Origin of the sequence: Photobacterium piscicola, from assembly GCF_046058925.1 — a bacterium.
Lineage (GTDB): Bacteria > Pseudomonadota > Gammaproteobacteria > Enterobacterales > Vibrionaceae > Photobacterium > Photobacterium piscicola.
Genome location: NZ_CP175534.1, coordinates 1,845,489 through 1,960,831, shown reverse-complemented (window position 1 = coordinate 1,960,831; position 115,343 = coordinate 1,845,489). Strand labels below are relative to the sequence as shown.

111 protein-coding genes and 2 pseudogenes (2 of these 113 cut by a window edge) are annotated in these 115,343 nt (G+C 38.9%); 37 read left to right on the top strand and 76 right to left on the bottom strand.

The window, feature by feature from the left end:
• Both ACJZU6_RS09405 and ACJZU6_RS09400 read left to right on the top strand, forming a co-directional pair.
• Window positions 1-59, top strand: partial view of a sigma-54 dependent transcriptional regulator gene (locus ACJZU6_RS09405; protein WP_080157392.1) — the 3' portion only. It extends 1,402 nt beyond the left edge of the window; 59 of the gene's 1,461 nt are visible here — the last part of the coding sequence; its start codon lies off the left edge, out of view; the stop codon is at window positions 57-59.
• A 10-nt stretch (window positions 60-69) separates the two neighbouring features.
• On the top strand, window positions 70-2,112 hold the full coding sequence (locus ACJZU6_RS09400; RefSeq protein WP_080157393.1) for a cache domain-containing protein: 2,043 nt from the start codon (window positions 70-72) through the stop codon (window positions 2,110-2,112).
• Window positions 2,113-2,490: 378 nt separating this feature from the next.
• On the opposite strand, the gene ACJZU6_RS09395 is transcribed toward ACJZU6_RS09400, so the two are convergent.
• The 4 genes from ACJZU6_RS09395 to fdhD form a co-directional block, all read right to left on the bottom strand.
• The gene (locus ACJZU6_RS09395) at window positions 2,491-4,125 is read right to left on the bottom strand and encodes a C45 family autoproteolytic acyltransferase/hydolase (protein ID WP_158258918.1); all 1,635 of its coding nucleotides are present in this window, start codon (window positions 4,123-4,125) and stop codon (window positions 2,491-2,493) included.
• A gap of 297 nt (window positions 4,126-4,422) precedes the next feature.
• The gene (pbpG, locus tag ACJZU6_RS09390) at window positions 4,423-5,322 is read right to left on the bottom strand and encodes a D-alanyl-D-alanine endopeptidase (RefSeq protein WP_408900155.1); all 900 of its coding nucleotides are present in this window, start codon (window positions 5,320-5,322) and stop codon (window positions 4,423-4,425) included.
• A 424-nt stretch (window positions 5,323-5,746) separates the two neighbouring features.
• The gene (locus ACJZU6_RS09385; RefSeq protein WP_080157396.1) at window positions 5,747-6,658 is read right to left on the bottom strand and encodes a helix-turn-helix transcriptional regulator; all 912 of its coding nucleotides are present in this window, start codon (window positions 6,656-6,658) and stop codon (window positions 5,747-5,749) included.
• The gene (gene fdhD, locus ACJZU6_RS09380; RefSeq protein ID WP_080157397.1) at window positions 6,658-7,503 is read right to left on the bottom strand and encodes a formate dehydrogenase accessory sulfurtransferase FdhD; all 846 of its coding nucleotides are present in this window, start codon (window positions 7,501-7,503) and stop codon (window positions 6,658-6,660) included. The genes ACJZU6_RS09385 and fdhD overlap by 1 nt, the downstream gene beginning before the upstream one ends.
• A gap of 263 nt (window positions 7,504-7,766) precedes the next feature.
• Between fdhD and ACJZU6_RS09375 the strand changes: the two genes are divergently transcribed.
• From ACJZU6_RS09375 to cobB, 9 genes are all read left to right on the top strand, one after another.
• Window positions 7,767-8,258: a DUF3305 domain-containing protein gene (locus ACJZU6_RS09375; protein ID WP_080157398.1), complete on the top strand. Its 492-nt coding sequence runs from the start codon at window positions 7,767-7,769 to the stop codon at window positions 8,256-8,258.
• On the top strand, window positions 8,248-8,973 hold the full coding sequence (locus ACJZU6_RS09370) for a DUF3306 domain-containing protein (protein WP_158258919.1): 726 nt from the start codon (window positions 8,248-8,250) through the stop codon (window positions 8,971-8,973). The genes ACJZU6_RS09375 and ACJZU6_RS09370 overlap by 11 nt, the downstream gene beginning before the upstream one ends.
• Before the next feature lie 294 nt (window positions 8,974-9,267).
• Complete coding sequence (locus tag ACJZU6_RS09365; RefSeq protein ID WP_408900154.1) at window positions 9,268-10,977, top strand: 4Fe-4S binding protein; 1,710 nt, start codon at window positions 9,268-9,270, stop codon at window positions 10,975-10,977.
• Between the two features lie 9 nt (window positions 10,978-10,986).
• Window positions 10,987-11,604: a molecular chaperone gene (locus tag ACJZU6_RS09360; RefSeq protein WP_080157404.1), complete on the top strand. Its 618-nt coding sequence runs from the start codon at window positions 10,987-10,989 to the stop codon at window positions 11,602-11,604.
• Window positions 11,605-11,670: 66 nt separating this feature from the next.
• Window positions 11,671-11,868 (top strand): twin-arginine translocation signal domain-containing protein, encoded by a 198-nt coding sequence (locus ACJZU6_RS09355; protein WP_080157406.1) that lies wholly within the window; start codon window positions 11,671-11,673, stop codon window positions 11,866-11,868.
• A 12-nt stretch (window positions 11,869-11,880) separates the two neighbouring features.
• Entirely contained in the window at window positions 11,881-14,739 is a 2,859-nt protein-coding gene (locus ACJZU6_RS09350; protein WP_327766402.1) for a formate dehydrogenase subunit alpha, read from the top strand.
• A gap of 11 nt (window positions 14,740-14,750) precedes the next feature.
• Entirely contained in the window at window positions 14,751-15,368 is a 618-nt protein-coding gene (gene fdh3B, locus ACJZU6_RS09345; protein WP_045030423.1) for a formate dehydrogenase FDH3 subunit beta, read from the top strand.
• A 169-nt stretch (window positions 15,369-15,537) separates the two neighbouring features.
• On the top strand, window positions 15,538-16,548 hold the full coding sequence (locus tag ACJZU6_RS09340; protein ID WP_369925084.1) for a formate dehydrogenase subunit gamma: 1,011 nt from the start codon (window positions 15,538-15,540) through the stop codon (window positions 16,546-16,548).
• 158 nt (window positions 16,549-16,706) lie between these two features.
• The gene (gene cobB, locus ACJZU6_RS09335) at window positions 16,707-17,456 is read left to right on the top strand and encodes a Sir2 family NAD+-dependent deacetylase (protein ID WP_408900935.1); all 750 of its coding nucleotides are present in this window, start codon (window positions 16,707-16,709) and stop codon (window positions 17,454-17,456) included.
• A 75-nt stretch (window positions 17,457-17,531) separates the two neighbouring features.
• Here the strand turns inward: cobB and potD are convergent, their stop codons facing one another.
• The 4 genes from potD to potA all read right to left on the bottom strand — a co-directional run bounded on the left by potD (window position 17,532) and on the right by potA (window position 21,708).
• Window positions 17,532-18,584: a spermidine/putrescine ABC transporter substrate-binding protein PotD gene (potD, locus tag ACJZU6_RS09330; protein WP_327779144.1), complete on the bottom strand. Its 1,053-nt coding sequence runs from the start codon at window positions 18,582-18,584 to the stop codon at window positions 17,532-17,534.
• 397 nt (window positions 18,585-18,981) lie between these two features.
• The gene (potC, locus tag ACJZU6_RS09325) at window positions 18,982-19,749 is read right to left on the bottom strand and encodes a spermidine/putrescine ABC transporter permease PotC (protein WP_080157415.1); all 768 of its coding nucleotides are present in this window, start codon (window positions 19,747-19,749) and stop codon (window positions 18,982-18,984) included.
• A complete protein-coding gene (gene potB / locus ACJZU6_RS09320) occupies window positions 19,749-20,606 on the bottom strand; it encodes a spermidine/putrescine ABC transporter permease PotB (protein ID WP_080157417.1) in 858 nt (285 codons plus the stop codon). The genes potC and potB overlap by 1 nt, the downstream gene beginning before the upstream one ends.
• Entirely contained in the window at window positions 20,590-21,708 is a 1,119-nt protein-coding gene (potA, locus tag ACJZU6_RS09315) for a spermidine/putrescine ABC transporter ATP-binding protein PotA (protein ID WP_327770951.1), read from the bottom strand. The genes potB and potA overlap by 17 nt, the downstream gene beginning before the upstream one ends.
• Window positions 21,709-22,152: 444 nt before the next feature.
• On the opposite strand from potA, the gene ACJZU6_RS09310 reads away from it, so the two are divergent.
• Entirely contained in the window at window positions 22,153-22,980 is an 828-nt protein-coding gene (locus tag ACJZU6_RS09310; RefSeq protein WP_080157769.1) for a hypothetical protein, read from the top strand.
• Window positions 22,981-23,289: 309 nt separating this feature from the next.
• On the top strand, window positions 23,290-24,519 hold the full coding sequence (gene pepT / locus ACJZU6_RS09305; protein WP_408900153.1) for a peptidase T: 1,230 nt from the start codon (window positions 23,290-23,292) through the stop codon (window positions 24,517-24,519).
• A 90-nt stretch (window positions 24,520-24,609) separates the two neighbouring features.
• Here pepT and ACJZU6_RS09300 read toward each other — a convergent pair whose 3' ends face one another.
• Together ACJZU6_RS09300 and ACJZU6_RS09295 are read right to left on the bottom strand one after the other, a co-directional pair.
• Window positions 24,610-24,852 (bottom strand): hypothetical protein, encoded by a 243-nt coding sequence (locus ACJZU6_RS09300; RefSeq protein WP_107275848.1) that lies wholly within the window; start codon window positions 24,850-24,852, stop codon window positions 24,610-24,612.
• A 157-nt stretch (window positions 24,853-25,009) separates the two neighbouring features.
• Window positions 25,010-26,494, bottom strand: coding sequence for a carboxypeptidase M32 (locus ACJZU6_RS09295; protein WP_408900152.1), 1,485 nt, complete (start codon window positions 26,492-26,494; stop codon window positions 25,010-25,012).
• 344 nt (window positions 26,495-26,838) lie between these two features.
• Between ACJZU6_RS09295 and ACJZU6_RS09290 the strand changes: the two genes are divergently transcribed.
• The 3 genes from ACJZU6_RS09290 to ACJZU6_RS09280 all read left to right on the top strand — a co-directional run bounded on the left by ACJZU6_RS09290 (window position 26,839) and on the right by ACJZU6_RS09280 (window position 29,460).
• Window positions 26,839-28,017, top strand: a complete 1,179-nt coding sequence (locus ACJZU6_RS09290; protein WP_408900151.1) for a serine hydrolase — start codon at window positions 26,839-26,841, stop codon at window positions 28,015-28,017.
• A gap of 162 nt (window positions 28,018-28,179) precedes the next feature.
• A complete protein-coding gene (ttcA, locus tag ACJZU6_RS09285; RefSeq protein WP_408900150.1) occupies window positions 28,180-29,073 on the top strand; it encodes a tRNA 2-thiocytidine(32) synthetase TtcA in 894 nt (297 codons plus the stop codon).
• A gap of 78 nt (window positions 29,074-29,151) precedes the next feature.
• Complete coding sequence (locus ACJZU6_RS09280; protein WP_080157431.1) at window positions 29,152-29,460, top strand: hypothetical protein; 309 nt, start codon at window positions 29,152-29,154, stop codon at window positions 29,458-29,460.
• A gap of 53 nt (window positions 29,461-29,513) precedes the next feature.
• On the opposite strand, the gene uspE is transcribed toward ACJZU6_RS09280, so the two are convergent.
• From uspE to ACJZU6_RS09255, 5 genes and pseudogenes are all read right to left on the bottom strand, one after another.
• Complete coding sequence (gene uspE, locus ACJZU6_RS09275) at window positions 29,514-30,461, bottom strand: universal stress protein UspE (protein ID WP_408900149.1); 948 nt, start codon at window positions 30,459-30,461, stop codon at window positions 29,514-29,516.
• A gap of 273 nt (window positions 30,462-30,734) precedes the next feature.
• Entirely contained in the window at window positions 30,735-31,490 is a 756-nt protein-coding gene (locus tag ACJZU6_RS09270) for an FNR family transcription factor (RefSeq protein ID WP_080157434.1), read from the bottom strand.
• A 74-nt stretch (window positions 31,491-31,564) separates the two neighbouring features.
• Window positions 31,565-32,241: pseudogene (locus tag ACJZU6_RS09265) on the bottom strand (sulfite exporter TauE/SafE family protein).
• Window positions 32,228-32,446 (bottom strand): cbb3-type cytochrome oxidase assembly protein CcoS, encoded by a 219-nt coding sequence (ccoS, locus tag ACJZU6_RS09260; RefSeq protein WP_080157437.1) that lies wholly within the window; start codon window positions 32,444-32,446, stop codon window positions 32,228-32,230. The pseudogene ACJZU6_RS09265 and the gene ccoS overlap by 14 nt, the downstream one beginning before the upstream one ends.
• Window positions 32,447-34,837 (bottom strand): heavy metal translocating P-type ATPase, encoded by a 2,391-nt coding sequence (locus ACJZU6_RS09255; RefSeq protein WP_080157770.1) that lies wholly within the window; start codon window positions 34,835-34,837, stop codon window positions 32,447-32,449.
• 153 nt (window positions 34,838-34,990) lie between these two features.
• Here ACJZU6_RS09255 and ACJZU6_RS09250 point away from each other — a divergent pair, with 153 nt between their 5' ends.
• Window positions 34,991-35,434 (top strand): hypothetical protein, encoded by a 444-nt coding sequence (locus ACJZU6_RS09250; RefSeq protein ID WP_080157438.1) that lies wholly within the window; start codon window positions 34,991-34,993, stop codon window positions 35,432-35,434.
• 63 nt (window positions 35,435-35,497) lie between these two features.
• Here the strand turns inward: ACJZU6_RS09250 and ACJZU6_RS09245 are convergent, their stop codons facing one another.
• On the bottom strand, window positions 35,498-36,235 hold the full coding sequence (locus ACJZU6_RS09245; protein WP_080157439.1) for an SDR family oxidoreductase: 738 nt from the start codon (window positions 36,233-36,235) through the stop codon (window positions 35,498-35,500).
• Window positions 36,236-36,385: 150 nt separating this feature from the next.
• On the opposite strand from ACJZU6_RS09245, the gene ACJZU6_RS09240 reads away from it, so the two are divergent.
• The 6 genes and pseudogenes from ACJZU6_RS09240 (at window position 36,386) to ACJZU6_RS09215 (ending at window position 43,236) form a co-directional block, all read left to right on the top strand.
• On the top strand, window positions 36,386-37,549 hold the full coding sequence (locus ACJZU6_RS09240) for an FIST signal transduction protein (RefSeq protein ID WP_080157441.1): 1,164 nt from the start codon (window positions 36,386-36,388) through the stop codon (window positions 37,547-37,549).
• 5 nt (window positions 37,550-37,554) lie between these two features.
• Window positions 37,555-39,651, top strand: coding sequence for an ATP-binding protein (locus ACJZU6_RS09235; RefSeq protein WP_408900148.1), 2,097 nt, complete (start codon window positions 37,555-37,557; stop codon window positions 39,649-39,651).
• A gap of 410 nt (window positions 39,652-40,061) precedes the next feature.
• Window positions 40,062-41,180 (top strand): annotated as a pseudogene (locus ACJZU6_RS09230) (ISNCY family transposase); the annotation flags it as partial.
• Between the two features lie 486 nt (window positions 41,181-41,666).
• Window positions 41,667-42,461, top strand: coding sequence for a transcriptional regulator (locus ACJZU6_RS09225; protein WP_408900147.1), 795 nt, complete (start codon window positions 41,667-41,669; stop codon window positions 42,459-42,461).
• Complete coding sequence (locus ACJZU6_RS09220; protein ID WP_327768884.1) at window positions 42,451-42,870, top strand: hypothetical protein; 420 nt, start codon at window positions 42,451-42,453, stop codon at window positions 42,868-42,870. The genes ACJZU6_RS09225 and ACJZU6_RS09220 overlap by 11 nt, the downstream gene beginning before the upstream one ends.
• 120 nt (window positions 42,871-42,990) lie before the next feature.
• Entirely contained in the window at window positions 42,991-43,236 is a 246-nt protein-coding gene (locus tag ACJZU6_RS09215; protein ID WP_080157448.1) for a hypothetical protein, read from the top strand.
• Between the two features lie 34 nt (window positions 43,237-43,270).
• Here the strand turns inward: ACJZU6_RS09215 and ACJZU6_RS09210 are convergent, their stop codons facing one another.
• From ACJZU6_RS09210 to matP, 3 genes are all read right to left on the bottom strand, one after another.
• The gene (locus ACJZU6_RS09210) at window positions 43,271-43,672 is read right to left on the bottom strand and encodes a PPC domain-containing DNA-binding protein (RefSeq protein ID WP_080157449.1); all 402 of its coding nucleotides are present in this window, start codon (window positions 43,670-43,672) and stop codon (window positions 43,271-43,273) included.
• Between the two features lie 64 nt (window positions 43,673-43,736).
• Window positions 43,737-44,042: a DUF3634 family protein gene (locus ACJZU6_RS09205; RefSeq protein WP_080157450.1), complete on the bottom strand. Its 306-nt coding sequence runs from the start codon at window positions 44,040-44,042 to the stop codon at window positions 43,737-43,739.
• 66 nt (window positions 44,043-44,108) lie between these two features.
• Window positions 44,109-44,570 (bottom strand): macrodomain Ter protein MatP, encoded by a 462-nt coding sequence (gene matP / locus ACJZU6_RS09200; protein WP_080157452.1) that lies wholly within the window; start codon window positions 44,568-44,570, stop codon window positions 44,109-44,111.
• A gap of 196 nt (window positions 44,571-44,766) precedes the next feature.
• Here matP and ACJZU6_RS09195 point away from each other — a divergent pair, with 196 nt between their 5' ends.
• Together ACJZU6_RS09195 and fabA are read left to right on the top strand one after the other, a co-directional pair.
• A complete protein-coding gene (locus tag ACJZU6_RS09195; RefSeq protein ID WP_408900146.1) occupies window positions 44,767-46,482 on the top strand; it encodes an AAA family ATPase in 1,716 nt (571 codons plus the stop codon).
• A gap of 68 nt (window positions 46,483-46,550) precedes the next feature.
• Complete coding sequence (gene fabA, locus ACJZU6_RS09190; protein WP_045029019.1) at window positions 46,551-47,066, top strand: 3-hydroxyacyl-[acyl-carrier-protein] dehydratase FabA; 516 nt, start codon at window positions 46,551-46,553, stop codon at window positions 47,064-47,066.
• A 371-nt stretch (window positions 47,067-47,437) separates the two neighbouring features.
• Here the strand turns inward: fabA and rmf are convergent, their stop codons facing one another.
• The 9 genes from rmf to pepN form a co-directional block, all read right to left on the bottom strand.
• Complete coding sequence (gene rmf / locus ACJZU6_RS09185; RefSeq protein WP_036794667.1) at window positions 47,438-47,611, bottom strand: ribosome modulation factor; 174 nt, start codon at window positions 47,609-47,611, stop codon at window positions 47,438-47,440.
• Window positions 47,612-47,782: 171 nt separating this feature from the next.
• Window positions 47,783-49,837 (bottom strand): DUF3466 family protein, encoded by a 2,055-nt coding sequence (locus tag ACJZU6_RS09180; RefSeq protein ID WP_408900145.1) that lies wholly within the window; start codon window positions 49,835-49,837, stop codon window positions 47,783-47,785.
• Window positions 49,837-51,771 carry an ABC transporter ATP-binding protein gene (locus tag ACJZU6_RS09175; protein ID WP_080157457.1) on the bottom strand — a complete coding sequence of 645 codons (1,935 nt, stop codon included), beginning with the start codon at window positions 51,769-51,771 and terminating at the stop codon, window positions 49,837-49,839. The genes ACJZU6_RS09180 and ACJZU6_RS09175 overlap by 1 nt, the downstream gene beginning before the upstream one ends.
• Window positions 51,772-51,777: 6 nt before the next feature.
• The gene (locus ACJZU6_RS09170; RefSeq protein ID WP_080157458.1) at window positions 51,778-52,038 is read right to left on the bottom strand and encodes a glutaredoxin family protein; all 261 of its coding nucleotides are present in this window, start codon (window positions 52,036-52,038) and stop codon (window positions 51,778-51,780) included.
• Window positions 52,039-54,177, bottom strand: a complete 2,139-nt coding sequence (gene rlmKL, locus ACJZU6_RS09165; RefSeq protein WP_107275857.1) for a bifunctional 23S rRNA (guanine(2069)-N(7))-methyltransferase RlmK/23S rRNA (guanine(2445)-N(2))-methyltransferase RlmL — start codon at window positions 54,175-54,177, stop codon at window positions 52,039-52,041.
• A 943-nt stretch (window positions 54,178-55,120) separates the two neighbouring features.
• On the bottom strand, window positions 55,121-55,663 hold the full coding sequence (locus ACJZU6_RS09160; protein ID WP_408900144.1) for a cell division protein ZapC: 543 nt from the start codon (window positions 55,661-55,663) through the stop codon (window positions 55,121-55,123).
• A 217-nt stretch (window positions 55,664-55,880) separates the two neighbouring features.
• On the bottom strand, window positions 55,881-56,891 hold the full coding sequence (pyrD, locus tag ACJZU6_RS09155; RefSeq protein ID WP_107275859.1) for a quinone-dependent dihydroorotate dehydrogenase: 1,011 nt from the start codon (window positions 56,889-56,891) through the stop codon (window positions 55,881-55,883).
• Between the two features lie 501 nt (window positions 56,892-57,392).
• Window positions 57,393-57,611: a DUF2835 domain-containing protein gene (locus ACJZU6_RS09150; RefSeq protein WP_408900143.1), complete on the bottom strand. Its 219-nt coding sequence runs from the start codon at window positions 57,609-57,611 to the stop codon at window positions 57,393-57,395.
• 120 nt (window positions 57,612-57,731) lie between these two features.
• On the bottom strand, window positions 57,732-60,362 hold the full coding sequence (pepN, locus tag ACJZU6_RS09145) for an aminopeptidase N (RefSeq protein ID WP_408900142.1): 2,631 nt from the start codon (window positions 60,360-60,362) through the stop codon (window positions 57,732-57,734).
• Window positions 60,363-60,741: 379 nt separating this feature from the next.
• Here pepN and pncB point away from each other — a divergent pair, with 379 nt between their 5' ends.
• Window positions 60,742-61,941, top strand: a complete 1,200-nt coding sequence (gene pncB / locus ACJZU6_RS09140) for a nicotinate phosphoribosyltransferase (RefSeq protein ID WP_107275862.1) — start codon at window positions 60,742-60,744, stop codon at window positions 61,939-61,941.
• Between the two features lie 98 nt (window positions 61,942-62,039).
• On the opposite strand, the gene ACJZU6_RS09135 is transcribed toward pncB, so the two are convergent.
• The 4 genes from ACJZU6_RS09135 to ACJZU6_RS09120 form a co-directional block, all read right to left on the bottom strand.
• Window positions 62,040-62,705: a hypothetical protein gene (locus ACJZU6_RS09135; protein ID WP_107275863.1), complete on the bottom strand. Its 666-nt coding sequence runs from the start codon at window positions 62,703-62,705 to the stop codon at window positions 62,040-62,042.
• Window positions 62,706-62,944: 239 nt separating this feature from the next.
• Window positions 62,945-64,948 (bottom strand): carboxy terminal-processing peptidase, encoded by a 2,004-nt coding sequence (prc, locus tag ACJZU6_RS09130; RefSeq protein ID WP_080157468.1) that lies wholly within the window; start codon window positions 64,946-64,948, stop codon window positions 62,945-62,947.
• 17 nt (window positions 64,949-64,965) lie between these two features.
• A complete protein-coding gene (proQ, locus tag ACJZU6_RS09125) occupies window positions 64,966-65,598 on the bottom strand; it encodes an RNA chaperone ProQ (RefSeq protein WP_080157469.1) in 633 nt (210 codons plus the stop codon).
• 109 nt (window positions 65,599-65,707) lie between these two features.
• Complete coding sequence (locus ACJZU6_RS09120; protein ID WP_107275864.1) at window positions 65,708-66,166, bottom strand: GAF domain-containing protein; 459 nt, start codon at window positions 66,164-66,166, stop codon at window positions 65,708-65,710.
• Window positions 66,167-66,252: 86 nt separating this feature from the next.
• Here ACJZU6_RS09120 and ACJZU6_RS09115 point away from each other — a divergent pair, with 86 nt between their 5' ends.
• From ACJZU6_RS09115 to rsmF, 4 genes are all read left to right on the top strand, one after another.
• Complete coding sequence (locus ACJZU6_RS09115) at window positions 66,253-68,085, top strand: ABC transporter ATP-binding protein (RefSeq protein WP_080157472.1); 1,833 nt, start codon at window positions 66,253-66,255, stop codon at window positions 68,083-68,085.
• Window positions 68,086-68,200: 115 nt separating this feature from the next.
• The gene (locus ACJZU6_RS09110; protein ID WP_408900141.1) at window positions 68,201-69,397 is read left to right on the top strand and encodes a PqiA/YebS family transporter subunit; all 1,197 of its coding nucleotides are present in this window, start codon (window positions 68,201-68,203) and stop codon (window positions 69,395-69,397) included.
• A complete protein-coding gene (locus ACJZU6_RS09105; protein WP_327779131.1) occupies window positions 69,378-72,005 on the top strand; it encodes an MlaD family protein in 2,628 nt (875 codons plus the stop codon). The genes ACJZU6_RS09110 and ACJZU6_RS09105 overlap by 20 nt, the downstream gene beginning before the upstream one ends.
• 203 nt (window positions 72,006-72,208) lie before the next feature.
• Complete coding sequence (rsmF, locus tag ACJZU6_RS09100) at window positions 72,209-73,639, top strand: 16S rRNA (cytosine(1407)-C(5))-methyltransferase RsmF (RefSeq protein WP_408900140.1); 1,431 nt, start codon at window positions 72,209-72,211, stop codon at window positions 73,637-73,639.
• A gap of 302 nt (window positions 73,640-73,941) precedes the next feature.
• Here the strand turns inward: rsmF and ACJZU6_RS09095 are convergent, their stop codons facing one another.
• Window positions 73,942-74,256: a DUF496 family protein gene (locus tag ACJZU6_RS09095; RefSeq protein ID WP_080157478.1), complete on the bottom strand. Its 315-nt coding sequence runs from the start codon at window positions 74,254-74,256 to the stop codon at window positions 73,942-73,944.
• A gap of 543 nt (window positions 74,257-74,799) precedes the next feature.
• Between ACJZU6_RS09095 and ACJZU6_RS09090 the strand changes: the two genes are divergently transcribed.
• Together ACJZU6_RS09090 and ACJZU6_RS09085 are read left to right on the top strand one after the other, a co-directional pair.
• Window positions 74,800-75,009 (top strand): cold-shock protein, encoded by a 210-nt coding sequence (locus ACJZU6_RS09090; protein ID WP_080157479.1) that lies wholly within the window; start codon window positions 74,800-74,802, stop codon window positions 75,007-75,009.
• Window positions 75,010-75,477: 468 nt separating this feature from the next.
• A complete protein-coding gene (locus ACJZU6_RS09085; protein ID WP_080157481.1) occupies window positions 75,478-75,687 on the top strand; it encodes a cold-shock protein in 210 nt (69 codons plus the stop codon).
• Window positions 75,688-75,766: 79 nt separating this feature from the next.
• Here ACJZU6_RS09085 and ACJZU6_RS09080 read toward each other — a convergent pair whose 3' ends face one another.
• The 9 genes from ACJZU6_RS09080 to ACJZU6_RS09040 form a co-directional block, all read right to left on the bottom strand.
• Window positions 75,767-76,228 carry a GNAT family N-acetyltransferase gene (locus tag ACJZU6_RS09080; RefSeq protein ID WP_306341422.1) on the bottom strand — a complete coding sequence of 154 codons (462 nt, stop codon included), beginning with the start codon at window positions 76,226-76,228 and terminating at the stop codon, window positions 75,767-75,769.
• A 91-nt stretch (window positions 76,229-76,319) separates the two neighbouring features.
• Window positions 76,320-76,892 (bottom strand): elongation factor P-like protein YeiP, encoded by a 573-nt coding sequence (yeiP, locus tag ACJZU6_RS09075; RefSeq protein WP_080157483.1) that lies wholly within the window; start codon window positions 76,890-76,892, stop codon window positions 76,320-76,322.
• Between the two features lie 208 nt (window positions 76,893-77,100).
• The gene (locus tag ACJZU6_RS09070) at window positions 77,101-77,520 is read right to left on the bottom strand and encodes a GNAT family N-acetyltransferase (protein WP_080157485.1); all 420 of its coding nucleotides are present in this window, start codon (window positions 77,518-77,520) and stop codon (window positions 77,101-77,103) included.
• Between the two features lie 180 nt (window positions 77,521-77,700).
• The gene (locus ACJZU6_RS09065; RefSeq protein WP_080157772.1) at window positions 77,701-77,916 is read right to left on the bottom strand and encodes a hypothetical protein; all 216 of its coding nucleotides are present in this window, start codon (window positions 77,914-77,916) and stop codon (window positions 77,701-77,703) included.
• A 200-nt stretch (window positions 77,917-78,116) separates the two neighbouring features.
• Window positions 78,117-79,502, bottom strand: a complete 1,386-nt coding sequence (locus ACJZU6_RS09060; protein WP_080157488.1) for an MDR family MFS transporter — start codon at window positions 79,500-79,502, stop codon at window positions 78,117-78,119.
• Window positions 79,503-79,631: 129 nt separating this feature from the next.
• Entirely contained in the window at window positions 79,632-80,429 is a 798-nt protein-coding gene (locus tag ACJZU6_RS09055; protein WP_408900139.1) for a Cof-type HAD-IIB family hydrolase, read from the bottom strand.
• 220 nt (window positions 80,430-80,649) lie between these two features.
• Complete coding sequence (locus tag ACJZU6_RS09050) at window positions 80,650-80,826, bottom strand: hypothetical protein (protein WP_327768900.1); 177 nt, start codon at window positions 80,824-80,826, stop codon at window positions 80,650-80,652.
• A gap of 118 nt (window positions 80,827-80,944) precedes the next feature.
• A complete protein-coding gene (locus tag ACJZU6_RS09045) occupies window positions 80,945-81,751 on the bottom strand; it encodes a Cof-type HAD-IIB family hydrolase (protein WP_080157492.1) in 807 nt (268 codons plus the stop codon).
• Between the two features lie 133 nt (window positions 81,752-81,884).
• A complete protein-coding gene (locus ACJZU6_RS09040; RefSeq protein ID WP_080157494.1) occupies window positions 81,885-82,361 on the bottom strand; it encodes a DUF417 family protein in 477 nt (158 codons plus the stop codon).
• Between the two features lie 132 nt (window positions 82,362-82,493).
• Between ACJZU6_RS09040 and ACJZU6_RS09035 the strand changes: the two genes are divergently transcribed.
• Entirely contained in the window at window positions 82,494-83,063 is a 570-nt protein-coding gene (locus tag ACJZU6_RS09035) for a TetR/AcrR family transcriptional regulator (protein WP_408900138.1), read from the top strand.
• A 245-nt stretch (window positions 83,064-83,308) separates the two neighbouring features.
• The gene (locus tag ACJZU6_RS09030; RefSeq protein WP_080157497.1) at window positions 83,309-83,524 is read left to right on the top strand and encodes a hypothetical protein; all 216 of its coding nucleotides are present in this window, start codon (window positions 83,309-83,311) and stop codon (window positions 83,522-83,524) included.
• Between the two features lie 83 nt (window positions 83,525-83,607).
• Here the strand turns inward: ACJZU6_RS09030 and ACJZU6_RS09025 are convergent, their stop codons facing one another.
• The gene (locus ACJZU6_RS09025; RefSeq protein ID WP_080157499.1) at window positions 83,608-84,447 is read right to left on the bottom strand and encodes a methyltransferase domain-containing protein; all 840 of its coding nucleotides are present in this window, start codon (window positions 84,445-84,447) and stop codon (window positions 83,608-83,610) included.
• Between the two features lie 481 nt (window positions 84,448-84,928).
• Here ACJZU6_RS09025 and ACJZU6_RS09020 point away from each other — a divergent pair, with 481 nt between their 5' ends.
• Window positions 84,929-86,164: an SGNH/GDSL hydrolase family protein gene (locus ACJZU6_RS09020; RefSeq protein WP_408900137.1), complete on the top strand. Its 1,236-nt coding sequence runs from the start codon at window positions 84,929-84,931 to the stop codon at window positions 86,162-86,164.
• A gap of 73 nt (window positions 86,165-86,237) precedes the next feature.
• Here ACJZU6_RS09020 and ACJZU6_RS09015 read toward each other — a convergent pair whose 3' ends face one another.
• Window positions 86,238-86,807, bottom strand: coding sequence for a beta/gamma crystallin-related protein (locus tag ACJZU6_RS09015; protein ID WP_408900136.1), 570 nt, complete (start codon window positions 86,805-86,807; stop codon window positions 86,238-86,240).
• A 342-nt stretch (window positions 86,808-87,149) separates the two neighbouring features.
• Window positions 87,150-88,313 (bottom strand): alpha-hydroxy acid oxidase, encoded by a 1,164-nt coding sequence (locus ACJZU6_RS09010; protein WP_408900135.1) that lies wholly within the window; start codon window positions 88,311-88,313, stop codon window positions 87,150-87,152.
• Window positions 88,314-88,671: 358 nt separating this feature from the next.
• Here ACJZU6_RS09010 and ACJZU6_RS09005 point away from each other — a divergent pair, with 358 nt between their 5' ends.
• Together ACJZU6_RS09005 and ACJZU6_RS09000 are read left to right on the top strand one after the other, a co-directional pair.
• Window positions 88,672-89,484 (top strand): peptidyl-prolyl cis-trans isomerase, encoded by an 813-nt coding sequence (locus ACJZU6_RS09005; RefSeq protein WP_408900134.1) that lies wholly within the window; start codon window positions 88,672-88,674, stop codon window positions 89,482-89,484.
• Window positions 89,485-89,554: 70 nt separating this feature from the next.
• Window positions 89,555-90,493 carry a HupE/UreJ family protein gene (locus ACJZU6_RS09000; protein ID WP_408900133.1) on the top strand — a complete coding sequence of 313 codons (939 nt, stop codon included), beginning with the start codon at window positions 89,555-89,557 and terminating at the stop codon, window positions 90,491-90,493.
• Window positions 90,494-90,574: 81 nt separating this feature from the next.
• Here ACJZU6_RS09000 and ACJZU6_RS08995 read toward each other — a convergent pair whose 3' ends face one another.
• From ACJZU6_RS08995 to ACJZU6_RS08845, 31 genes are all read right to left on the bottom strand, one after another.
• The gene (locus ACJZU6_RS08995; protein ID WP_408900132.1) at window positions 90,575-91,312 is read right to left on the bottom strand and encodes a hypothetical protein; all 738 of its coding nucleotides are present in this window, start codon (window positions 91,310-91,312) and stop codon (window positions 90,575-90,577) included.
• Between the two features lie 15 nt (window positions 91,313-91,327).
• On the bottom strand, window positions 91,328-92,386 hold the full coding sequence (locus tag ACJZU6_RS08990; protein ID WP_408900131.1) for a ParB N-terminal domain-containing protein: 1,059 nt from the start codon (window positions 92,384-92,386) through the stop codon (window positions 91,328-91,330).
• 289 nt (window positions 92,387-92,675) lie between these two features.
• A complete protein-coding gene (locus ACJZU6_RS08985; RefSeq protein ID WP_408900130.1) occupies window positions 92,676-93,266 on the bottom strand; it encodes a hypothetical protein in 591 nt (196 codons plus the stop codon).
• A 296-nt stretch (window positions 93,267-93,562) separates the two neighbouring features.
• The gene (locus tag ACJZU6_RS08980) at window positions 93,563-94,867 is read right to left on the bottom strand and encodes a tyrosine-type recombinase/integrase (protein WP_408900129.1); all 1,305 of its coding nucleotides are present in this window, start codon (window positions 94,865-94,867) and stop codon (window positions 93,563-93,565) included.
• Window positions 94,867-95,841, bottom strand: a complete 975-nt coding sequence (locus ACJZU6_RS08975) for a hypothetical protein (protein ID WP_408900128.1) — start codon at window positions 95,839-95,841, stop codon at window positions 94,867-94,869. Before ACJZU6_RS08975 ends, ACJZU6_RS08980 begins: the two co-directional genes overlap by 1 nt.
• Before the next feature lie 3 nt (window positions 95,842-95,844).
• Window positions 95,845-96,048: a hypothetical protein gene (locus tag ACJZU6_RS08970; RefSeq protein ID WP_408900127.1), complete on the bottom strand. Its 204-nt coding sequence runs from the start codon at window positions 96,046-96,048 to the stop codon at window positions 95,845-95,847.
• Complete coding sequence (locus tag ACJZU6_RS08965) at window positions 96,045-96,413, bottom strand: phage tail protein (RefSeq protein WP_408900126.1); 369 nt, start codon at window positions 96,411-96,413, stop codon at window positions 96,045-96,047. Before ACJZU6_RS08965 ends, ACJZU6_RS08970 begins: the two co-directional genes overlap by 4 nt.
• 8 nt (window positions 96,414-96,421) lie before the next feature.
• Window positions 96,422-99,394: a phage tail tape measure protein gene (locus ACJZU6_RS08960; protein ID WP_408900125.1), complete on the bottom strand. Its 2,973-nt coding sequence runs from the start codon at window positions 99,392-99,394 to the stop codon at window positions 96,422-96,424.
• Between the two features lie 112 nt (window positions 99,395-99,506).
• On the bottom strand, window positions 99,507-100,076 hold the full coding sequence (locus ACJZU6_RS08955) for a hypothetical protein (RefSeq protein ID WP_060999070.1): 570 nt from the start codon (window positions 100,074-100,076) through the stop codon (window positions 99,507-99,509).
• Window positions 100,077-100,145: 69 nt separating this feature from the next.
• Entirely contained in the window at window positions 100,146-100,634 is a 489-nt protein-coding gene (locus ACJZU6_RS08950; RefSeq protein WP_060999072.1) for a phage major tail tube protein, read from the bottom strand.
• Window positions 100,627-101,802, bottom strand: a complete 1,176-nt coding sequence (locus tag ACJZU6_RS08945; protein ID WP_408900124.1) for a phage tail protein — start codon at window positions 101,800-101,802, stop codon at window positions 100,627-100,629. The genes ACJZU6_RS08950 and ACJZU6_RS08945 overlap by 8 nt, the downstream gene beginning before the upstream one ends.
• Window positions 101,799-101,996, bottom strand: a complete 198-nt coding sequence (locus tag ACJZU6_RS08940; protein WP_408900123.1) for a hypothetical protein — start codon at window positions 101,994-101,996, stop codon at window positions 101,799-101,801. Before ACJZU6_RS08940 ends, ACJZU6_RS08945 begins: the two co-directional genes overlap by 4 nt.
• A gap of 58 nt (window positions 101,997-102,054) precedes the next feature.
• Window positions 102,055-102,375, bottom strand: coding sequence for a tail fiber assembly protein (locus ACJZU6_RS08935; protein ID WP_408900122.1), 321 nt, complete (start codon window positions 102,373-102,375; stop codon window positions 102,055-102,057).
• Between the two features lie 13 nt (window positions 102,376-102,388).
• Complete coding sequence (locus ACJZU6_RS08930) at window positions 102,389-103,192, bottom strand: hypothetical protein (protein WP_408900121.1); 804 nt, start codon at window positions 103,190-103,192, stop codon at window positions 102,389-102,391.
• Window positions 103,193-103,195: 3 nt separating this feature from the next.
• Window positions 103,196-103,849 (bottom strand): hypothetical protein, encoded by a 654-nt coding sequence (locus tag ACJZU6_RS08925; RefSeq protein ID WP_232598867.1) that lies wholly within the window; start codon window positions 103,847-103,849, stop codon window positions 103,196-103,198.
• Between the two features lie 8 nt (window positions 103,850-103,857).
• On the bottom strand, window positions 103,858-104,160 hold the full coding sequence (locus tag ACJZU6_RS08920) for a hypothetical protein (protein ID WP_408900120.1): 303 nt from the start codon (window positions 104,158-104,160) through the stop codon (window positions 103,858-103,860).
• Complete coding sequence (locus ACJZU6_RS08915; RefSeq protein WP_408900119.1) at window positions 104,153-104,536, bottom strand: hypothetical protein; 384 nt, start codon at window positions 104,534-104,536, stop codon at window positions 104,153-104,155. Before ACJZU6_RS08915 ends, ACJZU6_RS08920 begins: the two co-directional genes overlap by 8 nt.
• A 3-nt stretch (window positions 104,537-104,539) precedes the next feature.
• The gene (locus ACJZU6_RS08910) at window positions 104,540-105,064 is read right to left on the bottom strand and encodes a phage tail protein (protein ID WP_408900118.1); all 525 of its coding nucleotides are present in this window, start codon (window positions 105,062-105,064) and stop codon (window positions 104,540-104,542) included.
• A complete protein-coding gene (locus ACJZU6_RS08905; RefSeq protein ID WP_408900117.1) occupies window positions 105,061-105,804 on the bottom strand; it encodes a phage tail protein I in 744 nt (247 codons plus the stop codon). The genes ACJZU6_RS08910 and ACJZU6_RS08905 overlap by 4 nt, the downstream gene beginning before the upstream one ends.
• A complete protein-coding gene (locus ACJZU6_RS08900; protein ID WP_408900116.1) occupies window positions 105,788-106,765 on the bottom strand; it encodes a baseplate J/gp47 family protein in 978 nt (325 codons plus the stop codon). Before ACJZU6_RS08900 ends, ACJZU6_RS08905 begins: the two co-directional genes overlap by 17 nt.
• Entirely contained in the window at window positions 106,762-107,094 is a 333-nt protein-coding gene (locus ACJZU6_RS08895) for a phage baseplate protein (RefSeq protein WP_087819800.1), read from the bottom strand. The genes ACJZU6_RS08900 and ACJZU6_RS08895 overlap by 4 nt, the downstream gene beginning before the upstream one ends.
• A complete protein-coding gene (locus tag ACJZU6_RS08890) occupies window positions 107,091-107,675 on the bottom strand; it encodes a phage baseplate assembly protein V (protein WP_408900115.1) in 585 nt (194 codons plus the stop codon). The genes ACJZU6_RS08895 and ACJZU6_RS08890 overlap by 4 nt, the downstream gene beginning before the upstream one ends.
• Window positions 107,656-108,105: a hypothetical protein gene (locus ACJZU6_RS08885; protein ID WP_408900114.1), complete on the bottom strand. Its 450-nt coding sequence runs from the start codon at window positions 108,103-108,105 to the stop codon at window positions 107,656-107,658. Before ACJZU6_RS08885 ends, ACJZU6_RS08890 begins: the two co-directional genes overlap by 20 nt.
• A 7-nt stretch (window positions 108,106-108,112) precedes the next feature.
• Window positions 108,113-108,628: a phage tail protein gene (locus ACJZU6_RS08880; protein WP_408900113.1), complete on the bottom strand. Its 516-nt coding sequence runs from the start codon at window positions 108,626-108,628 to the stop codon at window positions 108,113-108,115.
• Complete coding sequence (locus ACJZU6_RS08875; protein WP_408900112.1) at window positions 108,609-108,941, bottom strand: hypothetical protein; 333 nt, start codon at window positions 108,939-108,941, stop codon at window positions 108,609-108,611. The genes ACJZU6_RS08880 and ACJZU6_RS08875 overlap by 20 nt, the downstream gene beginning before the upstream one ends.
• Before the next feature lie 23 nt (window positions 108,942-108,964).
• Complete coding sequence (locus tag ACJZU6_RS08870) at window positions 108,965-109,288, bottom strand: capsid cement protein (protein ID WP_087819805.1); 324 nt, start codon at window positions 109,286-109,288, stop codon at window positions 108,965-108,967.
• 69 nt (window positions 109,289-109,357) lie between these two features.
• Window positions 109,358-111,355, bottom strand: coding sequence for a ClpP-like prohead protease/major capsid protein fusion protein (locus tag ACJZU6_RS08865; protein ID WP_408900111.1), 1,998 nt, complete (start codon window positions 111,353-111,355; stop codon window positions 109,358-109,360).
• Window positions 111,339-112,826, bottom strand: a complete 1,488-nt coding sequence (locus ACJZU6_RS08860) for a phage portal protein (protein ID WP_237155975.1) — start codon at window positions 112,824-112,826, stop codon at window positions 111,339-111,341. The genes ACJZU6_RS08865 and ACJZU6_RS08860 overlap by 17 nt, the downstream gene beginning before the upstream one ends.
• A complete protein-coding gene (locus ACJZU6_RS08855) occupies window positions 112,819-113,028 on the bottom strand; it encodes a hypothetical protein (protein WP_036794937.1) in 210 nt (69 codons plus the stop codon). Before ACJZU6_RS08855 ends, ACJZU6_RS08860 begins: the two co-directional genes overlap by 8 nt.
• Window positions 113,025-115,118, bottom strand: a complete 2,094-nt coding sequence (locus ACJZU6_RS08850; protein WP_408900110.1) for a terminase gpA endonuclease subunit — start codon at window positions 115,116-115,118, stop codon at window positions 113,025-113,027. The genes ACJZU6_RS08855 and ACJZU6_RS08850 overlap by 4 nt, the downstream gene beginning before the upstream one ends.
• On the bottom strand, window positions 115,099-115,343 hold the 3' portion of the coding sequence (locus ACJZU6_RS08845; RefSeq protein WP_036794941.1) for a hypothetical protein. It continues 226 nt past the right edge of the window; 245 of the gene's 471 nt are visible here — the last part of the coding sequence; its start codon lies off the right edge, out of view — the gene reads right to left on this strand; its stop codon occupies window positions 115,099-115,101. Before ACJZU6_RS08845 ends, ACJZU6_RS08850 begins: the two co-directional genes overlap by 20 nt.

Genomic DNA, 115,343 nt, shown 5'->3' with positions numbered 1-115,343 from the left:
GTGTGGCAAGAAAAACATTAGAGCGCAAATACAAAGAATGGACAGAAGAATTACAATGAAATTAATACTATGAAAGCAAAAGCATTTGTTTTGATGTGGTTACGACGATTTCAGACCATGGTGCGCTATCGGTTATTAGTGCTGACTTCTGTGCCTATTTTTCTGACATTATTGACCTTAATTGCCATTACTTTTTACTGGACGATAACCTACACTTGGCAAAATGCATTAATGAATGTAAGAGCCGATTTAGCCGTTGCGCACCATAGTATGGTATTGCTTAAAAAAGAGCAGCGAATGGAACTACAAGCCTTTGCTAACTCTTACGACTTTCAACGTCGATTACGTTTTAATGAAGTAACACTACTCGATTGGGTTCGTCAGCAAAATAAACATTATCAATTAGATTTTGTGGTGTTGCATCCTGTGAGTAAATTGAATCGATTTTCAAGCCAAGAGCAGACGTTGTTACTATCAGGTAAAGAACAAACGTTTTTTCAAGTATTAGACAGTGCTGAACTTTATGATTTAAATCCCAATTTGCCAGCCAAAGCGCAATTACCCTTACTTACAGAAGGCACGATTGAGCAAAAAGGTCTGATTAGCCGTAGCTTGGTGCCTATTTTTAATCAACAAGGCGATCTTAAGTGGATTTTAGATGGCGGTATCTTATTAAACAATAGCACCTCGCTGGTGGATCGTATTCGTGATTTGGTTTATGCCGAAGGCACTTTGCCAAATGGTAGCCTTGGTACTGTTACCTTATTCATGGGGGATGTGCGGATTAGTACTAATGTACCATTAGACAGTGCCAACCTTATTGGTCGAGCCGTGGGAACGCGTGTTTCTGAAGACGTTAAACAACATGTCTTACAGCAAGGACAAACGTTTGTTGATCGCGCCTTTGTATATGATAGTTGGTATGTTTCTGCTTATGAGCCGTTACATGCAAATGACGGTAAAGTCGTTGGCATGCTTTATACTGGTTATTTACAGTGGCCCCTCATTTACCGCCACTTAACTAATATTATTGAAATGAGTGTGAGTATCTTATTGGTACTGATATTTACCAGTGTCATTGTGTATCGAGGTTCGCGTGATTTGTTTTTACCGATTGAAAAAATCTATCAGGTTGCTAAAGCGGTACAAATGGGATTAAAGCGGCGGGTGGGAAAATTAGATCTATCAGAAGGGCATGAATTACAAATATTAGGTAAACAATTTGATTCTATGTTAGATCAATTAGAGCAACGTAACGGACTCATTAAACTGACCGCGATAGAACTCGAAGATAAAGTCGAACAGCGTACTCAGAGTTTACATCAGAAAACAGAAGAGCTAGAGCGCCACATTCAATTATTGCATCAAGCACGATCTAAGCTGGTGGCAACAGAAAAATTAGCCGCATTGGGCGAGTTAACCGCAGGTATTGCGCATGAAATTAATAATCCGACGGCAGTTATTTTGGGTAATATTGAATTAATTCAGCTAGAACTTGGTGATAATACGGCAGATGTTCAAGAAGAGCTGGCTGCCATTCACCTTCAAATTGATCGTATTCGTAATATCACTCGCAGTTTATTGCAATACAGCCGTCAAGGTGGTGTGCAAGATGAAGTGACATGGCATCACTTAAATTTGATTGTAGAAGAAAGCTTAACACTTGTACGCTCAGGTACTAAAAAGATGGATGTTCAATTTGAGGTTAACCTTGAAGCTAAATGCAGTGTTGAAGTCAATCGTCATCAATTATTGCAAGTGTTAGTTAATTTACAGATGAATGGTATCCATGCGATGGATGATAAAGGATTATTAAAGATAGCTACCGATGATTGGATTGATGAACAAGGTGAGGTGCGTGGAGCGATGGTGATTATTACCGATCATGGCTGCGGTATTTCAGCACTAAATATGAAACGTATTTTTGATCCTTTTTTCACTACTCGTCGTTCGGGGACGGGATTAGGTTTATCGGTCAGTCAGAGTATTGTGGCTAATGTCGGTGGAGAAATAACGGTTGATTCTGTAGAAGGTCAAGGTTCCACATTTACCGTATATCTTAAACATAAGAAAGAATCGCCCAGTGAACTGGATCTTCATGTGACAGCGTAACAAAAACCAGATTTATGAATAACAAAAAGCCCCTTGGTAACTGCTTGTTCATTGCAGTTACCAAGGGGCTTTTTTGTCGCGTTGTGTTTTTAGCTGATTGTAATATAAGCCATCGTTACATAATGGATAAACCAACGACAAGAAACAGTGATGCGGTAAGAGATATTCGGCTAATAAGCCCGAATGAGGAAGGGATAATCATTTCGGTATGCGGCATAGATACTCCTTTTGCTTGAAGACCCTTTAAAGCATAGCTTATATGTTTGTATCATATTGTTTTAATGTTTGATTTTTTCGATAAAATGAGAGTTAAAACAATAATCACGGTCATATTGAATCAAAAAGGTGATTAATGACCGCGATATGAGGTTCTATTAATTAGATAAATTTCATCTCTGTCCATGGTTCAGATGGGCGACTTAATAAATAACCTGATTGCCATCCCCATTGCTGGTGGGCTTTAATAAAGGCTTTTGCATCAAAGGGTGCGCCATTCGCACGACCAAAACGCGCATTGATGGTTAAGTTTTTAATATCATTGCTGTTGGCAACTTTACCATCAACAGAGCCTGCTGGTGTAAAGGGTACGTTCCATACTGCTGCTGGATCAGAGACATACGGTTGTGAATCTTTATCATACTCAGCACAAATATTACGTGATGATGCATCCATTTTATTTAGGTAGACATCATAAGTATCACCGAGCATTTTCTGACCTGTTGCCACATTAATTTTACCGTTGTATTTATGCATCAGTTGGATCCAACGTAAACGACGAGCACCTTCTTGTTGACGAATATCGTTGTAGTCAACATCAGAACCTTCAATATAGCGTAAACGTGGATCAACAGAGACGTTTTCGCCAGTGAAGTAGCCTGATTTTAATTCATTGAAGTATTGATAAACACGACCTTGACCAAACTTAGCAATATGGTTGTTATTAATATCACCGATGAGCCATGTGTTAGCATAACCACCATTGTTGCCTTTTTCTTCAAGCTTGATCCAACTATCAATGTTATTAGCATACTGACTTGCTTCACGAACTCGAATAAATTCAGGAGTGCCACCGGCTTTCCAATCCATCACGTTGGCTAATGTGGTTTCTACAACGGCAAGACCTGCGCCTGTTTCCCAGAAGTCGGTACCAGATTCAATCATACCAGGTGTTGTTTGGAAGGCCATTTTGTAACCTTTATCTGGTGTAATATCTAAAATGACGTTAGAAAATTGACCAGACCAGAAATCATTAAAGGTTTCGTGACCAATGACAATACCTTTATTATTTGTCGCAGTGCCTGTTGCGATAAAGGCACTGCAATTACCTTTAGCACCTTCAATGTTGGCACTGTTTTTACTTAGTTCAACATTATTGGTGTTCATTTCAGCTTTAGTATACGGGGCAGGGAATGCGGATGTATTAATTAAACCAGGATCAACCCACTTGGTATAATTATGCATCCCCACTGAAGGCCACCAGTAACCTGTAAGCTCAATCATGTCGTTCCATGTAATAATGTCAGCAAGAGTGACATGCAAACCTGCAGCATTTAAGCCTTTAGCAATACCTTCCATTTCTTGACGAAGTTCTACGGGAATCTTCCCTTTAGTTTGTTCTAATGCGGCTTTTTGCCATGCACTATAAGGCACACCTGTTGTTAGGTAGGTCATGCTCCAACTGTCTTTCCACGCTAATTTAAAATCAGGCGCGATAAGATAACCATATTGGAAACCACGATCAAAAGCGTTGCCTTTAATACCAACATGCCACCAGCCATTCTTTTTCACTAATTTAGCTTGATCAACAATTTTCTGTTGTTGCTCTGTTAATTTAGTTTGGTATAACGCCCCAGTCACAGGTGCTGTAATTTGCTCAAGTAATAGTTTGGGTGGATATTGAGTTAAATGTTGTGTTTCAGAAGCTGATGCGTTGGCATAGCTAACAGATGCAAGTGAGATAATACATGCAAGAATTGTCTTTTTACCGAGAGAGTGTTTCGAATGCATTTTCATAATTAACGGCTTTGATGAATATTGAATGAACAGAGCTATCATCCGCCTTTTTTATTGTTCAACAAGAGAGTAAACGATAGTCAATGTTTTATAAAATGTAAATGTAAGCTGCCATTTTTTAGGTGATTCTTATCGGTTAAAAATACAAAAATAGAAGGTTAATTTTTAATGATAACCAAATGATTTGGTTACTAATAGTGACTAAAGTGAGATGTTAAATTGCTAAATGTGGTGTATAAAAAAAGCCAGCATCTCAAATGCTGGCTTCTTACGTTATCAACTAACAATAATTATTAATTATTTGGTTAATTGTTTCAATTTTTGCTGCTGGTAGTATTTAGCATCAGCAGTAATTGATGTGCTCTTACCTGTTTGTAGCCATTGCTTTATACGGCCAGCATCACCAATTGGTGTCATTTTGCCTTGTGAATCAAGCATCACCATTAGGATCTTCTTACCATCAATCGTTGTTACCATCGCTAAACAACGACCAGCTTCATCAAGAAAGCCTGTTTTGCTTAGGTTAACGGTCCACTTTTTACCACGTACAAGCGCATTGGTATTAGTGTAGCCTAATTTATAACGTGGATTAGAAAAGTAAGCTGTATGTACTGCGCCATTGGTGCTGTAGTTACGAATGGCAGAGTACTTGTAAGCTGCGCGTACCATCTTAGCAACGTCTGATGCTGTTGAACGGTTTTTAGGGTTAAGACCTGAGCTATCAACAAAGTGAGTATTCGTCATACCGAGTGCTTTAGCTTTAGCATTCATAGCACGAATAAACGCGTTGTAACCACCTGGGTAGTTAGCCGCAAGTGCAGCAGCAGCTAAGTTTTCAGATGACATTAATGCAATGTGCATTGTCTCGCCACGGCTTAATTGTGAACCAATACGAACGCGAGAATATGTATTGTACATATGCTCTTTATCCGTTTTAGTGAACGTAATTTTTTGGTTAAGCGGTAACTTAGCGTCTAATGTCACCATCGCGGTCATTAGCTTTGTTAATGACGCGATAGGCATCACGACATTGGAATTTTTGCGATAAAGCGTTTTCCCTGAGCTTAGATCGATAACATAATTACTCACAGAAGCAGTCTGAAGATTACTTGGTTTGAGTTTACTGGTGTTGATACTTGCGAAAGAAGAAAAGCTGACACTTGCAAGTGTAAAAAATAAAATTAAAGCGTTGCGCACAATGGCTCCTTGGATCCCATTTAAGAGGGGAATAATTATCCTGATATTGTCATCTTTTCAATTGTGGTTAAGCAAGTCATGTTTGTGTAAATCCTATTTATAATAGATTATAAAAGCAGCAGTTAAACATAAGTTGCTAATGAAACAACATTCAATAAAATAATTGTTCGATATATTCATTGTGAAGGTGGTTTTATCGCATTTAATTACTTTTAATGATAATTGTAGATGGCAAGGATTCTTTCAAGAACACGTGTGATGAATGAACGTGTTGGTTATGAGTGCATTTTTACTGATGGTTATTGGTTTGCATGATAATTAGATGACTTTTTGTGCGTGACGCCTCTTGATGTGCTGTTATTAATGCAATCATTAAGATAAAGGCAAGGTCACCCGTTGATGACCTTACTTGGTAATGCTTAGATTAGTTAGCACTCCACACTTGTTGGCCCGTGCGAATAAAATTATAACCGCCTAGTTGATCGCCATGAGCCTGAATGTCACTCTTGGTTAATGACTGTAATAATTGTTGTTGTAGGGTACGGAAGTAAATATTTTTAGGGATCACCAGCTCAAATGCTTCGGTGCACAGTGGAATAAAGCCTAACCCAAATTCACCAGCGGTACTTTGGCTTGCACAACCAATATCTGCTTGCTCTCTAGCAATGGCTGAAGCTAACTCTCGTTCACTATTACAACAATCAACTTGATTAAGCATGGTCATGTTATACCCATGACCATGGATCCATTCCTCTAATGCTCGCATACTTCCAGCGCCTTGCTGACGTAAAGCCCAACGCCAACGAGGTGATAGTAATTCATGCAGTTGAATTGAACGGCTATTAACGGCATCCGCTAGATCTGGGCTTACGACTAAGCCTTGTTTACGCTCAAAGGCATGGACTAAGACCCAGTTTTTATGCCCTGGATATTGTTGTAATAAGGCCGGATGTCGCAAACTGGCTTCTTCTACATTACCCCAATGGATAGCACAGATATCAACATGACCTTTGCTTAACATCGCCAATCCTTGACGTGTGCCTGTTGAGGTATAACCGACAAGGGCCGTGCTGCCTAACTGGTTCGCCATTTTCCCCACCACACATTGCAGTAATGGATCATCAGAGCCAGCAATCAATAATCGGTCGGTTAATACGCCATTATGGCAAGATTCTAATAACCATTTATCCAGCATTGCCTTAGGAAAAAGCCATTTACCCGTTACTTTTGTTGCAGGCAATAGGCCGTCATTGGCTAAGGCATAAACCTTCTTTTCATTAAGGTCGAGATATTCGGCTACTAATTTGGCATTCATAAATTCAGGGAAATCAGCCATTATGCTTGGGTACCTTTACTCTCGTGGCCTTTAACATCAAGTTCTATATTGTCGCTACCGTTATAGATTTGAAAACGCAGCCCTTTAGCGCGAGCAATCATAGTAATACCAAGTTTCTTAGCAAGATCGTAACCCATTTGTGTCGCTCCAGAACGAGACAACAGTACAGGAATGCCCATTTGCGCGACTTTAATGACCATTTCAGAGGTTAAGCGACCTGTGGTGTAGAAAATCTTATCTTCACCTGTTTGTTGTTGCAGCCACATTTCACCGGCAAGGGTATCTACTGCGTTATGTCGGCCAACATCTTCTACAAACGATAAAATATCAGTGCCTTTACAGACGGCACAACCATGAACAGCACCTGCGGCTTTGTAGGTTTCATTATGATGAGTCAATGCTTCAAGTAAACCATATAGCAGCGATTGTTTAATTTGCGGTTGTGGCAGGGTTATACCTTCAAGCTTTTTCATTACATTGCCATACATCGTGCCTTGCCCACAGCCAGAGGTGACGGTTTTCTTTTCTAATTGCTGCGCTAAGTTTTCAGTATTTTCATGAGTTATAACAACCGCGGCATTGGTTTCCCAATCGATCATTACTGATTCAATAGCGCTAAGGTCATTAATAAAGCCTTGGTTTTTTAAATAGCCTAATACTAATGCGGATGGGCGCTCACCTAAGGTCATCAGTGTTACTACTTCAACCCAATTAAGGTACACCGTTAATGGATGCTCGCAGGCGATCTCTTTTGTTTGTGGATCACCATATTCATCAATAATTTCTACCGACATCGTCTGCTGCACTGTCGCTTTGGTTTTTATAATTTTAGGCAATGTCGCCATTTGAGATCCCTACATAATAATTGTGGTGTGTTTAATTATGGATACTGAAACCTAAATTAAGCAAAGATTGTTCCAATATTACTAACATTCACCAATCTATCGTTAATAGGCTGAGATTGATAAAAATGCGCACTTTTAATGTGGTTTCTTGTTATTGGTCTAATATTTGCTTATGTCTGCTTATTAAGTGAAATATCTCTTAACGTAAAAAGTGATTAAATAACAAGATAAAGGCGAAATAGAACCCGCCAGTAGGAGTGAATGTGCCAAAACAAGCAGAACTTGAATTAAAGAAAAATGAACATGTTTGGCCAATTAATTTTCGCTTACAAGCAGAAGAACGCCAAGTGGGTCGTTGGACAACTTATGCATGGACGATTGAAGACATTTGTTTGTATGAAGAAGATCTCGCCGTTGATATGACAATTGCTGATATAGGGGCTGGTAACTACATGATGCCTCTAGAACTTTTTCGTGATGAACGGATGGAATATCGATTTAACTTAAATTCACAGAGTCCGCATTTGTTCTTTATTTGTGCTGAAGAGAATGAGCAATTAAAACCTGTTTTAGTTACCGCAGCGCAAGGTGTAGCAGCTCGTTATATGGATGGTGATTATGTGGTTTTACATATTGATGTTCCATTAGCAATTCAAGCATGGATGGAAGCCTTTTTAGGTCGTCATGGGGAATTGTTTGAATTTAAACGTAAACGTGGCGGCGATAAGAAAAAAGGACGTTCAAGTGGCAACTAATTTCTTTCAGCGTTGGTCAAGCCGTAAGTTAACTCCTGTTGATAATACGGAACGTGCTATTTCGGAAACGATAACTGAAACGGTTGATGAGTCACTGACTCTTAATGCTATAGATACAACCGAAGAAGAAGTAACAAAGACCAGTGATCATGAACAAACATCAATTGTTCCCTCAGCAACGTCACCAAATGTTATAGCTGAAGAGCCTGTCATTGCATTGACGATTGATGACGCTGATAAAGTAACTTATGACTCAGGTGTTGCGTCATTTATGCAGCAACAAGTGACTAAGTCAGTGAAAAAGGCGGCATTACGAAAATTATTTCATTCTGAAGAATTTAACTATATCAGTGATATGGATGATAGCACTGAAGACTTCAGCAATATGCAAGGTTTAGCACCAGAAATTGCATCACAAATGCGGGGGTGGATAAATACGGTTACGGAGACGGCAACGGAAGCTCTCAAAGATGAGGGAATAACAGCATTAACATCAACGTCTGATCTTAATACGGTTGATTCTACGACTGTTGATGTAACAACAGCTGATTTGTCAGTTAATCATATAGCCATAGCCAGTAAGGATGACGAGGAGGATGGATTAGTTAATCACCTAGATACAACACATACCGATGAAGAGGCTTTCCCTACGGCTGATTTATCGTTAACACCGATTCTTAATTGTGACAATGAAAGTAATGAACAGAAATCCTAACGTAAAAAAATAAAAACGTTTGAGAATTATTAATACTAATCATAAAAACAGACTGGGACAAAAAGGGAAGATCAATAAAATCGTAAAGAGAGACAATTTGGCGCGTTAGTTCGCTACAAGTAAGACAAAATGTCTCATTAGTTGATTACGCAATATCGTCGTTATGATTTTAGTTCCTTTTAAGTCATTTTATTCCGTGAAAAGTTGGATCGGTTATTGCTCTATAGAGAGTAGAAGAAAAGTCATTATTTTCTAACGATACTGATTAGCGGTAGTGAGCAAACAGGAATAACAATGTTAAAAAGTACATTAAATGCATTTACTGATATTAATGGCGTCGCTCGTGCAACGGCCATTACAGGAACAGTAGAACTTGCCAATCTTATTCCGCCAACAGTGACGTATGAAAGTCGTGGTAATTTATTGATTATTGGTGACGCTGAACAATTACTTCAGGTTGCCGATCAATTTGTAGCACTAAACAGTGTGACGTTATTGGCGACAGATGCAAATACATGCGATACCAAAACATCACATACCTTGTATTACAGTCAAGCTATTACGGTAAAAGGATACCTTGGCGCATTTGATGTTCATTGTCGTATAGGACATGACGCGACAGCTCTTGATATTAATGCACTTGAAACGAACTTAGCCAAAATAGCTATTGGACGTCAATGCTTTGATATTGTGCTTGATATGACAGCAACTGGGGTTATGAATGTTGAAATTCCAGCTGCGGGTTATTATGCCGTTGGTCAAGCTTCTGCATCTCAAGCATCGGAAAAACGTGTTGCTGAAAAACTAGCGACGCTGGTGGATGAACTGCCAGCCATGATTGGTACTTTTGATAAGCCTAAATACTTTCGTCTAAATCCTGATCTTTGTGCACATTCATCACGAAGTGTAAAAGGCTGTGATCGTTGTATTGATGCATGTCCTGCGGGAGCATTAAGTTCTGATGGTATCGCTATTGCGATTGATCCTTACCTTTGTCAGGGGGTAGGAACATGTGCCACGGCATGTCCAACGGAAGCTATCAGTTATGCATTGCCAGATCCTCAAATCACTCAAAATTTTGTTCATAGTGTTTTAGCACGTTATAAGCAAGAAGGTGGTCAATCTCCAACACTGCTTCTTTATGGTGATCGTGATACCGCTGCTGTAACAAAGGCACTGGCGACATTACCTAGTTCTGTTATTACGATTGCATTAGAAGAACTGGCGACGGTTGGTATTGATACTTGGTTTAGTGCCTTAGCTTATGGTGCGCATCAAGTTCTATTGGCAACAAATACACAATATATCCCTGCAACGATTGATGCTGTTCTGACTAATGAATTAGCGATTGCTCAAAATTTCTTAACTGAATTGGGTTATGACGCTGATCGTATTTGTTTATTTGATTTTGCTGATAGTGCGAATTTTGAAGCTTATGAAGCTGCACTTATTACTCCGATTGAAACTGCACTAACAGGCACTAAGCGTGAAAAGCTATTTACTGTTTTGGAAGCACTTAATCAGACAAGTCCAGCGCAACCTACCCATTCGGCTGTAGCGGCTAATGCCCCTTATGGTTCTGTAACATGTAAGACAGATGATTGTACGTTATGTATGAGTTGTGTTGCTGTTTGTCCAACCCGAGCCTTACATGCCATTGGTGATCGCCCTGGATTATTATTTGTAGAACAAGATTGTATTCAATGTGGAATGTGTGAAACCGCATGTCCTGAGAAAGTTATAACACTTGAAGCCGGTTTTAATTGGGATTGGCAAGCGCGTAAAGCCGATGCTCTGATTCATGAAGAACCTGCTGCATGTTGTATTAGTTGTGGAAAGCCTTTTGCCCCAGCATCTATGGTGAAAATGTTGACCGAAAAACTTCAACGTCATTCACATTTTCAAGGAGAAGCGATTCGTCGTTTATCTATGTGTGAAGATTGCCGTGTTCGCGATATTTTTGAAAAGATGGAACAAGATCCACAAAGTCAGACAAGGGTATAAGGTCATTATATGGAAAACGCAGCTATGAATGCTCACACAAATCTTACTGATCAAGATGATTTGCTACGTATTGAAATTTATAACATGTTGGCACATCTATGTCGTCAAGCCCCTGAACAATCTGTGCTTGAATTTCTTGCAAATCTTGATGTTGATACGGCACAAACATTTCAACGTCAGACCATGGCTTCAGCTTGGCCTTTACTAAAACTAGCGGCTCAGAAAACAACATTATTGAGTGCTGAAGAAGAATATCAAGATGTATTTATTGGTATTGGCCGTGGGGAAGTTGTTCCATTTGGTTCATGGTATTTAACCGGTTCTTTAATGGAAATGCCTCTGGCTTATTTACGTCAAGACTTAAAACAAATGGGTTTTGAACGTGCTCAATCTGTGATTGAACCAGAAGATCATATATCTGCATTGCTAGAGGTTATGGCTATGCTGGTGGAAGGTGGCGATGAACACCTTCAACAGACATTTTTTAATCGTCATCTTGCACAATGGTGTGAAAAGTTTTGTACCGATTTAAAAGCGGCTAAGAGTGCTGTGTTTTATACCGCTGTCGGTGAATTAGCTTGGCAATTTTTGACAATAGAAAAGACCCGTTTTTTAGAGTCCCAGTAAAAAGATACTCGTGATAATAAAAAATCGACATTTGTTCATAAAAATGTCGATAGAGGAGCAAACGCAATGAGTGAGCAAAAAACAAATGATAGCCGTCGCCAATTGTTAAAAAACATTGGTTTAACTGTAGCGGCTGGCGCTGTAGTAGCAGGAACGACAACTGCCGTTCACGCTTCAACAACCGACACTGAAAAGAAAGATCCTAAAACAAAAAAAGGGTATCACGAAACCCAACATATTCGTGATTACTACAATACCCTATAAGCGGAGCCTGAAATGAAACTGACTAAACGTTCCGATAAAGTGAGCAAAGATGAAAACCAACTAGGTATTTCTCGTCGTTCTTTTATTCGTAATTCTTCTCTTGCTGCCGCTGGTGGTGTTGCTGGGGCAAGCCTTTTTGCGCCTGGTTTTATGCGCAAGGCGGAAGCTTTCCCTGAAGCCGATTACAACGCACCTAAAGTGGTTAAACGTACCATTTGTTCTCACTGTTCTGTAGGTTGTGGCATTTATGCTGAAACGCAAGATGGTGTATGGACCCATCAGGAACCCGCTTTCGATCATCCTTTTAACGCTGGTGGACATTGTGCAAAAGGGGCGGCATTACGTGAACATGGCCATGGTGCTAAACGCGTAAAATACCCAATGAAGCTGGTTAATGGTAAATGGAAAAAACTAAGCTGGGAGCAAGCATTAGATGAAGTTAGCCAGCAGGTACTTAAAATTCGTCAAGAATCTGGCCCTGATTCAGTTTACTTTTTAGGTTCAGCGAAACACAACAACGAACAAGCGTATTTGTTCCGTAAAATGGTGTCGTTATGGGGATCAAATAACGTTGATCACCAAGCACGTATTTGTCACTCAACCACGGTTGCAGGTGTTGCAAATACATGGGGCTACGGCGCAATGACCAACTCACTGAACGACATGCATAACTGTAAGTCGATTCTGTTTATTGGTTCTAACCCAGCCGAAGCTCATCCAGTAGCAATGCAGCATATTCTGATCGCTAAAGAAACTAACAGTTGTAAGATTGTGGTGGTTGATCCACGTCGTACACGTACAGCGGCAAAAGCTGATCACTATGTTTCTTTACGTCCTGGTACTGATGTTGCTTTTGTTTGGGGTGTGCTATATCACATCTTCAATAATGGTTGGGAAGACAAAGAATTTATTCGTCAACGTGTTTATGGCATGGAAGAAGTGCGTGAACAAGTGGCGAAGTGGAACCCGAAAGAAGTTGAACGCGTAACGGGTGTGCCTGAAGATCAAGTTTATCAAACGGCAAAAATGCTGTCTGAAAACCGTCCTGGCTGTGTTGTTTGGTGTATGGGTGGTACTCAACATACAACAGGTAATAACAACACTCGTGCTTACTGTATTCTTGAATTAGCCCTTGGCAACATGGGTAAATCAGGTGGTGGCGCAAACATTTTCCGTGGCCATGATAACGTTCAGGGTGCAACTGACTTTGGCGTGTTATCTGATAACTTACCGGGCTATTACGGTTTATCTGAAGGTGCTTGGAAGCATTGGGCTGAAGTATGGGACATTGATTACTCATGGCTACAAGGCCGTTTTGATCAAAATACCTATAACGGTAAAAAGCCAATGAACAGCGCAGGTATTCCTGTTTCTCGTTGGATCGATGGTGTTTTAGAAAACAAAGATAATATTGAACAACGCGATAATATTCGTGCGATGTTCTATTGGGGTCATGCTGTTAACTCACAGACGCGTGGTCCTGAAATGAAAACCGCGATGGGCAAGCTGGATATGATGGTGATCGTCGATCCATACCCGGGCGTTGCTGCAGTAATGAATGGCCGTACAGATAACGTTTATCTTTTCCCTGCAACTACGCAGTTTGAAACTTACGGTTCAGTAACGGCAACTAACCGTTCGATTCAGTGGCGTGATCAGGTAATTGAACCGTTGTTTGATGCTAAACCCGATCATGAAATCATGTACTTATTGACTAAGCGTTTGGGTTTCTCTGATCAATTATTCAAACACATTAAGGTTGAGAATAATAAGCCAAACATTGAAGACATTACTCGTGAATACAACAAGGGTATGTGGACAATTGGTTATACAGGTCAAAGCCCTGAGCGTTTGAAAGAGCATCAGAAAAACTGGGGTACGTTTGATTTTACGACGCTTGAAGCGGTTGGCGGACCAGCTAATGGTGAAACCTATGGTTTACCGTGGCCATGTTGGGGGACGCCAGAAATGAAGCACCCAGGCACACACATTCTTTATGATACCTCGAAAACAGTCGCAGAAGGTGGTGGTAATTTCCGTGCCCGTTTCGGTGTTGAGCGTAATGGTGTGAGCTTGTTGGCGGATGATAGTTATTCATTAGGCTGTGAGCTTGAAGATGGTTATCCAGAATTTACCGCGAAGATGCTAAAGCAACTGGGATGGTGGGATGATCTAACTGCAACTGAAAAAGTGGCAGCTGAAGGTAAAAACTGGAAGACAGACCTGTCTGGTGGTATTCAGCGTGTTGCGATTAAACACGGTTGTATTCCATTTGGTAACGCGAAAGCCCGTACTGTTGTATGGACCTTCCCTGATGCAGTACCTATTCACCGTGAGCCATTGTATACACCGCGTCGTGACTTATTGCCTGAGTACCAAACATGGGACGACAGCAAAGCGATGTTCCGTTTGCCAACACTTTATAAGTCTATTCAAGAGAAAGATGTATCTAAAGAATACCCAATTATTCTAACGTCTGGCCGCCTTGTTGAATATGAAGGTGGCGGTGAAGAAACACGTTCAAACCCGTGGCTTGCTGAGCTTCAAAAAGAAATGTTTGTTGAAATCAACCTTAAAGATGCCAACGATAGTGGTATTAAAGATGGTGAGATGGTGTGGGTTGAAGGTGCAGAAAAAGGCCGAATTAAAGTGAAGGCGATGGTAACACCACGTGTTCGTGAAGGATTGGCTTTCTTACCGTTCCACTTTGGTGGTGAATTTGAAGGTGTGAGTCTACGTGAGCATTACCCTGAAGGTTGTGCACCTTATGTTTCAGGTGAAGCGGCTAATACGGCAACAACGTATGGTTATGATCCTGTTACCCAAATGCAAGAAACCAAAGTTACTTTGTGTAAAATCACTAAAGCGTAAGGAGTCACCTGATGGCACGTATGAAATTTCTTTGTGACTCTAAGCGTTGTATTGAGTGCAATGGTTGTGTAACAGCTTGTAAAAATGCCAACTCAGAAGCGGTTGGTTGGGGTATTCAACGCCGTCGTGTTGTAACCTTAAACGACGGTCTTCCGGGAGAGACATCAATCTCTGTTGCTTGTATGCACTGTAGTGATGCGCCTTGTATGGCGGTATGTCCTGCTGATTGCTTTAGCCAAACAGAAGACGGCATTGTGCAGCACGATAAAGATTTATGTATCGGCTGTGGTTATTGCTTATTTGCTTGTCCATTTGGTGCGCCACAATTTCCTAAGCAAGATGCTTTTGCTGAGCGTGGCAAAATGGATAAGTGCACTTATTGTTCTGGTGGTCCAAATACTGAACCTGGTTCTGAAAAAGAACGTTTGCTTTATGGTGCAAACCGCATTGCAGAAGGTAAGTTACCAATGTGTGCTTCAATGTGTTCGACTAAATCATTACTTGCTGGTGATGCTGAAAAAATCTCTGAAATTTTCAGTAAGCGTGTTGTGGCTCGTGGTGCAAAAGATGCGGGTTGGGCAAGCACTGATGATTTAGCTTACGACGCAAGTAAAGTACGTAAAGCTTAATCATATTTAAATGGATTTAATGAGGAATGTTAAGTCCATTTATCGACGTGTGTAATAGTTAGGCACACCGTTGTGATAGGTGTGCCAATTAATCTACTTTTTAAAGTGGATAGGAGCTTTAATGACTAAGCGAATTCAACGCTGGTTAACTATCATAGTTACCGCTTTAATGATGGTGTTTTCAGTATCCACGATGGCAAGTGATAGTGATACAACAACCGCTGGTGAAGCCGTAGTTAAAAAAGAAGTGATCGGCTTTGCTGGGGCTGATTACTGGCGCATGGTAAAAGATGGCGAGAAAGGTTACACCACATCTGGTTGGCCTGAGCATGATGTTTTAATCAGTGTGCCAGGACAAACGTGGTATATCCTTAAAGAAAAGTGGATGTCACCATTAGGTGCTTTAGCGATTTTTGGTAGTCTGGTGATGGTAACGCTAGCTTATGTGGTTATTGGACCACTAAAGCTAAGTAAGCCTAAAACGGGCCGTAAAATCAAACGCTGGAGCCGTATTGATCGTGCATTGCACTGGAGCATGGCATTCACTTTCCTTACATTAGGATTCAGTGGCTTAACGTTAGTTTATGGTAAACATTTTATTAAGCCTATTGTGCCTACTGAAATTTGGGGATGGGTTATTCTTGCTGCTAAGCAATACCATAACTACATGGGACCTATTTTTGCGATCCTATTACTTGCTGTCTTGGTTAAATGGTGGCGTAAAAGTACCTTTAACAAAGTCGATCTTGAGTGGTTTAAAAAGATGGGCGGCATGGTGGGTAAACATAAAGGATCACATCCATCAGCGGGTTTCTCTAACGGTGGTGAGAAAGTTATCTTTTGGCTATTGATCGTATTTGGTTTCTCGATTGCGGCCAGTGGTTTTGTGTTAGATTTCCCTATTTTTGATCAAACCCGTCGTGATATGGAGCTATCAAATTTACTGCATATGTTATCGGCACTGATTTTGATCTGTGGTTTTATATTCCATATTTATATTGGTTTATTTGGCATGGAAGCGGGTTTAGATGGCATGGTGACTGGCGATGTTGATGAAACATGGGCACGTGAGCACCATAATTTGTGGTTTGATGAAGTAAAAGATTTACCAGAAAACCAACCGGGTTATGAACCAGAAAAACAGGATGCAGGAAAATCAAAACCATCGCTAGATAGTTAACGATTAAGCATCAAAATGAAGGCCGATACAGTCAACTGTATCGGCTTTTTTTATGAGCATAATTTAGGATTCGTGGCAATACATGAACTCTCAGACTAACGTCTAATAAAAAACACCGTTAATCCATATAAAATCAGTGGTATAAATATAATATAAAGATTAACCATTATTATCACCATAGGGATGTTGCTATGTTATTTCCTTACAAAAATATTGTCGTATTAACAGGGGCGGGTATCTCTGCTGAATCAGGGATACGTACCTTTCGTGCAGCAGATGGATTGTGGGAAGAACATCGAGTTGAAGATGTTGCGACTCCTGAAGGCTATCAGCGCGATCCAGAGTTAGTACAAGCGTTTTATAATGCTCGTCGAGCGCAGATAGAGAATGGATCTGTTGCTCCTAATGCTGCTCATTATGCATTAGCAAAGCTAGAAGCTGAATTAGACGGCACAGTAATGATTGTGACACAAAATATCGATAATCTTCATGAGCGGGCAGGTAGTCATAATGTGATCCATATGCATGGTGAGCTATTAAAAGCACGTTGTTGTGAGTCAGGTCAAACAGTGGAATGGCAAGGCGATCTGCATACAAGTGATCATTGTCATTGTTGCCAAATTCCAGCCGCTCTACGACCTGATATTGTATGGTTTGGAGAAATGCCAATTGGTATGGATAAAATCTATGACGCGATTGTGAAGGCTGATTTGTTCATTGCTATCGGCACCTCCGGGAATGTTTATCCGGCAGCTGGTTTTGTCCATGAGGCTGCATTGCAAGGCGCTCATACAGTAGAGCTTAATTTAGAGCCGAGTAATGTTGGCAATGAATTTGAAGAAAAGCATTATGGTAAAGCATCAGTACTTGTACCTGAGTATGTTACTGATCTACTAGAAGCACAATAATAGAATAGTAATTTATATGTGTTATAAAAAAACCGAGCTTTAAAGCTCGGTTTTTTTATTTTCTAACGATAATTATTACTCACCAGCTTTTAGCTTTTGGTAATACTCTTCGTATAGTTCACTTGCAGGGCCAACGCTGTTCTGCCATTCACCCGCATCCATCACCGATTGTGGTGGGTAGATGCTTGGATCGTTAACGAAATCAGCAGGCAATAATTTTTTAGCTGCTGCAACGGGTGTTGGGTAACCAATTTGTAGTGCAATTTTAGCTGCAATATCAGGGCGAAGTAAGAAGTTGATCATCTTGTATGCATTATCAACGTGCTTCGCATTAACAGGAATTGCTAGGCTGTCCATCCAGAAGATTGCACCTTCTTTTGGCCATACGATATCAATAGGAGCGCCTTCTTTACGCGCCATGTATGCAGAACCATTCCATAACATACCTAGTGATGTTTCACCCGCCATATAAGGGTTAGCAGGGAAGTCAGAGTTAAATACTAATACGTTAGGCATCAGTTTTTTAAGCTCTTCATAAGCAGCTTTAATTTGTTTAGGATCTTGAGTGTTAGCAGAGTAGCCTAGTTTACGTAATGCAATGTGGAACACTTCACGTGCATCATCCATCATCATTAGCTGACCCTGCCATTTAGGATCCCATAAATCAGCCCAGCTAGTGATTTTTGACTTATCGATGACATCAGTATTTACACCGATACCTGTAGCACCCCAAATGTAAGGGATAGAGTAATCATTGTTAGGATCAAAAGGCTTATCTAAATAGTTTTTATCGATACCTGCAAAATTAGGAATTTTTGATTTATCGATCTTCTTAAGCATGCCTTCCTTACTCATTTTAGAAACGTAGTAAGTTGAAGGAACGATTAAATCGTAGCCTTTATCATAAGTTTTTAATTTAGCGTACATGGTCTCATTCGACTCATAAGTCGAATAAATTACTTTAATACCGGTTTCTTTTGTGAACTGTTCTAATACATCATTTGGAATGTATTCAGACCAGTTGTAAAAGTATAATTCATTACTATTTGAATCTGCAGCTGTGGCAATGTTTGAATACATTGACATCGCACAAACTGTACCGGCCATCATTAAAGACCATTTTTTCATCGTTGTTAGCTCCTAACTAAACAGGATATCGAGAGTGTTCTCTAGCGGCTTTAACCGCCTCTCCTAATTTTATGTCGTTTATAAGCACTTAAAAAGAGTGTGCTTTTAAAACAAATATGAATTGGTAAACGTAGCTAGTATAGCAGATAAAATCATACCGCCATCACAAATATGAACACATTGATAAGATATTTATTTACAGGGTATTGATTAATAACAGGTAGTTAACGTTTAGATAATATTGTTATACAAATTAATGTTATGGCCAATTAAAACTAAAAATAGAACTCGAATGGTTATATGAGGTTAGTTGTGTAATAAGTGCGATTGAAGCGAGGGATAAAAAAATGGCTAACTTAAATAAGTTAGCCATTTAATATCGCTAAAAGCGGTGATGTTATTTCTTTTCTCTTGCAAGTAATTGTGAACAAATTACAAGGAACAATGAAATGATCAGCATGATAGTTGCTAATGCATTAACCTCTGGTGAAATACCGACTTTAACCATCGAGTAAATCTTTAAAGGTAGAATTTCATAGCTAGGTCCTGTAACAAAAGAACTCACAATTACGTCATCAAGTGACAATGTAAAGCTTAATAACCAACCAGCAGCGACAGCAGGCTTAGCTAGCGGTAGGATAATTTGTTTTAGAATTACCCACTCACTCGCACCTAAATCGCGTGCTGCTTCAAGCATTTTTACATCAAAGCCTTTTAAACGACTGTAAACAGTCACTACAACAAACGGTAGACAAAAAGTAATATGTGATAGTAATAACGTTAAGAAACCAAGATTTGCGCCAATTAAGAGGAACAAAGCCAGTAACGAAATTGCCATTACAATATCAGGTGACATCATGACTAAAAATAGCATACCTGATACAAACTTCTTACCTTTGAAGTTATAACGAAATAGGGCAACAGCTGTTAAGCTACCAATTAACGATGCAGCCGTTGCTGAAATAACTGCAATCGTAATTGAGTGTCCAGCAGCTTGCATCAAGCTATCGTTATTAAGCAGATCTTCATACCACTTGGTGGTAAATCCGCCCCATTTCATACCAAACTTACTAGCATTAAATGAGTTAATAATCAGAATGACAATCGGAGCATACAAAAAAGTGTATACCACCGACATAAAGCTGAATTTAAAAAAACGACCCATTATTCAAGCTCCACTTTTTTATTCAGTAATTTTCCTGCTCGATAGTAGGCATATAACATAATTGCCATTGCTAACGTCAGTGCAATACTGGTTGCAGAGCCAAATGGCCAGTCACGAGCGTTGAGTACCTGACTCTTAATCACGTTACCAATTAACAAGTTCTTAGCACCACCAAGTAAATCAGATACGTAGAACATGCCTAATGCTGGAAGTAGTACCAATAAACAACCAGCGATAATACCTGGCATTGTTAATGGAAAAATGACTTTAATAAATGTTTGAACTTTATTCGCACCTAAATCACGAGCCGCTTCAATATAGTTATTATCAAGCTTTTCAATCGCGGAGTACAAAGGCAATACCATAAACGGCAATAGTATATAAACTAAGCCGATCATTACTGCGTACTCGGTGTACATAATACGAATGGGCTTATCAATAATATCTAAGTACATTAACGCATTATTCAGAATACCACGCGTACCGAGCATCAGCTTTAAGCCATATGTACGGATTAACGAGTTAGTCCAAAAGGGAACAATGACCATAAATAACATAAATGGTCGCCATCTTTCAGGCATTTTAGCTATGGCATACGCAAAAGGGTAGCCAATCAACAAACACAATAGCGTTGCTGTAATTGCCATATTAAATGAATGCAGAAGTACTTTTGCATACATTGGATCGAAAAGACGTTCATAGTTATCTAGCGTGAACACCATTTTGATCAAGTTTGCATCATCACGGGTTAAAAAACTCGTGCCGATAATCATAAGGTTTGGTACAAATACAAATAGCAGTAACCAACTTACAACAATCGTTATGATGATGTTTTGGAGATTAAACTTCTTGCTCATCTGCTAGCACCACTTCCCAACTTTCAACCCAAGTAATGGCAACTTTTTGATCAAGAGAGTGGTCTACGTCAGGATCATCTTCGTTGAAGAATTCACTAACCATTACCGATTTTCCTGAATCTAGCTGTACCACAGAATCAAGCGTCATACCTTTATAAGTACGCTCTTTAACCTTACCTAAAATACCCATCGCTTGTTCACCGTTATGAATCTCTTCAATGCGGATATCTTCTGGGCGTAATAGCACTTTCACTTTGTCGCCAACAGCAACATCAAGCTCACAGTGGATTAAAGAGTGACGACCTTCAACATCTGCCATGATACGTTTACTGTCTAAACGTTCTTTAACGATGGCATCAAATACGTTGATCTCGCCGATAAAGTGGGCAACAAATAGATTGGTCGGTTCTTCGTAAATTTCACGAGGGCTACCATCTTGTTCAACACAACCATCGCGCATAACGATAATTCGGTCAGACATTGATAGTGCTTCTTCTTGATCGTGAGTAACGAAAATAAAAGTAATACCAAGTTTCCGCTGAAGCTGCTTCAGTTCAAGCTGCATCTGTTTACGTAATTTGTAATCAAGTGCAGAAAGTGATTCATCAAGCAAAAGAACTTTTGGTTTATTAACAACTGCACGGGCAATAGCAACACGTTGTTGCTGGCCACCGGACAATTGATGTGGTTTACGAGGGGCAAACTTATCAAGTTGCACCATACGCAATGCTTCCATAACTCGAGGTTCAATTTCACTCGATGGCACTTTTTGCATGCGTAAACCAAACGCGACGTTCTCAAACACTGTCATATGTGGAAACAGTGCATAACTCTGAAACACCGTATTAACGAGACGCTGTTCAGCTGGAATGTCAGTAACATCTTTATTGGCAATAGTAATCTGACCGTTATCGGCAGTTTCAAAGCCAGCAATAAGACGAAGCACTGTGGTTTTGCCACAGCCTGATGGACCTAAAATGGTTAAAAATTCACCATCGTTTACGTCTAGGTCCAAACCTGTAATGATTTGCTTACCGTCAAAGCTTTTGCTAAGACCCTTCAGCTGAATTACAGGTTTCTTAGATGTTTTTGCAACGTTCAATTCTACGTTATCTCCACCTTGGGACTGATTGGTTAAGCCCCAATATTTTGGCTAAAATTAGGGGCGCATAATAGACCTGTAGTCTTTCAATTTAAAGCATTTTCTCACTAAATTTATAGATTAGACGCTGCTTACTTTAATGATAGCACGTCGATCCGTTGCAATATGGTCGCTATTATAAATAATACTGAAAAAATAAATTACGATTAAAGTGATAATCAAAATGTTTTATTTTTAAGCTCAAAATTCTTTTACTTACGTTCAATTATCGTTGGTGGCATGTGTAACAAAGTATAAAAAAGCGGTAGATATCGCCTTGCAAGTAATTTATTGTCTGTTTTTCAGGCGGTAACATGGTTTTGAAATAAATTTTTACGTGAATAGTGTTTTTGTACCATGATGAGTGACGTACAATACAAGTACCCAAATAATGATGATATGAGTATGAAAGAGACAACTAAAAAAAGTTTTCACGTTGGCGGTTCAATTGAAAAAGCAATGAAGGGTGATGTTGATCTACAACCGATTGCCGTACTTCAAGAAGCGTTCAAAATTACAGCAAAGAATTTCACTAAGTTTTTGCCTGCTGTTATTTGTTTATTTATTGCACAAATCGCATTATTGCTATTAAGTTTAAAAGTTCAGTTAGGTAATCCTAATGTGTTTTTTGACGCTTTTATAACTGGGAAGGGGTTTACCGCAGATATTCTAAAAGCAGGCTTTATGGCCAACTTTTGGTCTGATGTTTTGATTGCTCCATTATATGCTGGGGTTAGCTTAATGGCGCTTAATCATTCAGTAGGGCTGCCAACAAAACCAAGTCAAATCGTTAAAGGATTTTCGTTTACACTCGTATCGATTATTACAATGTTATTAATTTCTTCTATTCAGGGGATTGGTAGCAGCATTTTCCCTTTAGTTGGGTTGTTTTTAACAATGGCGCTAAGCATGGCTATCTTGCTTGTGTGTGAGAAGCGCATTACACCGATTAAAGCCATTCAATATTCCTTCATGGCGACAGTGCGTAAAGTAATGCCAATGACTGCAATTTACTTAATCGTAATGATCTTCTTTTTCATGTCTATTGCGACGGCAGGTATTGGATTAATTTGGACATTACCATTTTTCTTTAATGTAAAAGCAATTATCTATCGTAATATGTTTGGTATTACTCTACAGGTCACTTCTGTATCTAATCCAAATGATAGTAATAAGCCAAAATCTGATGATAATGTCAGTGAGCCGCTTAACAATGACACATTTAATGCGTAATACTATTAAGATAGGTACAAAGAGCTCCTTTATATAGGAGCTTTTTTTTAGATCTACAACCTAACGCACTATAACTTTATGTGTTTGTTATTAAAAATAACGCACCTTTTAAATTCATCAATAATACTTAATTTCAAATAAATCATGCTGTTTAATTAAATATTCATTTAAAAATGGGGACTCATTTTACAAAAAAAAAGCCTTAATGATGATGTATCTCAATGTCATTTGTTTTCTATATAATCATAATGTAGCCAATAATAGATAAGGGCAGTATAAGCTGTCAGCTCAAGCAAGAAAGGCGACTTTATGGATAAGTTAATAGAACGTTTTTTACGATATGTAAGTTTTGACACTCAATCTAACGATGCAGTTTCCTCTTGCCCTAGTACAGCTGGGCAACGTGTATTTGCTGAGGCTCTTCAATCAGAAATGGTTGAGTTAGGGCTTAGTGACGTTGCTCTAGATAACAATGGCTACCTTACCGCACGATTACCTGCAAATATGGAAGGTGATATTCCTGCAATTGGTTTTATTGCTCATATGGATACCGCACCTGATGCTTCAGGTAAAAACGTTCGCCCACAGCTTGTTGAGAGCTACCGTGGTGGCGATATTGCATTAGGAATAGGGGATGAAATCCTTTCTCCATTTCAATACCCAGATCTTAATAAGTTACACGGTCACAATATAATTACGACAGATGGTACAACGCTGCTTGGTGCTGATAATAAGGCGGGGGTTGCTGAGATCATGACAGCTATCGCTTATCTTATTGCCAATCCTAAAATTAAGCATGGCGATATTTGTATTGGTTTTACACCGGATGAAGAAATCGGTCGTGGCGCAAACTTATTTGATGTTGAAAAGTTTGGTGCACAGTGGGCTTATACTATCGATGGTGGCCCAATTGGTGAGTTGGAATATGAAAATTTCAATGCAACTTCTGCAGATGTTATTTGTCATGGTGTCAACGTTCATCCAGGCACTGCAAAAAATAAAATGGTTAATTCCATGAACATTGCAGCACAATTTCAATTAATGATGCCTGCTGATGAAACGCCAGAATGCACTGATGGCTATCAAGGTTTTTACCACCTTAAATCAATGGAAGCATCTGTTGCTCGTACTGAATTGGGTTATATCATTCGTGATTTTGATCGTGATGGTCAAGAGAAGCGTAAAGCCTTCATACAACAAAAAGTAGACGAGCTGAACAGCAAGTTGACACAGGGCCGAGTAGAACTGATCTTAACGGACTCTTACTATAATATGCGTGAAATGGTGGAACCTTTCCCACATATCATTGATATTGCTCAGCAAGCGATGCTTGATTGTAATGTTAAGCCGGAAATAAAACCTATTCGTGGCGGTACTGATGGGGCTCGATTATCGTTTATGGGTTTACCTTGTCCTAATATCTTTACTGGCGGTTACAACTTCCACGGTATTCATGAGTTTATTACCGTTGAAGGTATGGAACTTGCCGTTAAAGTGATTGTAAAAGTTGCAGAGAATACAGCGAATCGATACGCTTAATTCTGCTAATTAACAGATAAAAGAAAAGCCACTATCATCAATGCTGATAGTGGCTTTTTCATGAAACATTAATAATTTCTAGTGTGTAATTTAAGCGTGATCGTTGCTTAACATTTCATTTAAACGCTTCAAAATCGCATGAACAGCATGACCTTTAGTGATTTCTCCACCTTTTTCAACTTCAATTTCATGTCGACTGTGAAGGCCTGTTTCATCTTCAGCAATGTGTAACCAATCAGGATGCCAGTAGAATGATTGGCCACCATCTGTGATCCAGTTATGCACACCACAATTTTCGCCATGGTAATTGAGATCTGCTGCTTTATAAGTCATTCTTAAATCCTTAAAGGGTAATTGTTATTTTTATTGTTAATGAGTATAAAAAACAATACTGATTAAACCGTGATCTAACCGAGATTATTTTGATAAATACTACAACTAAATAAAATAATTACTGTTTTTATTGTTTGTCGTTCATAAAAAACAATCACTAATTATTTAAGTAACGTTGCACTAAATGATTTCTAAAATGCTCTGGGTTAAGTGTTTCGCCAGTTGCTTGCTCCACCAGTTCATCGGTTGATAATGTTGATCCTTTGCTCCAAATATTGTCATGCAACCACTCAAATATTGGCGTTAGATTGCGTTGAGTGACAAGCTGTTCAACATCCATTTTTTTATTAATGGTCGCCATAAATTGTGCTGCGTACATTGCACCTAGGGTATAACTTGGAAAATAGCCAAAACTACCGTCAGTCCAATGAATATCTTGCATACAACCATTAGTGAAGTTACCTTGCGTTGAAATACCAAGATATTGGGTCATTTTTTGGTCCCAAATCGTTGGAATATCATCCACTTCAATTTTACCTTCAATTAAGTCACGTTCAATTTCATAACGTAAGATAACATGTGCAGGGTAAGTCACTTCATCTGCATCAACGCGAATAAATCCTGGTTTAACGCGTGTATTAATCAAACGAAGGTTCTCAGCCGATAATGATGCTGTTGTTGAATTAAATGATTTTTGCACCATTGGCGCTAATAAACTGCTAAATGCAGGACTACGCGCTAATTGCATTTCACAAAATAAACTTTGTGATTCATGAATGCCCATTGAACGTGCTTCACCGACAGGAAGATCACGCCATTGTTGTGGTAAGCCTTGCTCATAACGTGCATGGCCGGTTTCATGAATGACCCCCATCAATGCAGAAGTGAAATCATTTTCATCATAGCGGGTTGTAATACGAACATCCGTTGGTACGCCACCACAAAATGGGTGAGTACTGATATCTAGTCGTCCGTGGTCAAAATCAAATTCCAGTAAAGCCATTGCATCAAGGCTTAGTGCTTGTTGTTTATCGATAGCAAATGGAGTCGTTAGCGGTAATATTTCTTCTGTTACCTGTTTAGCTTCGACTTGTTGAATTAGTTGAGGTAACCATGATTTTACTTCAGCAAAAATACCGTCGAGTACTGCAGATGTCATTCCTGGCTCATAAATATCCAGTAAAGCATCATAACGGCTTAAGCCTGTTGCTTGTGAGCGAATAGCGGCTTCTTGGCGAGCTAATTCAACCACAGGCTTTAAGTTAGCTTTAAAGCCATCCCAATCATTTTCTGTACGTTGTGAACGCCAAGCATGTTCGCATTGAGAACCGGCAAGTGATTGCTGTTCGACAAGATCGGCGGGTAAAATATTATGCATCATCCAATGACGTTTAAGGGCAGCAAGGCTGACACGTTGTTCTGCGGTAAGATGTTCTTTTTCTGCTTCTGCAAACCAATTTTCTAAATAAGGAGCGGTGGCCAATTCATGTGACATAACAGCAAGCTCAGCCATTGCTTCTGAACGCGCTTGTGCACCACCATTAGGCATCATTGCAGCCTGATCCCAACCACAAATAGCACTAAGATGCCCAAGTCGAGATAGCTTTTTAGCATGACGTTCTAATTTATTGTAATTATTCATACTTGTTCCTAATTGATAAACAGCAATAGAATAAATTTAACCTAACCTATAACTATTTAATAGAGATTCTCTGTTAGTGCAGTAATAAAAATGCGAACACAGCAGTATTTATTAATTTAAAATCAAATAAGCAGTAGTTAATTGCTCGTAATGATTTATATTTAAAGCAATTAACGTTATAAATGTAATCAGTGATAGGAATTCGTAAGACAATGTTACCAAGACCTGTTTTATTATATTTTTTCGATATACTGGCAGCCAATCTCAATACCTATTAGGTTTCTGCAAGTCCTTAATAGCTATGTAGATTGATTTTATCGTTTTTTAAAGGAATTTTGCCTAACATGGAAAAGACTACTCGTTTTTTGTCTCTTGTCGGTGCTACTGCGCTTTACTCTTTATCATCTTCAGCGTTTGCTGCAATGCCAACAGTCGTACCTGATGCACCAACATTAAGTGCCAAAGGCTATGTATTGATGGATTACAATACAGGTAAGGTCTTAGTAGAGAAGGATGCAAACGAAAAGTTAAACCCAGCGAGCTTGACGAAATTAATGACAAGCTATGTTGCCGGTCAAGAAATGAAGCAAGGTAATATCAATGAGAAAGATCTTGTTGTTATTAGCCGTAATGCTTGGGCGAAAAATTTTCCTGATTCATCCAAAATGTTTATTGAAGTGGGTAGCGAAGTTCCACTAATGGATCTCTTTCGTGGCTTGATTATTCAATCAGGTAATGATGCAAGTGTGGCAATTGCAGAACACGTAGCGGGATCTGAGCAATCATTTGTAAGTTTAATGAACTCATGGGCAAAAAAATTAGGAATGAATAACTCTAATTTTGCTAACCCACATGGCTTAGACAATGACGATTTATATACCACACCTTATGATATTGCCTTGTTAGGCCAGGCGCTTATCCGTGATTTACCAAGTATTTACCCACTGTATAGTGAGAAATCATTCACCTATAACAATATTACCCAACGTAACCGTAATGGCTTGCTTTATGATCCAAGTATGAACGTTGATGGTATGAAGACCGGTTACACCAGTGGTGCAGGTTATAGCTTAACCAGTTCAGCCACTGAAGGTGACATGCGTTTAATTGCGGTTGTTATGGGAACTAAAAGTACTAAAACGCGTGAGATTGAAAGTAAACAACTATTGAACTATGGCTTCCGCTTTTTTGAAACAGTAACTCCTCATAAAGCGGGTGATGAGATCATTACTGAACATGTATGGTTTGGTAATAAAGATCAAGTGAAGCTAGGTGTTGATAAAACAAGTTATGTGACATTGTCACGTAACGATACAAAAAAGTTAACTGCTAGTGTTGAGTTAAACAGTGAACTTGAGGCTCCAATTACGAAAGGGCAACAAGTGGGTGAGATTATTTACTCTGTAAATGATAAACAAGTCGGTACACAACCACTTGTGGCTTTAGAAGCGGTTGATGAAGGCAGTTTCTTTGGCCGTTTAATTGACCAAGTGAAAAAGTTTGTAATGGGATTTTTTAAGTAATCCTTCGATCATTTTGATTAAACAAGCTCAGCCATTATGTGCTGGGCTTTTTTATTGTGTATAGCTATTTCCAGTCAACAATAAAATACGTATAATTCATGCCCTATAAATTCTTATCCCGCAATTCTACTATCGATGTTGTCGGTAGTTCGAGAAGTAGTAATGAATCAGACAGATAACCGTAAAGAAACACTTGAATATAATAAACTGCAAAAACGTCTTCGCCGCAATATGGGTAACGCCATTATTGATTACAACATGATCGAAGAAGGTGATGTGGTAATGGCATGTATTAGTGGTGGCAAAGATTCATTTGCGATGCTGGATATTCTGCTTAATTTACAAAAAGCAGCGCCAATTAAGTTTGACGTTGTCGCGGTTAACCTTGATCAAAAGCAACCTGGCTTTCCTGAGCATATTTTGCCAGAGTATTTCCAAAGCCTAAATATTCCTTACTACATTGTTGATAAAGATACTTATTCTGTTGTTAAGGAAAAAGTTGAAGAAGGCAAGACGACCTGTGGCTTATGCTCTCGTTTACGCCGTGGTACGCTGTATTCTTTTGCTGAAACAATTGGTGCGACTAAAATTGCACTAGGTCACCATTTAGATGATATCGTAGAAACATTATTCTTAAATATGTTCCATGGTTCACGTCTAAAAGCGATGCCACCTAAATTACGCTCTGATGATGGCCGAAATGTTGTTATTCGTCCATTGACATACTGCCGTGAAAAAGACCTGATCAAATACGCTGAATATAAGCAGTTCCCGATCATTCCTTGTAACCTTTGTGGCTCACAAGAGAACCTACAACGTCAAAGCATTAAAGCAATGTTGATTGATTGGGATAAAAAGACCCCAGGTCGTGTCGATGCGATTTTTAAATCAATTCAAAATATCAGCCCAAGCCAATTAGCAGATAAGAGCTTGTTTGATTTTGTTAATTTACCATTAGATCGTGAAGGTGAGAGGGCTGAGTATGCTTTCACTGAAGCAAAAGTATCATCAACTAACATCGATGAAAGTATGTTTATTGATGTTACTAACGTTTAAATATAATCACAATTAGTCACAAAACAGCATCGGGTTCTTTATTGAGCCGATGCTGTTTTGCTTTATAGGATATGAAGAATGATAAAACCACGACTAATTATGCTTACTGGTCTGTGTTGTGTAATTGTGGGATGTAGTTCACATCAAGCGCAGCAGATGGGTATACAGGGAAGCAGTGTTAATAGCTATGCACGACAAATGTCTAACAGTCAGCTTTGTGAAACATATCTAGGTAAACGAGCGACAAATCAAACGCGTGTGTCAATCGCTGCGGAGTGGAAACACCGTAAATTGAGTCGAGCTTACTGTTCGAAACAAGAAAATGAATGGTATTTAACGAAGTTTGCTAAATGGCTTGCCAATGAAAAAGAAGCCGAACCTAAATAATATAAACGCCTCTGTTGAGGCGTTTATTGGTATATGTATATCAAACGAAACATTTATTCGCCGATAGAATTAGGTGCTAATGGACTAATATAACCATCCGGTTTTAAAGCCAATAAGTCACAATTTAGACTATCAATTGTATTTTCTGCCGTATTACCAATAAAGACCGCAGATAAACCAGTGCGTCCAGTCGTACCAAGAATAACAAGCTCTGCTTTAATCTCATCGGCAATTTGTGGAATAACATCCTCAGCTAAACCTTCAACTACATAGGTTTGTTCTTCATCTATGGCATACTTTTGACGTAATGCTTTCATTGTCATTAAGTGGTGACCACGTACTGCATCTGTGTATGATGCTGGATCAAACTCTGGTAGTTCAATCGTGATATTGACAGGCGTTGCAGGGTAGGCGTTAACCAAGTTCACGTTTGCATGTGTGATTGATGAGAAGGCGATAGCTTCTTTTACAATCTTATCGTTAAGATCGTCATGAGTTTCATCTTCAGCAGATAAATTAACACAAGCAAGAACGTTACCATTTGCTGGCCAGTTTTCACCTTTTACTAATAAAACAGGAACAGGGCATTTACGTAATAGATGCCAGTCTGTTGGTGTAAAGATAACTGATCCTAATTTTGCATGTTCATGTGTGGCTTTTATTAATAAATCAATATCTTGACTGAACACATCGGCAATAATGGACTCGTAAGGGCGGTTATGCCATACGACTTTAATCTCAATGTTAAGACCAAGCTCAGCGTGTGGCTGTATGATTTCTTTTAGCCATTCTTCGCGCTGCATAACGACACCACGACGCATTGCATCACGTTCGTCAGAAGAAAGCATTGATGTCATTTCATACGAAAAATCATAAATAGCAAGGAAAACAATAATTTTCACATCATCACAAGTCTTCGCTAAATGAATAGCACGAGATATTGCTGGTTGTTGCTCACGTTCAGGATCAGCGACAACAAGTATGTTTTTATATTTTTGCATAATAATGTCTCCCTACGGCAGAATCTTTTTTCTGAATAAGCAAGAACAAAGAAACACATTTACCGTTGTATTTATCAGATACACTTTCAAATCAAGTGATTAAAAAATTAACATAATATTTACTGTACTCTAAACTCACCAAAATGGGGAGTAGTTTGAGCAATAAAATGCAAAAATGGGATAAATGAACAGTTATATGTAGTAGTGATAGATATAAAAACAGGCGCTAAAATAGCACCTGCTTATAAATAGATTAGATAGGGTATTATAAGGTTATAAATTGTTATTCTTACTCACACCAGCAAGCTTGGCTAGTTCATCATGATCTAAGATTGTAATGTATTTACCTTTAACACTTAACATTTCAGACTTTTGGAAACGTCCCAATAAACGACTAATTGTTTCAACCGTTAAGCCAAGGTAATTACCAATGTCACCACGTGTCATTGTTAAACGAAATTCACGAGGAGAGAAGCCTCGTTGAGAAAAACGCAGTGATAAGTTGTAAAGAAATGCAGCTAAACGCTCTTCCGCATTTTTCTTAGACAGCAATAAAATCATTTCTTGATCGCCTTTAATTTCACTGCTCATCAAGCGCATGATTTGTTGGCGAAGTTTTGGCATTTTACCGGCCAAATCATCAAGAATTTCAAACGGTATTTCACAGACCATTGATGTTTCAAGTGATTGCGCAAAGCTAGGGTGCTGCATTTCATTAATGGCATCAAATCCAACCAAGTCACCCGCTAAATGGAATGCTGTGATCTGCTCATCACCTTGCTCTGTAATAGTATAACTTTTGATAGTACCAGAACGAATGGCATATAATGATTTCAGCTCATCACCCGCTTTAAAGAGCTCTTGACCTTTCTGGATTGGCTTTTTACGTTCGATTATTTGATCCAGTTGATCTAACTCTGATTCATTCAACGTGAATGGAATACATAGCTGGCTAATACTGCAATCTTGACAGTGAATAGCACATCCACCTGATTGGATACGTTTTGTGGTAAATTTGTCTGAAATCATATGCCTATCTAACCAATTTGATGTAGGTCAATATTTTAACATATTATGAAGCAATATTACGAGTGTTAAAAACCTTACCATATTTGATTGATTGCAATGTAACCAGTATGAATACCGTAAATGATGATAAATAATCCATTTATACGTTTGAAATAACTGTTGTTCAATAATGATTTGAATTTGTCAGCAATAGATCCAAGAGCAAGCATTGCAGGTAAAGTACCTAAGCCAAAAGCAAGCATAATAATCATACCATCAATAGCACTACCAGAGACTGCCGCCCACGTTAATGTTGAGTACACTAATCCGCAAGGCAACCATCCCCAAAGGAAACCAAAAGGGATCGCTTTTAGCGGTGATGTTAATGGTAGAAAGTGTTTTGTTAGCGGTAAAATGAAACGCCAAATAACATGTCCTATACGCTCAATATGCGTCAAACCTGACCACCATTTACCAATATACAACCCCAATATAATCATCATGATAGAAGCTAATATTCGCAGTGAAATCAATATATTAGTTGACCCACTTAAGGCAGAAACTTCAACCACGACCTGACTAACAATCAAGCCAGCGATCATGTAAGAACTGATACGACCAAGGTTGTAATAAAGTAAATATATCCAATGGTGCTGGGGCTTGTTTGGCATCCCGATGGTTACCGCGCAGCAATACCGCCACACATACTAATACAATGACCAGCTCCAGTTAAACCTATGAGTAATGCAGCAACAAAGTTAAGTTCGGTCATTACTAGAATCAGATATTGTAGTAGTGTTTTTTATTGATGTTTTAGGACAATGTTGAGGCTTTTCGACATCGTCATCAAACAAAATATTGTGCCCTTGGCGCTCTAAATCCTCAAATTGATTATTGTGTACAGCCCATAAAAAAACCATGATTGTAAGGCAAATAAAAATGAGCACTATAGGTATTAATATGTAAAGAATTGCCATTTATCTTAATAACCTTAAAGAATTTGATACAACAATAATCGAACTTGCGGACATACCTATAACAGCAATATAAGGTGCAACAAGCCCAGCGACAGCCAATGGAAGAATAATTAAATTATAGCCTAATGCCCACGCTAAATTTTCTCGAATAATATTACGAGTACGTAAAGCTAATTGACGCGCAGTTATAATAGATAATAAATTATTGCCCAATAGCACCATATCTGCTGATGATTTAGCAATATCAGTCCCACTACTAAGGGCGATAGACAGGTGAGATCCTGCTAAAATAGGGGCGTCATTAATACCATCACCAATCATCAATGAAACATCCGTTGCGGGTATTTTCTTTAAAAAATTCAATTTACTCATCGGGGTCATATTGGCATGTAAATTATCAATATTTACTTGTTTAGCAACACGTTGGGCATGAATAGAATTATCTCCTGTTAACATTGTCACTTTTATTCCTTGTTGCTTGAAGCTATCAATCAGTTGCTTACTATCTTGTCGAAGTGGATCTTCAAGCTTAAATGCCGCAACGATATGGTTTTCGCACGAAAGCCATATTGAATAGGCATCAGAGTATTCAATATCAGTAGGATGACCTAAATAGGGTTGATGATGCCGTACAAATTCATACTTACCAATGCGCCATTGTTGGTTATTAATTATGCCGCTCAAACCATAACCGACAATATTTTCAACACTGTTAAAAAGAGGCATTTGTGCTTGATAAGGAAGAAAAGGTTTAGTTAATGGGTGATTAGCATAACGTTCTAATTCAGCAGCATAAGTAAGCACATCAGATGTGGAATATTGACCAAAAACGGTTGTTGTAACTAATTGAATATTGCCCTCGGTTAGAGTGCCTGTCTTATCGACAATGACATGGTTCACTTTGCACAGAGTTTCAAGAACGTGACCACGTCGAACCAATAACCCTAATCGACCGAGACTTGATGTTGAACAAGTTAAAGCCGTTGGTGTTGCAAGTGACAGTGCGCAAGGACAAGTAGCAACTAACACTGCCAATGTTATCCATAATGCATCTTGTGGGCGATAAACTTGCCAGTATAGCCATGTCATTAAAGCAACAACGAGAATAACGGCCACAAAATAACGAGCAACATTGTCAGCCATTACTGCAATTTTGGGCTTAGAATATAAAGCATGATCTTGTAATCGTATGATACTAGAGATAAAGGTATCTTTACGGTTATGTGTTACTTTTATGGTTATATTGCCATTGCCATTTAGTGTTCCTGCAAAAACATGGGCATTTTTAGATCGTTTAACCGCGATTGATTCTCCCGTCAGCATTGATTCATCGATAGTCGTTGAGCCTTGAATGATAACGCCATCAGCTGGTAAATATTCCCCAGGCAGCACTGTGACAACGTCACTTTCTTTTAATGTTTTAGCAGCTACTTGTTCACCAGATGCGAGAGTGGCCATTGTTGGAATAAGCTTTAATAGGTTAGCACTGATGGCTGTTGCATGACGCCGTGCTCGCATTTCTAAAAAGCGACCAAGAAGTAGGAAAAAAGTGAACATCGAAATTGATTCAAAATACACTTCACCTTGATCGGTAATTGTGGCATATATACTCGCACTATAAGCACAGAGTAAGGCAATGGAAACGGGGACATCCATCCCTAATGTGAACCCTTTAATATTACGCCATGCATTAAGGTAGAAAGGTAATGCTGAATATAATAATACCGGTGTTGTAATAAACAGACTTATCCAACGTAAATAGTGCCTAAAACTATTCTCATGCTTATCGAAAACGTCAAAGTAGAGTGCAATGGCCAACATCATTACTTGCATCGTTGCAATGCCTGCTACGCCTAATTTATAAAGATAATGACGCATCGTTTGTTGGTATTGTTGTTCTTGCTTATCAACTTCAAACGGTGCTGCTTTATAACCAAGTTGATGCATAATCGTGAGTAATTGGCTTAACTTTATCAATGAGTCGTCCCACACTAATAAAGCACGATGAGTTGTAATATTAACTTCAACCGTAATAACACCGCTTTGTTTATATAGTTGTTTTTCGATTAACCATGCACATGCAGCACAGGAAACACCATCGACAGAAAGCAAAATTTCCTTATGGTGTTGTGCATTTTCACTCACAAAATCATCTTGAATATCTTGATGATCATAAAGTAATAATGTCTTTAAATGATTAGGAATTAAGTCAGTTTTTTGAGCGGGTTGGGTTCGATATTCATAATAATTAGTTAAATCATTTTCAACGATCATTGTTGCAACCGCTTTACACCCAGCACAGCATAAATGGCGAGATTCGCCGAGAACTTCAACGCTAAATTCACATTTATCAGGTATTGGTTCACCACAATGATAACAACCTTGAATCATGGGTGGTGTTATACTTGTTGAGGTCATTTATTGCTATACCCATGTAATTAAATAGGAAAAAAATTAGCTCCTTATAAGGTTAGCACTTAATATCACGTATAAAGTATTTTAGTTTCAGAACATATCAGAATAGTAACTAAGGAATAAATAGACATGGCAGCACAAAAATTAACACGAGGACGATTAATTCAAATTATTGTTTTAATGATTATTTTAATCTCTGCTTTTGTTTGGAGAACAGTAACATACCAACCAAAAACACCGAATCAAGCGCAGATAACCACCTGTAATTTGAATGCTGGAAACTGTGTATTTACTATTAATAATAAGCAGGCTACGGTCACATTATTATCAAAAGAACCACAAGCAGATACACCACTTGAACTGCATATTAGTAATATTGATGTAGCTCCAAGCGCAACTGTTAGCGGTATTACTATGAATATGGGTATATTGCCGATTGAATTTACGCAACAAAAGGATGGTTGGCTTGGTAAGTTTACTGTTCCTAATTGTACCCACGATAAGATGACATGGGCTATTGATCTTAAAGTTAATAACGATATTTATTCATCACAATTTACTGTCATTAAATAAATGCAATTCGACGCTATTTTGCGCCGAATACCTTATACAGAGTAAAAGTATTGTCACAATTTTTTACTCTGTATAAATCATTTTCTTTGTCATTCCGCCATCAATAACGAAATTTTGCCCTGTAATAAATCCCGATTGAGTACAAATTAAAAGCTCTATTACCTCAGCAATATCATCAGTATTTCCAACACGCCCACTAATATGTTGTTGATGATCTGATTGGCTTAGGATGTCGTTTGTAGCATTTATCCAACCAGGTGAAACACAATTTACTTTTATTTCTGGACCTAAACTTACCGCTAATGCATGCGTTAAAGAAACAATGCCTCCTTTAGTTGCACTATAAGCCTCGGTATTCGCCTCTGATTGTAATGCCCGTGTTGAAGCAATATTAACAACACTTCCATGTGAGGCCTTTAATAAAGATAAACATTGTTGCGTGACCATTAACGGCGCTGTTAAGTTAACATCAATAATACGCTGCCATTCATCAATGGGTAATAAATCTAATGGTGTGTTATAAGGATTGGCAATCGCGGCATTATTAACAAGGCCATTGAGTTGACCAAATTGTAATGTGATCTCATTAATAATTGTTGTGAGGTCATTTTTATTAGTTACATCCGCAGGCCAAAAACGTATTTTAGGATTATCGGCAACAAGTTGATGACCAGCATCAATATCAATATCGATAGCAATGACGATATTATTTTTATTGGATAAATATTGGCAAATACCTTTACCAATACCTTTTGCACCACCTGTAACCAAGATAACATTTTGAGTAATTGAATGTGACATAACACTCCATGCGTCGATTAACTGTACTATGATAGGAGATAACGGGTTAATTCTTAATAATAAGATAAAAAATAACAATTAAAAATGATTTGCTTACTGATCGTATTCAGAAAAATGATTATGATAGGGGAAAATTAAAAAGATATGGCTATGGATATTGCAACAAGTTTTTCTTTGCTAAATAATTCTCACGACGCAATTGTTGAAGCTATCAATAAATTAGATGAGAAAATAGCACCACCATCATTATTATTGCTGTATTTTTCAGAAGATTACGATTGCAATATTTTACAAGCAACGTTGACTGAACATTACCCAAATACTCCTTTTCTTGCATGTTCATCTTGTCAGGGTTTTATGACAGAAGAGGGATATATAAAAGGACAAGGTATCGCACTTTGGGCTATTAATGACATCGTTGGTACTTATGGAACATCTATTGTTTCCTCTAATAGTTCTATATTTAATATAGCGCGACAGGCAATACTCAAAGCAATTAATAATAGTGGCCGTATTGGTGAAGCTCCGGCATTAATATTACTTCATGCAACACCGGGTAATGAAGAAGAGGTTATTCGAGGCATAGAAGATGTTGTCGGAAAAAACATTGCAATCATAGGTGGTAGTGCGGCAGATAATAATGTAGAAGGTAAGTGGCAGATATTTAATCAAGAACAACAAACACAACAAGGTATAGGTATTGCAGTATTTTATCCTAATTGTGAAATAAGTTTTTCTTTCCACTCCGGTTATGCCGCAACAGAGTATTCTGCGATTGCAACAAAAGTACGTGGTCGTGACGTTATTGAATTAGATCATCAACCTGCAGCTGATGTTTACCAAAAATGGATCCAACAAAAATTTGAAGCGAACAGCAGTATTATAAACGAAAGCAGTTTAAACCCTCTTGGTCGTTTAGTCGGAACTATTCATGATTTACCGTATTTTAAATTAGCGCATCCTTTGATGGTCACACAAACGAATGGATTAAAAATGTTTGCCTCAATTATTGAAGGCGAGCGTTTATATTTTATGACGGGTACAGATGCGCGCTTAATAACGCGAGCTGGACGAGTAATTACGGCAACTAATGGTATTAAATTAAATCCTATTGGCGGTCTAACGATATATTGTGCTGGGTGTATGCTTAAAGTTCAACAACGTATGAAAGAAGTTGCTGTTTATGTAAATATAGCCATGCATAATAAACCTTTTGTTTGTCCATTTACTTTTGGAGAGCAAGGACAATTTGTTACGGGTGAGAATGCTCATGGCAATTTAATGATTTCAGCTGTTGTTTTTCATAGGGACTAATAATTATGATTAGTAGTGATTCAGAAAAACTACAAGAAACATTATTAGATCTTCAGCGTACCCAAGAACGAGAAACACAATTACGAATAGAGAATGCGGCTATTCTAGAAGGTGTTTCTGCAATGGCTGGCGCCAATAATAAACGACAAGTATTTAATAGCTTATTAGAAGTATTAAGAAAGTTCATTGCCTTTGATAATGCAATAGTTTTAACGCGTGACGACGAAGCATCTGATTTACAAGTATTAATGAGTACAGTAACGGCCCTTGATTTAAGTCATTGGCAAGTAAGCAGCACCTTTAATCGCTGCATAAACGGAGAATGTATTGCTTTATATTCACCTAAAGACATTGAAGAATTTAAAAATAAAAGTCCTGATTTATTAAATATTTGTCATTCTAGTTTAATCACTGGCGTAAAAATCAGCTCAGGCGATGCGATGATCATTCTTATGAGCTGTGAAAAAGGGCATTTCACATCAAGTTGTCGTCGGGTTCTTAATAGATTCAGACCATTACTTGAACGAGCGATTATAGATATTGATTACCGTGAACGATTACAGTCATTAGTGACCGCCAGGACTCAAGAATTAATTCATAGTCAGCAACGATTTAAAGATTTTGCACGTACGGTTGGTGATTGGTTCTGGGAAATTGATACAGACTATAAATTTAGCTATATTTCGGCCCCTCAAATTGCTAACCATTTAATAGATAAAGATAATATATTAGATTTTTTTGGTGACCATGAAGATTTCAAGCAAAAATTTCGAACACAATTACAGCAAAATAAATCGTTTGAAGATCTTGAATGGCAATTATTTATTGATGAAAAAGAACAATGGCTAAGTTTTAGTGGAACACCTTACTATAGTAAGCATGGTGTATTACTGGGCTATCGTGGTACGGTAAAGAATATTACTGTAAGGAAAAAACGGCTATTTGATTTACAGCAAGCCCGCCAACAAGCAGAAGCGGCTAACAAAGCTAAATCACAATTTATCGCTATGATGAGCCATGAAATACGCACTCCATTAAATGCTGTATTAGGTTTAATGGATATGTTGTCGTCATCAGGTTTGGAAAATGAGCAACAACAATGGCTAGGGCAAATGGAGCAATCAGCACATTTACTGTTAACCATTATCAATGACATCCTTGATTTATCACGTATTGAATCAGGCAGTTTTGAGTTGTTCAACAGTAATATAAATCTTTCTAATAGTATTGTTTTAGTAAAGAACCAACTTCAACCAGAGGCTAATAAAAAAGGCATACTCCTTGAATGTAATATTTCTAAATCAATTCCTGAATACATTTTTGCCGATAAGAATCGAATTATTCAAATCATGTTTAATCTCATTGGTAATGCGATTAAATTTACAGATGACGGTTCAGTTAAAATTGTGGCCAATAAAATAGATAACGATATTGAAATTTCTGTTTTTGATACCGGAATTGGTATTGCAGAAGATGCTCAAGAAAATCTATTTCATCCATTTCATCAAGCAGATGGTAGCATCACTCGTAAGTATGGTGGTACAGGATTAGGGTTAACGATCAGTCAGCTATTGATTAAAAAAATGCATGGCAACATTACACTTAATAGCCAATTGGGTGTTGGCAGTTGTTTTAAAATAATCTTTCCAATTAATCCAGCCATTGATCAGATTGCGAGTTTAACGACTGATAAGTTAACACATTCAACACGGCCTCTAGATATATTACTTGCAGAAGACAGTCCAACTAATCAGTTAGTCGCTAAATTAATGCTAGAGCGTCGAGGACATAAGATTACCATAACCAATCATGGGCAAGAAGCCGTTTTAAAACTGTTACAGTGTCACAAAACGTATGATTTAGTGCTTATGGATATCTCAATGCCAGTTTTAGATGGGTTAGAAGCAACAAAACACATCAGAAAGCTCAATATTAACATTCCAATCGTTGCTTTAACGGCAAATGCAATGCAAAGCGATCAATTTCTTTATCAGCAAGCTGGTATGAATGGTTTTTTAGCCAAACCAATACAGCCTGAAGAGCTAGATTTAATGTTAGAGAAATACCAAAATCTGAAATCTATTAGCAAAGTATCTTCATAAACGATTATTGACAGACGAACTAAACGGACAATTTTAATGGTTGTCCGTTTTTTTGGTTTTTGATCTATGAGTAATTAATACTTAATTTAAGTACCAAGCAAAATGAACATGTGCGGCAGTATTTAAATTAAGTGTTAATTACCTATTTTATGGTAAATAGCCAATACTGTTAAATAGCAGGTTTTGTTGATAAAGCACAAGATAGAGAGGAGTACTTAAACGTAGGTTCATACAATATAGCATCAGATACTGAACATTTAATATCGTATTTAACATAATATACATAATGCGCACTGATGTTGTAAGTCCCATTTAGAAATGTCCGGTTTGAACCCGTTAGAAATGTCATGTTGAACTATCTTCAGATCATAGGTTTTGCTATGAACTGGAATCAATAAATGTTGCTCACTATGACTGAAAATGAATTAAGCCGAATCAACGTTATTCAAGATGTTTGTGATAAACAAATTACTGGTGTTGAAGCTGCCCGTCGACTTAACTTGAGTTGTCGTCAAGTATCACGATTAGTAAAACGCTTTACTCAGTTCGGTGCTGGCGGATTACTTTCACAACAACGCGGCGTGCCAAGTAATCATCGTTATGATGATAATCATAGGCTGCGTATTTTAAATCTCATCCACGAATATTATTCAGACTTCGGACCCACGTTAGCACGTGAAAAATTGATTGAACGTCACAATATTAAAATTGGATTAGAAACCTTACGCCAATGGATGATCGCTGATGGCTTTTGGGTACCACATTTCAAACGTAAGCCTCGTGTTTATCAACCTCGTCATCGTCGTGATTGTTATGGTGAGTTAATTCAGATAGATGGCTCACATCATGATTGGTTTGAAGGCCGCAGTAACAAATGTTGTTTGTTGGTTTTCATTGATGATGCCACCGGCACAAACTGATGAACTTACGGTTTAGCGAAACAGAATCTGCGTTTGATTACATGGTCGCCACGCGTGAATATGTTGAACACCATGGCAAACCCACTGCTTTTTATAGTGATCGGCATGCGGTATTTCATGTCAGTAAACGGGATGTAAAAACCAACCGTATGACTCAGTTTGGTCGTGTATTGCATGACTTAAACATTGAATTGATTTGCGCAAACAGCTCTCAAGCCAAAGGTCGTGTTGAGCGTGCCAACAAAACCTTACAAGATCGCTTAGTCAAAGAAATGCGTTTACAACACATTGATAATATTGAACAAGCTAATGCGTGGCTCCCCGACTTTATCACTGATTTTAACCACCGTTTTGCTAAAGCTGCTCAATATCCTAAAGACATGCATCGGCCATTACGTGAATCTACAGATGAATTACACGATATTTTTGCATGGCAAGAACCAAGAAAAGTATCAAAGTCACTGACATTTCAATACGACAAAGTTATCTATTTAATTGATCCAACCGAAGAAAATCAACGATTTGTGCATCAAGTTATTAACGTTCTAGATCGCCCAGATGGTACTATCCGCAATCCAATATGGTCATCGAAATTGGTTTTTAAGATGTTTGAAAAATGCCTAACTTCCCTGCTTTATAATCTTAGCTTTATCACTATAGCTTATTTAACACTATTTTTATCGTAATCAACATCCATTGATTAAGGCAGAATTCAACAAAATATATCAGTCTCTATGAATAATATCCCCTTTTATTGCCTATTTTTAGCCATAAAAAACCAGCGTTTTGCTCTTCGTATTTAAATTTTCTGCACTATCAGTACCATAAAATATAAGTTATCTTGCATTAATCAGGCAGGAAATTAACATTTACGATAAAAATACTTAGATTTAAGACAATAATGTATAGATTATCTTTTAAAGAGAATAAATCATGTCGAAGAGTTATAGGTTTTATGATAGTTATGCCCGTTTCACAATTGCATATTTAGCGGTTTTGTATAGAATACTAAGACACTGTCTCTACTTTGATATTGTGTATTTGATGACAATTTAGTTATTGTTTTATAGCTAAAACTGATAGATAAGAATAAAAATGAACGATGAAGTAAACGGCGGTTGTAAACGTCTTGGGCGTTTCGATGTTGATTTTGCACGTAGAACCATAACGCGGATTAGTGATGGTGCTTTTATTAAAGCATCACGATCGGAAACCTTAATTTTCACTCTTCTTGCTGAAGCTGCTAATAATACAATATATAGAGAAGTTTTATTAGCTGAATGCTGGCAAGGTAAAATTGTTACCAATAATTCATTAACGGTTGCAATTAAAAATTTACGTACTGCCTTTACTAAAATTGGTGAACATAAAATAATAACAACGGAGCCTAAATTAGGTTACTGTATTCGGCAAACAGCACTGATTGACGATGGTTCTCACCCTCCGAAAAATAATGTTGTAAGTAATGAAGACAAAAATATACATGTAATAAATGAAACTCAACCTATTGTTAATTTAGAAAAAAAAGAAAATTTGATTCATCAAGAATTAGATGATGTGACCGTTAAAAAAACACGTAGTCGCAATATTAAACTTCTTGATATTATTATTGGCCTTGCTTTTTTCTTTACTACATTAATAATTTGTTATCGTTTTTTGTTTTTTGTTGATACAACTTCTGTTGAGGGCTTACCTGTTATTTATAATGGTATTGATTTACCTAAGCCAGTACAGAATGCAATATTACAGAATGATAATAGCAGTATAAGCCAATGGTATGCCTTCCCGATGAGTAAAGGATGTAATTATTATCAATTGTTTAGCATAAGTAATGGCCATTTTGTTGATTTCTCATCAACCGTTAAACAGGAAATTTGTAGTGTTAAATAAAGCGCTTATTGGCATTATTAGTGCGATTGTTTTTTTATTAATCCAAGCAATTATCAGCTCGGTAAATACGAAAGCTACATATGAGTTTTCAACAAAAAATAATAACGCTACACAAGATACATTACAGTTAACATTAAATGATGGTCATGCATCAATGGTGATTTCACGAAAATGTAGTACGAATAATTATTATTCTAGTCATTTTAATGGTTTATTTCTACGATTCCAAAATCATTATTACTTATTAGGAATGGAACATTTAGATAATAATAATTCACAATTAATGTTTAGTAACTTTTTTATAGATTCATTGCGTTCTGGTGATGCTATTTATATATCACGCTCTCCTTTCTCTTGTCAAAACACGGATTTCTCAGAGATTTTAATAGGCAAAAGAACAATAAGTTAGAGTATTGAAGCCATCGAGAGGTGGCTTTTTTATAAGACATATTAAAAGTTATAGTGCATTAGAATAAAAGGTTCACTGATTACTATCTTCTTGATATTATTAATAACAAAAGGAGTATCTATGGCAATTACAATTAGAGATATCGATCAGCATTATTACATGATTGAAGCATTAAAATCTCTGACAGAAACAAATGTAACAACAAAGGCATTAATTAAGGGTGGTTATTTAGCCGTTGAAATAGGTGAAAAATTAGAACAAGAAACAATTCTACGATTAAAAGCAGAAAATGAACTAGCTGAATTAAAAGAAAAAATAGCCTTTTTTATTCAAAGTAAAGAAGCATTAATGAAATCTATTAGATAACAATTACAGCCCAAGAATGCATCACTTGGGCTAATTAGTTATTGTTCGATATAACCAATTCATCAAACCCAGTTTGACGATCATATTCACACTCAAATCTTAAATTATTATATTCAATCATACAGAGCTCTGCGGTATAAGACACTATACAACCAGGAACTAAATGACCACCATATACCCGCCCTTCACCATTAGCTACAGATATATGTATATGAACATGTTTAGGTGTTAATGTTCCAGACAAAGATATAATTTCTAATGGTCCATCGAGATGTAATATTTTTTGCTCATTTGCTAATCTGATTTTAGCTTGAGATAAACAACCAACACCTGTTAATAATGAACCAGATTGTATCTTATTTAATTGAATAAATTCTAATAGTGAATGACGTAGATCATCCCCTTTTAATAATCGTTTTGCGTAAGGAGTTATCATTTTAAACCTTATTTAAATAAAAAACGCACCGTTAATGATAGCGTTTTTTATTTAAAATCCACATTTACGCTCTTTTTCCACGTTTAGATGTAGATACATTATGAGGGAAAACATTTTTTATACGTTGTTTTACTTTTTGTGGAATTGTATTTGAAAAATCTAATTTGGTAGCAAATCGTGTTTTATATACTTTTACACGTCCAGAAAATGGGGTTTTATGGGCAATATCTCGACACGCAGTTTGAAATCCCGTAGGTACTTGCCCTTTTGTCTTGATAAGATCACCATCTTTAAACTCTAGTACCATTATAGGTCGATCTTTAAATACAAGAAAAATGACCACAACAGCTAATAAAAGAACATATTCCATTACACACTCCTTAATAATAAAGTTTAGCTTGAAAGAAAAGCCCCAACGACTTTATCAAAAAGTATATTATTCAAAAGAATCTGAATTAAGTAGTTGGTTAAGATCATTCTTCAAATTTGAAACGGTTTTACTTGCTTGTTCGGTTCGAGAGCTTTCACTGATCAAGTATTCGATTGTGTCTGATAACGTTGAACCTAACTCTTGTGATTTTTCAGCTAATTTTTCCCAAACGCGATAATCCAGATCAATCGATTTCTTTTTGGTATGCGTCTGTTCAGAATTAAAATGTCGCTTTCGTTTGGCTCTAATGGCTTGTTTTAGTTTATTTTCTAAACTATTCGCCATATTATTATTAATCCACTCGATAACCTTGGTTGGTTCATGCTCAATCGCAAGCAAGGTTTGTATTGCTGCGTCAGCTTCACTTTGATCAATAAAGCTTGTTATTGCCTCTCCTTCTTTCCATTTTTTCACCAAATAAGTCCATTTCCAACCTGCTTCAAGGTTCTCAAGTTGCTGATATTTCATAGGATTGATAATTCTCAAACTATTTAGGTTAACTGTTACAGTGTAACTCTTGATCGGTAAAATGACAATCAATTCTCTTAATATTAAGTCGGCTTAATATTGAAATTTAAATATAGACGATAAGTGTCTATTATGAGCCCTTTGATTGCTTTATACTGCACATCTTTATCACAGTAACAATAGAAATCATAAATTTATGCATGAAGAATCTTGGCGTAACATGTTTCCAGATTACAGCCCGTATCAGCACGTATTAGATCAATATGATGATCTAGAACCTACTCTGGTCGGCATCCTTCAGTCTCGCTTGTCAGATGCTATACGCCGCTTCACCGCGATGAATTTACAGCCACGCATTCTACGCATTACAGCTTCTGATAACACGTTATATCGTGATTACATTATTGAATTGCTAAAAAAAAGTATTAATAAATCAAGTGTAAATAATGGAAACACTGTAGAACAACCCATCATCATTGCTGGTGACAACGTCACTCATGAGAAGTTATTTGGCGCAGTTTATCCGGCTAAAGACGGTGAAACACAACCACAATTAAAACACGGTCTACTTCATCAAGCCCATAACGGTTACCTTGTTTTATCTATTACAGCCATTTTAAGTGATCCTAGCTTATGGCCACAGTTAAAAAATGTTCTGATGGATGGCCAACTTGAATGGCAACCTATCACGAATAAACGTCTCTATGAAATACCAGTATCAGAAACAGTTAACGTTAAGCTTATAATTATAGGCGAACGTTATCTCATGGCTGAGCTTGATGCTGCTGAGCCGGATTTAAGTGATGGTATGGCAATGTATGGTGAATTTGAGCAAGATCTATTGCTTAATGAAGCAACGCTGACCGATTACATCAGTTATGTTAAAGGTATTAGCCAATACTATAACTTACCAGCTCTTGCTGACTCAGATGCGATCCATGCTTTATTACTGGCAGGTGCTCGCCACGCAGAAGATCAAACACGTTTACCTTTATGTCCATTATGGCATTTAAATTTACTGTCAGAAGCATCAGTCGAATCAGAAGGCAAGCCTATTACTGCGGGTAACATTAAAGCGTCGTTAAGGGCAAAAGAATACCGCGAGTCATATTTACCTGAACGTGCTATTGCAGATATTCATCATGGCCAAGTATTAATTGCCACTGAAGGCGAAGAAATTGGTCAGGTAAATGGCTTAACTGTTGTTGAAATGCCAGGACACCCGAGCGCTTATGGCGAACCGGCTCGTATTTCATGTGTGGTCCACTTTGGTGATGGTGATATTACTGACGTTGAACGAAAAGTTGAACTTGGCGGTAATATTCACGCAAAAGGCATGATGATTATGCAAGCCTTTGTTGCGACAGCACTCGATTTAGATCAAGCGCTTCCCTACTCTGCGTCGATTGTTTTTGAACAATCCTATTCAGAAGTTGATGGTGATAGCGCATCATTAGCTGAACTTTGTGCATTAATGTCTGCATTATCATTGCAACCGATTAATCAAGAGATTGCAGTGACTGGTGCTGTTGACCAATTTGGTCGTGTACAAGCGGTTGGCGGTATCAACCAAAAGATTGAAGGCTTCTATAAGGTTTGTGTTCATCGTGGCCTTACTGGCAATCAGGGTGTGATTTTACCGCATACGAATCTATCTAGTCTTTGCTTAAACGACGAAGTGATTGAAGCAATTAAAGCGAAACAATTCCATGTTTGGGCGGTAAATAATGTTGATGAGGCAATCCCTCGTCTTACAAATAAAGCGTTCCGCAGTGAAAATGAGGACGACGAAACTATCCTCTCTTTAATTGAAGAACGCATCGATTATTTCCACCATGGTGACCTTTCAAGTGAGATTGGTATTGTGAATCGACTTCGATTAATGATATCCAACTGGTTGGGCCAGAACTGATCCGAGTTGTTTAGCGTACACGTGTAAGCTAAATTGCTTGCATACTTTTGAAGGAGTAAATGATTCTAATGACACGCCAGAATTCTTATACACACGAAGAACTAGTTGCATGTGGTAAAAGCGAGCTATACGGTCCTGAATTTCCATCACTACCAGTAGATAATATGCTGATGATTGACCGTGTTGTGAATATCTCTGCAGAAGGTGGAGACCACGGCAAAGGGTTTATCCATGCGGAATTAGATATCAATCCTGATCTATGGTTCTTTAACTGCCACTTTATCGGTGATCCAGTAATGCCAGGTTGTCTTGGCTTAGATGCTATGTGGCAACTTGTTGGTTTCTTCCTTGGCTGGTCTGGCGGTGAAGGTAAAGGCCGTGCACTTGGTGTAGGTGAAGTTAAATTTACAGGCCAAGTACTACCAACAGCTAAAAAAGTCACTTACGATATTCAGCTTAAACGTGTTATTAATCGTAAGCTTATTATGGGTGTTGCGGATGGTCGCGTACTTGTTGATGGCAAAGAAATCTATGTTGCTAAAGATCTTAAAGTAGGTCTATTCAAAGATACCGATAACTTCTAATTCGATTAGAAGTTAACATATTAAAGCTCTGAAGTTTTCTTCAGGGCTTTTTTTTTACCCGTTTTATACTGATGAACAATATTTAATATTCTATCGCATCCACCAGCAATTACCTCAAGCAATTACCTCAAGCAATTACCTCAAGCAATTACCTCAAGCAATTACCTCAAGCAATACTTCTACAAATATACTGTCTTTCAACATTAATGCTAGCTAATTTAAACTCCACCAGCAATAAATCAAAAATAGATAGCTTATTGTGCAAGAGTAATCATCAACGCCACGCAAAAATGATAGCAATAATACTTGTTATAATAAAAAGCCCCTTCTCCTAAGGGGCCTCAGAAAGGTTAACCATGAGGGAGGTTATCTTATTTATAGAGACCTTGTTGCATTTCCTCTCTTGCGTCTCGCCAACCGCCTAACCAATTCGTACGGGCGTCAGTACCGTTGTACGGACAATCATCTGTAGAACGGCCATTCAAACCGGCTTGATAACCTCGAGCTTGTGCGCGTTCTAAACGATCCCGCTTTTGTCTCTTCATAGTTCGATCCTCATCCTTATCTGTTTGGTACTTTTCATTACAATAAAGTAATGACGGAGTGTTATGACTCCTTTATTAAAAATGGGTCAAATTCTAAAATTGATCAAGCTCAAAAACAAAACGGGCCCACAAATTGTGAGCCCGTTGCAATTAAACAATTTAATTAAAAAATTATTTTCTTCTTCTGAAACCAATAAAGCCTAACGCTGTCAAAGCTAAAATACCTAGTGAGCCACCAGAACGCTTCAACGGTTCATCTTCATCTTTTACACGAGGTTGAATATCATTAGCGGTTGCATTTGCATTAGGCACTAGCTTAACGATGACACGTTGCTCTGTACCATTACAGTGTGCAAGGTTACTAAGATTCGCATAGCCACCTTGACAGTAATAAGCAGTTGCCGCAATTACACCCGCATTATTAACACCAGTCGCGTCTAAAATACGGTATGAGTTTGCTACAGAACCCGCACCAGCATTTGGATCATTAGTTAGGTCATCAAGCATCCACGCTTTATTTGGAGCAAGTACAACCTCACCATTGGCATTCTTAATAACAGAATTATTTGTCATATAAGTAAATGCGCGATGACGTGCTTCTTTACCTTTACTTGCTTCAATATCAACCCAGCCTACAACTTGATCATTATCATTGACTGCAGCTGCATTACTGTTTGAATCTTTGAAGAAAATAGCGGGAGCTAGATCATCAAAAAACTGCGCTTTACTTTGTCCTGCTTTGTAAACGAATGCACGTTGTGGCTTTTCACCATTACCTTTTGCATCACCTACAATTACAGACTTATTGTTAACGCCATTTGCCATAGTGTAAGTAAAGTCACGATCATCACCTGGCTTAATATCTAATCCAGGAATTAAAGTACGTGTCCATGACGTTAAATCAGCCGATTTTGGAGTAAAATATGCTGCTTGTATTGCGTAAAAGTCATCTCTAACATCTGTTGTTGAATAACCAACAGCAATTGGAGCACCATTAGTATCCAGTGCTACCGCTTGAGCAGATGCTTGGAATGATAATGCGTCATTGTCTTTATCAATAACAGCTAAACCATCACGATTATCACCGCTACCCGCCGTAATGGCATGAGATGTTACAGTCCCATCGGTATCCACCAGCCAATATGCAGCTTCGTTTGCAAACGTACTAAACTGACATTCCCAATTTGCATACAGATTATCTGATGACTTAATTGCACATTGCTTCATTGTGTTAAAATTTAGCGGATGTGAGCCATTATTTAAAATATCATCAGAGCTTGGTAATTTATTATCATCTTCACGATCTTTACCATCACTATCTTTAGCAAAGAAACTAGGCGCATAAGACGATGAACCAACAACAAGTAACTTACCGTCAGTCATAGCAACAGCATCATTAGCCTGTGTTTGTCCCATATTTGAAACAAGCGCATTTGATGTAGTTACAGGCGCTAATTGAACAGACTCACCGTTAGTATTAACAAAACCGCGCTTTTCAAATGCGCGAGGCATACCAGAGCCATTCTTAAATAATGACGATGACGTAATACCGTAAACAAAATTAGTTCCTACAGCGCCCTTTACAAGCGTGTCTGTAGTGTCGGCAATAATATTACCAAGGTTTGCTTTTTGAGTACCATCGTATTTTGTAGCATCAGTAGCAAAAGAATCTACAGCTTCACCATTCAATAAGCCTTGAGCATTAGAATGGTAACTGTATACCCAAGCGGCTAACTTTTTCTGTAAGCCACCGATGCCTTGGCCATTCCATTCGTCATCATCAGTGTATTTCAGACCAAAAAACTGACTTTCAGCCCAAACATCACAAGTGCCATAACCTAAGTAATCATCACAATAGCGGCGTAATTCATATTGATTAACGATTTCTTGGCTATTTTGATTATACGGCGTTACATCTGCAATCGGTGTACCTTCTGTACCACGACGAGCAACACCTGTAACAGTGTAATCATCAACAGCACACTCAGTACCTGTAAAACAGTTAGCATTCTCAGCTGATGGCTTAATACCCGTACTTGATACAGTGATCGGCGTACTGTTTGCGTTAGCTTGAGCTTCTGCAAAATAATCTTGATTCGCAAGTTGCTTAACGCCGGCACTATCAGCATTTGCAACAGGTACAACAGTATATACAGCAGCACTCGCTTGTGATGCCCCTGCAATTAAAATAGCAAGTGTAGAAAGCTTTAACATCTTATGTGGCATTAGGATTCCTTTTGCATCGCGTCCAGCTCTTCCCATCGTTCAAAAGCTACTTCAAATTCTTCTTCAAGCTTAGCTAAAGCTGTTAGCGTCGCTTGAGTATCTTTTTTCGGATCCGAGAAAAACGCAGGATCATTAACTTGCTCCTGCAATGTTGCGATTTCATTCTCTAAGTCTTCAATTTTTTGCGGTAAGCCTGCTAGCTCATGTTGAAGCGTAAAAGATAACTTCTTACCTGCACGTTTAGGTGTTGCTTGTTGCTGCTTTTGTTCTTGATCTGCTTTTTTCTTTTTTGCTAATTCAATTTGAGCAGCCTGCTCTTTTGCTTGATTTGCATAAGAATTAGCACGCTGAGATTGGGCATCATGGTAACCGCCAACGTATTCGTTAACAACGCCATCGCCTTCAAAAATCCAGCTTGTCGTCACAGTATTATCAACAAATTGACGATCGTGACTGACTAAAAGCAATGTCCCTTGATAATTGGCAAGAATATCTTCTAAAAGTTCCAATGTTTCGATATCTAAATCGTTTGTTGGTTCATCGAGAACCAATAAATTATTAGGTTTAAGGAACAATTTTGCGAGTAACAAACGGTTTTTCTCACCACCAGACAGTGCTTTAACCGGTGTACGGGCACGACGAGGATGGAATAAGAAATCTTGTAGGTAACCTAATGCATGACGCGTCTTACCATTAATGGTCACTTCCTGCTTACCATCAGCAAGGTTATCCATTACCGTTTTCTCTGGATCTAAAATTTCACGGTATTGGTCAAAGTAAGCCACTTCAAGCTTAGTACCACAATGGAAGTTACCTTCTGTTGCTTGTAATTTATCAAGCATCACTTTAATCAGCGTACTCTTACCACAACCGTTAGGACCAATCAGTGCAATACGATCGCCACGCATAACATTAAAGCTAAAGTCTTTAACGATTTGCTTCTCACCATAACTATACCCGATATTTTTAGCTTCAAAGACAATCTTACCTGAACGGTTAGCATCTTGTAGCTGCATATCAGCCTTACCTACAACGTCACGACGTTCACTGCGCTCATTACGTAATGCTTTAAGCGCACGGACACGACCTTCATTACGGGTACGACGAGCTTTGATACCTTGACGAATCCATACTTCTTCTTGCGCTAGTTTCTTATCAAATAATGCGTTTTGTTCTTCTTCTACACGTAATAGTTCAGTTTTAGCATCTAAGTAAGCTTCATAGTCACCAGGGAAAGACACTAATTGACCACGATCTAAATCGATAATACGTGTTGCCATTGAACGAATGAATGCACGGTCGTGAGAAATAAAGATAATTGAACCACGGAAATCTTTTAGGAAACCTTCAAGCCATTCAATCGTTGTTACATCAAGGTGGTTTGTTGGCTCATCCAATAAAAGGATATCAGGATCACATACAAGCGCACGAGCAAGTGCCGCTTTACGTTGCCAACCACCAGAAAGGTCAGTTAACAATGTATGTGGTTCTAATTTTAAACTTTCTAGTACAGCGGCAATGCGTGTATCAAGCTGCCAACCATTATGGTGATCAACTTGTTCTTGAATGCGTGCTAGCTTATTAATATTTGCTTCACTAGGATCTTCTGTCACTAAATCTAACTGGTGGTGATATTCTCGTAATACACGACCGGCGTCAGCAAGACCTTCAGCAACATAATCAAATACTGAACCTTCAGCATTACGTGGTGGATCTTGCTCTAAGCGCGAAACCACCAGCTCGTTTTGACGTTGAATGCTACCGTCATCAAGTAATACCTCACCAGCAATCACTTTCATTAATGTTGATTTGCCTGCGCCATTACGACCAACAAGACAAACACGCTCATGAGAATGAAGAAGAAATTCTGCTTTATCGAGTAAAGCATGATCGCCATAGGCTAGTTGGGCGTTACTGATTTTAATTAGTGCCATCTTTTTTTAACCAAGCTCATTAGTAGTTAACCATGCTGTTAACCTATTCCGATCAAACGGCCAATGAAGTTCTGGCTTCGAAATAGTGTGATCATCATGATTTGAAATTGAGAGTACGGGTATTGTTACACCGTAACGAGAGAATAAAGCATCGTCAAAGGCAATATCAACGATGCTTACTTGATGCTGCACACCCATCTCCACCAGCAAACCATAAGCCTGCTCGCAGAGATGACATCCTTGTGTGCTATAAAGTGTTATTAACACTTAGTCTTCCTTGTGAGTGATAATCCAACAGTTATGGATTTGCTTATTCTTAGCGAAATCAAGTGGTAAAGTCTTATCTGAAATGTTCTTAGCTTGTAGGCCAAGTTCAGTCAGTTTTTCAAGATCCATCTTGAAGTGACGCTTATTGTTAGAGAATACAATCTGTCCTTCTGGACGCAGCATACGCTTTAAGTTTTCCATTAACATGATGTGATCACGTTCAATGTCAAACGTCTGCTTCATACGCTTAGAGTTTGAGAACGTTGGTGGATCGATAAAAATCAGATCAAACGTATCATCAACTTCTTGTAGCCACTGGAGACAATCAGCTTGAACAAACTCATGTTGATCACCTACTTGGTTATTAAGCTCCATGTTCTCTTGAGCCCAACGCAAGTAAGTATTCGACATATCAACCGTTGTTGTCGACTTAGCACCGCCGACTGCTGCATGAACCGTTGCAGAACCAGTGTAAGCAAACAAGTTAAGGAAATCTTTACCTGCTGCCATTTTACCTAGCATACGACGTGTAATACGGTGATCTAAGAATAAACCAGTATCAAGGTAATCATAAAGATTCACTTTAAACTTAATACCGTATTCATCCACTGTCATGTGACGTTCTGCACTTGATAGCTTTTGGTATTGATTACGACCTTTTTGACGCTCACGTACTTTTAAAATAACTTTATTTGGCTCAACACCTGTTACTTCAATCGTGGCACGTAATACATCCATAATACGACGACGCGCGGTTTCTTCAGAAACCGTCTTTGGTGCTGCGTATTCTTGAATGATAAGGTAATCATTGTATTTATCGATAGCCGCATTGTAGTTAGGAAGATCTGCATCATAAATACGGTAACACTCAACGCCTTCACGTTTAGCCCACTTACCTAACTTAGCAATATTCTTCTTCAAACGGTTGGCAAAATCAGGTGCTACGTCTTCTTGAACAATAACGCCTTCTTTTTCGCCGTCTTCTTTCTTAACACTACCTGCCGTAATTAAGTATGTCTTAAGTACACAATCTAATGCACCGTTACTTAATTTAAATTGTTTGTCTGCACGCATACGCATACAACTTAGCAATTCATTTGAACCTGAGTAGATAGCCGCAACTGAACCTTCAAAGGCAAGTTTTAAACGGTTACCAAACTCTTTGTACAATGAGATAAGTTCAGATGTTGTACCTAAACGCTCACCGTAAGGAGGGTTACAAAGAATGATGCCAGTATCAAAGCCTTCTGGGCGAATCAGTTGTGTTGCATCACCATAGGCAAAATCAATCAAACTCTTCACACCAGCACGACCCGCGTTATCACGAGCAATCGCTAATACACGTTGATCCATTTCACGACCAAAGAACTTTGTGGTTACTTTTGCAGGACCACGACGCGCTTTCACTGTCGCTTCAGCATGAATCTCTAACCATGCTTCTTTGTCAAAGTCTTTAATTGACTCAAAACCCCAGCGCTTGCGTTTAAGGCCAGGGGCAATGTCAGCAGCCATCATAGCGGCTTCAATCACTAACGTACCAGAACCACACATTGGATCTAACAATGCAGTTTCTGGTGTCCAGCCACTTTTCATCACTAATGCCGCAGCATGAGTTTCACGAAGAGGTGCGCGACCGGCTTCGCTACGGTAACCACGTTGGTGTAAACCGCTGCCTGCCATATCTAGGCCAAGGATACCTTTCTCACCAGAAAGACGCATATGAATACGTAGATCTGGATTTTCACGATCGATATTAGGGCGACGAAGATCCGCTTTAGTAAAACGGTCAACAATCGCATCTTTGATTTTCATCGCACCGTATTGGCTATTACGAATTTCACGGTTAGTACCATTGAAATCAACCACAATACGGGTATTGCTATCAAAGTGGCTCATCCAATTAATCGCCGTTGCACCTAAGTATAAGTCCATATCATCACGGACATTAAACTCACTCAACACTTGGATGATTCGAGAGGAAATACGAGTCCATAGACAGCAACGATAAGCCATTGCTTGATCTGCTTTAAAACGGACACCGGCATGCACAACTTGAATGTTTTGTGCACCTAATTGTTCTAGTTCATCCGCAAGCAAGTTTTCTAGGCCGCGGGAAGTAATCGCTAAATATTGATTCATGGCGTTCTTTTCACACTAATATTGCGTCGAATTATAACTGAAATCACATTAAATACCTCGTTTTTACCACAATCAATTTCCTAATTAGATGAAAAAACCAGCCTTTGATAACTGATAGGCCTTTTAACCTCGTTTTTTGAACACAAATTCAGCGCATCTTTTTACTAGTAGATCATTCACCCTATCAAAAACAGCATTAACCCCTCACGGAAACAATATAGCTCACCTCAACCATTTATTATTAAACAAAATACTAAAAAAACAATTGTGCTCACACAAAGACAATTCCTAGGGTATTGATTAATAAAAGTATAACAAGCAAAAAACCACATTAAAATAATAAATACCACATCGAATCAAAACACCATAGTTACGTAAAACCGACCAAAAGGAATAATTGGAATAATTTAACTTACTCTTTTGCAACCACAAGGTTGGTGTTTTTAAAATAAGGAAATTAACAGATAAATAATGAGGTTGTTTGTAACAATATAGAGCGATTATTTGGCTATTAGTCGTCTCTATATTGCTCATTTTTCACACTCAAATGATCATTTTTTTGACATAGATCACACAGCTATTGATACTCATATCACTTTTTTGGCGCAATTTAATTAAAACCACCAGCACACTAATAAGGTAATAGGTAAATAAGAGCAAGACTATATCGCTAAATATATAAGCCAATATAGCTATATTAAGAAATTAAGAAATTATGGTTTGTAGGTAGGACGGTATAACAAACACCGATTGAAAATAACCAAGCTGATAACAGTGATAAAAATATAAACAAAGCAGGAAGAGTAAAAAGAGATAGGATCAGGTTATTATTATATCAATGAATAAGGCATGTTATTACGTGAGGATAACTTCGAAAATAGGTGATAAAGCATGTTACAAACAGCTGACTAAAGCAGATAGAGAATAACGAAATAACTATTCCCTACCCTACTAAAGCAAAGTTCATTGACTTAGAGCCTAAATAAGACGTCATTCGATTATTCATCACACGGATCGTATCAGAAAAGCTCATTACTTTATTATTATCTAATGCCATGGGTGTCACATCAGCTAACATACAAAGGCTTGAATTACCGTCATTTTCAATAACAATAAACCGAGCACAGTCATGCTCAGTTTGCAACATAACCACTTCACCCCAATGAGGATCAGCCCCAGCTTGCGGCGTAAAGAACCAACTTTTAGCCATTATCGGTTTTTGAAAACGATACGTTGCTACGGCATTTAGTGCCAGTTCAGACTTACGCGCTTCAGATAGTGATAACTCATCCATCCCTTCTTTAAACGCTTGGTAAGCAGCAACATCGGTTACCGTAAAGACTTGCTTTAATGTTGATCTAGCTTCTTCAACTAATTTTTTTGTTGGTATAGAAACACAAAATAATAATTCATTGCCAAGATCGAGCATCAATGTATTGCGCTTTATATCAAACCGCCAGTGCCAAGAATTGTTTGGAGTTAGCATGGATCCCTCGCTCTCTTACTCTGTATCAACGATTATAGATAAAATTTTACGTCACAGATGACAAATTAAAAGGGGAAAAATGATGACAATATTTCATCATTAATTATGTAGTTTTATTAATTTTTTAATTTGTAGATATAAAAAAGCCAAATTGAATGCATGATCCAATTTGGCTTATCAATAAATATCGTATGATGGATGGGCTTAGCTGTTTATATTAAAGGCCGTTAACAATGTCTTTTACTAAACGTGGACCATGGTAAATAAAGCCAGTATAAACTTGAACCAATTGCGCACCAGCTTGGATTTTTTCACGAGCAGACATTGCAGAATCAATACCCCCCACACCAATAATCGGTAATGCACCATTCAACGCAATTGCCATTTTACGAATAACGTCAGTACTCTTATTTTGTAATGGACGGCCACTTAAGCCTCCCATTTCATCACAATGATCCATACCTTCAACTAAGGTACGATCTAATGTGGTATTAGTACCAATAACGCCATCAATATTATTGCGAATGAGTGATTCACAAACTTGAACAATTTCTTGATCATCAAGATCAGGGGCGATCTTAAGTGCTAGCGGTACATACTTGCCATGTAATTCAGCTAGCTCAGTTTGTTTGTGTTTTAGCTGTGATAATAAATCATCTAATGCTTCGCCATATTGTAGCGAACGTAATCCTGGTGTGTTTGGTGATGAGATGTTGACGGCAATATAACCTGCATACTGATAAACTTTTTCCATGCAGATTAAATAGTCTTCAGCACCCTTTTCAATCGGTGTATCTTTATTCTTACCGATATTAATACCAATCACACCGTCATAAGTCGACTTCTTAACATTCTCAACTAAATTATCGACACCGAGGTTATTAAAACCAAAACGGTTAATAATACCTTCAGCAGGAATCAAGCGGAATAAACGCGGCTTATCATTACCCGACTGAGGGCGAGGTGTTACAGTACCAACTTCAACAAAACCAAATCCCATTGCGCCAAATGCATCAATACATTCGCCATTCTTATCTAGGCCAGCCGCTAGACCGACAGGATTTTTAAACGTAATACCCATAACTTCAACAGGACGCTCAGGAACATGTTGACGATAAAAGAGATCAAGTGGAGTACCAGTAAAGCGAGAAAAATTCTGAATAGCGAGGTCGTGTGCTTTTTCTGCATCCAACTGGAAAATAGCGGATCGTGCGATGCGATATAACATTATAACTCCATTAAAAATCCCGTATAAACGGGGTGGTATTATTCACAGTTATAAGGCTAAATACAATCCCTATTCATTTGATTATTATCAATAAAACATGGACTTATATTTTATATCAATATTTACAATGGCTTATGAGTGGCATTAATTTCAAATAATTATCATCAAAAGCAAACGTTTTCGTTAGCTCAAGTAAAACGCACTATCTAGTAACATTTGAAGCACACAATAATATTAACTGATACATTCTATTTACACTAAAAGTAAACAAATATACTTTTTATTTTAATAAGGTGTAGACGAAAGATTGAGTAAACGGTTAACCACAAACGTGTATTTCCTTACTTTTCATTTTTGCTATTATTTATTTTTTTCATTTAAACAAATAAGATTAATGATGGCATTTGATGCAGTGAGAACAATGACCTCTTTGTGAAATAGCATGCAATAATATTATTTCCATTCGTTATTTGTCGCTATTAAAAATAGGTAAAACCACAGTTAAAGGCGTTCGATAGCCTCAAGTTTATTATCACTGTTAACGACGACACGAAATTTCCCTGTAATACCTGCATGAGTTAAAAAACCTCGCAACCTTACCGCAGGAAGTTGGAGTTTTAAGCCAGTATCAGTTAAAACCACCACACTACTGGTGGCACCTGAATAATGTTGCAGAAAAAGAGTGTAACTAATATTAATGGTAAACGTAAAACTGCGCATCGCTAATCCCCCATTCGTTGTTATATAAAATCTTTAAAACAATAAGATAAAATAAAAGCCAGTGACTATTATCAATCAGTCACTGGCTTTCGCTTACACTCACGTTAAAACATCAATCACTTATTTTTGAACAAGTGTCTTTTGGACTTTTTCAAACAAGTCTTTAGCCAAATTATCCATCGCGGCTAACTTTTCAAGTTGCTCACGCATCAGTTGTTGACGGTTAGCATCGTATTGGCGAAGTTTAAGTAAAGGCTCAATCAAACGTGCCGCTACTTGTGGATTGCTGGTGTTTAGAATCGTTAATATTTCAGTTAAAAACGCATAACCTGAACCATCTTTAGCATGGAAATGTACTGGGTTATTAGCACTAAAACCTGCAACTAAACTACGAGTACGGTTAGGATTTTTCAAGCTAAATGTAGGATGATTCATTGTCTGACGCACATTTTCTAATGCATCTGCCGCAGGATTAGTGCCTTGCAGCATAAACCACTTATCCATCACCAAGCCATCATGACTCCACTTATCACTGAAATCAGCCATTTGCTCTGCACGACAATCAAGTTGCGCATTATTGGCTGCTGACATTGCGGCCATCGTATCTGTCATGTTGTCAGCTGCTTTATATTGTGCTGCAACTAATGCATTACCTTGTGCGGTATATGCCAAGTATGACAAACATTTATTACGCAGTGCGCGTTGTGCCATTGCCGCATGATCTAAGCTATAGCTACCTTGCGTTAAGCTATGATAAATCGCACTAAACTCATCTTCCATTTCAGAAGCAAGTAACTGGGTAAATGCACCTACAACCTGATTGATCGCATCAACGTCAACAGTTGTATACCAACCTGCAATTTCATTTTCACTTGGCAGTGTTAGCATTTCAGCAATAAAAGCAGGATCAAGATTTTCATCCAGTAATGCACCACGGAACGCATCAATAACAGCGTCAGGTAACGTTACACTGTGACCTTGTTGTACTTGGGCTACATTTTGACGAATATATTTCGCTAATAGCATTTGTCCCGCATCCCAACGAGCAAATTCATTCGATGCATTAACCATTAAGAAAATCAACTCATCATCAGTGTAATCATATTCTAAGATCACAGGTGCTGAGAATTCACGTAACATCGAAATGACAGGCTGCTCTGCGATATTCTCAAATACAAATGTTTGCTCTGCTTCTTTTACATCAAGTACATTATGTACTGTTTCACCATTGATTTGTAAGGCAATCACTTCACCTTTACTATTGTATAATTCAATATCAAACGGAATATGCAGTGGTTGCTTTTCAACTTGCTCGGCTGTTGGTGGGGTTTGCTGCTTAATAGTGACAGCGTAACTCTTCGCTGATGCATCATAAGCGGTTGATACACTAACGACCGGTGTACCTGCTTGACTGTACCAACGACGGAAACGGCTTAAATCAATCCCAGAAGCATCTTCCATTGCTTGTGCAAAATCATCACAGGTTGCTGCTGTACCATCATGGCGGTCAAAGTATAGCTTCATGCCCGCTTGGAAATTTGCTTCACCCAATAAAGTATGTAGCATACGGATCACTTCACTGCCCTTTTCATACACAGTTAATGTGTAGAAGTTATTCATTTGAATGACTTTTTCAGGACGAATTGGATGAGACATTGGGCCACGATCTTCAGCAAATTGTGGACCACGAACAATACGCACATTGGCAATACGGTTAACAGGTCGAGAGCCTAAATCTGAAGAAAACTCTTGATCACGGAAAACGGTTAGGCCTTCTTTTAAACTTAATTGAAACCAATCACGACAAGTAACACGGTTACCTGTCCAGTTATGAAAATACTCATGACCAATCACTGCTTCAATACCTTGATAGTCAGTATCTGTTGCGGTATTTGGATTTGCTAATACAAACTTAGAGTTAAAGACATTGAGACCTTTATTCTCCATTGCACCCATATTAAAGAAATCAACCGCCACAATCATGTAAATATCTAGATCGTATTCAAGACCGAAACGTTCTTCATCCCACTTCATGGAATTCTTCAATGATGTCATTGCATAATCAGCACGATCAAGATTACCTTTATCGACAAAAATTTCTAGTGCAACATCACGTCCACTCATAGTGGTGAATGTGTCGCGCAATACATCAAAATCACCAGCAACAAGTGCAAATAAGTACGATGGTTTAGGGAATGGGTCTTGCCACTGTACCCAATGACGGCCATTATCAAGCTCACCTTCCGCAATTCGATTACCATTACTTAGCATGTAAGGAAAAGCGGCTTTATCTGCAATAATTTTAGTAGTAAAACGTGCTAAAACATCAGGGCGATCTAAATAGAACGTAATGCGGCGGAAACCTTCTGCTTCACACTGAGTACAAAAACCACCGCCAGACTTATATAGACCTTCAAGTAGCGTATTAGCTTCAGGATTAATTTCAGTCGTAATTGCCAATTCAAAATCAGCAGGAAGATTAGTTAACGTCAAATGGCCTAACTGTTGGTGGTAATCTGACCACGCTTGGCCATTCACAGTCACACTGATCAATGTTAAATCATCACCGTCTAACACTAACTCAGCATTTTCTTGCTCACTAAGTCGTACTACATGACTAATAGCAACAACTGTTGTTTTGGTATCATGAAGGTCAAATGTCAGATCGATATCCGTAATGGTGTAATCAGGCGAGCGATAGTCTGAACGATATTTTGCCGCAGGTTGAGTCACTGTAGAATGTTCTGTCATTATTTTTATATCCTTTATGATTGCTCAAATGCGATAGGCATGAGCGACCGATTAATGTTGACTGTCATATATTAATATTGTGTCACGACTAACACTTTTCAAGCATGACTTAATCGACAATATATATTATTACAAACGAAATCGTTTCCGTGTTTTACTCGTGATACACGTTGAGATGATTAATGCAACAGTCACAAGGCGTAAACTTGATATTCCTTGACGTAGTTCACCTCTTAGGTCACAATCTCACACCAGTTAAATAGTTTAGTTATTTATTTACTAAACCTTATAAACCATGTCCAAGACATTGAATTTAAAGATCCTATAATTATAAAAATAAATTCTTTAAGTTTATTAATTTGAGTATCTATTACCAGGTATGAATAATAACAGACACAATATTGGGGTTATCGACTCCCTGCTTGATACGGATGCTTATAAATTGCATATGCAACAAGCAGTTTTCCATCAATACCCAGGCGTTGAAGCTGTGGCAGAATTTCATTGCCGTAGCGAAGAAGATCTACGTCCTTACGCTGCTGAAATTCAAGCACAAATTGATCACATTGCGACCTTATCTTTCACCCAAGGTGAACTCGACTTCTTATCGACTCTAACTTTTTTTCATGCTGATTACCTTGCATTCTTAAAAGATTTTAAACTTAAAGCAAATGACGTTGATATTGATATCTCAGGTGATCAACTGGCGATTACTATTCGTGGTACATGGCTAGACATCATTTTATGGGAAGTACCATTACTTGCCATTATTTGTGAAACGCGCTGTAAGCATCTTTATCCACAAGCGACAGCCGCCATTGCTATTGAACAACTAAAAACAAAAATTGACCGTTTCTATCATGATGCAAAAGATTGTGATTTGAGCCAATTTGCGTTAGTTGATTTTGGTACGCGTCGTCGTTTTTCAAAAGACGTTCATCACCATGTTGTTGATTATCTTAAAGATAATATGCCTGAATTTAAAGGCACATCGAATTACTATTTAGCTTATACTCGCGGATTAACCCCTGTTGGTACTCAAGCTCATGAGTGGTTCCAAGCACATCAACAACTGTCTGGTGAATTGGCTGATTCTCAACAGTTAGCACTTAACCGCTGGTTACAAGAATATCCACATGATTTAGGTATAGCACTAACAGACTGCATCAATATGGATGCTTTCTTACGTGATTTCGATCAGCGTTTATCTGAGCGTTTTATTGGTTTACGCCATGACAGTGGTGATCCTATTTCTTGGGGTGAAAAAGCCATTGCACATTACCAAGCATTAGGTATTGATCCAAAAACAAAATCTTTGGTTTTTTCAGACAGCCTTACACTTGATAAAGCTTTAGTGATCTATAAACACTTTAATGATCGCATCAATGTTAGCTTTGGTATTGGTACACAACTTACTTGTGATCTACCTGATGTAAAAACATTGAATGTCGTTTTAAAACTGACAGAGTGTGAAGGTCGACCGGTTGCCAAAATATCAGATGAACCAGGTAAAAGTATTTGTCGTGATGAAGACTATCTTGATCAATTGCGTACTGCATTTCAGTTAGTTAACGAATAATAACCTACTCATCATTATTTAATTAAAAGAGCGAACAAGTTATCGTTCGCTCTTTTATTATTCCCCAAACCCATAATTAATACTTTTTATTAATTATATTATTCTCGATTTAATATAGCTTCCATTCCAAAATGTTTATTCGTCAACGTTAAGGTATTGTGTCCATTTAATACAAAACGGCTATCATGTTGTCCTTCTTCATATAACAATACAATTTGATCATCTTCTAAATAATACACGCCACGGTGCTCTTTCGTTTTACCTGCTTGATTAGAAATTTCAGCAGAAAATAAAAAATCTGGTCGTAATGACAAGGCAAATTCTGAAATATTATCAGCAACATCTTGGCCTGAAATATCTTTTGTTCTCCAATTACCCGCTAAATGTTCAGGCGCTAATTTAGTAAACTGAGCACCATCAAGAATAAATCGATTGTAACTTAGTAAATAAGTATGAATTTGATCATCTTCACCCGCTGAAATAAAAGTGATGTTGGTGTCATCAATATCATAACCACCTGTCCATTGTTCAACTTGACCATCTATACGTAATAAACGCATTGCAAATTGATAATCTGATTTGAACATGACATGCATTGCTCGATATCGTTCACCATCACTTTCAATACCTTCTTGTTGATCACTAAACCAATACCAATTACCTAATAAGAAAGGATAATCAAATTCAGTAATATCATCAGCAGAAGAATGAAAGCTAAACAAGCTTAAGATAAATAACCAGAAAAAATAAAACGTCTTCATCATACGCATTTCCCCTTGGTGAAGATTTTAGTTTTTGTATCACCTCTTCAAATTGCAGAGGTCATATACTTAAAGCTAGTTGGGAAACCTAATTCTCGATGAAAAATATGCGGAATATCACAGTTTGTGATTTCATCTATCTCAATAATAAGACACTAAAAGTACGATCAAAAAAAAAGCGCTCCTAAGAGCGCTTTAATAATAGAGACATCAACACAGTAATGTCATTCCGTTACTCAATATTACGATTGTTTCTGATCACTAAAATCTGCTGTTATCGCGACAGCTTCATCAAGATAAACATCTGGTGCTTCATAATCTTTTGGCACCGCATCCAAATCAGCAAAAGGTTTTTTACCTAATACTTTTTGACGTTTATTTAAGCGGGCTAAACGATCTGAATCTTCTTTATCTTGTTCAGCTACACGTGTCTTTTCATTCAATGAAATCGTATTGATATCTTTTTCCTTTTTATAGGTCAAAATATCTTCATTGATAAAACCAAACTCCATATTATTTTTAATACGAGCTTGGTGGTCAGCGGTTAGTCTCGGTACAAGCGTAGTGTAATTATGTAACTTCTTATAACCTGCTGGTTTTATACTATCCCAAGGTAATGCATTATCTTCAACACTCTCTCCTGTTTCAGCAGGATCGATAGCTGAAGGAAAAGAAATATCAGGCACAACACCTAGATTCTGAGTACTTCCACCATTAATACGGTAGAATTTTTGAATAGTATATTGAACATGGCCTAATGGTTTATCAAATAAATCATACAGATGATTTAATGACCGGTGTTGTTGCACCGTACCTTTACCAAAAGATTGTTCACCTAAAACAATAGCACGTCCGTAATCTTGCATAGCGGCAGCAAATATTTCTGACGCTGATGCGCTATAACGGTTAATCAATACAGTTAATGGGCCATCAAAAGAAATTTGATCATCTGAATCACCATTTACTTTAATTCGACCATAACTGTCTCGAACTTGCACGACAGGTCCACTTGCAATAAAGAGTCCTGTTAATGCTGTCGCTTCAGTTAATGCACCACCGCCATTATTACGTAAGTCGATCACAACACCATCTACGTTCTGATCGTTTAATTTGACCAGTTCTTTTTTGGTGTCTTCTGACAGTCCCACATAAAAGCTTGGAATTTCAAGTACACCAATTTTTTTACCATCGACAGTCTTCACTTCCGACTTCGCTGCACGATCTTCAAGACGAATCTTATCGCGTACAATAGTTACGGTGTAACTCTTTGCATTATTGCCTTCAGGTAGTATATCCAGAATAACCTTACTGCCTTTCGGCCCTTTGATTAACTGCACAACATCGTCAAGACGCCAACCAATAACATCAACAACTTTCTTGCCTTCTTGACCTACGCCAATAATGCGATCACCTGCTGTAATTTTTTTCGAACTTGCCGCTGGTCCACCAGCAACTAAAGAACGAATTTTGGTATAGTCGTCTTCAACCTGCAATACTGCACCAATTCCTTCTAATGACAGATTCATCTCTGCCTGAAATTGTTCAGCATTACGTGGCGATAAATAACTTGTATGTGGATCGACCTCACGTGAAAAAGCATTCATATATAATTGAAATACATCTTCACTGTGTGTTTGTGTTAGACGTTTAATCGCATTGTTATAGCGTTTAGTTAACGTCTTTTGAATTTCAGGCCACTTCTTTCCTGCTAGTTTAAGATTTAGCGCATCATATTTAACGCGTTGTCGCCAAATCTCATTCAGTTCAGTATTGTCTTTTGGCCATTCAAGCTCTGAACGATCAATAACAAAATCATCTTTACCATCGAATTTTATTTCAGTATTTAATTGCGTAAGCGCAAACTGATACCGCTCAAAACGACGTTGAAGGACTTTATTAAAAATATCAAACGCAGCTGATGTATTCCCTGATTTCAGTTGATCATCTAACTGGCTTTTCCATTTACCAAACTGTTTGACATCTGTTGCGTTAAGAAAGCTTTTATTATAATCAAGCATTTCAATATAACGATTGAATACTTGTCCAGAAAACTGATCATCAAGCGTAAAATGCTTATAGTGAGAACGCATATAACGCGAAGCCACCCTAGTGCTCGCCGTTGCATGCTGCTTTTCAGAAGCAAGATGCGGCACATCACTTAATGAATACTTAGCCTCAGAGGCTTGAACCGAAGCTGCTAGTACCATGCCAGCAGCTATCAGTGAGAAACGGAATCGACAATTCATGTGTCGCGCATTCTCCTTTATGAACGCAAGTGCTCCGCTTTAACAGCCATTACTAGGCCATTATTTAAACGAACTCGCACATCGTCCTTGTTAATTTCGACAATAGTCGCAGGCATGTTACCTGAACCCATGTTCACTTGAACATTTTTGCCTACGATTACTTCATCAGCATTAAGCACACGTGTTGTCTCTACAGGCTTCTTTTTAATAGTAGCTGTTTTTGGCTTAGTGTTGTTAGATTTAACTGTTTTTGCTCGTGTTTTTTTAGCTTCGCCTTCTTTTGCCGCTTTTGCAATTGCTTGCTCTTTACGACGAGTGCGTACTTTAGCTTTGCTTTCTTCTAAAGCTTTAAGCGCATGATCAACGTGCTCTTGCTCTAGAACATCACAATCGTTACCATCTAGATCAACACGGTTCACACCCGCTTTAACACCGTGAAGGTAACGCCAAGAAGATGTGTATTGACGTAAAGCTGTACGTAACTGAGTCTTGCTTACTTTTGGATCTTCATTAAGACGCTCTGCAAGGTCTTGGAAGATACCAATCTTAAGTGGCTTCGCTTCACCTTCAACAGTGAAACATTTTGGGAAACGCTCAGCGATGTATGCAATAACTTCTTTACTGTTCGTTAACTTTTCAGAGTTTTCCATGGAGTTTCCTGACATAAACGAGGATTGCTCGTTATTTGTGCTTTGTTCAAAAAGAAATAGTGCTGCTATTATAATTACCTAACGAGGAAAAACCACCGAAAGCATGAAATTAGAGTACTTTTTGTAGTGCTTCTACAAAAGAAAGTAGACCTTGTTCATCATTTTGGTCAAATCTTGACAAATTTGGGCTATCAATATCCAGCACGCCGATTAATTTCCCCTTCACTGTAAGCGGAATTACGATTTCTGAATTACTTGTAGCGTCACAAGCGATATGCCCAGGGAAAGTATGTACATCAGCAATACGTTGCACCTTATTCTCAGAAATCGCGGTACCGCACACACCTCGTCCAACAGGAATACGAACACAAGCTGGATTTCCTTGGAATGGACCCAAGACTAATTGGTCTTGTTTAAGTAAATAAAACCCCACCCAGTTAATTTGTTCTAACTCCATATTTAATAACGCACTAATATTAGACATATTAGCAATAAGATCCGTTTCACCTTCAATCAACGCCAATGCCTGTTGAGTGAGACGATTATAAAAAGCGGGTGTATTTTCCATAGCTTACTCCGTATATAGCCGTTAGAATAACAAGAATAAAATTGATAATAGGAATTATTCTCACAGTGAAAGATAAGAACCATCTTATGATTAATTGGTCTTGGTTGCTACAACAAGCGACGTTACATAAACCAAGATTAATTGTTGCGAACATTATTGCGGTTATCGCAACCTTGATCAGTGTCCCTATTCCACTTTTAATGCCATTAATGGTGGATGAAGTTTTATTACATAAACCCGGTGAAGGCATCACTTATCTCAACGCCCTATTACCTTCGGCTTGGCACAATGCGACGGGGTATATTCTACTAGTACTAGTCTTGGTTGTATTAATGCGTACGGCGAGTCAGGCATTGAATATACTGCAAAGTAGACAATTTACATTAGTATCAAAAGATATAACCTATAACTTACGCCAACATTTACTGGATAAATTAGGTCGTATAAGTATGCGTCAGTATGAAGAGCGTGGCAGCGGCGGTATTAGTTCCCACCTTATTACTGATGTCGAGACGATTGATAAATTTGTTGGCGATACACTAAGCCGCTTTATTATTGGGCTATTAACCGTCGTTGGTACTGCTGGCGTTCTCTTATGGTTAGATTGGAAGCTTGGACTTTTTATTTTGATCATCAACCCTATTGTTGTCTATGCCTCTAAGCTCATGGGAAGTCGTGTTAAGAATTTAAAAAGTAAAGAAAACAAATCTTATGAAGTCTTTCAACACCGTCTAATTGAAGTTTTAGATGGCTTATACCAATTACGAGCATCTAACCGTGAACGTGATTTTTTAGATCAATTAAAAGGTAATGCCAGTGATATTCGCCACAGCGCTGATAAATATGCATGGCAATCAGAAGCCGCTGGTCGTGTTTCCTTTCTCTTATTCTTAATCGGATTTGAAATATTTCGTGCTGCCGCCATGCTGATGGTGTTATTTAGTAATTTAACCATTGGTGAAATGTTAGCTGTCTTTAGTTATCTATGGTTTATGCTAGGACCAATTCAAGAATTATTGGGTATTCAATTCGCTTGGTATGGCGCATCTGCAGCAATGCAGCGCCTTAATAGTTTATTATCACTGGAAGAAGAAACTCGTCCACCAGCAACGGTTTATCCTTTTAATGACGATCAAACTATCGCAATTAAAATTCGTAACTTACATTTTTCTTATGATAACGACAAAGAAGTGCTCTGCGGCTTAAACCTTGATATTCCAGCAGGAAAGCGTGTGGCTTTGGTGGGTGCCTCTGGCGGCGGTAAATCGACATTAATTCAATTGCTATTAGGTATTTATCAAAAAAGCAGTGGTGATATTTTAATAAACAACCATCCTATTGAAGCCGTTAGCTATGAAGCCTTACGTGAAAAAATGGCGGTGGTATTACAACAACCCGTACTATTTAATGAAACGTTACGTCATAACTTAACCCTTGGCGCATCATTTAGTGATGAGCAATTATGGCAAGCGTTAGATATCGCTCAACTTGCTGATGTAACAGAACGCTTAACCCATGGCTTAGATACTGAAATTGGCCGTCAAGGTATTCGCTTATCAGGTGGACAGCGTCAACGATTAGCCATTGCGCGTATGGTGCTAACCAATCCTGAGTTTGTTATTCTTGATGAAGCGACATCAGCATTAGATACCTCAACAGAAGCAGCACTACATTCCGCACTTAATGGTTTTTTGAAAAACAAAACCACGCTTATTGTTGCTCATCGTTTATCTGCAGTAAAACAAGCTGACATTATTTATGTACTTGAAGATGGTTTAGTTAGCCAGTCAGGCACACACTTAGAATTAGTCAATACACAAGGACTGTATCAAACACTTTATGGGTCAATTCAATCAGCTGACGTCCCTTCTCATCATATCGATTCTCACGAAGCAGTAGCCAGCGTCAACGCAAAATAATATAGTGTCACCGATCGGCGCTCATTGAGAGTATTCATCGTTTATATAAACAATGGATAACTCGTCACTCAATGAGCGCTTTTGTGCACCTAATTACAAAAGGAAGAAACGCACCATGTCGAAGGCTCGACGCTGCCCAGGCTGCGATTTACTTGTGCTGCCCGAAACGGCAACGCAAGGACACAGTGCCTATTGCCCACGTTGTCATACTCGACTCTATCGCGGTGGTATTGCACACTTTAATGCAGAATTAGCGCTTGCGGTTGCTTGTCTTATTATTTATATCCCCACTATTAGTTTACCGCTAATTACTATTCGTCTTGTTGGTCAAATGATCCCTGCTACATTGGCATCTGGCACCATTGCACTTGCTCCAACTTTTCCCGCCGTCGCCATATTAATACTTTTTTGTAGCGCCATTGCCCCCTTGTTACTTATCAGCGCTGTTTTAGGGGCACAGTTCTCATTACGTTTTCGCCATTTCCGTATTTTTAAAGTATCGTTATGGATTTTATCCCATTTAAAACAATGGACAATGTTGGAAGTCTTTTTAGTCAGCTTGGCTATTTCATGTTTTAAAGTACAAGAAGTCGCTGAAATTTATGTTGGTGTAGGGTTATATTGTTTAATCAGTATGCAAATCTTACTGTCAGTATTACTAACGAAAATTAGTGTTCGTCGTTACTGGGATGCATGGCAGCCAGAAGATGAACATATCAGTGATAAGCTCGATACTGTTTGCCATTGCTGTCAATTAACTCAAGAAGCATTACCCAATTGCCGCCGTTGTAATAGCCACTTGCATCATCGAATTCCTAAGTCGCTACAAAAAACATGGGCTTACCTTATTACCGCCAGTATTTTCATTTTACCCGCAAACCTTTATCCTATTTCTATCTTTATGAATAATGGCAAGCGTATTGAAGATACTATTTTTTCAGGAGTCGCTGGGCTCGTTAAAACAGGAATGACAGGCATTGCCATCATTATATTTGTGGCTAGTATTGTTGTTCCCGTCGCTAAAATTATTGGATTAGCATATATATTGTTATGCATTCAATTTAAACAGCATCGACACCGCCTACAACGTATGCGTATTTTTCGAATTGTGCATTGGATTGGAAAATGGTCAGTCATGGATCTTTTTGTTATCGCGATTATGGTCGCTTTAATCGATCGTGGACAAATTCTTGATTTCACGCCAGGACCTGGAGCAATCGCTTTTGCCATGGTCGTTATTTTAACAATGTTAGCAGCAGAGAGCTTAGATTCTCGTCTAATCTGGGACAAATATGAACAACGAAGCAAATAACACACAACCCCAAAAGGTTAATATTCGTCGTGACCGCGGCTTATCTCCCCTATGGTTATTACCTCTTCTCGCCATTATTGTCGCAGGCTGGTTATTATATAAAGCAGTTAATGAAGGTGGCGAACGTATCCAAATTCACTTTAATGATGCTGTCGGTTTAGTTGCAGGCCGTACAACAATTCGTTATCAAGGCTTAGAAGTCGGTATCGTTCGAGATGTGACACTATCAAAAGATCTTAAAAGTATTTATGTGTCTGCTGATATTTATCCGGAAGCAGTCAAAACGTTACACACACATACTCAATTTTGGCTCGTTAAACCCAAAGCATCCATTACTGGTATTTCCGGGTTAGATGCGCTTGTATCTGGTAACTACATTGCCCTTCAACCAGGTACTGGTGAGTTTGCGACCAAGTTTACTGCACTTGAAAATCAACCCTCCAACTTACCTGCACACAATGGTTTAACCCTGCAATTAAAAGCCCCTAATTTAGGTTCCTTAAGTATTGGCTCCCAAATTTTTTATAAAAAGATCCCTGTTGGTGAAATTTATAACTACACACTTAGTGCTAATAAAAAAGAAGTCTTAATTGATGCACTTATCAAGCCTCGTTATGCCAACTTAGTCACCAATAAAAGTCGCTTTTGGAATGTTAGCGGTGTAAATGCCAATATTGGTTTTAATGGTGTTGATGTTCAATTTGAAAGTCTATCAGCACTCATTGCCGGAGCAATTGCCTTTGATTCACCTGATGCTGGCAAACCGATTGATGAAGGACACTTATTTAACCTCTATCCAGACATTAATACTGCTGGGCGTGGTATTGCGATCACTATTACATTGCCAGATAACAATGACGTCAGTAATTCAGGCGCGCCAATTATGTATCGAGGCTTACAAATTGGTAAAATTTCCGATCTAAAGTTAGATGATAAAACTAATAAGATTATTGCTCACGCTGCAATTGAGCCAAGCATGAGTGATTTGCTCAATAGTGGGTCTCGATTATTACTTGAAGAAGCACAAGTCTCACTTTCTGGAGTTAAAAATATTGGTAACCTTGTACGCGGTAACTATTTACGCTTAATTCCCGGCGAAGGTAAAAAAACCCGTCACTTTACCGCTATTACCCAAAATGCACTTGAAGAACAACAACCCGGTGTTGCTGTATTCTCTCTTTTTGCAGACAAGAGCTATGGCTTAAAATCCGGTACAGCACTGCGTTTCCGTGGTATTAATGTTGGTCATATAACAGCAGTAAAACTCGATGGTGATCAGGTTCGATTTGATGCATTAATTCAACCGCAATATACTCATTTAGTTCGATCTCACAGTCGATTCTTTATTGATGGGGGTATTGAAGCCAATATCAGTAATAAAGGTGTCGACGTTTCTATTCCCGCAGCAGACCAACTAATAAGCAGTGCAATAAGCTTTACTGCAAGTGGCAAACCGGGGATTAAAAAGCAATATTCTCTATTTAAAAATAGACACTTAGCTAAACTTGCTGATGATAAATTAAAAGGCTTTACAACACTAACACTTGTAGCGAAAAACTTGCCACCTATCTCTGAAGGTAGCCCCGTGCTTTATCGTAATTTACAAGTAGGTGAAATCACCAGTTTTTCACTTACAACCTCAGGGGTTGAAATTAAACTCAATATACAAAAGCAATACCGCCATCTAATCGACAGTAATACCGTCTTTTGGAACCGCTCAGGGGTTGAAGTTGAAGCCGGACTTAACGGCGTTAAAATCAAAGCAGATCCACTCTCAACGCTATTAAAAGGTGGCATTGCATTTGATTCAATTAAAGGTGTAGTTAATCGTTCAGGTAATGATTATAAGCTTTACTCAAGTTTAAGTGATGCTCAACATTTTGGTGTAATGATCACCTTAACGGCTGATGATGCGCGTTCGATTTCAAAATCAACCGCGATCAAATACCAAGGTGTCATCATTGGTAAAGTGGATAATATCAAGCCAAACTTTAACCATAATAATGTCACTGTAGAAGCACGCTTATTCCCTCAATATGCCAATATCATTGCGCGTAAAGATAGTTACTTCTGGATTGTGAAGCCAAAAATCAGTTTAAGTGGCAGTGAAAACTTAGACTCATTATTAAGCTCCTACATTGCAGTGCAACCGGGTAATGGTGTCAGCGCTAATCGTTTTACATTAGGCTCTGCTGAATTATTTGACGCGGGAAAAACCTTTATTCTTGAAAGTGAACAACGAGGCTCAGTCAGTGAAGGAACACCACTACTTTACCGTGATATTCAAGTTGGACAAGTCATTAATGTTGCTTTAGGCACATTGGCTGATCGGGTATTAATTACCGTTCAAATTGAACAAAAATATCGTCACCTTGTTCGTGCTAACAGCGTTTTCTGGAATGCTTCTGGATTAAATGTTGATGTAGGTATTACAGGTGCTAAAGTCAAAGCAGGAACATTTGATAGCTTACTACGCGGTGGGATTTCATTTGCAACACCTGCAACACAACCATTGGCACCACAGGCAAAACAAGGTAAACACTTTTTACTTAATAAAGAAGTGAATCCACAATGGGTAAGTTGGCGCACCGCTATTCCTATTAAATAGTCACATAAACACCCTATTATAAAAGGAGCATCTAATGCTCCTTTTTTGATCGCTTAACGCAAATGAATACGGTTTTTGTACACAATATAAAACGGATAATCAGCCCTTATCTATAACAAACTTAGAAGCATTGATAGCTGATATATATTTGTTCCTATTTAGTATAGAATCCCGACATTGCTAGTTTGACAGAGAGTGCTACCTTGCATCCTAATATCTATATTCCTGACGCTTTTATTGATCTCATCAAGCATACAATGCCAGAAAATCTGAGTATTGATGAGTTTATTAGCTGTTGTAAAACGCCGCTACGTCGCAGCATTCGCGTTAATACACTTAAAATAAGTGTGGCTGACTTTCTTACTCGCGTTGCTGATAAAGATTGGACCTTAACCCCTGTTCCTTGGTGTGATACAGGTTTTTGGATCAAACGTGAGGATGAAGAAAGCGTTTCATTAGGTAACACTGCTGAACATATGGCTGGATTGTTTTACATTCAAGAAGCCAGTTCAATGATGCCGGTTACCGCTTTACTTGATAACAACAACGCCCTTGATTGCGTGCTTGATATGGCATCAGCACCAGGTTCTAAAACAACTCAAATTGCTTGTGCGATGCAAAACAAAGGCGCATTAGTAGCAAATGAACTTGCTGCAAGCCGCATTAAAGTATTACACGCCAATCTACAGCGTTGTGGCGTCCATAACGCAGCTTTAACGCACTTTGATGGTTGTGTCTTTGGTACATGGGCTCCTGAAGCGTTTGACTCAATCTTACTCGACGCCCCCTGTTCTGGTGAAGGCGCGATTCGTAAAGACGATGATGCTATGGCGAACTGGAGCCTTGAGTCCATCGATGAAATTGCCGCAGTACAACGCAAATTAATTGTTAGTGCATTCCAAGCACTAAAACCAGGCGGCGTTATGGTGTATTCAACCTGTACCCTTAACCAGCGTGAAAACCAAGAAGTCTGTCATTACCTAAAAGAAACCTTTGGTGATGCCGTTGAATTTGAATCTTTAGGGGGGTTATTTGAAAGCGCACCCAAAGCATTAACGACTGAAGGCTTCTTACACGTTTATCCTCAGGTTTTTGATAGTGAAGGCTTCTTTGTTGCACGGATTCGTAAACATGCTTCCGTTGATACCGATCCAGTTAAAAAACGGATGGGTAAATTCCCATTTACTCAAGTTAAAGCCGATGAACAACAACTGATTGCTGACCAACTCAATACCGATCTTAATATCCATTTATCGACAAACAGTGATATTTGGCTACGTGATAAAGAAGTGTGGCTATTCCCGTCACAAATTAAACCATTAATTGGTGAAATTCGCTTCCAACGTATCGGTATTAAGCTTGCTGAACAACATAAGAAAGGTTATCGCTGGCAGCATGAAGCGATCATGACACTGGCGACAGGTCAAGAGTCCGTTGTTATCGCATTAACCGCAGCACAAGCTAAAGAGTGGTTTATGGGACGAGATATTCGCCCTGAAGACTTAACAGGTAAAGGTGAAGTTATTGTCACTTACCGTGATTACCCTATTGGCATCGGTAAATGGGTTGGAAATCGAATTAAAAATGGTTTACCTCGCGAATTAGTACGCGATACTAACTTGTTTGATATCTAATTTTATTCAATGCGCCAAAGTTAACCACCAATTTATTGATGAAATAAGCAATAGCTTGTCATAAAAACTGGAAAATCGTCAAAGCTAAACTAATATTGATAGTGTAATCAAATTCCAGACATAACCAGTTAGCGCAAGGCTCATTAGTGAGCCATTCCCCTAAGCCCGACACAGGAATCGTTTCGGGCTCTTTTTATGCCTTGTCATTATTTGCTTACTCTTACCTAAACATTGCCATAAAAAATAAGCAAAAAAAACCTGAGCATAATAGCCCAGGTCTTTATTAGCCTACATACATAAAATTAGTTATGTTTGTGTGCTGTAATTTCTGCTTTTTTAAGGTCTTTAACGTTTTTGCTAACGTCACGACGCTCTTTAGATAGCTCAGCACTGATGATGATATGATCATCAACACGATCTTCGTAATCACCTTTCATGTTTTCGATGATTTCTAAAATTTGATCGTGACTCATATCTGGTTTGATATAATCCAGCATGTTTTCTAGTAATTCTACACGCTTACGGTTATCACGAATTTTACGATCGTTATCTAGAATCTCGCGTTTAAGTTTATTTTTACGGCGAGTCTGACGAACAAGTTCAAGGATGTTGTTCATGTTTTGTCCTTAGTCTGAAAATAAAGCCTTGTGAAACTGATTTAATGCTAATAATTAGGAAAAATGCACTTCCTAGTACATAACCGTCGAGTCTCAGTTTTTTTCTAAAATCGTTATAACAGAAAATCTGCTGTAAACTCAAGTAATACCCGCAGATTATCATCTAGGTGATGCGTTAACATACGCCCAAAGATATTTCCTTGGCTAAATTATGCCCTTTCTTATTTAAGTTTGCTTTGATTTCGTTCAAGAAACATTTGAGATAATTACTGACAAACAAGACATTTAGATGAAAGACCAAAGAAATAATGATGACACGACAATTAATGATGTTTTCTGCATAAAAATAATCAATTTGATTTGCAAATCACCAATCACCGCCTAATCTTCATAGTAGACCAGTACTTATTTACATTTAAAGCAATCTGAACAAGGATATCTTCGCTGTCATCTTCATGATCAGCAACAGAGTTCAACACTCAAATCGCTCCGTAATCAAATATTGGCTATACCGTGTGATGAATAGATTGATCAGGAGACAACATGTCAAAAGCAACAGGTACCGTTAAGTGGTTTAACGAAGAAAAAGGGTTTGGTTTTATCACTCAAGATGACGGCGGTGCTGATGTATTTGTACACTTCCGTGCGATTAGTGGTGATGGCTTTAAAACCTTAGCTGAAGGCCAGAAGGTGTCTTACGAAACAGAACAAGGTCCTAAAGGTCTTCAAGCAGCAAACGTTGAAAGAGTCTAATAACGTAACCTTGAACAGTAACAATATTAAAGGGCTCATTAGGCCCTTTTTTCTATTTCAGCCATTATAATACGCATAAAAAAAACCTTCTTTGGTTATAGATCTCCGCATAAATGCAAGCTTAATAAACACTAATACTATTTGATATAGCATAAAAACCTTATCCTTTTTTGACCACTTCCACCTTTCTCACCATAAGCATGAAATAGCATAATATTCCAACATGTTATTTTGTTAAAGGGGTCACATTATTGGTTTGTTCTTACAAGAGAAACTTGCCCTTTTAAAGTGAAAATGGCCTAATACTCATGGTTTTATTAAAGGCCTATTTATGCAACAAATTGAAAGAGAAAACTTCGATACACTGTTCAAATGGTCACAGTTGTCCTGAAGCGGTTCATTATTCTTTTGTACATAAGTAAAACAGCGTAATGTACGCTATTAATTTATTTTTTCAGGAGACATAACATGTCTAAAGCAACTGGTATCGTTAAGTGGTTCAACGATGAGAAAGGTTTCGGTTTTATCACTCAAGACAATGGCGGCGCTGACGTATTCGTTCACTTCCGTGCTATCACTGGTGAAGGCTTCAAATCTCTAGCTGAAGGTCAAAAAGTTTCTTTTGACGTTGAGCAAGGCCAAAAAGGTCCTCAAGCTGCTAACGTTGAGCGCGTTTAATTTTTCAACGAACAGTTGAAAGAAGTAAAGGGTATCTTAGATACCCTTTTTTTATAACTATTCTTTATGTAACCGCAGATCACACCACTGCGTGTACCATTTTTACGCGTGGTTGATCGAGACCAAAATAATCACTTTCTTGTTCAACATCCTTAAAACCCAACTGTTGATAGAGCTTTTTAGCATGATTATTCGGGTGTACCGTTAACCAGAGCTTTTTGCATCCAGCTAATGTAGCCATGGCCTCTTGCATTAATTTTTTACCCACACCGCGTCCCTGTACGCTAGTATCAACTGCTAACGCCAATATCCACCCTTCTGATGCTGTTAATGACAGATCATTAAACTGAGGCGCACACAGCACATAGCCAACAACATTATCGAGATCACGAGCGACTAATAATCCAGCGGACCAACAATCATAAGCTTGGCGAATAAAAAAATCAGGATAGCCATGCTCACCAAACAACCGCTGTTCTAACTGATACACCGCATATAAATCTTCTTTTTTAGCAACACCAATCGTTATTGTCTGAACCACATTATTCCCTATGCATTATGTTTACGATGAGTATAAAAAAGCCAGCGTCGAATAAACGACACTGGCTTTATAAAACAATAATAACTAATTATTATTTATCAGCACGGCTCATGAACTTGTGTTCAGCGGTGTTGATTTTAATTTTTTCACCATTTGCAATGTACTCAGGAACTTGAACAACAAGACCTGTAGACAATGTTGCAGGCTTAGTACGAGCACTTGCAGATGCGCCTTTAATTGACGGATCTGTCTCTACAATTGTTAGTTCTACTGTTGCTGGTAGTTCTAGTGCAACAGGTGCACCGTCTACAGTCAATACTTCAATACCTTTAGTATCTTCAGTGATGAACAGTAATTCTTCTGCAATTGCTTCTTTAGTGAAAGTGTATGGAGTGTAGTCTTCATCATCCATAAACACATATTCTTCACCATCGATGTATGAGAAAGATGCTTTTTGACGACGGAAATCTGCCAATGTAATCATTTCATCAGCTTTAAAGCTAACGTCTGATTTTGAGCCCGTTGCAACATCATAAATACGCATACGGTAAAGACTTGCGCCTGCACGACCACTAGGCGTTAGCTTAGTAATTTCTTTAACTAAAGCTACTTTACCGTTAAGTTCAATAGCAGCAAATTTTTTAATATCACTAGCCTTTGGCATGATCATTATTCCAAAAATAAATAGTGGTGAGAAATTACACCAAGATACAGATTTATAGCAAGTAATATGATAGTCCAATCTCTATTTTTTTGCATTGATCTACTAACATGGTCAATAGATAGACAAGACAATAATCAGATCTTCTTATTACACTGTAATTATGACTTTATATAACGTACTACTCATAACAAGCAATATAACCATTATATTAAGGCAGGACTAACTCACTAATATCCGTTAATACCCACGCACTATTCTGTTCTTTAAAACCAATTTTAGAATAATAGCCTGCTGCTTTTGGGCCGGATAATGAAACTATTTTACAACGCTCAGCCACAGATTCTGCAGCCACTAAAATAAGGTATTTACCAATGCCCATCGATTGAACACTTTCATCAACCACAAGATCAGATAAATAACAACAATCATAAAAATCTGTCATTGCACGCGCCAAACCAACAAGCTGCTCATCAACCCATGCCGTTACAATTAAATTACTGTTGTTTAATATGCCTTGGACAATCGCTTCATCATCAATTGATCGACATTCATTTAGTGCTGTTTTGTTCATTAATTCAATGTATTGATTTACTGTAATCGGATGATTAACTTTATAATCGATTTCCATTTTAACCCTTTGACACTAACGCTTTCTATGACGTGAATACTACACTAGATTGTGATTATAACGTGCCAATATCAACAATTAATTTACTACTATAAGGTTCAAAGATGAAATACAGGGAGGAAATTACAGGCAAAAAAATAGTGACGTAATAATCAGTATTATTACGTCACTAGTAATATTTTACTTACTTTCAGATGTATAACTGGAATATGAGCAGTAATAGCAACCATTTGATTGAGGATATATCTTTTTAGCTGCCTCTAATGCAGTACTACAGGCAGTATGATAACCAAGCGCATCACAATTTTTTGAACCTGGGCTGTGGCTACATGTTGCTGTATGAATTTCATGATCGCCGTTATCTTGCGCATTTTTATCAACATAAAACAAACTCATAATCACCTCTGAATAGTAGTATTCTTGAATAAAGACATTACTCCTATCAAATTGTAGGAGATACTCAATAATCCCAATAGTTAGATTTGTATCACTTTCAGTTGGCAACATTCGCCTCTGAATAATAATACTGTGATTAACCCGCTTTATTTAGATATTACCCTCAGTCTTTGTATCACATTATTCCACAATTGATTTATTTATGAATCTATCTCAACTTCATCTGATAATGGGCGTTTCTTTAAGGCAAACACAGCCAAAATCAAGGCAACGACAGCGACGACTGCCATCATAAGATAAGTTGAAGTAAACCCAGACTCTAACAGACGAGAATCAACCCCCGCTAAACCATTTTCACTACTCGCCAACACATTATCAGGCAATTGGAAATGGAAAACCGCAGAACAAACAGCAACACCAATAGCACCGCCTAACTCACGTCCAAAATTAAATAATGACATACCAATACCACGATCTCGCGGTGGTAATACATTTTGTACAACCACACTTAAAGCTGGCAATGTAAAACCCAATCCAAGACCGGCAAAAATAAGTGCTAATTTCACTTCAAAATCAAAATGTAATTGCCATAAAGCCAAGGCAGTCATTAAAAATCCAAGCATGACGAAAATTTTATAATTACCCCAACGTGCGATTAACTTACCGCCAATAAATGCGCCGGTTGTAATACTAAACATGAAGATCATCATAAATAATCCACTCTCTGATGCGGTTAATCCTTTTTGCCATTGAAGCTGTAAAGGAAAATAAACCAACACGGCAAACATCAGTAACTGTGAACATAAAATTAAACTCACGCTAACTAAGTAACCAGGCAAACGCGCTAAACGAGCAGGAAGGATTGGATCTTTCGCAAATTTTTCCACAATATAAAGCAGTATTAACGATAACAATAACGCACCTGACACCCAACCTATTGGAAGTTGAGATTCAGGAGATAACAGTAATAACACCAGTGTCGTCACACTGATAAGCAGTGCCGCCCCTTTCCAGTCAAATGGCGATTTTCGACCTTTACTTAAATGAGATAAAGTACGATTAACCATCAATAAAGCCAGTAAACCTAATGGTAAATTGATCCAAAAGATCCAGCGCCAGTTAAGATGTTCTGCAAAAAAACCACCCAGTAATGGCCCTGCAATACTGGATACCGCATAAACAATCGAAATATAACCTTGATATTTACCGACAATACGAGCAGGAATACTGTCTGCAATCACCGTAAAGGCTAATGCAATTAAGCCTCCGCCACCCAGTCCTTGCAAAACACGACTTGCAATTAATTGGCCTAACGTGTCAGATAATCCACATGCGATAGACCCTAACATGAATAAGACAATACTCACATTGAGCATCTTTACACGGCCGAAAATATCACTCAATTTACCGTAAACAGGAAGAACAGCGGTTGCTGCTAATAAATAAGCCGTTACGACCCAAGTTAATGCCTGTCCTGCATTGAGATCCTGACCAATAAGAGATAATGGTGTAGTAACAATACTTTTTTCTAGCGATCCTAAAGCAATAACAAGTGCAACACTGGCAAATATGCGTTGAGGTGACATTCCTTTCCCTTTATTTAAGAATACAAATACAACTCACTGTATTGCTTCATTATATTTAAAAACATCATCATCAAAACAGTTTGAATAATTTGTTAATATCTAAATAAAATCAATACTCTGTCCCAATATTTAGTTTAATACTTTCTCTTTAATCACTGTCATTACACCTTGGTCATTGTTGCTCGGTGCATGAAAGCGCGCTAGTTGTTTAATTTCAGGATGAGCATTGTCCATTGCATAACTAAAATAGGTTTCTTTTAGCATTTCAACATCATTTAAGAAATCACCAAAGCTCATGCTTTCTTCAAACGTAAAATCAAAAATACGTTGTAATTCTTTAATCGCAGCACCTTTAGAGGCGGTTTTATGCATCACATCAAGCCATACTTTAGCACTGATCACTACTTGATGAGTTTGAGAATATAACGGCGCAATAATGGGATATACCAGCGCCTCGGTACCATTAAAGTTAAGTACCGCAATCTTAATAAATTCATCGTTAACAGCCAGTAAATCATTAACGAATTCAAGATTATGGTAATATTTTTTAATTTCTTCTAGCGCGTGTTCGTCTGTTGTTTCAGTATAAGCAGAATTTTTACCACAGAGAACAATGAAGGTATTATCAATCGTTTTAATACTAGTAATAATGGCATGAATTTCAGGAGTAGGAATGGTTGAACTGTAAAGCTCTTTGCCTTGGTGCATCACTAACGTACCGTTTTCAGCAATAAATAACATCTTGTCTTTAATTGGCTCAAACGTATTCGCTAAGCTCTGATACTGTCGGCCAGACGCCGCAGCAAACAGAATATTTTTAGCATCCAATTGATTAAATACTTCGTAAAAATCAGCAGGAAGTACCTTATCATCACTCAGTAACGTGCCATCCATGTCTGTTGCGATAAATTTGATTGAAGATGTCATAAACAGTAATTATTCCAACATTTTATTATTAATATTGAATATTCTACCTGTTAATGAGGTTAATTTTAATCAAAAAGCCAATGACTTGAGCGATAAAGCTGATCTACATTAAATAATATGCTCAAAATTTATAGTAAAACGAACACATCATATTATCTATTTATCTTTCAATACAAAAAACACCATCACATTGCATAATGGTGTTCTTTCAACGGAACAATTAATGATGATTGCTCCTTTTTTTCTTTGATGGTGATTTTACTTCTGCGTTACAGCAACCCCCAATATTTTCTTTTTTTGCTTTTAGGTATAACTGTATAAATAAAAAGAACATAAAGAATAAAAAAACAACGACAGAAATAATGACATATAAAGGAAATAGTTCATCTGTATTCATAAAATGCGCCTTGGTTATGCAATATATCAACAACCTAAATAAGAATGTAATTCATTACCAATATTTGTCAATGGAATTTATCTTCTCACTTAAGCGTAAAAAGGGCATCTCTTACCTATCATTCGTGACACTGTAACACCTGCTGTTTAATTACAGTAACAACGCCCTGCTCATTATTACTTGGCGCAATAAACCGAGCTAATGTTTTAATATCAGGATGAGCATTACTCATTGCGTAACTAAAATAGGTTTCATTAAGCATTTCAACATCATTGAAGAAGTCACCAAAACTCATACTATTTTCAAATGTAAATCCAAATTGATCACGCATAGCCTTAATCGCCTGCCCTTTGGATGCTTGTTTATCCATAAAATCTAGCCATGTTTTACCACTAACAACAACTTGATGGGTATCAGAAAATAAAGGGGTGACGAATGGATAAACATGTTCTTCAGTACCGTTAAAGTTTAATACTGATATTTTAATCACCTCATCATCGACATCTAATAAGTCATCAACAAACATAATGTGATGACAATATTTCATGATTTCTTGCTGAGCCTGTTTATCCTTAGTCTCTGTGTAAGCTGATTTTTTGCCACATAAAACAATGTGCGTATGTTCAATATTGCGGACGGTATTAATAATAGTATCCGTTTCAATTTTAGGAATGGTTGCACTGTAAAGTTCTTTACCTTGATACATCACTAAAGTGCCATTCTCGGCAATAAAAAGTATCTTATCTTTTATGGATTCAAACATTTTTAATAACGTGAAATATTGTCGACCAGACGCGGCAGCAAATAAAATGTCTTTGGCATCTAACGCATTAAATACGTCTAAAAAATCATGCGGAAGCTCATTTACATCATTCAGTAAAGTACCGTCCATATCTGTTGCAATAAATTTTATCGGTAATGCCATTACTATTATTACTCCGATTATATGTAAACTAATTAAGTGACAATATATTACCCCTAAAGTCTCAACTAGCATATAACAGCGACCCTCTTTATGTTCAAAGAGCATCGCTATATATTATAGAATGAGTTGAGTTTTATAATTGTTTATTTGCCGCTGATAATAGTTTTTTATTGTGTTCAACAACCATTATTGCAATTGCTAGAAATAGAATGTCTTTAACTAAAAAGAAGTTCGCTACAGGAACACTATCAACTATTTTCCAAGTATTAGGTGTCGTAAATAAGAAACTAAGTGTCATGATAAAAATAGCACTAGCGATAAGACCAGAAAAATAACCTACTCTAGGATTAAAGAAACCATAAATAAGCCCAATGGCCACCACTATCTCACTTAAACCAACCAGATTAGACACGGTTTGGACTGAGAAGAAATGGTATGTCCACCCCATTAAGGGATGATTTTTAATAAGCGGTTCAATTGCTGCCGCTTCCGTTGGCGTAAATTTAAAAATACCAATCCACAATAAAACTAACACAACGCCGAAAACACCTAATTTATACCCTACCGTTGTTGCTGGTGGTGCTACTGTATTTGTTCTTAAACTTTCCATATTGATCCTACCTAACTAGATTGAACTAAACTGTTCAGTTCAATCTAGTGTGTGAGCGTTTATCTGTCAAGAGTTTTGAACTAAACAGTTTATTTTGTTATGATCAAGGGAATGACAAAAGAGGTAAGATTCATGAATAAACAACAAGAAAAGCGATTGAATATTATTAATAAAACAATCACTTTATGTGCGCAATATGGCTTCCATGGCACCAGCATGGATACGATTACGACTGCAACAGGAGTATCAAAAGCAACCATATATAAATATTTCATTTCAAAAGAAAATCTTATAAAAGAAGCGCTTATTTTATTCAGTGAACGCGCCTTGAATCACCTCGATCTTACGTTTTCTGACCCATCGCTAACACTCGAACAAAAGCTATCAGAACGGTTTGATCTCTTAGTCGCATTAGTAAAAGATGATTTATTTAATGGGTGTTATTTTCAATTAGCCTATAGTGAATTTAACCATACTGACGATAATATTGCAGATATATGCAGTGGCTATAAGAATATGCGTGTCGATATGATTAAAGCGTTGTTAATTGAAAATAATATTAATAATGCTGAACTTAAATCACAGCAAGCAGAATTAATCTTTAATGGCCTACTTGCATCGTTACAAATAACAAAAAACACCAATTTAATTCCGATGGCAAAAGAAATGTATCTCAATATTATTCTTAATGATAATAAGTAGTTATTTTAATGAGATAGCCATTATAAAAACATAATGGCCATCTAGCCTCTTTCCATAATGTCATATTTTAAATAATTTCACGTTTGACGTTGGTCACATATCAATAATAATTGTCTTTGATAATAATCATTATAATGGCATAAGGATAAATGTAAGTTTATTCGCATACATGTATAACAGCTATAATTTAATATAGCTATAACATATAGAATTATAAGTATGCACATGAAAAAAGGACAATTCATATGAAACTTTCTTTTATTTTCTGTTTATTATTTGTTTCAACATCAGCTTTCTCTAGTACTGACGTTATAAATTCAAAATTCCATAACCCAAATAACAAAAAGATCAGCCAAAAAATAGAAATACCAACCGTTATTGACAATAGAGTGATCAATTCAAAATTTCATCATCCTGGCAATAAAGCGCATCATGTTATAAAGAAAAACAAAAACAAATAATCGTGATTAAGCACCAATAAAAAAGGAGCCGTGACAATTACTCGCAACTGCGCATAATTATTTTCGGCTCCTACTCTACCGCATTACTTTTGGGCACTCACACCCATTAAGTGATCAATTTTCTGTATGTTTTTAAAACCAGCCGCTTTTAATCGACGGATAACTCCATCAACAAAACCGCTGCCTTTTTTCATGATATGCGGATTACCCGTATAATGAAAAAGACGTCCATCTTGACGTAACACACGGTAAATCTCACTATAAAACTCTTCGCTATACAGTTCACCAGCAAGAGAAAAACGTGGTGGATCGTGAATAACGGCATCAAAAGACATCGAAGGCATTGTCTCTATCAACTCAAAGCTACTGCCCTGACGTTGTTCAATCCCATCATTGTTCAAATCACTTGACCAAGGATTCTGAGCACGTAAACCCATTACAGATTCGCTTAGTTCAATGGTTAATACTTTTTTAGCACCTAAACGGTGTGCGGCAATCGCGGCGTAGCCTAAACCACTGCAGCAGTCGAGTACATTATCACCACAACGAACCGCTTGTTGCGCCATCTCTGATGCACTTTTGAAAGGATCGGTTCCTTTCGAGATATGCATTTTAACACCACTTATCTCAAGCAGTGGCGCACCCTCTGTTGGTGCTAATTTGTAATAACCTACACTGCGATCTTCTAACGGATCCATCTCGCCATCATTACAAAGATAAATTCTTTGCGTTTTTTTAACGATTTTTTTCAGATCAGCAATAGAAAGATGATTCTCTTCATCAAGAATTAAACCTTGATCATTTACGATAAAGTCTTGCTCTGTGAGATTAAGATCTGTCGATATTCGGACGCTAGAAAGTCCTTGCTTGATGGCATCTAATGCCTGTTGCGCATTTTTTGTATGAAGGTAATAGCCAAGCATAGTTCATTTATCTAATTGGAAACACTGATGGTATTATAACATAAAACAGAATTGTCATATCCCCATCGTGACTGACCCAATTACTCCGCATAAAATTAACAATATCATCACTGTTTAATAATATATTTCAGCATATTAGTTATCTTCCATGATAATTTAGCCATCATGGTAAAACATCGCTCACAACCACTTTTCTTAGCGCTTTAACCGCAAACCATACCTTCATTTATTCACATAAAGAATAACGTCAATTTACAGTTGATTAAATAAAGATACGATATGCTTGCATATCAAAACCAAAATAGTCTAATTAATCAATTTATTAGAAGAACATCCCACTATGGAATATAAAACATGACTCTTATTGCTGGCTCTATTAATGTAGCAAAACAATGCAACCACTGACATTGTCTGTGGATGTTATTTATCACTGTAATTAACAACTGTAATTAAAAAAGAATTATTAAAATAAAGGACTGTCATGAACAAGGCATATTTACTATTAACGTTATTAACCCCTTTTGCTGCAACTGCTTCTGATAACGTTCAACATATTGAAAATCATCCATCACAACAAAATGTCACACCCGATACTAACAATACTTATACCTATGTAAAATGCTGGTATCGCACCAGTGTCAGCCATGATGAACCCGCAACGGATTGGGCATGGGCTAAAAATAATGATAATAGTTATTATAAACTACCAGGTTATTGGTGGTCGTCTATTTCATTTAAGAATATGTTCTATACTGATGTATCAAATAAAGCAATCGCACAACGCTGTGCTGCATCTATCGATACTAATAATGAAAATGCTGACATTACGTTCTATGCTTCAGATATAAAGGCATCTTATAGTCATACAATCTGGACTAATGATACTGCGAATCAAGCTAATACAATCAATAGAATCGTTGCTTTTGGTGATAGCCTTTCAGATACGGGTAATACTTTTAATGGATCACAATGGCTATTTCCAAATAGTAATAGCTGGTTCCTAGGCCATTTCAGTAATGGTCTAGTTTGGACAGAATATCTTGCCAACGCAAAACAATTGCCATTATATAACTGGGCTGTTGGTGGCGCTGCAGGTGTAAATGAATATGGCATTCTTACTGGTATTTATGATCAGATTTCATCGTTCAACACATACATGAAATCTGCAAAAAATTATCACATTGAAAATACGTTATTTACTCTAGAGTTTGGTCTTAATGATTTTATGAATTACGACCGTAATGTGACTGAAGTAAAAAGTGATTACAGTACAGCGTTGATTCGTTTAACCGATGCAGGTGCCAAAAATATTTTACTGATGACATTACCTGATGCGAGTAAAGCGCCTCAATTTAAATACGCCACCGCAGATAAAGTTGCTTTAGTCAGTCAGCAAATTAAACAGTTCAATCTCTTTATAAAAGAACAAGCGGCTTATTATAAACAAAAAGGCATCAATATTACATTTGTCGATGCATATCAGATATTTGAAAACGTCACGTCTGAACCTCAAAAATATGGTTTTGTGAATGCAAAAGATGCTTGTATGGATATCAATCGTAGTTCATCAAAGGATTATCTCATCAGCCATAGTTTAACCAATGATTGCGCACAACACGGTTCAGATAAATATGTCTTCTGGGGTGTTACCCACCCAACCACAGCGATGCACAAATATATTGCTCAAAAAATTATTACCAGTGTTTCAATAAGCTAAAGAATGTTAATACTACTGGCACTAACTTTCGGTTAGTGCCAATTGTTTTAAATATATACGGTAAGATTAGTGATCAAAAAGTACTTAATATCTTAATTGAGCTTACTTGATTATCGAATTCTGTTGCATTAGCGTCACCACTATTACGTGTATAATAAACACCGCTATAATTGACACCTTCATAGAATCTTACCGACCATCCCATAGGAATATCATAAGACGACATTCGGTTATCAAAATTATAATCGCTCAAATTAGGAACATCATGAGTGATCTTTACAGACTCACCCCTTTGATTATTTTGGCTATATATTGAAATACCTTTACCTTTATATCGACCAATATCACCTTCCAAAGCAAGCGATGATTCAACACACTTTGCTTCTTTCGGTTTACAGAAAATACTGCCTTCGCCCTGTGATTTTTCACAACGACGTTGCACTTTATAACGAGCCATATCCTCTGTTACACCAACATCAGCAAAAACATCACGAAAAGGTTGTAAAGTACACACATAAACGCGACCGCTATTACTACCATTGTTGTTATTAAGATTATTTACATTTTTAAACTCAAAATGTAAATCTGCATATGAAGCAGTACTGAAACCTAAAAGTGTGGTTAAAAAGAGTATTTTTTTCATGACTACTTACTCAAATATAGCAAAATAAATTATTACTATAAGGTTAATAAACGGATGGCATAATAACACTAAGAAGAATTAATTAATATAATACAGTGTACAAATATTCCTTTTAGATATACTAAAAAGCGACATTAGAATACCTTTATTTTATAAACTTAATCTTTTATCGAACGTTGACCTTTAATTTATTCTTAAAAACAATGAATTTATAATATATCGGAAAGACCATGAGCATTGCTCACTATATTGTAAAAATAAACAGACTGCGTTAACCAATAAAAAAGGTGCACTCAGTACACCTTCTTATCATGCTTATTTGTAATATCAATAAACAGTTAATTACCAAAGATTTTTAATTTGAGCCAGATGATTCGGCAAATCTTGTGGTTTTTCACAACACACTTGTTCCATTACTTGCTGAAGTTGCTTTTTCAACATATTCATTGCGTGATAGCCCCCATTTTGACCAAGAGCACCCACACTGTACATAAAACTACGGCCCATAAATGTAAAGTCCATGCCCGCAGCCAGCGTACAAGCAATATCAGAACCTTCTCTAATACCACTATCCATCATAATAGTTGTTTGGCCTTTACAAGCATTAATAATTTCAATGCCTTTACTAATGGTTGATGGACCCGCATCCAATTGACGCCCACCGTGGTTTGAAACGATGATCCCATCAAGACCGATTTCAATCGCTTTTTTCGCATCTTCAACAGTAGATAACCCTTTTAGCACTAAGTTACCGTCCCACTTATCACGTAACTTACGTACTTTCTCTTCACTTAAACGTCCATTAAATGTTTTATCCATAAACAACGCTAAGTGGTGCATATTCATTGAACCAGACATATATTTGGTTAACGATTTAAATTCCGGCTTACCTTTAGCTAATGTCTCCAATGCCCACTCAGGAGAAAGCATAATTTGCAGCATATTTTCTGCTGTCATTTTTGGCGGCATCGCCAATCCATTTTTTATTTCTTTAGGACGATAAGCAAAGGTGGGAACATCCGATAATAATACTAAGGTTTTAACCCCTGCCGCCTTACAACGGGCAAGTAAATCATCCGTAATAGCATCATCAACAGGGTGATAAAGTTGAAACCACATTTTACCCTCAGTAATTTCAGCAATAGTTTCAATCGACGCAGTAGAAACCGTACTCAATACAAACGGTACATTATGATCAAAAGCCGCTTTAGCTAAAATCTCAGGTGCTTGCGGCCAAATTAAGCCTTGAAGTCCAACGGGGCTTACACCAAATGGCGCATCGTAAGTTTCACCAAACAATGTAGTTTTTAAAGACACATCCTTATAATCTCTTAAATAATAAGGAATAAGTTCAAGCTTGCGAATATCATCAGTGTTTCGTCTTAAACCAATTTCATTATTACAACCGCCATCTACGTATTCAAACGCAAACTTCGGTAACCGTGATTTGGCTTTTTTTCTTAGAAGATCGATGGATGGATATGCAGTATTAAAATAGTCTTTCATGACAGTTCCTTTATTATTTTGATAATATTTTTATTGGAATTCATAACTGAACTTTATCTTTCTATTCCATATATATCACAAAAAAAATAAACAACTATCACTTTCACACTCTATAAGTAAGAATTTACATTTTGATATTTAGAGTATAAATATAATTGTATTTCATCATTAAATACGAACTAAAAAGCCCGTAATTCTTATATTTTTATAGAGGAAGATGTTATTAAAAAGTCTCAATCTATTAAAATAAGACAAAGACAAATTAATGCTATTGATAATGAAAAACAATCGTATTCATTAGTCATACAGATAATCTATGTATGCTTGTGGGGTATTTTACTGAAAAAGACTCCATGACATGTTAAACACTGTTTTGCTTTGGCTTAAAAAATTCATCAAAGATCCATTTTCACACTTCCTAATAGCAGGTGCGATCCTGTTTATTTGCTATTCGTTTTATCATTCAAACACTTCTTCTACCAATAAAGTAATAATCACACCATCTCAAATCACCCAACAAAAACGTGATGACATAAAATATTTTGGCACCCCACCTTCCCATGTGATGTTAAATAGCGATATAAACCAAGCTGTTTTGCAACAAATACTTTCTCAAGAAGCACTTAAGCTTGGCTTAGAAAAAGGCGATCCCAACCTTAACGCGATGTTAATGCAACGTTTCATCTCTTATACAACCCAAATAGCTAAAATAAATGCGGCGAATACCACGTTATTACACCGCTATTATGTCGCACATCGTCAAAACTACCGTTATCCAGATATGTACTCGCTATGCTATCACTTCCTATCACCTCAAGAGCAAGCACATTCAAAACAAATGCCCGCATCTCAACAATGCTTAAGCCGTATCACCAAGCAAGATCTATTATCTAAACTAGGTTCATCGATAGTGACAACTTTAAATACTATCACGCCTAAAACATGGTCTAAGCCAATCAATACTCCATTTGGCCCGATTACCGTTAAATTAATTCAATACAAAAAAGCGGGAATTCTAAGCTTTAAAGACGCAAAATCAATGTTAACAAATGACTATACCAATGCTGTTATTCATACAAAAATAGCCAACGTGATAGACAAATACCGTATTGAACTTCCCGCTAACTCTGGCATCGTAGTCACAACAAAGACCTTACTTAAAAATGTATAAGCATAACTTTTACACTGCCCTATGTGCGGTTTTATATATAACATTGAATTTGGTGTGGAGCCCACAAGTAGTGGCTCATCCTTATCAGCCAGCAGTAGGCTTAATAAGCCAAATAAATAACCATCAATATGAATTAATCCTAAAACTACCCGTAGTGGCTGGAGAACACACCAAAATTACTCCAGTACTTACCGATGGTGGTAAAATTCATTTACTAAGCACCCAAAATAGTCTTGATGGTTTTGGAATGGATCTACAACGTTATTTATTGGTATTTCCAATCACAAGCACCGCCCCAATGATTACATTCCAAGGGTTAAACAATATTCAGCTCTTAACGCAAACCACCAGCCAACACGGCCAAATAAACACCCTAGTACTTTATAAAGGCCATAGTCATTTATTATTAGCGGGCAAAGTAAGCACTTGGTCGACTATAAAGCTATTTGTAACCTTAGGCATAACGCATATTTTAACTGGCATCGACCACCTTATGTTCGTCGCTGGTCTACTGCTATTTACTCGTGATTTTCGTACCTTTTTAAAAGCTATTACGTGTTTTACATTGGCACACAGTATTACGTTAAGTTTATCGGCACTTAATTTAATTCAGATACCCGAGCCACCCGTCGAAGCCGGTATTGCGTTGAGTATCTTATTTTTATGCTATGAGTTAACACGGCCTAACAATAAAGATCAACCAACATTGAGCCGACGATTCCCGTGGCTGATCTCGTTTTCATTTGGACTATTACACGGTTTAGGCTTTGCAAGCGCATTAAAAGCTGCGGGACTGCAACAAACCAGCATTCCTTTAGCATTGGCATGTTTTAATGTTGGCGTTGAAATCGGACAGCTTATCTTTCTAAGTATATTATTAACGATATTAAAAATTTGCTCTAAAATTGTGTTTTTCCAGCAACGGTTCTTTCAACAAGCACCGTTATATATCATGGGAATTATGGCTTCATTTTGGTTTATTCAGCGGGTTTACATTGTATTTCACTAAACTTGAGATGGCTAACTTTCAGATTAAAAGCATTCAAATCTAATTAGCTCAAGTAAGAATGGCATGGATGCCACCTTTATATTAGGAGATAGCTAGCAGTTTCATTAACTCCGCAATGATAGAAAAATAATGAAAAGGCCAATGAGCTAAACTTATACTGGATTGTTTACCAATCCAATCTTTACCTATTGCACATTGTCCTAAATATACTTGTATTTGCTCATAGTTATCATCGTCAGGAAACGGAGTCCAAGCTACAATATCTAACCCTCCATCACCACTATTTTGAACTGAAAAGTGCTTAGGATTATATGTCGTTGGACACTTTAGATCACTTGCGAGCTTATCTATCTTCTCAGTAAGTTTCCCAACATAACGGTCATCACTGTATGAGGATTTCCCAAAATGATAAATAATAGAATTATTATTAAGGTATTTTGTTAAAATCAACGTAGAGATCTGTTCAAAATCTGACTCAAGAATATTACCTGTCCTAACAATTTTTTCATTTACTGAACATAATAATAAAAAAATATATATACGTTTTCTATCACACAGCAAACTCTTAAGTGTTAATTTTTTCGTATCATAATCAACAATAAAAGGATAATCACCATCATAATGATTAGCTCTTGCATCCAACAAAGCAAAAAGATTAGTCAAATCATCAGTGTCTTTTGTCGGGTAAAGTGTTGTTAAATAATCCGAATCTAGACCTAACTCTCCTCGAGATAAAGCATTAATCTCTACAAAATCACAATGATGGTGCAAGTTGATAAATGGCTCTGCAATTTGAGCTGTGATGTTATTAAAAACCACAAAGATTACCTTTTATCAGTTATGATTAATTCGCTTAAGTAATTCTTCCGAATATTTAATGATTTTTCGAAGACTTGCCGAATCAGATTCTGTAAAGTCATCTACATCAACAATACTGATCAGTGCTTCTTTAAGTTTCCTTTCCGCACCAAAAACCGACTCCCTGTACCCCACTGATTTATCGATAGTTAATTCATAAGCTGAATCCAAATCACGACTACTAACAAAATAGTCGTAACTTTCTTGATTGCTCAAAATATTACAAAACTTAGCTAACTGCCCGCTGCTAGCATTCATAGCTGTGCGATGATTTGTGTCTTTTTGAAAAAACCACTCAATAAGCTGCTGAAAATTTTCAGCTTTAAGTCCAGATAATACATCTAATTGATCAAAATCGATTCCAACAAAAGAACGTATTTCCGGTCGGTTTAATGAATCCATAAGATAAGTAAAGTGGAAGGTTTCTTCATTCAAATTAAGTATATTATAAAAATCATTCCGTTCTATCATTTCATATAAATCATACGATACAATTAAACGTTGGACATACGGCCCTCTACTACCTATTTGTTTTGCAAGTTCTCTATATTGACCTTGCGTTACCTCACCATCAGCTACATCTGTCATCATCGACTTTAGGTAACGAGCCTTAGCTAATGGAGACCACTCTTTTACTCCTGTGACATGCCTAAAACCAAGATATTTTTCAATCTCATTTCTAGCATCGAATTTGATAACGGGAATTTCAGTAGGTCTTTGCGTAGTTAACGCTTTAACTTGTTTAACTGAGCCAATTTGAATTGCAGGCTCGATTATATCGTTTAACAGCATCAATGACGCTAAACGACGGTTTCCTTCTATAACAACTAATTTCCCATCTTCTTCAACAACAAGTAATGGCTCCCCAGGGAAAAATCCATTTGAACCAATAGCCAACATTAATTCAACAAGTGAAGCATCCGTAAGCATCCAATTAACAATATCTTCGTTGCTTGAATGTTGTAGTCTTAGTGGCAACCGTGGATTGCTAGGGTCCAGTTTGAGGTTCGTTAAATTTACAATTTCATAATTCATATTGAGGACCTAATTTGTTACGCTATGCTTAATTATATTAATAAATCACATCAACGTATCATCCCTAAAAGTACTTGAATATTACCTTTAGGCGCCCAATAAACCAAGATAATTTAAAACAAGGCCTTTTAAGTAATCACCCATAACGTTACGCGTCACGATCTATCCTTCACCACCGAAAATGGTCTAAATCACAAACCTCGGTGGTGGTGGCTAAGAAAGCCCGAAATTTTTTATTTCCCGAGAGTCGCACTCGTTTGAACCTTTCAGGCCCCCGGAAGAACCTAAGTTATAAAGATATCTCTTTATGATAGAACTTATAATCACTCCATAACCAACATGAAAAAATGTATTTATCACCACTAACAAATTGATTATTAATATTAAAAATATCAATTTGGTTAATAAAGTTAGCCATCATTCTATCTGCAGCCACTTCATTCGCCTGTTGAAAAATAAATAATTTCATAGGAGATTTAGCAATTAATAATTTTTGAAAATCAGAGTTCAATCCATTTATATCCCACTCAGATTCAACAACTAGCTCAACATTTTTAATGTAATCACCATCATAATTTAGCCATGTAATATCATAAAGCCACTCACCTTCATGAGACTCATCACAAGAAGAAGCATAAACCCAAAAGCCTTGCTCTTTACCTAATCGGCATAAATCATTCTTTATTTTTCTGGTCCACTCACCAGTACTCCAATCAGAATTAATACCGATATCATTAACCGCATCTAAAGTGAATTTTATTACGTCTGAGTGCATCATTAATCCATTGCTAATATAATATTTAATTTTTATATTATGATTAACAAAAAACATATTCAACAAATCACGTATTGAAAAAATGATAAGTGAACTCCATTCCACCACATTTTCTTACTACAAAAATTCTCACTAAATACCCCCTTTCCCAAACCGTCTTCAACAAGGTACTCGCCCACGAACTCGACAACTCACAACGCTCGGCTATCTGCTCTGCTGTTACCTTTTCACCAGGCATAATCGACTGCAGAACTTTCAACTGGGTTTTACTCAATTTGATTAAGCCAACTTGATGAGGAGCTGCTCGTGCAGCCTCCATCAAATTAGCGTTGATTTGTTCGTTTTTCGTACAAATCTGCATTCTTATTATCATCCGCTGAGGTTTATAATGAAAAGTGGCTTCAAGCCAGTCTGGATAAGGGTTTATCGAGGATTGGATTTTGAATCGAGACAGGTGCTAGACAGGTACACCATCCTTTTTTAAGCCATTTATGGTACGTTTCTAACGCTTCTTTCTTCTGTAATTCCATATGTGTGTGGATATAAGCTTGATCTAGCTTATCCCTAGCATGGTTAAGCAGTGATTCACAAACAATGTAATCAACCCCCAATTCAGCCCATATTGAACGTGCTCGCTTTCTAAGATCATGTGCACTCCATGCTTTCTTTGATACTCCTCGCACCCATTCACTGGCTTTAGCACTGTGGATTGGCTGATTATTCCAACGAGATAATGGGAACAAGTGATCACTGTTATAGCCTAGCGCACGTTGCCATGCTTGATACGAACGTAATAGTTCAATCATCTCAGTGGTAAGTGGATAGCTCATTGCTACCCCATTCTTGGCGTCTTCTTTAGGAATTAGCCACCGCTTTTCAATAAAACTGATGTTCTTCCATAAAGCCTTTCTGGTTTCACCAATACGAGAACCATGCGCTAACATCATCATCAGTAATAATCGTTGTGGTGGTTGCTGTTGGCCAATCGCCGGCAAGATATCAATCAGGTCTTCCGTATTCACTCGGCAGCCTTTGATTTGGGCTTCTGTAACAGAGAAAGTCTCAGGAAAAAACGTCTTAAATTGCACCTCTGATAACGGATTAGCGGTGATGTGTTTCAATCGTCTAGCGATAGAGAAAGCCGTTTTCAATAGAAAGAAATTCGCCCTCACATAACTCACTGAATAGCCTTGCTCAAACATAGGCTGAATCAAGGCACTGTCTATCTTTTGATGGTCCATATCCGTGATAGCAACCCCATGAAATAGGCTCATCACATGCGTTTCAGCCATGCTTTTTAGGTTATTCAATCGCTCTTTCGTGGAACGTTTTAAGGTACATTGCCGCTGAACATGCCAATCAACCAACTGATCTACCGTTTCAAACCGATTACATTCAATGGCTTTACCTTTGGCTATTTGGACTGATACCGCACTCACCACATCCATAATGTCTTTGGCCTGAGTACCAGGATATTTCGCAATACGATATGGGTATTGTTTGCCCGCTTCATAACGATAAAACCACCACGTTCCACCGGTTCGAGAAGCGTTAAACCGCAAGTAAAGTGGGCATCGAACATCTTTTAACTGACGAACACGTTGATCATTAATATGTCGTTTGATTTGAGCATCAGATATTTTTACGGGAAGGGTTGCAGAAAAGAAGGCATGTTGATTAAAGCGAATTTTACTGTTTGTGATCATTACTCACCTATTAACGTGGCTTGAATACTCATTCGATTGGGTTGTAACCCTTGACCAGAGAACGACACTTGATCAACAGAACATTGACCTTTAAAGGCGCGAGGGAAAGTGTCATCAAGTAGCACTAGCCCTTCCGCAAAAATAGTGGGATTAGGCGGCGCTTCAATACTGATTTTCCGTCCTTGCCGTTGCATTTTTCGAAGCTCTGCAGCACACGCTTGTTCTGCTTCCTTCTTGGTGTTCTTATCTTTGCCTAATGACTTAAACGGTTTACTTCCCACTTTGACCTGTTGCCGGCTTCCATCTGCAGTTGAACTATAAAAAGCCTTAACACCACTAAAATCTTGTCGACCATCTAATTCTGCAGACACATTAACAAAGTCACTATTGCCCGGATGATTCACCACAGGGAGTGACAGCGTAACGCTTTCAATACGCTTACCTGAAGCACTACGTTGTTCACCCATTGGCACAAAGATAAACCGCCCTTCAACAGGTTTCGCTATTGCATCATAAGACTTGGCCAAGCGATTCATAAATGCCGGCGTACTTTCATCAGAACGATCGATATGCTCGATTTCAATTTTTTGTAATCGTGGATGGACAAAAACATCAAAGCCATGAGGGGTAAGACAGTCATACACGACTTGTCCTACTGTTGTTTTATCCCAACTGCACGACTTACGTTCACGATAACCACTTTCATCTTTGATAGAGAAAGGCGCAACGGTGAGAACTAACGTGATCTCTCTTGGGTATAAATTCACTGACCGTTTTGATATCTGAAAACTATCCCGTACAACATCCCCCAATCGCACCGAATAACGTTCACCTTTGGGTGGCAGTCCATCAACATCATCAGAGCTCACCACCAAAGTGACGTTATCGCCTTCGGTACCGTTGCCATCATTCAACCGCCATGACTTTAAACGGTCCAAAATCAAATCTGCATTATTGCCTATTAAATGAAACATTCCTTAATCCCATGATTTAGTAACACGTTGCGTTTTAGGTACCTGCTTTACTTGAGGTAACACCACTTCGGTATCGACAAAAAAAACCTCACGCCGAACGTGAGGATTTAATTGATAGAAGGCTTGTTCTAATTGGTCATTATCTTGGCCTGTGTGCTTATAGAGTAAATCCGTGATCAAATCACCGGCTTTGGCGCTTACCTTCACTCGCGGTACTCCTTCAATTGCAGCATGACATCTGTCACCATAGCTTGGCCGTTATGGATCAATGCCGACTTACCTTCTTTCAGTTGTTGGATCGTCCACTTACCTAAGTTAATACCTTGGCCATCACTGACTTGTTGTGGTAATTCAATCAACGTTCGCAGCTTTTCAACCGACTCTTGCGCCCCGTATTGCAACCACTTAGCGGTTATATCAAGGGTTTCAAGCGGTTTCCCTGTCATTTCAGAGCGAGCGTCATAAATCAAACTGACTTCTGAATACGCGCCTGGTGATGTTCGCTCAAACTTCATAATCGGTGTTTTGTCACCCACAGAAAAAACGAACTCACCAATCACTAAATGGTGCATAACGATCCTTAGCTATCTCTATCAATAGCGGCATAACTAAATTGGGTGGATAAGGTGTTCTCGCCCATTAATGACGATAATTGTTGGTTCATTTGACGGGTAATTTCTTGCGCTATTAGCTTTTCATCTTGACCCGCTGCAGCTGTTATTTGAAAGGTAGGTGAAAATGATATGGGTGGGCTTTGCTTGGCCATCGCTTCTTTGCTTTGAACTTCATCGACCTTTTTAGCGGTTTCTTCAGGTGTATCGAGTTTCTTGCCAAACCACCCGCCGAGCATTTCACCACCCATGCCACCGGCAATAGAACCCAACAAACCACCAATCGCAGTACCGATACCAGGTAAAATGAAAGTACCAATGGCAGCACCTAGCGCACCGCCGCCCATAGAGCCACCAATATCACCTAATGCACCGCCAGTTTGTTCCATATCGCCATTAATGACACCTTCAGCAACAGAAGAAGCATTCATCATCATTCCTAGTGGTTTCAATACCTTGGTCAGCCCTGTCTTACCCACGGTTTCAGCAATATCACCACCAATACCAATCACATCCATAGTATCTGATGCCATTGCGCTCATGGGTGTTAACGCTAATCCTGACCCCGCCAATGCCATGGCCATACCTTTAGGCGTGATATGACTCATCAATGATTGAGCACCAGAGCCCACCTTTTGAGCGATACGGCTTTCAGTCACCGTATTAACCATCGAACCTAAACCCGTAGATTTATCTTTTATAGTCGTTAATGGTTTACCTTGAGGATCAATAACATCTGATGCTCTTGCCGTCATGGGCAGTAAAGCCGATCCTGCTAAAGCTAAGCCAGCCCCTTTGGGTGAAAAGACATGATCCATTAAAGACTGAGTGCCAGAGCCCACTTTTTGAGCCATGCGACTTTCCATAACAGAGCTAAGTAACCCACCAAGTCCTTTACGACGACCACGAACACGGCGACGACCTTTACGCTTTTTACGGGAACGAGCGTCTTTACCGACACTGCTACTGCCTTTATTTTCAGTCCCTTGGCTAGATGAAACAGCCGCATTTAAGCTTCGCCAACGTTTGGCAGCCAATGCTGCAATCCGTCCACCGTCTTGGGTTTCACGGTTTAAACCTTTCGTAAATAAACGGGTTTTATCCATCGAATTACCAAAGACGAGCGATAAGGCTTTGCCTGCTAATAACACCCCTTTCAAACCAATAAATGCTGCAACACCAAGACCTACTGTTTGGGTAACACCGGTATTCGCTTCAGCAAAGTTAGCCAGTAAATCAACACCTTTACCTAACGGCTCAAGTACCCAATTAAGGGCTGGCAATAACGCACTACCAAACACCACACTGAGTCGATTTAACTTATTCACGAACATATCAATGCCACTGCCAGTGGTACTAAGTTTGGCATCATATTCTTGATTCAGTGACTCTCGATGAACCGATGTCTCTTCTTTTGATAGCGTTAACAGCTTGGTGAAATTTGCCATATTGCCCGAGAGTGATGCCACCGCGCCTTTAGATTCTTCACCAAATATCTGACTCAATATGGCGCTTTTATCTTCTTTTGGTGCCTGATTAACGGCATTAAGCACTTCAATCAAGGTCCCTGACGCATCGTCTTGCATTCTTGCAGCAATATCATCAGCATCTAAGCCAATTGAGGCCATTGCCTTTTGTTGAGTACCACTTGCTGCATCACCTAACGTCAATCGACCTGATATATTCTTCAAAGCCGTTGCTGCACGCTCTTCACCCATGCCTAATGACAATAGTGAAGCCGATAATGCCGTGGACTCATTAACCTTAAAGCCACCGGTTTTGGCTGATGCCCCTTCACGCGCCATCACACCCGCAATATCTTTCGCTTTGGCATTTGAGTTGTTTGAAAGGTAGTTAGCAAGACCAGCGACATTCATTGCCCCTTGTTGATCTACACCTAATGCCGCCTTAAAGATTGATAAAGTTTCACCGGCTTGACCCGCATCCATATCAAAGGCAACCCCCATCTTAGAGGAATCAAGCACAAAGCTTTTCAGCTCATTGATGTCTTTAATGCCGCTTTGACCACCTGCAGCTAACATCGCATTGATATTATCGGCACTCATAGGAGTAGTGGTTGAGGTTTTCAGCGCCCACGATTTTAATGCGGTGGACTGCTCATCACTCATGTTGACGACTTTTTTTACATCAGCAAATGAGGTTTCATTTTTAATTGCCGTCCAAATCGATCCAACAATCGGTGCTGCAGCTGCAGCCAATCCTGTTGCTTCACTGCCTATTTCACCTAACTTAGCTTTACGACTATCAATCCGACCTTGAATTGATTGCATCTCTTTTAATCGAGCATTCTGCTTTTCAAGGGCTAGAGTGGCTTTATCAGCTTGTTGCTTTAAACGGTTTTGTTCATCACCAAGCTTATCGGTACTCACACCCGCCGCTTGCAGTGAGCTTTTTAACTTGTTTAGCGTGTTATGTTGCTTTTCTTGCCTGTCGGTTAACTTACCCACTTTGCCGCTGGCACGTTTATAAGCGACAGAGAGATCATTAGTTTGGGCTTTGTTCTGATAAATCTCAGTATTGAGTGATTCAAGTCGAAGTTGGGCTTCTTTCAGCTTAACTTGTAAGGCTTGTGCCCCTTCCTTTGAGGCTTGTTGCATTTCCTGATTTAACCCACGAATTTCGTTCTGAGTTAAATTGTATTCACCCCGTAATTGGGTGGTTTTCTGCTTACTCTCAGCTATCGCAGCACTCAGAGAAGTCATGGTGCTTTTGGTTTCAGTTAATTGAGCAGACAGTTTTTCAGCTCTAAGCTCTGCCGCTTCAAAGCCTTTAATACCCTTTAGCTGACCATTTAATGACTGAACCTCACCCCGTTGTTTCGCCAGTGCTGCAGTTAACCGCTCTGTTGCGGTAGTAGTTGAAACAATGTCTTTAACGCCTTTGACTGACGCATCTAAGACAAAACTAATCTTTTCGGTCATTGTTTGACTCCGAGCTTAGATAAGATCAATTCATAACGCCGTAATGCCTGGTCTTGTGACCATTCTCTGAGTTCACTTTCAGTGGTATTACGGTGCATTGGGATCAAATCAATCAGAGCTTCGACGTCACGGGGCGAAAGTAATCCCCCGCAAGTTGAAAAAAAGCGCCCACCTGCGGTTTAATGGCCAAGTAATCATTCAATGCCATGGCGTCCATATCTTGTTTATCTAAATGGCACACCACGCGAAACATAAACTCTTCACGTTCGTAATGATCATCAATATCTGCCAATGCTTCAGAGTGTTTCACCTTAGGAACCGCAAATTTAATGTGACTAATGGTTTCTTCTAGCTCATTGGTAAATGGAAATGCCAAATCAAATTCAAAGTCTTTCCCCGTTAATGCGTGATCATTCATTTCATCGGATGGCGTTAAGATAAAAGCACGAATATCTTGATGTAATTGAGTGAAATCAGGCACCGACAACTCTTCAAACTCAGTCGGTGTTAAGTCCGTACAGGCTAAAATCATCGCCTTAAACTGCTTAAATTGTTCCGCTGCAGACAGATCATCTTTCATCACAAAAGGCAGCTTACGAAACGCACCTAAGGTAATGGTATTAATCGTTAATTTATGGCTACCTGAACGGGTAAAAAACGGAAGTGTAATTTGTTTATTCATTGTTTTCCCTAAAAATTCATCAAAAAAAGCGCCCGTAGGCGCTATTCGTTACTCAAGCTAAAATCAGATTTAAATGATGCCTGCTAATCCCATCAAATCGACACCACCAATGATCGTTTTACCCGTATTCACATTGATATCATGAACCAATAACCCCGTATCATATTGGGTATAGGCTTTACAGGTACCTTCAATGGTAATGGTGGGCTTCTCACCCATCTTCACTGCTTCTTTCTTAATTGCGGTGATCGGTCCATACATCGAATAGGTTTCCACATAGGGAACACCATCGGTACTTTTGCCTTTTTCAACCACGTTAATCTGAGCGTTACCCATGGTGTACTTACCCAAAGAACGCGATAACACCCCATGCTCACCTTTCACTTTTAACGACCAACTGAGCTTTTCTAAGCCTACGGTATCTTCAGAAGCGACAAATGCGCCTTCGTTATTGGCTAATTTGGCTTTCACTTCCGGTGGCGTAAAGTCCACGATTTCATTCATCAATGGCACAGATTCAACCTGTGCCGTAATGCGCATACGAATACGATCAGCCATTTACCACCTCATCAAGCCATGCTGCAATTAACCCGTTATCAACACTCATTTCATACACCATGTGTTCATTTGGTGAATAGCGGCCATAGTTCACGCATAGGAACCATCGACCCGCCGTGTAATTTTCAATATTATTCTTGGTAGGATGAAGAAAGGCTTTAAACACCGGGATCACAGTCTGCGCCACTAAGTCCTGCCCCCAATTAGTTAAACGATCAACTACTTGCTGCATGAACTCTTCAGTCAGTTGTTTACCTAATAACGGTTGGCTGGTTTCTTCTAACTTACGTGCCATCAAGTCTTCTAAACCAACATGAGAGATAAAACGTCCGGTATTAGTACGGTTACCAATAATCGAATAACCGCCCATGCGTGTATGCGCTATCGTCACCACACCATGTTTATTCAGAAAGTTCGCTTGCGTAGTTTTATCATTGATTTTATAGGCAATATTACGGGCGGTTTCATCACACACCACAGAGCGATTTTGTGGACTTTCCCAACCCGATACCGAAGCCATTGCCGCCACTAAAGCGATGGATGCTGGCATTAATACTTGTACGCCATCGTAAGTTTTCATAAACCAAGGATCTATGATGCACAACTTATCTTCGCCGGTTCCTTCAGCGCCAAACCCTGCTGCAAACTCAGCCGCAGCCATATCATTGGTGTTTGGGCCATCAAGCACAGGACGACAACGCACATCACGCCCAATTAACGCCAACTTTTGTCCTACTGCTTTTGAATGAAAACCAGGGGCAGCAATAATGGTGGGTGTTTCAGGGCAAGCCTTAACGGTTTCCAAACCACGAATAGCACCGGTTGCTGAATCCACACCACCAATCACATTGGCTTCTGTTTCTACCGTCGTCGCGCCGACTTCGACCACCGTGACATAGAGTGCGCATTTCACGTACTCAAACAAATAACGTACTACGGTAGGTAACGAGCCCTGACGGTTACCGGTTGAATCTAATGCCATCATTGCATCAGCATAATTCCATAACCGTGTTGGCTCGTTATAAGCAATGGTGCCGCGTTTATCGGGAGCCGTACCAATCAAGTGCACCACTTGTTGCGCTAATGGCCCCATACTTGGTTGCGGTTCAATAGTACGAACCTCAACCCCGTTTAATTCAAAATCTTGAATGGGTGCTAATGAACTCATTGTTGCTGTCCTTTGGCTTTTTGTTGAACAGGAAGTTGTGCCGGTTTTCCAATCTTGCCATTCATCAGCAAAAAGGCGGTTTGGGTTGGGTGTAAAGCAATGGTGTTATCTGCCGGTGAATACCAACGCCCATTTAAACGAAAAGGCTGCAAGATCGGATGATCTTGCAGCCCTGTTTGATTCAAGGTTGCCATGTTATTCCTTTATGACTCAGATTTTAGATACAAAAAAACCGCTGACTAAGAGCGGTTTCTAAATAGTTGGCTTTGTTGGCCATACGATGTCATCAGGGTTATCGTAGGTTTGGGGAATGTCGCGTAATGCTTGGCGGTAAGCGGTAAATTCAGTTTTCTTTTCAGAAGTTAATGGTGCATCGTTCGCCTGAGTCCAATCTGTTTTTATCATTAGTTGATCCCGCGTTTTTCGAGTTTCTAACCACTGATTTTGTTTTTTTAATATATCGGCTTGTTCTTTTGTTATACCAAAAAACGAATAAATCGGATCACCATTATAATCTTTATCATTTAAATTAAGACCGTAAATACGCTGACCATTAATCAGTATTGAATCCATAATATAATCACCCTTATGCTAATGAAATATTCGTTAATGTATTTGCCGCAGTTGCACCAGATAAACAATCTTTTAATGTTTTAGATGTATCAGATAATGAAACACCATTAAAAGTGCAATAAAACGTATCTCCTCCTGAGTTTAATTTAACTTGACGGCCAACATGATGAATAATGACTGCTCTAAAATTATAATCAACACGACCATAATGAGATGATAATTGATGATCTCTTATTTTAATTTCACTATGAGATAATGAAATTAACGCATTACCAACTTCACCTAACGATCCTTCTCTAGAAACAAAACCACCATATTCTGGCCATGGCTTTGTTTGATCTAATGGTAATGACATTGTATCAATGACACATTCAACAACAGTAATACTGGTAAAAGTTGAAACTATAAAACCATTAAGAATACTGCCTGTTGGCGAATCCGTTGTTAACATTTTTATTACAGGTTTAGAACCTGCACTGTATGCTGCTAATTGTATCTTTTTATTTGTTGCATTAGTAAATTGAGGAACGGTTCCCGACATAAAATGGTCTTGATTTTTCTTTAAAAAAATACTTACTGAGCCATTTATAGGTGTACGAATAACCGCTTCATATATTGTCTTTATCGGTAAGGATTGTGTCCCTAATGCATTGTCATTACCTGCGACACTATCGATATAAAATGTTTTATGTAATTCGGGAATAGCTTTAACTGCGGCATCAACCTTCTTATCAATCTCCCCAATCTTGCCATTCACGGCACCCGTTAGGTTTTCTGAGGCTTTAACCAATGCCCCTATTTGTTGTTCTAAACTCATTGATTAACTTCCATTAATTGTATTTGCTGCATCATTAAACGATGCGGCAAGTCGTGTAAAACCATCCGCAATCTCTTGCTCTAATGTCGATATTTGGCCGGAGGTTGCATAGTGAGCCGGCGCATTACCACCAAACAGTGTGGTATCTGCCGCTTTTCCTCGTTTAGTTAGAAATTGTGCATCCGCTGCCGTGATGCTGTAGACCTGATTAGCATTGGCTTTCTTGGCTAATTCCGCTGTCATGGTGGCAGCAAAATGCGGATCATTACCCAGTGCCTTGGCCAACTCTTCAAAGGTATCTAATACTTCAGGTGCCACACCTATCAATTGCTTAATACGGGCATCAATTTGTGCCGGTGTTAAGGTATCAATCGTGTCGGCTTTATCATCAAGTGCTGGAATAGTGACCTGCAGTGTGACATTGCCTGAACCATCAAAGGACACTGAGCCATTGGCATCACGGCCAAGGGTGATGGTGCGGGCAACTTTGAGTTTATTAGCCGTTGCGGTGTTAGCGCCTAAGGTAGAAAGCGGATCATCAAGATAAGAACGTGAATAGATTTCTGTTTTGTCAGCTTTTAATCGCAACTTGCCATTAATCACACCCATCACGTTATTGAGTGCCGCTATCATTTGGTCAATTTTATTGTTTAACACTTTCACTCCTAAGCTGACAGTTCCCCCGCCTGAAAGTTAAACCCGTTGGTGATGCTGATAATGACGCTATCTAGCAGTAAAGCGGTTGATTGGGTAACTTCAGAAGCAGCTACCGCCAAGGCTTTTGCCTCTGCAGCAGTCGCTAAGACTTCTTCACTAACCGTACCCACAGGCCCTTGCTGACCAATCGTTACCACTTGAATATTGGGTTTCACTTGCTCTCGAACAACAGCAATCCCTTGCGGTAACCGCACTGTTATCACGCGGTCAGTATTGAGCGTGACCAACACTTTTGCATTTGCGCTAATCATCAACCGCCCCTTTTATCAGTACCGCAGGACCACGCAAGATGCTGTAAGGATCACCACTTGGAAAGGTTACCCGCACTTCATAACTCGCGTTCTCCCATGCTGTTGGTTGGTGACCTTGGGTTTGGTCATGGGTGACTTTGATATCGAGTGCATCGCTTTGCTGTTGGTGTTCAATAATGGTGATATGTCCAGATTCTGTGGTCCCCCGCACCAGCACTTCACCCTCAATAGAACGCACAACGAAAACAGCGGTACAGCCAAACAATTTTACATAGGGATTGCTATCATCACCCGTTGTCCAGCTAACATCAAAGCCATAGGTTGTGCCAGCAATAATGCTCAGTAATGGCGGTCCTTCCATTGTGCATGCCATCATCCCTCACACTCTTTTCTCTAGTTCATTAAAACGAAATAGCAATTCAAGATGGCGCGACATATTGCCAATTTGAGCCGTTGCTATGGTGGTTAACTCTTCACCCAGTAACAGGTTTATATTGTCATTACCGACCTCAATCGTGATGCTATTTGACGGTAATGGGGAGACATCTAGCGTGAACTTCTGTAACCAGCTGGCATTGGCTGATTTATACGCCAATAAAGTATTAGGCACTGAATAGACCGCTAACAAGGTGCCTGTTTCTAAAAAGAACCCGACTTCTCGCACCTCATATTCCAGATTGCCTTTAAATACCGCCGCCATACGTAGTTGTGTGGGGCTTAATTCTTCCCAATCTAAAATCAGTTCACGTTGCTTTTCGTTGTACAACGCTTTTTGTTCAGGTGTTGGCTGATAACTGCGGTCACCTGCCGCTATCCATTTAATCGCCCCTTTGATGCCTTGGTTTTTGGCGCTAATTAGCTCGGCCAATCCCACTTTAGTAAATTGAACAACGGGTGAACTCATGTTCTTGCTCCTAACGTTATATCGGTACTCATCACCATACGCATACCGCCTGCAAAATAGCTTCCACCTGCACACCACGCGTCATTAGGCATGGCTCCCTGATATGACTCATCACCAACAGTGGTATGAAAGAGAGCCCCTGAAACGCTCAATGGAGCCAATACCAACGGTGATGGTGGCATGATGCCAGTGGCTGAATCATCGTAATCAACAACAGATGGCTGTTTTACCCCTGAAAACGTAAGTCCTGTGTCTAAACCAAAAGCTAAAATCAGTTCAACGGTGTCACGCTCAGATTTAGTATTCTCAATCCGTGTCAGCATTCGTTTAGCTGTTTTTTGATTCACTGGCTCATTACGTTTCCAAGCCACCACCTCAATATGATAAGGACCTGGCGGCGCATCCATTTGATACCAAGGGGTAACTTCAATATCACAATCCAACGCATCCATAGCCACCGCTAAACCGTGACGAGTTCCCGCTTTTCGGTGAATTTCAAAGGCGTGATCGGCTGTTTTACGTTGCTGCTCTAAAGAATCTTCAGGTCGCCAATCGGTTACCCCACGCTCACCAGCCAATAAGGAAACAAAATGCTCTGAGGTTAATCGTGGTTGTTTCAGTTCAGGAAAGGGATCGCGTTGGTTCGCCAGTAAGGTATGCCAAGCATATTCTAAGGATTCTTCAATCAGGGTGCGGTTTTCAGGTTGAACCGAAATAAAAGGCTCAGTCACCTCGAACATCAATGATCACCTCCGTACAATACGGCGCTTGATCCCACTGGCAAATAACATCAGCGGCAGGTTCGTGGACTTTGGCGCGTTTTGCCCCTAACTCATAAAGAATGTGTGCCACTTCTTCTCTATCAACAATACCATTGAGCTTATGGCGTTTTTCAGCTAATGCCCATGCTGCTTGTTCTGCTTGGGTTTTATCAACATGCGAGCTTGGATCTGAACCGGTATACACCGTGGCCACAATTCGATACAGCTTTGGAGCTGCACTTTTCGTGGTGATTTCATCAGACTCTTGGGCAATATCATCACGTTGAAGGTAATCAGCCACCCGCTTTAATAACGCAGCACTGGCAATGCCTTGTGGATGTTCTCGGCTCAGCACTGCCACACATACTTTGCCAGAGTTAGGCTCTAGCATTTTAGGCATCGCATCTTTAACTGGCATCGGTCTGTTTAAGTGCTGAAACTCATACCGCATCACCACTGCATCAGGCTCTGATTCAATCTTTATCAGCGGCCGTTCATCTAAGGTCAGCGCATGGAATTTATACCCCATTCGCGTACCTGTGGTATGGAACTGATAAGGCGCTAAATCAAACCGCTGCAGCAGACTTTCATCTGATTCCATGATGGCGGGTTTAGGTGGAAAAATACTGTTATCACTTGGCGTTAATATTTGCCGCTTTAAGCCATATTGCAATGCCAGTAAATCCACCATATCGGATTCAGTGACGAACTTACGAAACATCTGTAAGGCTTGGTGGTTCTGCTCTCTAATTTCAGCCACCCGCTTTAATACAAACGCCTGAGTCACTTGTGCCAGCAGTTCACCATCATTGGTCATCGCTTGGTGTAATAATTGCGCCTTATCGGTATCGGACTTAGCACAATACGCCACTGCCGCTTCAATATACTCACTCAATAAGGTTTCAAATTCAGGTACCACAAACGCTTTAGGTAAACTCATAACCGCACCTGTAATTTAATATCATTGCCTTGCCATACGCCTTTCACCACCACTGAAAACCCCGTATCACTTGCTATGGCTTGGCACTGTTTAGCTTTAAATTGGATTAAACCATTAGCAGGATTAGCCAACGCTTCAAGGGATAGGTTTTGTACTATCATGGCTTCCGTTGGGCTTTGCATGCGACCTAAACGGGCAATGGCTTTATTGCCTATTTGGCGGCGCTTAATGCGTGAGGTCATTTGTGTTGTCAGGATCCGTTCAAAGCGACACGTTAACGCCGCAATACCTGTGACGGTTTTCCCTGTTTTAGGATCAATCCCTATCATTGTTGTTGCCCCGTTTTACTGGTGTTAGGGTTTCCATGCGTATGGATGTGACTGTTATAAATCTTACGATCAGCAGCCATCGAACGAGTACCATCAGCCACATCACCCGAAGCACGATAATTACCCTCTTGCTCAATGTCACCCACCACTTTGACACCACCAGGATAATGCGCCGTTAATGCACCGGTATCTAAGTCATAACACTCCGTCATACCGTTGCCGTAATCGGTCATCACTTGGTTTTCTTCGGTCGTTGGACAAGGAAAGTTTGTTGACGGTAATCCCATCAGCGCAACGGAATTATTGAGGTTATCACCACAGCCTAAGTTAATCAGAATGCACTGCTCACCCACACTAGGACGGCGATAGTGACTAACACGCCCCGCGCTATGAACAAAGAACGGCACCCGCGTTGCCTTATTCTGACCAGCGGTAACATCAACGGCTTGTTTTGATGCCGCAGCCACCACACCTAAACGAATAATATTGTTTGAAGAACGGCGGTTTTCTTCCATTTCCTCACGCAAAGCCATCACTTCTTTTTCTAACGAACGGATCCGTTCAACTAATGCCCTCAACATTGGCTTGCGTTCCTATAATCTCATGCCAATCGTGTTCAATCGGCCCCATAAAAATACGCTGCTTGATAGTAACAACCCGTAAGAACACCCCATTATCAGGATTAAAACGGCGCGGCAGATTTGAAATCAACCGCGCCTCTTCAACATCATCCACACAACCAAAACGTTGATTAAATAACTCACGTTCAATACGGCTTGATAAATCCAGCGCCACCACATCAAAGTTAACTTGAGCAATAGGCACTTCAACCAAGAATCTCAGCTCAATTTCATGGATTTTACGGCCATCATTGTTGGTGTGATTAATGGATTGGCATTCACCACATTGGTAACGCACGATAGGCGCACTGGGCTCTGTTTCTTCACGTTGATAAGCAGTTTCTATCTTGCCGAGCTGTAAACGCTGCTCTAACTGCTCAATAACGGTCATCACCCATTCACTTGGAGCCCGAAAGAATGAATTGGAACTCACGATGAAAAAACTCCTCAAATTTACGGTTCAAATCAGGTAAGTAAGAATCAATGATCTCTTCTGCTTCTTCACTAATATCAATTGTGACTAACTTAATGGATTTTCGACCTTTATTTTCACGACGAAAGACCAAAAGTTGATCACTGTCCATCGGTGAGATAAACGCACCATCATAGAAATGGCCACCCACTTGCACCCCTTTACCATTTTGAACTGGTGTCCCTAATCGATGTACACCAAGACTTCTTACCCCCACCCACAGCTTTGACATACCGCCGTTTTTATAGGTTCTAAAACGGGTGGTCATGGCTTTTGAATCAATACTGAGTTCATAGCCTAAATCAGCCATCGAAGCCGCCCTTAACCAGCGATTGGTTTTGATCATCGCTTGTTTAGCGGCTTTGGCTAATTCATCAGGAAGATAGGAAAGACGAGCAAGAAAACGGGTATCCAATACCATATTAGAATTCAGAGAAGTCATGCTTAATCCCTGCTTGCGACAGATTTAAAACATATTCACGCTGCAGCTGACTCTCTTGCTTTCCTTTGCCTTGTTCATGGCCAGAGATCACCAAGCTATAACGCTTACCCTTTATCATCATGGTTGATAACGGTGGTAAACAACTCCCTGTTAATAACCGTTTAATGGCATGATTCTCTGATGATTGGTGTTTGATGTAACCTTGAATTTTTCGCTGTTGGCCATCAGGTAACATCACCACTAATTCACTGCCAAAGCACTGCTGAATAGCGGCTTGAATCAACTGCCGAGCATCATCAAACGCACTCTTCATTGATGATCACCCCCCTTTGTGAATTAACCGTTTAAGGCAACGCCCATCAACAATACGCCGCTATCAATGAATGAGCCGATAGGAACGGTCACCGCACCATCACCTGTTGGTGCGGTTTTAGTAAATACCCCACCATCAAAATAAGCCGCTTCACCCACAAAGGATGGAGAATCGCCGGCTTTAATGGGTCCATCAAACAAACCACGGTAAGTACAGCTCACTACTTGGCCTTCTTTAGCCGAATAGTTAGGTACCACAATCAACGCACCATATTTAACCGGCACATCTTTCTCAAAGCCACCCACAGGCGCTTTTAAATCAATCTTTAAACCATCAGCAATACGCATAGTGTTTTATGTCCATGTGTTTATTACGCTTATAAAAAAGGATGCCGAAGCACCCTATAACAATCGCTATTATTTATTGGCAAATGTTGCCTGAGCAATGCCACGACGATCGAGCACTTTCGAGGTCACATCATAAGTAATACGGAACTTCGCACCGTCACTGCTCCAACCATCCCCCGTTTCTAACCAAGGATCTTGTGCACCATCAAGGAAGCCCATCACCACTGAATCAAAGTCTTTACCGGTTAACGCAATCGCACCATTAATCGTGGCTAATCGAGCAGTTTCGACTACCTTGGCAAACTTCTTATAGGCAGGGTTAAACGTATCAGGTTTACTGGCCGTATTAAGTACCGCTTCTAAGAATGAGGCATGGTCAGGGTTAGCCAGCAGGATGTCACCGCGTAAATCTAACGCATCACCTTCAGAGGTAGTCGCGGTTGCAAAGGCTTTATGCAGCGCCATCACTAAGGCTTGGTAATCAGCGGCAGGAATATCATTAACTAAGTTGCCCCACTTATTCGCGCCACCCGCTTGGAACACACTCTTACCATCACCCATTTTTCCGCTAAGAATAGCGTTAAACATCAACTTATCCGACAAGCGATAAGCCGATTGCATGAACTTACGCGGAATTTTTGAGATCAAGGCAATCTCATCATTGATGATAGCTTGGCGGGTAAAGGCAATTTCACGACCAAAACTGGCTAACTGAATTTTTTCACCACTGCCTTTGATAGTGGCTGATTTGTATTCACCGTCTTCTGACACTGCCATTAAATCAGGCGCATCATTAATCAGAATTAAATCAGTTTCTTTAAAGTTCGGCAGGTTTTCAGTATTTGCTAAGTCTCGCCATAATGGTGCACGTACTTGTGCTTCATCTCGCATCACCGTTCGCACACTTTCAGTGATGATGTCGGCAAAATCGCCACTGTTAAACGCACGAGCGACTAATTCATTCTTGTTACCGCAATATTTAGCGTCCTTACCCACTGCTATTTCAGCCATATCAAGTAAGGTTTTTAGACGGTACGGGTTATCTTTTTCAATTTCGCCCGTACCACAACGAGCATTTAACGCATTTTGCAGCGTATCTTTAGTGGTATTACCGTTGCCCACATGAATATGAGTATTGGTTAACCCTGTTGGTGGTTGTTCTGCAGTGGGCTCTTGACCATTAATGGAAATCGAACCCAAGTATTGCAGTATCTTGAGCGAACTATCTTCAGCACTGCAATTTAAATCATTAAGCATTTCATCACGCAGGGTGTCACTCACCTTATGGGTTGCACACAAGGCACGAATAGTCGATTGACGTTGGTTCTCGCTTTTTAACGCATTTTGTAATGCATCGTTATCGATAGGTTTAGGCATAGGATCACTTTGTTGGTTTATTAGAGGTTCAGGTGTTGGCGTTGCTGGCGGTTGCACAAGCTGATTCAATAAATCATCAGGGGTATGTTTAAAGGCTTTGGCTTGCAGCTCAGTGGCAGAGACTTTTTTAAGGCAATTGGATAAGTCCACAGCATCAATCACCGCATCAATCAAACCAAACTCCAATGCTTGGCTGGCGGTGAACCAGGTTTCTTTTGCCATCGCTTGCAGCACATCATCTAACGACTTACCACAACGCTCGGCATAGGCTTCAGCAATGGTCTGCTTGGCGTTCTTCAGTTGAGTTAACGCACTTTCTATTTCATTTTCGCCCCCCCATGCACCAATAGCAGGATCATGAATCATTAGCTTGGCGTTTTCAGGCATTTGAATTTCATCGCAAGCCATTAAGAAATAGCTAGAAATCGATGCCACTAACCCATCAACGATGCCAATGGTTTTACCTTTATGAGCTTTAATGGCGTTATACATCGCCAGCCCTTCATAGACCGAGCCACCATAACTTTGAATACGGAACTCAGCATCTTGTGCACCGACAGACTGCAGAGCTTTGATTAAATCAATGGCTTCAATGTCATAACTACCAATGTCACCATGGATCCACACCTTCACCGGTTGGCCTTCGCCTTGGTTATTGAGCGTGAACCACGATTTAGTTGTCTTTGGCATGTTGTGCCTCTTTGGTTGAATGTTGGATCTTCGTTTGAACGTTATGCGCAGGATCAGCCGTACTCACAATGGCATCATCATTCATGGCTTGGCGTTCGGCTTTTATCTCACGGCGTACAGCGACAGGGTTATAGTTGCGTTCACGTTGGAAATGACTCAGTGATTGCAGCCCTAGACGGGTCCCTTTTTCAATCCCTGTCATTTCCTTAGCGGGATCAATCCACGGCATCACAGGGGCTTGATAAATGGCGTTAAGCACTGAAACCACATCCACTTCTTTAGGCACCACCAATTCACGCGATAAAATCGCCATCTGCAGTGCCATTCGATATTGAGGACGGGTCCAACTGGTAACGAACTTACGTTGTAAAATGCGATAACGGGCAAAGGAATCAATCAGCTCTTGCCGTTGGGCAGAATAAGAACCCGTGTAATGACGAGTGACGCTCGAGCAGTTAACACCCGCACCTGATGCCGCTAATCGCATTTGAGCATCACGAAATGGACTGCTCATAGCTTCTTGGCGCTTGCTTTCAACAATGCCAGCATCTTCACCAGGAGCGAGTTCAAAACTGTTTCCCATCCCTAGAAAGATATCGCCGCCACGTTCAAAGTTATCAGTCTCACCTGAGCCCGTATCCCGTTTAATGAAATAAGCAAATCGGCTGGCAATCTGTGCACTGACACGCTCTGATTGATCGTAATCTTCAATATCTGCAATCAAATCTAGAACCGAATGCAGCAGTGTTACCCCTCGGTTTTGATGAAATCGACGAGTAAATTTTAAATGCGCCACAAACCGCGCATCCACTTCAGCAAAAGAAAAGCCATGGGCATCACGCTGAATCAACAAAGACACCATCTGACCTAAACCATTACGGCGAATACCTTCATACATGCCCTTTTCAGGCTCGTTGATATTCAATGGTATGTAATCAGGCTCAAATGGCTGTACGCCAAACGGCGTTGTTGATGGATATTCAATTCCTGCATCTCGCCCTAGGTAATAACGGGCAAACACTTCACCATCACGCAGCCACGTTCGACAGGCTAACCATTCGGTTTCAGCCCGTGATAACTCACCATCAATGTTTTGTTGCAATGAAAACCGTTCAAACCATTCGCTGATCTTACGGGCAAAGTCAGTATGAACATCACCGTTCATGTCTAACGGCTGTGGTTCAATCATAATGCCATTAGGTCCTACGACATTGGCACACAACTCATCAAGAATGGCGGTAACATAAGGCGTGTTTTCATCCATATGTCGTGCACGTTCGCGTAAAGACTTCGCATCTTTATTGATTTGGTTGGCTTTGCCAGTAGAGCGAGCATTACGTTTTTTGGTATGAGGATTAGCAGGCAGTGCGGCTTGGTATTTATTAATCAGGTTACGGTTATAAAGCCGTTCAGCCCCTGACTTAGGATTAAAATAACAAATGATACGATCGGCTATATTCAATTTACTCAAGGTAGTTTCTCCGGATCATACTGCGGCGTCCTCCCTGATTTTCGCGGCTAATCAACTGCTGCAGACGTTCTATTTCACGACGTACCGTTGCCAAACTCGCAAAGGTCAGCTTTTCCCCTTCAGCAGTTTCAACCGCTTGTTGCATCAAGATCTTTTTCTCAGCATCGAGATACCACTGCAGCCGTTCACGTTGGGTTGTCATCCGAAAATTCCTTTTGAGTGGTTATATCGTCGACGCGCCACCCGCTCAAACTTCGGCGTTTGGTCAGCATCAACCACATTGCTATTAAATTGCCAATCAGCGGCCCATGCTGGCGGGTTATCCCAATGGATATCATCACCGCCTTTGTAATGCATACCGGCTTCGGCATAGGCACATAAATCAAACGACTCATTACGTGCACCATCGGGCTTTTGCCAATGACCAAGTTCATCAATATATTCAACCGTGAGTTCATCAAACCAAACCCGATCCGCCCAACCAGGTAAATGAAAGAACCGGGCACCAAACTCTAACCGTGAAAAACTGGCAGCTACGCGGTTTTTTAAACGGTTGGTATGCAGCATTAACAACGGGATTTCACCGTTGGCTAACTTACTGCGTTTATCGGGATAGGTTTCTTTAACCAGATCATCGATGTCACGGCTTGCCCCTTTCACTAAGCGGAATAGATGCGATAAGCCATGCCCTTTAAGGCGATTATAAAACTGATAAGCATGATCGGTAACGGATGAGCTTTTCTGCTTACCTTTTTTCTTCTCACCTGAGCCACCGGAATCACACAAGGTTAATACCGGTTTCATCACCCGCCCTGAACCATCCGCTAAGGGATAGGTTTTCTTGATCACTTGTTCAATCAATAAATCCCAATCTTCGGCATACACCATTGGATTAATGCGGTCATTGTTACGATAGGGATTAGTGAGAATTTCAAAGCGGTCAATCACCCACCGCTGCAGCCCTTCACCATAGACATGGGCTTGCACCACAAAACGTGGGTTCTGTTTACCACCTTGCACATCGATGGACATCATTAAGAAGCGTCCACCTAATGGCACAATGCCACGTTCATGATCAGCAGCTCGCGCCATTAACTGATGCGCACCCACTTCTTGACCACGCGACTGCATCACATAAGGTCGCCCCATACGGACGTTGATAAAGGTTTTTAATGACTCTTCATCACCACAGTCTTTGTACAAGGCATCCGCATTAAGAAAGCGATACACCAAGTTTTCCCAACTGGCATAGGCTGCCACAATGCCTTCAAACCAAAACGTTGCCCATTTACTGGTTCTAATGGCTGATTCATCAGTGACAACCTCACCATATTGGTCAATTGCACCATCACGAAACCAACGCCCTTCAAGATTCATGGTCTGTTTTTGTGATTCAGTATGACGATGGCAACAGCGAGGACATTCCACCCATGCGGTTTTAGCGGCTTCTAAAGGCTCAGCATGTTGTTCCCATTTAAGAGTTTCAAAATCAGGACGAAAATAGCTATTACAGTCTTGGCATAACCAATAGAAACGGCGGCGATCACCTTGGTTATATAAGTCAGCAATACCACCACAGGGTTGAGATTCATGCGGTGATAAATCTTCAACCCGTTTCGGGTTACGTACAATACGACCAGGAGAAGATTCTGCCATTACCATGCCGGATGATTTCGCGTTTTGAACCCGCATCAGCATCAGTTCAAACTTAGAACCTTCTTGCCCTACCGCATCATCAGCACGATCGTAATCGGTCGCGCCGGCATAACGATAGGTGGACGCGGATAAACTGGTTTCAGTGGCAGAATCCAACTTTAGGATCATGCCATTTTTAAATTTCTTCGAGGTGATATTGTCATCAGCCTTACGCCCTGTTCGCAGCTTGGCAATGCCTGCGGTAGCTGAAAAACTTCGTTCTAAATCGACCTTCGACATATCAGTAGCTTTAGTCTTGGTACTGTAGATAAGCAGCATGTCACCAGGCGCTTGGGTGACGGTGTAATTTATCCAGCCTTCCACCATCGCTTTGGTTTTACCTGAACGCGCAGGACCAACCACAATCACCGCTTCATAAATACGCCGAGCCAAACAATTTAACGGCTCTCGCATGTACGGCACTTGTGACGATAAGAACTTAGTCACATCGGTACCATCAGAGATCCACAGTTCATCATCAGCCGCTTCCACCGGTGTTTTATCGGTAGGTGCGCACAAGTAAGCAAAACTACGCCGAATATCTTTGGCATTGGCAAACTCAATCCCTAAACGGGCATCAAACTGTCTCAAGCTCATCAGCGACCGCCTTTAAATCGAAATTAAGCAGAGTTTCTAAATCTTCAAGTTGTTGCGGTGTCGCGGTCGGAATGGCAGATTCAATACGAGTGATCACCTTGTCTTTAAAGCCTTTAACACTGGCAATACAGACAGCAATTTCATTCTCATAATCTTCTTTGGTGACACTCTCACCAGATTCCCGCATCAAAATCAGCTTTTCACGTTCACTTTGTACATACGCCC

Coding starts and splice junctions, on each gene's coding strand:
- ACJZU6_RS09400 (WP_080157393.1), top strand. CDS start 70: ATGAAAGCAAAAGCATTTGTTTTGATGTGGTTACGACGATTTCAGACC.
- ACJZU6_RS09395 (WP_158258918.1), bottom strand. CDS start 4,125: ATGAAAATGCATTCGAAACACTCTCTCGGTAAAAAGACAATTCTTGCA.
- ACJZU6_RS09385 (WP_080157396.1), bottom strand. CDS start 6,658: ATGGCTGATTTCCCTGAATTTATGAATGCCAAATTAGTAGCCGAATAT.
- fdhD (WP_080157397.1), bottom strand. CDS start 7,503: ATGGCGACATTGCCTAAAATTATAAAAACCAAAGCGACAGTGCAGCAG.
- ACJZU6_RS09365 (WP_408900154.1), top strand. CDS start 9,268: ATGTTAAAAAGTACATTAAATGCATTTACTGATATTAATGGCGTCGCT.
- ACJZU6_RS09360 (WP_080157404.1), top strand. CDS start 10,987: ATGGAAAACGCAGCTATGAATGCTCACACAAATCTTACTGATCAAGAT.
- ACJZU6_RS09355 (WP_080157406.1), top strand. CDS start 11,671: ATGAGTGAGCAAAAAACAAATGATAGCCGTCGCCAATTGTTAAAAAAC.
- ACJZU6_RS09350 (WP_327766402.1), top strand. CDS start 11,881: ATGAAACTGACTAAACGTTCCGATAAAGTGAGCAAAGATGAAAACCAA.
- fdh3B (WP_045030423.1), top strand. CDS start 14,751: ATGGCACGTATGAAATTTCTTTGTGACTCTAAGCGTTGTATTGAGTGC.
- ACJZU6_RS09340 (WP_369925084.1), top strand. CDS start 15,538: ATGATGGTGTTTTCAGTATCCACGATGGCAAGTGATAGTGATACAACA.
- potD (WP_327779144.1), bottom strand. CDS start 18,584: ATGAAAAAATGGTCTTTAATGATGGCCGGTACAGTTTGTGCGATGTCA.
- potC (WP_080157415.1), bottom strand. CDS start 19,749: ATGGGTCGTTTTTTTAAATTCAGCTTTATGTCGGTGGTATACACTTTT.
- potB (WP_080157417.1), bottom strand. CDS start 20,606: ATGAGCAAGAAGTTTAATCTCCAAAACATCATCATAACGATTGTTGTA.
- ACJZU6_RS09310 (WP_080157769.1), top strand. CDS start 22,153: ATGAAAGAGACAACTAAAAAAAGTTTTCACGTTGGCGGTTCAATTGAA.
- pepT (WP_408900153.1), top strand. CDS start 23,290: ATGGATAAGTTAATAGAACGTTTTTTACGATATGTAAGTTTTGACACT.
- ACJZU6_RS09300 (WP_107275848.1), bottom strand. CDS start 24,852: ATGACTTATAAAGCAGCAGATCTCAATTACCATGGCGAAAATTGTGGT.
- ACJZU6_RS09295 (WP_408900152.1), bottom strand. CDS start 26,494: ATGAATAATTACAATAAATTAGAACGTCATGCTAAAAAGCTATCTCGA.
- ACJZU6_RS09290 (WP_408900151.1), top strand. CDS start 26,839: ATGGAAAAGACTACTCGTTTTTTGTCTCTTGTCGGTGCTACTGCGCTT.
- ttcA (WP_408900150.1), top strand. CDS start 28,180: ATGAATCAGACAGATAACCGTAAAGAAACACTTGAATATAATAAACTG.
- ACJZU6_RS09280 (WP_080157431.1), top strand. CDS start 29,152: ATGATAAAACCACGACTAATTATGCTTACTGGTCTGTGTTGTGTAATT.
- uspE (WP_408900149.1), bottom strand. CDS start 30,461: ATGCAAAAATATAAAAACATACTTGTTGTCGCTGATCCTGAACGTGAG.
- ACJZU6_RS09270 (WP_080157434.1), bottom strand. CDS start 31,490: ATGATTTCAGACAAATTTACCACAAAACGTATCCAATCAGGTGGATGT.
- ccoS (WP_080157437.1), bottom strand. CDS start 32,446: ATGGCAATTCTTTACATATTAATACCTATAGTGCTCATTTTTATTTGC.
- ACJZU6_RS09255 (WP_080157770.1), bottom strand. CDS start 34,837: ATGATTCAAGGTTGTTATCATTGTGGTGAACCAATACCTGATAAATGT.
- ACJZU6_RS09250 (WP_080157438.1), top strand. CDS start 34,991: ATGGCAGCACAAAAATTAACACGAGGACGATTAATTCAAATTATTGTT.
- ACJZU6_RS09245 (WP_080157439.1), bottom strand. CDS start 36,235: ATGTCACATTCAATTACTCAAAATGTTATCTTGGTTACAGGTGGTGCA.
- ACJZU6_RS09240 (WP_080157441.1), top strand. CDS start 36,386: ATGGATATTGCAACAAGTTTTTCTTTGCTAAATAATTCTCACGACGCA.
- ACJZU6_RS09235 (WP_408900148.1), top strand. CDS start 37,555: ATGATTAGTAGTGATTCAGAAAAACTACAAGAAACATTATTAGATCTT.
- ACJZU6_RS09225 (WP_408900147.1), top strand. CDS start 41,667: ATGAACGATGAAGTAAACGGCGGTTGTAAACGTCTTGGGCGTTTCGAT.
- ACJZU6_RS09215 (WP_080157448.1), top strand. CDS start 42,991: ATGGCAATTACAATTAGAGATATCGATCAGCATTATTACATGATTGAA.
- ACJZU6_RS09210 (WP_080157449.1), bottom strand. CDS start 43,672: ATGATAACTCCTTACGCAAAACGATTATTAAAAGGGGATGATCTACGT.
- ACJZU6_RS09205 (WP_080157450.1), bottom strand. CDS start 44,042: ATGGAATATGTTCTTTTATTAGCTGTTGTGGTCATTTTTCTTGTATTT.
- matP (WP_080157452.1), bottom strand. CDS start 44,570: ATGAAATATCAGCAACTTGAGAACCTTGAAGCAGGTTGGAAATGGACT.
- ACJZU6_RS09195 (WP_408900146.1), top strand. CDS start 44,767: ATGCATGAAGAATCTTGGCGTAACATGTTTCCAGATTACAGCCCGTAT.
- fabA (WP_045029019.1), top strand. CDS start 46,551: ATGACACGCCAGAATTCTTATACACACGAAGAACTAGTTGCATGTGGT.
- rmf (WP_036794667.1), bottom strand. CDS start 47,611: ATGAAGAGACAAAAGCGGGATCGTTTAGAACGCGCACAAGCTCGAGGT.
- ACJZU6_RS09180 (WP_408900145.1), bottom strand. CDS start 49,837: ATGCCACATAAGATGTTAAAGCTTTCTACACTTGCTATTTTAATTGCA.
- ACJZU6_RS09175 (WP_080157457.1), bottom strand. CDS start 51,771: ATGGCACTAATTAAAATCAGTAACGCCCAACTAGCCTATGGCGATCAT.
- rlmKL (WP_107275857.1), bottom strand. CDS start 54,177: ATGAATCAATATTTAGCGATTACTTCCCGCGGCCTAGAAAACTTGCTT.
- ACJZU6_RS09160 (WP_408900144.1), bottom strand. CDS start 55,663: ATGCTAACTCCAAACAATTCTTGGCACTGGCGGTTTGATATAAAGCGC.
- pyrD (WP_107275859.1), bottom strand. CDS start 56,891: ATGTTATATCGCATCGCACGATCCGCTATTTTCCAGTTGGATGCAGAA.
- ACJZU6_RS09150 (WP_408900143.1), bottom strand. CDS start 57,611: ATGCGCAGTTTTACGTTTACCATTAATATTAGTTACACTCTTTTTCTG.
- pepN (WP_408900142.1), bottom strand. CDS start 60,362: ATGACAGAACATTCTACAGTGACTCAACCTGCGGCAAAATATCGTTCA.
- pncB (WP_107275862.1), top strand. CDS start 60,742: ATGAATAATAACAGACACAATATTGGGGTTATCGACTCCCTGCTTGAT.
- ACJZU6_RS09135 (WP_107275863.1), bottom strand. CDS start 62,705: ATGATGAAGACGTTTTATTTTTTCTGGTTATTTATCTTAAGCTTGTTT.
- prc (WP_080157468.1), bottom strand. CDS start 64,948: ATGAATTGTCGATTCCGTTTCTCACTGATAGCTGCTGGCATGGTACTA.
- proQ (WP_080157469.1), bottom strand. CDS start 65,598: ATGGAAAACTCTGAAAAGTTAACGAACAGTAAAGAAGTTATTGCATAC.
- ACJZU6_RS09120 (WP_107275864.1), bottom strand. CDS start 66,166: ATGGAAAATACACCCGCTTTTTATAATCGTCTCACTCAACAGGCATTG.
- ACJZU6_RS09115 (WP_080157472.1), top strand. CDS start 66,253: ATGATTAATTGGTCTTGGTTGCTACAACAAGCGACGTTACATAAACCA.
- ACJZU6_RS09110 (WP_408900141.1), top strand. CDS start 68,201: ATGTCGAAGGCTCGACGCTGCCCAGGCTGCGATTTACTTGTGCTGCCC.
- ACJZU6_RS09105 (WP_327779131.1), top strand. CDS start 69,378: ATGAACAACGAAGCAAATAACACACAACCCCAAAAGGTTAATATTCGT.
- ACJZU6_RS09095 (WP_080157478.1), bottom strand. CDS start 74,256: ATGAACAACATCCTTGAACTTGTTCGTCAGACTCGCCGTAAAAATAAA.
- ACJZU6_RS09090 (WP_080157479.1), top strand. CDS start 74,800: ATGTCAAAAGCAACAGGTACCGTTAAGTGGTTTAACGAAGAAAAAGGG.
- ACJZU6_RS09085 (WP_080157481.1), top strand. CDS start 75,478: ATGTCTAAAGCAACTGGTATCGTTAAGTGGTTCAACGATGAGAAAGGT.
- yeiP (WP_080157483.1), bottom strand. CDS start 76,892: ATGCCAAAGGCTAGTGATATTAAAAAATTTGCTGCTATTGAACTTAAC.
- ACJZU6_RS09070 (WP_080157485.1), bottom strand. CDS start 77,520: ATGGAAATCGATTATAAAGTTAATCATCCGATTACAGTAAATCAATAC.
- ACJZU6_RS09065 (WP_080157772.1), bottom strand. CDS start 77,916: ATGAGTTTGTTTTATGTTGATAAAAATGCGCAAGATAACGGCGATCAT.
- ACJZU6_RS09060 (WP_080157488.1), bottom strand. CDS start 79,502: ATGTCACCTCAACGCATATTTGCCAGTGTTGCACTTGTTATTGCTTTA.
- ACJZU6_RS09055 (WP_408900139.1), bottom strand. CDS start 80,429: ATGACATCTTCAATCAAATTTATCGCAACAGACATGGATGGCACGTTA.
- ACJZU6_RS09050 (WP_327768900.1), bottom strand. CDS start 80,826: ATGAATACAGATGAACTATTTCCTTTATATGTCATTATTTCTGTCGTT.
- ACJZU6_RS09045 (WP_080157492.1), bottom strand. CDS start 81,751: ATGGCATTACCGATAAAATTTATTGCAACAGATATGGACGGTACTTTA.
- ACJZU6_RS09040 (WP_080157494.1), bottom strand. CDS start 82,361: ATGGAAAGTTTAAGAACAAATACAGTAGCACCACCAGCAACAACGGTA.
- ACJZU6_RS09035 (WP_408900138.1), top strand. CDS start 82,494: ATGAATAAACAACAAGAAAAGCGATTGAATATTATTAATAAAACAATC.
- ACJZU6_RS09030 (WP_080157497.1), top strand. CDS start 83,309: ATGAAACTTTCTTTTATTTTCTGTTTATTATTTGTTTCAACATCAGCT.
- ACJZU6_RS09025 (WP_080157499.1), bottom strand. CDS start 84,447: ATGCTTGGCTATTACCTTCATACAAAAAATGCGCAACAGGCATTAGAT.
- ACJZU6_RS09020 (WP_408900137.1), top strand. CDS start 84,929: ATGAACAAGGCATATTTACTATTAACGTTATTAACCCCTTTTGCTGCA.
- ACJZU6_RS09015 (WP_408900136.1), bottom strand. CDS start 86,807: ATGAAAAAAATACTCTTTTTAACCACACTTTTAGGTTTCAGTACTGCT.
- ACJZU6_RS09010 (WP_408900135.1), bottom strand. CDS start 88,313: ATGAAAGACTATTTTAATACTGCATATCCATCCATCGATCTTCTAAGA.
- ACJZU6_RS09005 (WP_408900134.1), top strand. CDS start 88,672: ATGTTAAACACTGTTTTGCTTTGGCTTAAAAAATTCATCAAAGATCCA.
- ACJZU6_RS08990 (WP_408900131.1), bottom strand. CDS start 92,386: ATGAATTATGAAATTGTAAATTTAACGAACCTCAAACTGGACCCTAGC.
- ACJZU6_RS08980 (WP_408900129.1), bottom strand. CDS start 94,867: ATGATCACAAACAGTAAAATTCGCTTTAATCAACATGCCTTCTTTTCT.
- ACJZU6_RS08975 (WP_408900128.1), bottom strand. CDS start 95,841: ATGTTTCATTTAATAGGCAATAATGCAGATTTGATTTTGGACCGTTTA.
- ACJZU6_RS08965 (WP_408900126.1), bottom strand. CDS start 96,413: ATGCACCATTTAGTGATTGGTGAGTTCGTTTTTTCTGTGGGTGACAAA.
- ACJZU6_RS08960 (WP_408900125.1), bottom strand. CDS start 99,394: ATGACCGAAAAGATTAGTTTTGTCTTAGATGCGTCAGTCAAAGGCGTT.
- ACJZU6_RS08955 (WP_060999070.1), bottom strand. CDS start 100,076: ATGAATAAACAAATTACACTTCCGTTTTTTACCCGTTCAGGTAGCCAT.
- ACJZU6_RS08950 (WP_060999072.1), bottom strand. CDS start 100,634: ATGGCTGATCGTATTCGTATGCGCATTACGGCACAGGTTGAATCTGTG.
- ACJZU6_RS08945 (WP_408900124.1), bottom strand. CDS start 101,802: ATGAGTTCATTAGCACCCATTCAAGATTTTGAATTAAACGGGGTTGAG.
- ACJZU6_RS08940 (WP_408900123.1), bottom strand. CDS start 101,996: ATGGCAACCTTGAATCAAACAGGGCTGCAAGATCATCCGATCTTGCAG.
- ACJZU6_RS08935 (WP_408900122.1), bottom strand. CDS start 102,375: ATGGATTCAATACTGATTAATGGTCAGCGTATTTACGGTCTTAATTTA.
- ACJZU6_RS08930 (WP_408900121.1), bottom strand. CDS start 103,192: ATGAGTTTAGAACAACAAATAGGGGCATTGGTTAAAGCCTCAGAAAAC.
- ACJZU6_RS08920 (WP_408900120.1), bottom strand. CDS start 104,160: ATGATTAGCGCAAATGCAAAAGTGTTGGTCACGCTCAATACTGACCGC.
- ACJZU6_RS08915 (WP_408900119.1), bottom strand. CDS start 104,536: ATGATGGCATGCACAATGGAAGGACCGCCATTACTGAGCATTATTGCT.
- ACJZU6_RS08910 (WP_408900118.1), bottom strand. CDS start 105,064: ATGAGTTCACCCGTTGTTCAATTTACTAAAGTGGGATTGGCCGAGCTA.
- ACJZU6_RS08905 (WP_408900117.1), bottom strand. CDS start 105,804: ATGTTCGAGGTGACTGAGCCTTTTATTTCGGTTCAACCTGAAAACCGC.
- ACJZU6_RS08900 (WP_408900116.1), bottom strand. CDS start 106,765: ATGAGTTTACCTAAAGCGTTTGTGGTACCTGAATTTGAAACCTTATTG.
- ACJZU6_RS08895 (WP_087819800.1), bottom strand. CDS start 107,094: ATGATAGGGATTGATCCTAAAACAGGGAAAACCGTCACAGGTATTGCG.
- ACJZU6_RS08890 (WP_408900115.1), bottom strand. CDS start 107,675: ATGTTGAGGGCATTAGTTGAACGGATCCGTTCGTTAGAAAAAGAAGTG.
- ACJZU6_RS08885 (WP_408900114.1), bottom strand. CDS start 108,105: ATGACCGTTATTGAGCAGTTAGAGCAGCGTTTACAGCTCGGCAAGATA.
- ACJZU6_RS08880 (WP_408900113.1), bottom strand. CDS start 108,628: ATGACTTCTCTGAATTCTAATATGGTATTGGATACCCGTTTTCTTGCT.
- ACJZU6_RS08875 (WP_408900112.1), bottom strand. CDS start 108,941: ATGAAGAGTGCGTTTGATGATGCTCGGCAGTTGATTCAAGCCGCTATT.
- ACJZU6_RS08870 (WP_087819805.1), bottom strand. CDS start 109,288: ATGCGTATTGCTGATGGTTTAAAGATTGATTTAAAAGCGCCTGTGGGT.
- ACJZU6_RS08865 (WP_408900111.1), bottom strand. CDS start 111,355: ATGCCAAAGACAACTAAATCGTGGTTCACGCTCAATAACCAAGGCGAA.
- ACJZU6_RS08855 (WP_036794937.1), bottom strand. CDS start 113,028: ATGACAACCCAACGTGAACGGCTGCAGTGGTATCTCGATGCTGAGAAA.
- ACJZU6_RS08850 (WP_408900110.1), bottom strand. CDS start 115,118: ATGAGCTTGAGACAGTTTGATGCCCGTTTAGGGATTGAGTTTGCCAAT.